111 protein-coding genes, 4 tRNA genes, 1 other RNA gene and 1 pseudogene are annotated in these 101,841 nt (G+C 39.1%); 47 read left to right on the top strand and 70 right to left on the bottom strand.

Features of this window, described 5'->3' with window-relative positions; all coding sequences use genetic code 11:
* Positions 1 to 166: 166 nt before the first annotated feature.
* Both KKF75_00780 and KKF75_00775 read right to left on the bottom strand, forming a co-directional pair.
* Positions 167 to 388 (bottom strand): helix-turn-helix transcriptional regulator, encoded by a 222-nt coding sequence (locus KKF75_00780; protein ID MBU4380741.1) that lies wholly within the window; start codon positions 386 to 388, stop codon positions 167 to 169.
* 12 nt (positions 389 to 400) lie between these two features.
* Positions 401 to 1,360, bottom strand: a complete 960-nt coding sequence (locus KKF75_00775; GenBank protein ID MBU4380740.1) for a hypothetical protein — start codon at positions 1,358 to 1,360, stop codon at positions 401 to 403.
* A gap of 298 nt (positions 1,361 to 1,658) precedes the next feature.
* On the opposite strand from KKF75_00775, the gene KKF75_00770 reads away from it, so the two are divergent.
* A complete protein-coding gene (locus KKF75_00770) occupies positions 1,659 to 3,167 on the top strand; it encodes a recombinase family protein (GenBank protein MBU4380739.1) in 1,509 nt (502 codons plus the stop codon).
* Here the strand turns inward: KKF75_00770 and KKF75_00765 are convergent.
* Positions 3,153 to 3,227: transfer RNA gene (locus KKF75_00765), tRNA-Gln, on the bottom strand. The two genes, KKF75_00770 and KKF75_00765, sit on opposite strands and share 15 nt — an antisense overlap.
* Positions 3,228 to 3,465: 238 nt before the next feature.
* Here KKF75_00765 and KKF75_00760 point away from each other — a divergent pair.
* The 10 genes from KKF75_00760 (at position 3,466) to KKF75_00715 (ending at position 11,520) form a co-directional block, all read left to right on the top strand.
* Entirely contained in the window at positions 3,466 to 3,966 is a 501-nt protein-coding gene (locus KKF75_00760) for a hypothetical protein (protein ID MBU4380738.1), read from the top strand.
* Positions 3,967 to 4,107: 141 nt separating this feature from the next.
* Positions 4,108 to 4,491, top strand: coding sequence for a hypothetical protein (locus KKF75_00755; GenBank protein ID MBU4380737.1), 384 nt, complete (start codon positions 4,108 to 4,110; stop codon positions 4,489 to 4,491).
* An 11-nt stretch (positions 4,492 to 4,502) separates the two neighbouring features.
* Positions 4,503 to 4,937 (top strand): hypothetical protein, encoded by a 435-nt coding sequence (locus KKF75_00750; protein ID MBU4380736.1) that lies wholly within the window; start codon positions 4,503 to 4,505, stop codon positions 4,935 to 4,937.
* A gap of 183 nt (positions 4,938 to 5,120) precedes the next feature.
* Positions 5,121 to 5,462 carry a hypothetical protein gene (locus KKF75_00745; protein ID MBU4380735.1) on the top strand — a complete coding sequence of 114 codons (342 nt, stop codon included), beginning with the start codon at positions 5,121 to 5,123 and terminating at the stop codon, positions 5,460 to 5,462.
* A gap of 26 nt (positions 5,463 to 5,488) precedes the next feature.
* Complete coding sequence (locus KKF75_00740) at positions 5,489 to 6,928, top strand: AAA family ATPase (GenBank protein MBU4380734.1); 1,440 nt, start codon at positions 5,489 to 5,491, stop codon at positions 6,926 to 6,928.
* Positions 6,929 to 6,933: 5 nt separating this feature from the next.
* Positions 6,934 to 7,671 (top strand): hypothetical protein, encoded by a 738-nt coding sequence (locus tag KKF75_00735; GenBank protein MBU4380733.1) that lies wholly within the window; start codon positions 6,934 to 6,936, stop codon positions 7,669 to 7,671.
* Positions 7,672 to 7,790: 119 nt separating this feature from the next.
* Positions 7,791 to 9,575 (top strand): DNA primase, encoded by a 1,785-nt coding sequence (dnaG, locus tag KKF75_00730; GenBank protein MBU4380732.1) that lies wholly within the window; start codon positions 7,791 to 7,793, stop codon positions 9,573 to 9,575.
* Positions 9,548 to 10,774 carry an RNA polymerase sigma factor RpoD gene (gene rpoD, locus KKF75_00725; protein MBU4380731.1) on the top strand — a complete coding sequence of 409 codons (1,227 nt, stop codon included), beginning with the start codon at positions 9,548 to 9,550 and terminating at the stop codon, positions 10,772 to 10,774. Before dnaG ends, rpoD begins: the two co-directional genes overlap by 28 nt.
* A gap of 61 nt (positions 10,775 to 10,835) precedes the next feature.
* On the top strand, positions 10,836 to 11,084 hold the full coding sequence (locus KKF75_00720; protein ID MBU4380730.1) for an AbrB/MazE/SpoVT family DNA-binding domain-containing protein: 249 nt from the start codon (positions 10,836 to 10,838) through the stop codon (positions 11,082 to 11,084).
* Positions 11,056 to 11,520: a type II toxin-antitoxin system VapC family toxin gene (locus KKF75_00715; protein ID MBU4380729.1), complete on the top strand. Its 465-nt coding sequence runs from the start codon at positions 11,056 to 11,058 to the stop codon at positions 11,518 to 11,520. The genes KKF75_00720 and KKF75_00715 overlap by 29 nt, the downstream gene beginning before the upstream one ends.
* Positions 11,521 to 11,532: 12 nt before the next feature.
* On the opposite strand, the gene KKF75_00710 is transcribed toward KKF75_00715, so the two are convergent.
* The 6 genes from KKF75_00710 to KKF75_00685 all read right to left on the bottom strand — a co-directional run bounded on the left by KKF75_00710 (position 11,533) and on the right by KKF75_00685 (position 16,075).
* Positions 11,533 to 12,486 (bottom strand): hypothetical protein, encoded by a 954-nt coding sequence (locus tag KKF75_00710; protein ID MBU4380728.1) that lies wholly within the window; start codon positions 12,484 to 12,486, stop codon positions 11,533 to 11,535.
* A 50-nt stretch (positions 12,487 to 12,536) separates the two neighbouring features.
* Positions 12,537 to 13,577 (bottom strand): hypothetical protein, encoded by a 1,041-nt coding sequence (locus KKF75_00705; GenBank protein ID MBU4380727.1) that lies wholly within the window; start codon positions 13,575 to 13,577, stop codon positions 12,537 to 12,539.
* A gap of 8 nt (positions 13,578 to 13,585) precedes the next feature.
* The gene (locus KKF75_00700) at positions 13,586 to 14,344 is read right to left on the bottom strand and encodes an SIMPL domain-containing protein (GenBank protein ID MBU4380726.1); all 759 of its coding nucleotides are present in this window, start codon (positions 14,342 to 14,344) and stop codon (positions 13,586 to 13,588) included.
* A 275-nt stretch (positions 14,345 to 14,619) separates the two neighbouring features.
* Complete coding sequence (locus KKF75_00695; protein ID MBU4380725.1) at positions 14,620 to 15,162, bottom strand: hypothetical protein; 543 nt, start codon at positions 15,160 to 15,162, stop codon at positions 14,620 to 14,622.
* On the bottom strand, positions 15,155 to 15,670 hold the full coding sequence (locus KKF75_00690) for a hypothetical protein (protein ID MBU4380724.1): 516 nt from the start codon (positions 15,668 to 15,670) through the stop codon (positions 15,155 to 15,157). The genes KKF75_00695 and KKF75_00690 overlap by 8 nt, the downstream gene beginning before the upstream one ends.
* Before the next feature lie 30 nt (positions 15,671 to 15,700).
* Positions 15,701 to 16,075 (bottom strand): hypothetical protein, encoded by a 375-nt coding sequence (locus KKF75_00685; GenBank protein MBU4380723.1) that lies wholly within the window; start codon positions 16,073 to 16,075, stop codon positions 15,701 to 15,703.
* A gap of 137 nt (positions 16,076 to 16,212) precedes the next feature.
* Here KKF75_00685 and nusA point away from each other — a divergent pair, with 137 nt between their 5' ends.
* Complete coding sequence (gene nusA, locus KKF75_00680; protein ID MBU4380722.1) at positions 16,213 to 17,304, top strand: transcription termination factor NusA; 1,092 nt, start codon at positions 16,213 to 16,215, stop codon at positions 17,302 to 17,304.
* A gap of 14 nt (positions 17,305 to 17,318) precedes the next feature.
* Complete coding sequence (gene infB, locus KKF75_00675; GenBank protein MBU4380721.1) at positions 17,319 to 18,779, top strand: translation initiation factor IF-2; 1,461 nt, start codon at positions 17,319 to 17,321, stop codon at positions 18,777 to 18,779.
* 101 nt (positions 18,780 to 18,880) lie between these two features.
* On the opposite strand, the gene KKF75_00670 is transcribed toward infB, so the two are convergent.
* A complete protein-coding gene (locus tag KKF75_00670; GenBank protein ID MBU4380720.1) occupies positions 18,881 to 20,080 on the bottom strand; it encodes a hypothetical protein in 1,200 nt (399 codons plus the stop codon).
* A complete protein-coding gene (locus KKF75_00665) occupies positions 20,081 to 20,938 on the bottom strand; it encodes a DsbA family protein (protein ID MBU4380719.1) in 858 nt (285 codons plus the stop codon).
* A gap of 67 nt (positions 20,939 to 21,005) precedes the next feature.
* Between KKF75_00665 and KKF75_00660 the strand changes: the two genes are divergently transcribed.
* Positions 21,006 to 22,103, top strand: coding sequence for an aminopeptidase (locus tag KKF75_00660; protein MBU4380718.1), 1,098 nt, complete (start codon positions 21,006 to 21,008; stop codon positions 22,101 to 22,103).
* Here KKF75_00660 and KKF75_00655 read toward each other — a convergent pair.
* From KKF75_00655 to KKF75_00635, 5 genes are all read right to left on the bottom strand, one after another.
* Positions 22,088 to 23,458, bottom strand: coding sequence for a hypothetical protein (locus KKF75_00655; protein ID MBU4380717.1), 1,371 nt, complete (start codon positions 23,456 to 23,458; stop codon positions 22,088 to 22,090). The genes KKF75_00660 and KKF75_00655 overlap by 16 nt on opposite strands.
* Before the next feature lie 427 nt (positions 23,459 to 23,885).
* Positions 23,886 to 24,926, bottom strand: coding sequence for a radical SAM protein (locus KKF75_00650; GenBank protein ID MBU4380716.1), 1,041 nt, complete (start codon positions 24,924 to 24,926; stop codon positions 23,886 to 23,888).
* A 90-nt stretch (positions 24,927 to 25,016) separates the two neighbouring features.
* Positions 25,017 to 27,539, bottom strand: a complete 2,523-nt coding sequence (gene mgtA, locus KKF75_00645; GenBank protein MBU4380715.1) for a magnesium-translocating P-type ATPase — start codon at positions 27,537 to 27,539, stop codon at positions 25,017 to 25,019.
* Positions 27,540 to 27,553: 14 nt separating this feature from the next.
* Positions 27,554 to 27,934, bottom strand: a complete 381-nt coding sequence (locus KKF75_00640) for a metallopeptidase (GenBank protein MBU4380714.1) — start codon at positions 27,932 to 27,934, stop codon at positions 27,554 to 27,556.
* 50 nt (positions 27,935 to 27,984) lie between these two features.
* Positions 27,985 to 29,715 carry an ABC transporter ATP-binding protein/permease gene (locus KKF75_00635; GenBank protein ID MBU4380713.1) on the bottom strand — a complete coding sequence of 577 codons (1,731 nt, stop codon included), beginning with the start codon at positions 29,713 to 29,715 and terminating at the stop codon, positions 27,985 to 27,987.
* Positions 29,716 to 29,953: 238 nt separating this feature from the next.
* On the opposite strand from KKF75_00635, the gene KKF75_00630 reads away from it, so the two are divergent.
* The 3 genes from KKF75_00630 to KKF75_00620 are packed head-to-tail and all read left to right on the top strand — an operon-like array spanning position 29,954 to position 32,716.
* Positions 29,954 to 30,373: an NUDIX domain-containing protein gene (locus tag KKF75_00630; GenBank protein ID MBU4380712.1), complete on the top strand. Its 420-nt coding sequence runs from the start codon at positions 29,954 to 29,956 to the stop codon at positions 30,371 to 30,373.
* Positions 30,373 to 31,137 carry a Fic family protein gene (locus KKF75_00625; protein ID MBU4380711.1) on the top strand — a complete coding sequence of 255 codons (765 nt, stop codon included), beginning with the start codon at positions 30,373 to 30,375 and terminating at the stop codon, positions 31,135 to 31,137. Before KKF75_00630 ends, KKF75_00625 begins: the two co-directional genes overlap by 1 nt.
* Positions 31,138 to 31,177: 40 nt before the next feature.
* Positions 31,178 to 32,716: a YifB family Mg chelatase-like AAA ATPase gene (locus KKF75_00620; protein MBU4380710.1), complete on the top strand. Its 1,539-nt coding sequence runs from the start codon at positions 31,178 to 31,180 to the stop codon at positions 32,714 to 32,716.
* On the opposite strand, the gene KKF75_00615 is transcribed toward KKF75_00620, so the two are convergent.
* Positions 32,717 to 32,998 (bottom strand): hypothetical protein, encoded by a 282-nt coding sequence (locus KKF75_00615; GenBank protein MBU4380709.1) that lies wholly within the window; start codon positions 32,996 to 32,998, stop codon positions 32,717 to 32,719. It lies immediately after the preceding gene.
* Between the two features lie 54 nt (positions 32,999 to 33,052).
* On the opposite strand from KKF75_00615, the gene KKF75_00610 reads away from it, so the two are divergent.
* From KKF75_00610 to recJ, 8 genes are all read left to right on the top strand, one after another.
* Positions 33,053 to 34,306, top strand: coding sequence for a DUF3048 domain-containing protein (locus KKF75_00610; protein ID MBU4380708.1), 1,254 nt, complete (start codon positions 33,053 to 33,055; stop codon positions 34,304 to 34,306).
* A gap of 2 nt (positions 34,307 to 34,308) precedes the next feature.
* A complete protein-coding gene (locus KKF75_00605; protein ID MBU4380707.1) occupies positions 34,309 to 34,887 on the top strand; it encodes a winged helix-turn-helix domain-containing protein in 579 nt (192 codons plus the stop codon).
* 13 nt (positions 34,888 to 34,900) lie between these two features.
* The gene (gene secD / locus KKF75_00600) at positions 34,901 to 36,238 is read left to right on the top strand and encodes a protein translocase subunit SecD (GenBank protein ID MBU4380706.1); all 1,338 of its coding nucleotides are present in this window, start codon (positions 34,901 to 34,903) and stop codon (positions 36,236 to 36,238) included.
* Positions 36,235 to 37,104: a protein translocase subunit SecF gene (secF, locus tag KKF75_00595; protein ID MBU4380705.1), complete on the top strand. Its 870-nt coding sequence runs from the start codon at positions 36,235 to 36,237 to the stop codon at positions 37,102 to 37,104. The genes secD and secF overlap by 4 nt, the downstream gene beginning before the upstream one ends.
* 115 nt (positions 37,105 to 37,219) lie before the next feature.
* On the top strand, positions 37,220 to 37,930 hold the full coding sequence (locus KKF75_00590; GenBank protein ID MBU4380704.1) for a hypothetical protein: 711 nt from the start codon (positions 37,220 to 37,222) through the stop codon (positions 37,928 to 37,930).
* A gap of 171 nt (positions 37,931 to 38,101) precedes the next feature.
* Complete coding sequence (locus KKF75_00585; protein MBU4380703.1) at positions 38,102 to 38,674, top strand: TlyA family rRNA (cytidine-2'-O)-methyltransferase; 573 nt, start codon at positions 38,102 to 38,104, stop codon at positions 38,672 to 38,674.
* 49 nt (positions 38,675 to 38,723) lie between these two features.
* Positions 38,724 to 39,353 carry a transposase gene (locus KKF75_00580; protein ID MBU4380702.1) on the top strand — a complete coding sequence of 210 codons (630 nt, stop codon included), beginning with the start codon at positions 38,724 to 38,726 and terminating at the stop codon, positions 39,351 to 39,353.
* Positions 39,354 to 39,411: 58 nt separating this feature from the next.
* Positions 39,412 to 41,073 (top strand): single-stranded-DNA-specific exonuclease RecJ, encoded by a 1,662-nt coding sequence (recJ, locus tag KKF75_00575; protein ID MBU4380701.1) that lies wholly within the window; start codon positions 39,412 to 39,414, stop codon positions 41,071 to 41,073.
* Positions 41,074 to 41,078: 5 nt separating this feature from the next.
* Here recJ and KKF75_00570 read toward each other — a convergent pair whose 3' ends face one another.
* From KKF75_00570 to KKF75_00555, 4 genes are all read right to left on the bottom strand, one after another.
* Positions 41,079 to 41,984, bottom strand: coding sequence for a M48 family metallopeptidase (locus tag KKF75_00570; GenBank protein MBU4380700.1), 906 nt, complete (start codon positions 41,982 to 41,984; stop codon positions 41,079 to 41,081).
* 3 nt (positions 41,985 to 41,987) lie between these two features.
* Positions 41,988 to 42,572: a LemA family protein gene (locus KKF75_00565; protein ID MBU4380699.1), complete on the bottom strand. Its 585-nt coding sequence runs from the start codon at positions 42,570 to 42,572 to the stop codon at positions 41,988 to 41,990.
* Between the two features lie 108 nt (positions 42,573 to 42,680).
* Positions 42,681 to 43,766, bottom strand: a complete 1,086-nt coding sequence (locus KKF75_00560) for an adenylosuccinate synthetase (GenBank protein ID MBU4380698.1) — start codon at positions 43,764 to 43,766, stop codon at positions 42,681 to 42,683.
* A 107-nt stretch (positions 43,767 to 43,873) separates the two neighbouring features.
* Positions 43,874 to 45,223: an NAD(P)-binding domain-containing protein gene (locus tag KKF75_00555; protein MBU4380697.1), complete on the bottom strand. Its 1,350-nt coding sequence runs from the start codon at positions 45,221 to 45,223 to the stop codon at positions 43,874 to 43,876.
* A gap of 113 nt (positions 45,224 to 45,336) precedes the next feature.
* Here KKF75_00555 and KKF75_00550 point away from each other — a divergent pair, with 113 nt between their 5' ends.
* Positions 45,337 to 46,590: a bis-aminopropyl spermidine synthase family protein gene (locus KKF75_00550; GenBank protein MBU4380696.1), complete on the top strand. Its 1,254-nt coding sequence runs from the start codon at positions 45,337 to 45,339 to the stop codon at positions 46,588 to 46,590.
* A 12-nt stretch (positions 46,591 to 46,602) separates the two neighbouring features.
* Here the strand turns inward: KKF75_00550 and KKF75_00545 are convergent, their stop codons facing one another.
* Positions 46,603 to 49,317: a DUF4012 domain-containing protein gene (locus KKF75_00545; GenBank protein MBU4380695.1), complete on the bottom strand. Its 2,715-nt coding sequence runs from the start codon at positions 49,315 to 49,317 to the stop codon at positions 46,603 to 46,605.
* 28 nt (positions 49,318 to 49,345) lie between these two features.
* On the opposite strand from KKF75_00545, the gene KKF75_00540 reads away from it, so the two are divergent.
* Positions 49,346 to 50,767 (top strand): glutamate--tRNA ligase, encoded by a 1,422-nt coding sequence (locus KKF75_00540; GenBank protein MBU4380694.1) that lies wholly within the window; start codon positions 49,346 to 49,348, stop codon positions 50,765 to 50,767.
* A gap of 198 nt (positions 50,768 to 50,965) precedes the next feature.
* On the opposite strand, the gene KKF75_00535 is transcribed toward KKF75_00540, so the two are convergent.
* From KKF75_00535 to KKF75_00515, 5 genes are all read right to left on the bottom strand, one after another.
* Positions 50,966 to 51,235 (bottom strand): hypothetical protein, encoded by a 270-nt coding sequence (locus KKF75_00535; protein ID MBU4380693.1) that lies wholly within the window; start codon positions 51,233 to 51,235, stop codon positions 50,966 to 50,968.
* The gene (locus tag KKF75_00530; protein ID MBU4380692.1) at positions 51,222 to 51,518 is read right to left on the bottom strand and encodes a nucleotidyltransferase domain-containing protein; all 297 of its coding nucleotides are present in this window, start codon (positions 51,516 to 51,518) and stop codon (positions 51,222 to 51,224) included. Before KKF75_00530 ends, KKF75_00535 begins: the two co-directional genes overlap by 14 nt.
* Before the next feature lie 239 nt (positions 51,519 to 51,757).
* Complete coding sequence (locus KKF75_00525; protein ID MBU4380691.1) at positions 51,758 to 52,300, bottom strand: flavodoxin family protein; 543 nt, start codon at positions 52,298 to 52,300, stop codon at positions 51,758 to 51,760.
* A gap of 16 nt (positions 52,301 to 52,316) precedes the next feature.
* Positions 52,317 to 52,988 carry a rhomboid family intramembrane serine protease gene (locus KKF75_00520; protein ID MBU4380690.1) on the bottom strand — a complete coding sequence of 224 codons (672 nt, stop codon included), beginning with the start codon at positions 52,986 to 52,988 and terminating at the stop codon, positions 52,317 to 52,319.
* Positions 52,985 to 54,046: a glycosyltransferase gene (locus KKF75_00515; protein MBU4380689.1), complete on the bottom strand. Its 1,062-nt coding sequence runs from the start codon at positions 54,044 to 54,046 to the stop codon at positions 52,985 to 52,987. The genes KKF75_00520 and KKF75_00515 overlap by 4 nt, the downstream gene beginning before the upstream one ends.
* Positions 54,047 to 54,098: 52 nt before the next feature.
* Between KKF75_00515 and KKF75_00510 the strand changes: the two genes are divergently transcribed.
* From KKF75_00510 to KKF75_00500, 3 genes are read left to right on the top strand one after another with little or no spacing between them, the layout of a single operon-like run.
* On the top strand, positions 54,099 to 54,398 hold the full coding sequence (locus tag KKF75_00510; protein MBU4380688.1) for a hypothetical protein: 300 nt from the start codon (positions 54,099 to 54,101) through the stop codon (positions 54,396 to 54,398).
* A complete protein-coding gene (locus KKF75_00505) occupies positions 54,347 to 54,961 on the top strand; it encodes a nucleotidyl transferase AbiEii/AbiGii toxin family protein (protein MBU4380687.1) in 615 nt (204 codons plus the stop codon). Before KKF75_00510 ends, KKF75_00505 begins: the two co-directional genes overlap by 52 nt.
* Positions 54,958 to 55,620, top strand: coding sequence for a phosphatase PAP2 family protein (locus tag KKF75_00500; GenBank protein ID MBU4380686.1), 663 nt, complete (start codon positions 54,958 to 54,960; stop codon positions 55,618 to 55,620). The genes KKF75_00505 and KKF75_00500 overlap by 4 nt, the downstream gene beginning before the upstream one ends.
* Here the strand turns inward: KKF75_00500 and KKF75_00495 are convergent.
* From KKF75_00495 to KKF75_00440, 12 genes are all read right to left on the bottom strand, one after another.
* Entirely contained in the window at positions 55,583 to 55,891 is a 309-nt protein-coding gene (locus KKF75_00495; protein ID MBU4380685.1) for a GIY-YIG nuclease family protein, read from the bottom strand. The two genes, KKF75_00500 and KKF75_00495, sit on opposite strands and share 38 nt — an antisense overlap.
* Positions 55,892 to 56,506 carry a hypothetical protein gene (locus KKF75_00490; protein ID MBU4380684.1) on the bottom strand — a complete coding sequence of 205 codons (615 nt, stop codon included), beginning with the start codon at positions 56,504 to 56,506 and terminating at the stop codon, positions 55,892 to 55,894.
* A gap of 17 nt (positions 56,507 to 56,523) precedes the next feature.
* Positions 56,524 to 58,959 (bottom strand): HAD-IC family P-type ATPase, encoded by a 2,436-nt coding sequence (locus KKF75_00485; protein ID MBU4380683.1) that lies wholly within the window; start codon positions 58,957 to 58,959, stop codon positions 56,524 to 56,526.
* A 7-nt stretch (positions 58,960 to 58,966) separates the two neighbouring features.
* The gene (locus tag KKF75_00480; protein MBU4380682.1) at positions 58,967 to 59,527 is read right to left on the bottom strand and encodes a hypothetical protein; all 561 of its coding nucleotides are present in this window, start codon (positions 59,525 to 59,527) and stop codon (positions 58,967 to 58,969) included.
* A gap of 52 nt (positions 59,528 to 59,579) precedes the next feature.
* Positions 59,580 to 60,206 carry a uracil phosphoribosyltransferase gene (upp, locus tag KKF75_00475; GenBank protein ID MBU4380681.1) on the bottom strand — a complete coding sequence of 209 codons (627 nt, stop codon included), beginning with the start codon at positions 60,204 to 60,206 and terminating at the stop codon, positions 59,580 to 59,582.
* Positions 60,196 to 61,629, bottom strand: coding sequence for a hypothetical protein (locus KKF75_00470; protein MBU4380680.1), 1,434 nt, complete (start codon positions 61,627 to 61,629; stop codon positions 60,196 to 60,198). The genes upp and KKF75_00470 overlap by 11 nt, the downstream gene beginning before the upstream one ends.
* Positions 61,630 to 61,752: 123 nt before the next feature.
* Entirely contained in the window at positions 61,753 to 62,283 is a 531-nt protein-coding gene (gene hpt, locus KKF75_00465) for a hypoxanthine phosphoribosyltransferase (protein MBU4380679.1), read from the bottom strand.
* A gap of 19 nt (positions 62,284 to 62,302) precedes the next feature.
* Entirely contained in the window at positions 62,303 to 63,220 is a 918-nt protein-coding gene (locus tag KKF75_00460; protein MBU4380678.1) for a hypothetical protein, read from the bottom strand.
* Between the two features lie 12 nt (positions 63,221 to 63,232).
* Positions 63,233 to 63,976: an ABC transporter permease subunit gene (locus KKF75_00455; protein ID MBU4380677.1), complete on the bottom strand. Its 744-nt coding sequence runs from the start codon at positions 63,974 to 63,976 to the stop codon at positions 63,233 to 63,235.
* The gene (locus KKF75_00450; protein ID MBU4380676.1) at positions 63,973 to 64,758 is read right to left on the bottom strand and encodes an ABC transporter ATP-binding protein; all 786 of its coding nucleotides are present in this window, start codon (positions 64,756 to 64,758) and stop codon (positions 63,973 to 63,975) included. Before KKF75_00450 ends, KKF75_00455 begins: the two co-directional genes overlap by 4 nt.
* A gap of 21 nt (positions 64,759 to 64,779) precedes the next feature.
* Complete coding sequence (locus KKF75_00445; protein ID MBU4380675.1) at positions 64,780 to 65,868, bottom strand: ABC transporter substrate-binding protein; 1,089 nt, start codon at positions 65,866 to 65,868, stop codon at positions 64,780 to 64,782.
* A 374-nt stretch (positions 65,869 to 66,242) separates the two neighbouring features.
* The gene (locus tag KKF75_00440) at positions 66,243 to 66,797 is read right to left on the bottom strand and encodes an adenine phosphoribosyltransferase (protein ID MBU4380674.1); all 555 of its coding nucleotides are present in this window, start codon (positions 66,795 to 66,797) and stop codon (positions 66,243 to 66,245) included.
* 66 nt (positions 66,798 to 66,863) lie between these two features.
* Here KKF75_00440 and KKF75_00435 point away from each other — a divergent pair.
* The 3 genes and pseudogenes from KKF75_00435 to KKF75_00425 all read left to right on the top strand — a co-directional run bounded on the left by KKF75_00435 (position 66,864) and on the right by KKF75_00425 (position 68,825).
* Positions 66,864 to 67,280 (top strand): annotated as a pseudogene (locus tag KKF75_00435) (EamA family transporter).
* A gap of 1 nt (position 67,281) precedes the next feature.
* Entirely contained in the window at positions 67,282 to 68,076 is a 795-nt protein-coding gene (locus KKF75_00430; GenBank protein ID MBU4380673.1) for an ATP-binding cassette domain-containing protein, read from the top strand.
* A 5-nt stretch (positions 68,077 to 68,081) separates the two neighbouring features.
* Positions 68,082 to 68,825, top strand: coding sequence for an ABC transporter permease (locus KKF75_00425; GenBank protein ID MBU4380672.1), 744 nt, complete (start codon positions 68,082 to 68,084; stop codon positions 68,823 to 68,825).
* Between the two features lie 130 nt (positions 68,826 to 68,955).
* Here KKF75_00425 and KKF75_00420 read toward each other — a convergent pair whose 3' ends face one another.
* A complete protein-coding gene (locus KKF75_00420; GenBank protein ID MBU4380671.1) occupies positions 68,956 to 69,195 on the bottom strand; it encodes a hypothetical protein in 240 nt (79 codons plus the stop codon).
* 35 nt (positions 69,196 to 69,230) lie between these two features.
* Between KKF75_00420 and KKF75_00415 the strand changes: the two genes are divergently transcribed.
* The 3 genes from KKF75_00415 to KKF75_00405 all read left to right on the top strand — a co-directional run bounded on the left by KKF75_00415 (position 69,231) and on the right by KKF75_00405 (position 71,281).
* Entirely contained in the window at positions 69,231 to 69,932 is a 702-nt protein-coding gene (locus KKF75_00415; GenBank protein ID MBU4380670.1) for a hypothetical protein, read from the top strand.
* A 12-nt stretch (positions 69,933 to 69,944) separates the two neighbouring features.
* Positions 69,945 to 70,019, top strand: a tRNA-Asn gene (locus tag KKF75_00410).
* Positions 70,020 to 70,099: 80 nt separating this feature from the next.
* Positions 70,100 to 71,281 (top strand): ATP-binding protein, encoded by a 1,182-nt coding sequence (locus KKF75_00405; GenBank protein ID MBU4380669.1) that lies wholly within the window; start codon positions 70,100 to 70,102, stop codon positions 71,279 to 71,281.
* Positions 71,282 to 71,707: 426 nt separating this feature from the next.
* Here the strand turns inward: KKF75_00405 and KKF75_00400 are convergent, their stop codons facing one another.
* The gene (locus KKF75_00400; GenBank protein MBU4380668.1) at positions 71,708 to 72,868 is read right to left on the bottom strand and encodes an ATP-binding protein; all 1,161 of its coding nucleotides are present in this window, start codon (positions 72,866 to 72,868) and stop codon (positions 71,708 to 71,710) included.
* Between the two features lie 310 nt (positions 72,869 to 73,178).
* Here KKF75_00400 and KKF75_00395 point away from each other — a divergent pair, with 310 nt between their 5' ends.
* Genes KKF75_00395 through KKF75_00385 form a run of 3 tightly spaced genes read left to right on the top strand, consistent with a single transcriptional unit; the run spans position 73,179 to position 74,617 of the window.
* The gene (locus KKF75_00395; GenBank protein MBU4380667.1) at positions 73,179 to 73,403 is read left to right on the top strand and encodes a DUF5320 domain-containing protein; all 225 of its coding nucleotides are present in this window, start codon (positions 73,179 to 73,181) and stop codon (positions 73,401 to 73,403) included.
* Between the two features lie 4 nt (positions 73,404 to 73,407).
* Positions 73,408 to 73,689: a DUF134 domain-containing protein gene (locus tag KKF75_00390; GenBank protein MBU4380666.1), complete on the top strand. Its 282-nt coding sequence runs from the start codon at positions 73,408 to 73,410 to the stop codon at positions 73,687 to 73,689.
* A 16-nt stretch (positions 73,690 to 73,705) separates the two neighbouring features.
* A complete protein-coding gene (locus tag KKF75_00385; protein ID MBU4380665.1) occupies positions 73,706 to 74,617 on the top strand; it encodes a class A beta-lactamase-related serine hydrolase in 912 nt (303 codons plus the stop codon).
* 39 nt (positions 74,618 to 74,656) lie between these two features.
* Here KKF75_00385 and KKF75_00380 read toward each other — a convergent pair whose 3' ends face one another.
* The 12 genes from KKF75_00380 to rsmA form a co-directional block, all read right to left on the bottom strand.
* A complete protein-coding gene (locus KKF75_00380; protein MBU4380664.1) occupies positions 74,657 to 75,070 on the bottom strand; it encodes a hypothetical protein in 414 nt (137 codons plus the stop codon).
* 74 nt (positions 75,071 to 75,144) lie between these two features.
* Positions 75,145 to 75,846, bottom strand: a complete 702-nt coding sequence (locus KKF75_00375) for a hypothetical protein (protein ID MBU4380663.1) — start codon at positions 75,844 to 75,846, stop codon at positions 75,145 to 75,147.
* Position 75,847: 1 nt separating this feature from the next.
* Positions 75,848 to 76,195: a hypothetical protein gene (locus KKF75_00370; protein ID MBU4380662.1), complete on the bottom strand. Its 348-nt coding sequence runs from the start codon at positions 76,193 to 76,195 to the stop codon at positions 75,848 to 75,850.
* Positions 76,196 to 76,197: 2 nt separating this feature from the next.
* Entirely contained in the window at positions 76,198 to 76,548 is a 351-nt protein-coding gene (locus KKF75_00365; GenBank protein MBU4380661.1) for a hypothetical protein, read from the bottom strand.
* A 6-nt stretch (positions 76,549 to 76,554) separates the two neighbouring features.
* Entirely contained in the window at positions 76,555 to 77,169 is a 615-nt protein-coding gene (locus KKF75_00360) for a hypothetical protein (protein MBU4380660.1), read from the bottom strand.
* 6 nt (positions 77,170 to 77,175) lie between these two features.
* The gene (locus KKF75_00355; GenBank protein MBU4380659.1) at positions 77,176 to 77,535 is read right to left on the bottom strand and encodes a pilin; all 360 of its coding nucleotides are present in this window, start codon (positions 77,533 to 77,535) and stop codon (positions 77,176 to 77,178) included.
* A 3-nt stretch (positions 77,536 to 77,538) separates the two neighbouring features.
* The gene (locus tag KKF75_00350; GenBank protein ID MBU4380658.1) at positions 77,539 to 77,916 is read right to left on the bottom strand and encodes a hypothetical protein; all 378 of its coding nucleotides are present in this window, start codon (positions 77,914 to 77,916) and stop codon (positions 77,539 to 77,541) included.
* Between the two features lie 3 nt (positions 77,917 to 77,919).
* A complete protein-coding gene (locus tag KKF75_00345) occupies positions 77,920 to 78,543 on the bottom strand; it encodes a pilin (GenBank protein ID MBU4380657.1) in 624 nt (207 codons plus the stop codon).
* Positions 78,544 to 78,843 carry a hypothetical protein gene (locus tag KKF75_00340; protein MBU4380656.1) on the bottom strand — a complete coding sequence of 100 codons (300 nt, stop codon included), beginning with the start codon at positions 78,841 to 78,843 and terminating at the stop codon, positions 78,544 to 78,546. It lies immediately after the preceding gene.
* A 15-nt stretch (positions 78,844 to 78,858) separates the two neighbouring features.
* On the bottom strand, positions 78,859 to 79,758 hold the full coding sequence (locus KKF75_00335; protein ID MBU4380655.1) for a peptidoglycan bridge formation glycyltransferase FemA/FemB family protein: 900 nt from the start codon (positions 79,756 to 79,758) through the stop codon (positions 78,859 to 78,861).
* Complete coding sequence (locus KKF75_00330) at positions 79,749 to 80,702, bottom strand: peptidoglycan bridge formation glycyltransferase FemA/FemB family protein (GenBank protein MBU4380654.1); 954 nt, start codon at positions 80,700 to 80,702, stop codon at positions 79,749 to 79,751. Before KKF75_00330 ends, KKF75_00335 begins: the two co-directional genes overlap by 10 nt.
* A gap of 63 nt (positions 80,703 to 80,765) precedes the next feature.
* Positions 80,766 to 81,557 (bottom strand): ribosomal RNA small subunit methyltransferase A, encoded by a 792-nt coding sequence (gene rsmA / locus KKF75_00325; GenBank protein MBU4380653.1) that lies wholly within the window; start codon positions 81,555 to 81,557, stop codon positions 80,766 to 80,768.
* Between the two features lie 75 nt (positions 81,558 to 81,632).
* Between rsmA and KKF75_00320 the strand changes: the two genes are divergently transcribed.
* From KKF75_00320 to KKF75_00300, 5 genes are all read left to right on the top strand, one after another.
* Positions 81,633 to 82,361 carry a hypothetical protein gene (locus KKF75_00320; protein MBU4380652.1) on the top strand — a complete coding sequence of 243 codons (729 nt, stop codon included), beginning with the start codon at positions 81,633 to 81,635 and terminating at the stop codon, positions 82,359 to 82,361.
* Between the two features lies 1 nt (position 82,362).
* On the top strand, positions 82,363 to 82,833 hold the full coding sequence (locus tag KKF75_00315) for a nucleotide exchange factor GrpE (protein ID MBU4380651.1): 471 nt from the start codon (positions 82,363 to 82,365) through the stop codon (positions 82,831 to 82,833).
* Positions 82,834 to 82,836: 3 nt separating this feature from the next.
* Entirely contained in the window at positions 82,837 to 84,741 is a 1,905-nt protein-coding gene (gene dnaK, locus KKF75_00310; protein MBU4380650.1) for a molecular chaperone DnaK, read from the top strand.
* On the top strand, positions 84,741 to 85,667 hold the full coding sequence (locus KKF75_00305; protein ID MBU4380649.1) for a DnaJ domain-containing protein: 927 nt from the start codon (positions 84,741 to 84,743) through the stop codon (positions 85,665 to 85,667). Before dnaK ends, KKF75_00305 begins: the two co-directional genes overlap by 1 nt.
* A gap of 4 nt (positions 85,668 to 85,671) precedes the next feature.
* Positions 85,672 to 85,747, top strand: a tRNA-Arg gene (locus KKF75_00300).
* Positions 85,748 to 85,801: 54 nt separating this feature from the next.
* On the opposite strand, the gene KKF75_00295 is transcribed toward KKF75_00300, so the two are convergent.
* Positions 85,802 to 85,891: transfer RNA gene (locus KKF75_00295), tRNA-Ser, on the bottom strand.
* Between the two features lie 107 nt (positions 85,892 to 85,998).
* Between KKF75_00295 and KKF75_00290 the strand changes: the two genes are divergently transcribed.
* The 3 genes from KKF75_00290 to KKF75_00280 all read left to right on the top strand — a co-directional run bounded on the left by KKF75_00290 (position 85,999) and on the right by KKF75_00280 (position 88,407).
* Positions 85,999 to 86,589 carry a hypothetical protein gene (locus KKF75_00290; GenBank protein ID MBU4380648.1) on the top strand — a complete coding sequence of 197 codons (591 nt, stop codon included), beginning with the start codon at positions 85,999 to 86,001 and terminating at the stop codon, positions 86,587 to 86,589.
* Positions 86,586 to 87,347, top strand: coding sequence for a nucleotidyl transferase AbiEii/AbiGii toxin family protein (locus tag KKF75_00285; GenBank protein MBU4380647.1), 762 nt, complete (start codon positions 86,586 to 86,588; stop codon positions 87,345 to 87,347). The genes KKF75_00290 and KKF75_00285 overlap by 4 nt, the downstream gene beginning before the upstream one ends.
* Positions 87,348 to 87,477: 130 nt before the next feature.
* Entirely contained in the window at positions 87,478 to 88,407 is a 930-nt protein-coding gene (locus tag KKF75_00280; GenBank protein ID MBU4380646.1) for a DUF4349 domain-containing protein, read from the top strand.
* A gap of 2 nt (positions 88,408 to 88,409) precedes the next feature.
* On the opposite strand, the gene KKF75_00275 is transcribed toward KKF75_00280, so the two are convergent.
* From KKF75_00275 to KKF75_00200, 16 genes are all read right to left on the bottom strand, one after another.
* Positions 88,410 to 89,180, bottom strand: a complete 771-nt coding sequence (locus KKF75_00275) for a ComF family protein (GenBank protein MBU4380645.1) — start codon at positions 89,178 to 89,180, stop codon at positions 88,410 to 88,412.
* On the bottom strand, positions 89,167 to 89,436 hold the full coding sequence (locus KKF75_00270; protein ID MBU4380644.1) for a GIY-YIG nuclease family protein: 270 nt from the start codon (positions 89,434 to 89,436) through the stop codon (positions 89,167 to 89,169). The genes KKF75_00275 and KKF75_00270 overlap by 14 nt, the downstream gene beginning before the upstream one ends.
* A 144-nt stretch (positions 89,437 to 89,580) precedes the next feature.
* Positions 89,581 to 89,978: a transfer-messenger RNA gene (gene ssrA, locus KKF75_00265) on the bottom strand.
* A gap of 100 nt (positions 89,979 to 90,078) precedes the next feature.
* Positions 90,079 to 90,528 (bottom strand): SsrA-binding protein SmpB, encoded by a 450-nt coding sequence (smpB, locus tag KKF75_00260; protein ID MBU4380643.1) that lies wholly within the window; start codon positions 90,526 to 90,528, stop codon positions 90,079 to 90,081.
* Between the two features lie 29 nt (positions 90,529 to 90,557).
* On the bottom strand, positions 90,558 to 92,204 hold the full coding sequence (locus tag KKF75_00255) for a hypothetical protein (protein ID MBU4380642.1): 1,647 nt from the start codon (positions 92,202 to 92,204) through the stop codon (positions 90,558 to 90,560).
* The gene (locus tag KKF75_00250; protein MBU4380641.1) at positions 92,205 to 92,411 is read right to left on the bottom strand and encodes a hypothetical protein; all 207 of its coding nucleotides are present in this window, start codon (positions 92,409 to 92,411) and stop codon (positions 92,205 to 92,207) included.
* Between the two features lie 49 nt (positions 92,412 to 92,460).
* A complete protein-coding gene (locus KKF75_00245) occupies positions 92,461 to 93,036 on the bottom strand; it encodes a PH domain-containing protein (GenBank protein MBU4380640.1) in 576 nt (191 codons plus the stop codon).
* 28 nt (positions 93,037 to 93,064) lie between these two features.
* Positions 93,065 to 93,331: a class I SAM-dependent methyltransferase gene (locus KKF75_00240; protein ID MBU4380639.1), complete on the bottom strand. Its 267-nt coding sequence runs from the start codon at positions 93,329 to 93,331 to the stop codon at positions 93,065 to 93,067.
* Positions 93,332 to 93,346: 15 nt separating this feature from the next.
* The gene (locus KKF75_00235; GenBank protein ID MBU4380638.1) at positions 93,347 to 93,682 is read right to left on the bottom strand and encodes a class I SAM-dependent methyltransferase; all 336 of its coding nucleotides are present in this window, start codon (positions 93,680 to 93,682) and stop codon (positions 93,347 to 93,349) included.
* Between the two features lie 93 nt (positions 93,683 to 93,775).
* Complete coding sequence (locus KKF75_00230) at positions 93,776 to 94,906, bottom strand: ATP-binding protein (GenBank protein MBU4380637.1); 1,131 nt, start codon at positions 94,904 to 94,906, stop codon at positions 93,776 to 93,778.
* Between the two features lie 72 nt (positions 94,907 to 94,978).
* Positions 94,979 to 95,524: a hypothetical protein gene (locus KKF75_00225; GenBank protein MBU4380636.1), complete on the bottom strand. Its 546-nt coding sequence runs from the start codon at positions 95,522 to 95,524 to the stop codon at positions 94,979 to 94,981.
* 81 nt (positions 95,525 to 95,605) lie between these two features.
* Positions 95,606 to 97,702, bottom strand: coding sequence for a hypothetical protein (locus tag KKF75_00220; protein ID MBU4380635.1), 2,097 nt, complete (start codon positions 97,700 to 97,702; stop codon positions 95,606 to 95,608).
* Complete coding sequence (locus KKF75_00215; protein ID MBU4380634.1) at positions 97,699 to 98,919, bottom strand: AAA family ATPase; 1,221 nt, start codon at positions 98,917 to 98,919, stop codon at positions 97,699 to 97,701. Before KKF75_00215 ends, KKF75_00220 begins: the two co-directional genes overlap by 4 nt.
* Positions 98,910 to 99,722 (bottom strand): bifunctional DNA-formamidopyrimidine glycosylase/DNA-(apurinic or apyrimidinic site) lyase, encoded by an 813-nt coding sequence (gene mutM / locus KKF75_00210; GenBank protein ID MBU4380633.1) that lies wholly within the window; start codon positions 99,720 to 99,722, stop codon positions 98,910 to 98,912. Before mutM ends, KKF75_00215 begins: the two co-directional genes overlap by 10 nt.
* Before the next feature lies 1 nt (position 99,723).
* On the bottom strand, positions 99,724 to 100,875 hold the full coding sequence (locus KKF75_00205) for a glycosyltransferase (GenBank protein MBU4380632.1): 1,152 nt from the start codon (positions 100,873 to 100,875) through the stop codon (positions 99,724 to 99,726).
* Between the two features lies 1 nt (position 100,876).
* On the bottom strand, positions 100,877 to 101,683 hold the full coding sequence (locus KKF75_00200) for a DUF4962 domain-containing protein (GenBank protein MBU4380631.1): 807 nt from the start codon (positions 101,681 to 101,683) through the stop codon (positions 100,877 to 100,879).
* Between the last annotated feature and the right edge of the window lie 158 nt (positions 101,684 to 101,841).

The raw sequence follows: 101,841 nt of genomic DNA, 5'->3' as shown, positions 1-101,841 counted from the left end.
TCTTCGCGGCTTTCTTCTTCTTACTGGCTGACCGTTTACAAAAAATGTCGAACTTCAATGTGCTAGCTCGCCGCTTCGTGGCTCGCTTGCTCCAGCGTGGCGCCCCCACCCGCCGCGCCTCCGCTATTTTTTGCGCGCGCGAATTTTGCTCGGCTCCGCCGAGCCTTTACTCTAATAATTTTCTTATTTCAGCACCCATTGCCCTAGCTATGCGTTCAATATTGATTAGTGTAGGATTTCTAACTCCTCTTTCCAGACCACTGATATAAGAGCGATGCACACCTAAAGCTCGTGCAATATCACCTTGAGACATTTGTTTTTCCACTCTAAGTTTTTTTAAGTTTTTCCCAAATATTTTTGAAATGTTTTTACTTTTCGTTATCAACATAATATTTAGCCATCAAAACGGCAGTTTAATTATCCATCTCAAGTCTGCATCGGGATTAATTGTAAATCCCAATGACAAACCAAATACCAAAGTAAATATTAAATAAATACTAAATGTTAAAACTAAAAAAGTAGTAAAAGGATATATCCAAAATTTGAAAAGTTTATTTTCTCTATACCTGTATATTTTATAGAGGATACCAATAATTATAGGTGTCATTAAAAAATGCTGGGCAAAGCCGTTAAAATTTCCTTCAAAACCGGATATCCCAAGCCCGAGTCCAATTATTAAAGAACAAAAAATAATAAAGAATTTGTCTATATTGTTAACTTTGTTCTTTTCCCGATTTAGCTCAATTTTAAGAAGAAAGAAATAAAGCAGAAGAAGTGGTATAGAAACGAGCCAATGCCCAGGTCCTTCGTCGAGAAAGAATACAATTTGATATAAAAGGCTTTCGTTTTGGTGTCCAAGGAAATCCTCAATTAATTGAGCAGTCGTATGAACACCAAAACCAATACCTAAAAATAGTAGAAGAAGAAAAGTCGGAACAACGATACTTTGTTTATCATTATTTTTATCGCTTCGTATTTTACGAAAATAAACAGATTTATAGATATAGTAGTTACCAATTGCAAATATAAAGACATAAAATATTGGTTCAAAGACATGCTGTAAAGTTAGTGGGTATCCATTAAATATGGGAATTTGAAAAAAGACACCATACGCATATACGAAGAACAGAATAATTAAAACCGTAAATGTAAGTATTGCTTTAGTTATAGAAGTCATATTTGTATTGGTTAAATCTACTTGTTTTATTTTATCTACTGTTGTACTATTAGTCCATAGAGACTTATAATACATCATTGAAATGATAGAAAGTTCTTTAAAATTTTTTGCGTTTTTTCTTTTGATCCCGATTTCATCGGGATTGTTCGAGCCGACAGTTTCGGAGGCGCGGCGGGTGGGCACATTCGACAAGCTCAGTATAAAGGCGCCGCGCTGGAGCAAGCGAGCCGCGAAGCGGCGAGCTAATCAAATGAAGTTCGACATTTTTTGTAAACGGCCAGCCAGTAAAGAGAAGAAAACCACCGAGGGGTAGCGCTTTCCGCGCCCGCCTCCGCAGAAAGCGCGTCAAATCCGCCTTTTTTGAAACTTGCGGACAGCCGCCGGAAAAAGAAGAAAGAAAAAACGCAAAAATTGTCCCGCAGTGGCGGGACTACTCACTATCGTTCGCTTAAAGAACTTTTAGGAGATAAGATAAAAAAATATGATCAAATATATTGCTTATTGCAGAAAATCTACAGATGAACCGGATAGACAAATTCTGTCCATTGAGGCGCAAGTTGCAGAACTAGAAGAACACGCCGCGAAAGAAGGATTAAAGATCATTTCTTTTATTACCGAGAGTAAAACCGCTAAAGAACCGGGGAGAGAAAAATTTGCGGAGGTTTTGGAAAAAATAGAAAACGGCGAAGCCGCCGGTATTCTCTCTTGGCACCCTGACCGTTTGGCCAGAAATTCTGTTGATGGCGGAAAGATTATCTATTTACTGGATACCGGAAAATTGCTTGATCTAAAATTTCCCAGCTTTTGGTTTGAAAATACCCCACAAGGCAAGTTTATGTTAGGCATGGCTTTTAATCAGTCTAAGTATTATGTTGATAATCTTTCCGAGAATGTAAAGCGAGGCAACAGACAAAAACTTCGTCGCGGTGAGTGGCCCAATCAAGCGCAGTTTGGTTATCTAAATATTAACAAGAAAATTGAGGTTGATGAAAAAAGAGCCAAGTATGTGCAAAAAGCTTTTCAGCTTTTTGCCACCGGCGGTTACGGATATGCGGACATTCGCAAATTTTTCAACCAAAACAAAATTTACAACAAAAGTGGCCATGAACTTCATCTGGATAAAATCAAAAGAATTTTGACCGATCCGTTTTATTATGGAGTGATGAAATTTTGCGGCGAACTATATGAAGGAAAACACCCGCCTTTAATCAGCAAGAAACTTTTTGATAAATGCCAGGAAGTAGTCAAGCTGAAAAGTCGCAAAGTTAAAAACAATAAACATCTATTTGATTTTCTGGGTTTAGCCAAGTGCGGCGAATGCGGCGGCGCAATTACCGCTGAAAAACATATCAAGTATTACAAGCGAACAAATAGAACGGTTGAATATATTTACTACCGTTGTTCCAAAAAAATGGGTAATTGCTCGCAAAAATATATTGATAAGGAAAAAATTGAAATGCAGTTAAAAGAAATTGTTTTGCAAGCTTCTCTGCCGCCGCACGCCGCTAAAAAGTTTCTTGAATGGGCGGAAAAAGACGCAAACAATGAAAAAGAAAAATCAACAGGGATTGTTTCAACTTATCAGCTGCAACTTAAAGAAACAGAAGAAAAAACAGACCGATTGCTCGAAGGATATTTAGACAAAGTTATTTCTCCGGAAGATTATCAAAAGAAAAAGAATGAATTGGTCGAGACAAAATCGCTTCTTAACTCTAAAATTAAGGAAATTTCGCAAAACGGCGTTGAGTGGCTCGAACCTTTTCAAGAATTCGTAAATAGTGCGCTTTCAGCGCACAAAATCGCGCGCGCAAAAAATAGTTGCCATGATTTATCAATCATGGCAAAAACTGTCGGCTCGAACTTCTTTTTAAAGGATCGGCGGCTGTCCGCAAGTTTCAAAAAAGGCGGATTTGACGCGCTTTCTGCGGAGGCGGGCGCGGAAAGTGCTACCCCTCGGTGGTTTTCTTCTCTTTACTGGCTGCCGGGCTAGGATTCGAACCTAGGATCTTTGCGTTCAGAGCGCAACATGCTACCACTACACCACCCGGCAATGCTTCTAGCCTGTATTATAACCTAAACTTATCAATGTAACACCCATCATTTGATTAGAATCACAACTTCCACCAACTTCCACTTCCGAAGTGGAAGAATTTTGGTGCTCTACTAAAGGAGGTGCATATCAAAACCCAACCTCCGAAGTTGGGTTAAACCCTAATGTGAAAGTACGAAAAGGTACGAAAAGGGGTGAGACCCAAATTTGGGTCTCACCCCATTTTTCTAATGTCTTTATGATAAAATCATTCGTAATGAGTAAGCAAACAAGCAAAGAGCAAACAATCATATTTACTAAAAAGCAATTTGTGGCTTTATTAAAAGCTGTTTATTTAGGTAATTGGGTGGCCAATGCTTATAGAGATAAAAAGCATATTAAAGACTACGAAGACATAGAAAATTATGTATTTTCCAAAGCCCCTCTTTTTGGATTGGAAAAATATATGGATCATGAAGAAACAGATGGTGATATGTACTATCCAACAAGTCTTTTTGAGGAAATCACAGATGTTCACATAAGGCACGATGAATACGACGAGGAAACTCTTTGGGACGAGCTAGCCGAAAGATTAGGCGAACTTAAATTTAGAAAAAGCTACTCTCCACAAGAATTAGCTAAATTTAGCCAAAAAGAATGGTTTTTTAAGTTATCAGATTGCGTAGATTCGTTTTACGAGGAATTTGAAAAATACGGTCTCGAGCGTCTAAAAATCGAGACAAAAAAAGAGAAAAAATGAATCTGCATTTTATATCGGGCGTTAGGATTATAATGCAAACTCAGGTGGAATTATTGGTTGGTTACATTGAGGTATAATGTTATCAACCGTGGGAAACTATTGGCAATATTTTAATGTAACCATTTAAACCAAAGAGATAATATGAGTAACCTTCCTGAAATAAAAAATCCAAAATATCATGAGATGGACTTCGGAGAAGTGGAAAAAATCAGAGAGAGTGTTGCTTCTGGTAACATTAATTTGATCATAGATGATAGTAAGTTATTGCTCTATCTTAATCAGATGGAGAGAAAATACAGTACCCAACTAAAGTGGATTCAAAACATTTCTGTAATAGGTTTCGTTGGGATGATCGTTTTTATTTTCATCAACTGGACGATTTCACCTTTTCTTTTTGTGGCTTCGATAGTTGTTAGCATGCTTAACCGAAAATTGGCGAAGAAATATATTTTAAAACAGTGTTCAGAAGACAAAGTTTTTCTTAAATTTGCCCTAGCTGTTGGTTTAGCAAATTTTCACCCTTAATTCTAGTCAAAATGTCTGATTTAACTCAAGTAGCAAAGGAATTTAACGAGTTGGTAGAAGAGGCTGACAAAAGTAGACTTGCCTTTTCGGCAACTGCATTAACAATCTATACAGCACTTAGCTCGGGTTTGTTTTTGTTATCTACAAACTTGAAATTTAACGACTGCACAGAAAAAACCTCATTTTTTGTTGTTGCAGTAACAAGTATGTTGATAGTTTTACTTTCCTTAATTGAGCGGTACGCTTATTTTCTTATCGCAGATAATAAAGGAAAACTCTATACGAATAAAATACGAGAAACCAGCATGCCTTACGAAGGTCAATTGGGTGGCACAGCATTTCAAACCAAACTAGTCTCTTTTCTAATACACGCAATATTGGTACTAATCATCATTAATTTATTTGCAAGTATCGTATTTGTATATTTTAAGCTCTACACAACTTAAGTTGTTTTAGCTAGAGGGGCAGTTTTCCTGTAATGAAGTTTCTTCTGCTTTAGAGGTGGAAAAATTTGGGATTATAAATCAACACAATCTGACCCTTGCACTTTCGGGTTTAATCTGGAACAATCGAAAGTGCTGTGAAAATTTTGCAACATCAAGTAAGAATTTAAGTTTTATGTACTTTCTATGATAATTTATTTAATCTCTTTTCTTTATTTAATACTTTGGGGATTTACCTCAATTCATGGGCGGGTCGGCAAGTTAGGTATTGGAGAAAAGCCGTTAATGTACACCTCTATTCTTATTGAAAGCATTCTAAACCTTTTCTTTATTTTGTTTCTTATTTCAACAATTGCTCTGTTTATTTATAGTTGGAAACTGGCAATTTTACTATTTGTTATTGGTGTTTTAACCTGTCGCATAGTATTCGATCCTTTAGTGGAAAGGGTATTATTTCTCCCATTATTTTCGTATTTATTGAAAAAAGGTAAAGAGATAGAAGATAGAGAAAATAAATTGAAAAGTTAGAATGGGGATTTATACCAATAACAAATATGGAGCTAATAATACTGTTAGTAATTGCTTATGTGGTTTATTGGTTACACACCAAATACCATAATAAAAAACCGAGCGAGTCTACTTTAGCTGATCTAAAAACAAAATATACTTCTATCTCAAACACAAGAATAAATGTAAAAAGAGTTGATATTAGTGACCTTACATTAAGTGAAGAGCAAAAGGCTATTTTTGATATTATAGAAAATACTAACGAAAATGCTTTTATAACAGGAAAAGCGGGAACTGGAAAATCGGCTTTATTGGAATATTTTAGACAAAAGACTACCAAAAAAGTTGTGGTATGTGCACCAACTGGAGTAGCAGCTTTAAATGTAGGTGGTCAAACTATACACTCGTTATTTAAAATCCCACCTGCTTTTGTAACAACATCTAAATTAAAACCAGACGGCAAAACCACCCTTTTACTTAAAAATATTGATGCCGTTGTAATTGACGAAATATCCATGGTTAGGGTGGATTTAATGGATGCGGTTGATCATATCCTCAAGACTGCAAGAGGAAGTAACTTGCCTTTTGGTGGGGTTCAAATAATTATGTTTGGGGATTTATATCAGCTACCGCCTGTTGTAGAAGATAGAGAGTTGCATAAATATTTTGCCGACAATTTTGGCGGATTTTACTTTTTTAATGCGAATGTTTGGGAAAATACTCCCTTAAATATATACGAATTAACAACTATTTTTAGGCAAAAAGACGAAATTTTTAAATTGCTACTGAATGAAATTAGAACCGGTTCTGTAAATGACAATACTCTAAATATGTTAAACAAAAGGGCTAATACGGCTATTCCAGAGGATGGGGTTATTACTTTAACCACAACCAATAACACATCCAGAGAAATAAATAGTTATAAATTAGCTAAACTTAAAGGGAATGCTTCTGAGTATAAGGCAAGAATAAGTGGTGATTTAGAGCGTTCCGTATATCCCACAGAGGAACTTTTGCAGTTAAAAAAAGGTGCACAAGTTATGTTTTTAAAAAACGATAAACAAAAAAGATGGGCAAACGGAACAGTAGGTTTTGTTGAATCTTTAACGGAAGATGAGATTAGGGTTAAAGTAGATAATATTCCATATTCTGTACCGCAAGAAACATGGAGCAAGATAAAGTATTTTTACAATCAAGGTACTCGTAAAGTTGAGGAAGAAGTTGTAAGTTCCTTTACACAGTTTCCACTTAAATTAGCTTGGGCAATAACAATACACAAATCTCAAGGTCAAACCTACGAAACAGTAGCTGTAGATATGGGTTCTGGTGCGTTTGCACACGGTCAAACCTATGTTGCCTTAAGTCGTTGCGAAAGTCTTGAGAGATTGTATCTAAAAAGAGAAGTTTTGATTCGAGATATTATTGTAGACCCAACAATTATAGAATTTATGAAGACTGTAAAAATAACCAAAACCGATACTGGTTAAGAAAAATGGCAACATACAAAATATTATCTATTGATGAATCTGGAAAGGCTTCCTACAACCATCCTTCAAAGGAATTTGCTTTAATGGGAGTTGTAATTAATGAAAAATTTAAACCAAAGCTTTTTAGTAAGTTGCAAAAAATAAAAGCCAGGTATTTTAAGGATTCTGAGATTGTACTTCACTATAGTGAGATATCTAGAAAACGAAATGTATTTAGTGTCTTAAGGGACAAAGGAATAGAAGTTAAATTCTGGTGTGATATTCTTGCTATTCTGAATAATTCAAATATCTCATACCTATTTACTTTGGTCGATAAGGCAAATTCACAAAAAGCTAATTGGTTAGATAAAACGATAGTTCATAAATCCTATCTATCTCTAATAAAAATGTATGTATGCAGTTTGCAGAGGAACGAAAAAGGAAAAATAATTACCGAATCTGATTGTTTTCAAGATACATATTTAGCAAAGGTACACAACACTTACCAAGCCCAGGGAATAAAAGAATGTAATCTTACAGGAAGGGGTTATTGGGAAAAAATTACCTGTTTATCTTTTGTGAACAAGAGGAACCTAGATCCAGAAATCGAACTAGCTGATTTATTGGGATCGTCTATTAGGCTTAAATACCGTCTGGAATATAAAAAGTCAAAGGAGAAAATTAACAATGTGGAAAGAAAGAAATTGCGTTTTATAAATAGAAAGGTCCACAAAGATAATTCCAATTTTTTAATACTCAGATAAAACAAAAAGCCGGTCATGGCTCTAAGCACATATACCGACTTCTTGCCAGTATTATGTTCCATTTTAGATTAAAAATCAACTGGCACACTTAAACACGGGTTTAATGGTAAAATACGGGTGTGGGGGAAAATCAAATTGAGGAAATAAAAAATAAGCTGGATATTGTTTCTGTTGTAGGCTCTTACATCAAGCTTACTAAAGCTGGTCGCCACTATAAAGCCAGTTGTCCTTTTCATAGCGAAAAAACCCCCTCTTTTATTGTAAGCCCCGAACTTAACATTTTTAAGTGTTTTGGTTGTCAAAAAGCCGGTGACATTTTTGAATTTGTTAAAGAATTCGAACATGTAGAATTTGTCGACGCTCTAGAAATCCTTGCTGAAAAGGCTAGGATAAAATTGATAAGATCGGGCCAAAACCCTCAAGAAAAAACCCGCAAAACCAAAATTTTTGAAGCCAACTTACTGGCATCAGAATTCTATAACTATATATTAACCAAGCACAAATTTGGAAAAACCGCCCGCGATTACTTAAAAGATCGGGGAATTAAAGATTCCACCATTAAAACATTTCAAATCGGTTACGCTCCAAAATCTTGGAATAGTTTAGGAAACTTTTTACTCAAGAAAGGTTATTTTTTGCCAGACTTGGTGGCAGGAGGGCTTGTTAAACCAAGACAAGGGGGCGGTGGGTTTTTTGATATGTTTCGAGGAAGAATAATGTTTCCGCTAAAAGATATAAGGGGAAGAGTGATTGGCTTTGCCGGAAGGACGATCTTTAACGAAGAGCCAAAATATATTAACACCGCCGAAACCGAAATTTTCAAGAAAGAAGCTTTCTTGTTTGGACTAAATTTGGCCAAAGACGCCATAAAAAAGACCGGCGTTGCGATTGTAGTCGAAGGCGAGTTTGATATGATTTCGCCTTTTCAAGCGGGGGTTTCTAATATTGTAGCCTCTAAAGGAACCAGCTTAACCCAAAACCAAATCTCTTTAATAAAAAATCTTAGCGATACTGTAATTCTTTTTTTTGACACAGATTTTGCGGGAAAGTCGGCAGCTGTAAGGGGAATAGAGCTTGCCCAAAACCAGGATTTAAATGTAAAAATTGGTGTGCTGCCTGCAGAATTTAAAGACCCCGACGAAGCTGTAAGAAAAGACAAAAAAGTGTTTTTTGAGGCCATAAAAAATGCCGTTTCTATCTACGATTTTTATCTTGACCAGGCCCAACAAACTTACAACTTAACCGACGCTGTTGCCAAAAAAAAAGCCGGGATATTTGTGGCAAAGCAACTATACAAAATTAAAAACCCCATCGAGAAGGAGCATTACGCCAAAAAATTGGCGACGCTTTTAGATACTTCTTTGAATTCTATCTGGGATTTGTTAAAAGATGTCGAAAATCAAGAAAAATTGGGGGGGAGTCGTGAATTTATTGAAGAAAAGCCAGCCATGTCAAAGCTTTCGCCACAGGAATTTATAATTGCGGTGCTATTGAAGTGCCCAACAGATACTGCCAACAAATATCTCTATAAGTTAGGTATTGCGGATTTTGAGCATAACGAAACATTAAAAGAGATTTTTACAGTTTTAAAAGATTATTTGGCAACAAGAAAACGCCCCCTTGATATTCGCAAATTTATCAGTACAATACAGCCAGCATCGCGAGATTTGGTTTTAAATTTATATCTTTTGGAAATTGAAAACATTTTGGAAGATAGCGACCGTTTGCAAAAAGTGTTAAACAGCGCTTTGGAAAAGACTAAGCAGGAGCGCATAAAAAGAGAACTTTCTGTAATCAGTGGTAAAATTAAAGAGGCAGAAGTTAAAGGAAACCTAGAGGAGATTAAAACACTCTCTCACGATTACTCGCAAAAAATATGCAGCTTAAAGAAAACCCAAAACTAAAGGAGCTTACAATTCTTGGAAAAAGAAGAGGATATATAACTCAAGATGAGGTATTAAAGGCATTTCCCGAGGCTGAAGAAAAAATAGAGGTGTTAGACGAGCTCTACACAATTTTTATTGAATCTGGAGTAAATGTTTTTGATACCGCCACAGAAGCCGAAGAAGAAAAACGCAAAGAAGAGTTGGAAAAGATAGAAATAACTTCCTTTTTAGACACTTCCATCACCAGCGATCCTGTAAGAATGTATTTGCGAGAAATTGGTAAAGTTAAGCTTTTAACAGCAGCGCAAGAAGTAGACTACGCACAAAAATGCGAGGTGGGAAAATACCTAAAAATTTTTGATTCTCTTAAAGATAAAGGCGAAAGAACCGATAAAAGAATTATTGCCAAAATAATGGGGTTGGATACTAAACAAATGAATGGGGTGATAAAGTTGAAAGAGAAGTTACAAAAAGAAGAAAGATTAAGTGAGATTGCCATAGCAAAACAAGAGCTAATCCGTTGCAACTTGCGGTTGGTTGTTTCTATTGCCAAAAAATACATTGGGCGGGGCTTGCCGTTTTTGGATTTAATTCAAGAGGGTAACTTGGGATTAATGCGGGCTGTGGATAAGTTTGACTGGAGACGAGGTTTTAAATTCTCTACTTACGCTACTTGGTGGATCAGACAGGCAATTACAAGAGCAATTGCCGATTTAGCCCGTACCATTAGAATTCCGGTCCACATGATTGAGACCATTAATAAATATAAAAAAACCAAAAGAGAACTGGAGCAAGAGTACGAGAGAGAGCCTTCCCCAGAGGAGGTAGGTAAAGCCATGGGAATAGAAGGCGAAAAAGCTCGCGAAATTGTAAAAATCTCCCAAGAGCCAACATCTATCGAAACTCCCGTCGGAAAAGAGGAGGACAGTAGGTTAAAGGAATTTATCCCTGACGATGCCAGCAAAGCGCCAGATGAAATTGCAAGTTATGAACTTCTTAAAGGTCATATTGGTGATGTTCTATCTACCCTATCGCCTCGCGAACAAAAAGTTTTGGAGCTTCGTTTTGGTTTAGTGGATAATAGACCTAGAACCTTAGAAGAAGTAGGAAAAGAATTTGGAGTAACCCGCGAAAGAATTAGGCAAATTGAGGCAAAGGCTCTACGCAAGCTTCGCCACCCCTCCCGCAGTCGCAAACTTAGAGACTATTTATCTTGATTGCATTCTAAAATATCTAAACCACTTTGACAAAAGTAAATGATGGTGGTTAAATTAAAGGATGATCACAGAATCTTTAAAGCTCTCCTCTCAAAATCAAGTCACTATTACAACCCCAATTAGGGAAGCTCTGGGGGTTGTGGCTGGCGATTGTGTCTTAGTTTCCTTAGAAGATAACGAAGTGCGAATGTACCCTGCTAAAAAGTCTTGGGCAAAACAAACCTCCGGTATTGCTAAAAATATCTATAAAGCTGTTGGCGGTGGCGCAAACTATCTAAAGAATGAAAGAAAAACCTGGAATAAAAGGTAAAAACCTCTACCTAGATTCGAGTATCTTTATTTACCACTTCGAAAACAATAAAGAATTTTCTCCTTACACCACAACAATTTTTAATGTTGCGGAACAGGAGAATGCTGTAATTGGGTGTTCGGCAATTTTGTTTTCCGAAATAACACCTCCAATATTTAAAACAAAGAACAAGGAGATTTTAGCGATTTATAGTTCGCTAGACTGCTCACCATTGTTTTTGCGGATTATTGATCTAACTAAAGAAGTTGCACTAAAGGCAGGTAGTATTAGGGCAGAGTATGGATTTTCTACTCCCGATTCAATTCATTTGGCATCTGCTGTTATTGGAGAGTTTGATGTTTTTATTACCAACGATAAAGATTTATTAAAATTTAAGGAAATACCAATTTTACCACTTACCAAAGTATCTCTAACTTTCAACATAATTCGTAATTAAAAATTAATAAACTTAGAGACTACTTGTCTTAAAAAGTTGCTTTGCAGTGATCCAGTAAAAGGGATTGCCGTTTAGATATTCCCTATACCACCATTCCACGCCCCAAAAATACTGGGTGGTTATTTTAGAATCTTGGGCGTACTTGACAATTTCCACAAATTTATCCGGACTCATGGTTTTATTAATTTCTTCCGGAGACATTTGCAAAGCCGGCTTGGTTCCCCAAGGCTCTCCCTGTAACTCGGTGATAATAATATCATTGGGATTAATTCTAAAAAATTTGGCTTTGGCCAAATACCAACTTGGGGAGAACGGGTAGGTCACATAAAAACCCTTATTTAGAATTGGAAGTGTGAAGACTACATGCCGATACAGAGAAATTCCTAAGATATCTCCAAGTCTTGCTGTTATTGGCCAGATTCCAATTTCTCCACTGTCTTGAATTAAAACGGAACGAGAGGGATCGAGTTTTTTTACTAGATCTATTTCTTTTTTAACGAAGATCGGATTTGCAATTAATCTTGAACATTTGCCAAAGGGAAAAAACGGCTCGTTTTCTACTTGGTAAGTTGTGATATTTGAGAAACTTTTAAAGTGGTTTACTTCCTCCGTAAGCAAATTTAGCAGTTGGTCTTTAACATCCTCGCTGGTTTTGGAACTAAGAAACGCTGGGTCGTGACACTCGGGCCAGCGGGGAACCTTTCTTCCTAAAACCAAGATTACCTCCACGCCTCTTTTTTGCGCTTCGGTAATTTGGAAATCCAGATCGGAAAAATCGTAAACTCCCTCTTCCTTTTCTATTTCGTCCCAATACGCCATTAACCTTAATTTTTTAACCTCTAAATCATCAAGAATTTTAAGATAAGTTTCCCTCCAATTTAAATTTAAATCGTTTTGGGCGTATTTAGAGCTAAAATTAACTCCGTAAGAAATGTTCCCTTCTTGAGCGCAGGATTCTTTAGTCATCTTGCAAACCAATAAAAATATAATTCCTGCGATTAGAATGGGTCTTGGCATTAGATGTTCTGAAGAAATTTTCTAATATTTTCTGGGGCTTTTACAAGTTCCTCTTTCCATTCTTTAAGATTTTCTTCGTTGACTTTTGAAGTTGTTAAAATGTGCTTTAATTCCATTATTTTCTCTTGAGCTTTTCCGTGCAGTAAAATTCCCACTCCTTTCTCGCTAATAATATTTTTATATTCATCCTCCTGACCGGGAATGTAACCCGCGATAAACACAAAAGTCTGCGATAACCCAAGCTCACAAGTAACCTGTGATCCAATGGAGAAGGTTAAACTATACAAAGATTCCTTCATAAGCTTTGCCATCTCCTGCTCCCCTGCCCATCCAATAAACTCCATATTGCTACAATCCGCGTATTTTTGCTTATATTTTTCCAAAAATTCTTGGTTCTTTCCACAAACAAAAACAAAACGGTATTTAGTCCCGCCAAAAACATCTCTTATTGTGTCTAAATATTTTTTTGATTTTTCTATCCACTCTCCTCCAGCAATAACTAAGATCTGGTGAGGGTCTTTAGCTACTTTAATATTTTTGTAAAAACTTTCGCGGGCTAACGATCCCAAAAAAACCACTTTATCTTTGGACATTCCAAAATTTATTGCTCTATCATAAGCTTGTTTCCAATAGGCAACATAATAATCTAAAAACGGTTTTACTAGATATGAAGTATGAACAACAGGATCAAGTAGCAATAAAATTTTTTTGCCACGACATTTTGGATGAATTAGTGGGTGGGTAGAGATCACAATATCAAAATCGTCTAAATGTACCTCTTGACGGCGAAGCTTTCTTTTTACCTCCAACATCATTCCCTCTACCATGATTCTCGAAAGTACCGGCTGTTTTAAAATTTTAAACAAGGATTCGTAGCTTTTAGGAGACTTGCTTGTTATTTTATAGACTTCATTTACACGAGGGAGAACATCAACAATGGTACATTTAAACCCCCAATCTTTTGCCCACGAACTCCACGCTCGGGCGGCTGACAAGTGACCTTGACCTGCTTCTCCAGTTAAGATTGCTATCCTTTTCATGCGAAGCCTTATTTAAGCTCAAAGGTTACATAAACTGTTTTTTGGATGGTAGACGATCCGGGTTCTACTGGCGCTCCCCCACCACCACCTATACCACTATCCATTCTATAAAGCGGAGAGGGAGAGTAAGAACCGCTTTCGGAGACTGTGACAATTCCACCCAGCGTTTTACCTGCAGATTTAGCAATTATTTCCGCTTTACTCCTTGCATCCGCAATTGCTTCACTAAGCAGTGTCTTTTCGGTATCTCTAGTTTTCTTGTCATCCAACGAAAAATTGGGACCATAAACATTGGTTGCCCCAGTTGAGGCTAAAAGTGTTGCCAAATCGGAGGCTTTGGAAATATCTTTCAAATTAATTTCGATGGTGTTACTTACATTCCATTGCCCTGGTTTTTGCTTTTGGCGATCGCCTTCATAAACATAATCGGAATTTTGATAAATGCTTAAACTTTGGGTTTTAATATCTTCTTCCAAAACTCCAAAAGATTTTACAGCGCCTATAATGCTGGCAATTTTGTCGTTAACCCCTTTAATAGCAATTTCTTTATTGTCATTGTAGGCAGTAACTCCCGCAGAAAAAGAAGCGGTTTGATTGGAAACTTTTAATTCGGAGGTTCCTGTTACCGCAATGCTTTGTTGAGCATTAAAGGTTACACGACCCCAATTAATATTCTTCCAAGGAAAAAAATAGAAAGTCAGAAGGATTAAGCCAATAATAAAAAGACGAGACATTACGGTTCTCATGGGAAACATAATTTTAAACATAGAAAAAAATTTAACTCCTATTAATTGGAGTTAAGTCTAAATCATATCCACAAAAAAAGAAAGCGGCGACATTTTAAACATGCACCGCTTTCCTTAGGGGGCATTTTTGGAAAGTGGTTACTTTTTGCCCTTCTTTGCTTTCTTTGTTTTCTTTTTCTTTGCAGCCACAATTACTCACCTCCTCAAACAATATTTGAGACTCAAAATTAATCCATTCTCAATGATTAAATTTAAGAACCAAAAATACCAAGAGTCAATAGATATTTTTTGAGGAATTACTCTTTACAGCAATCTACCGCGCTTTTAACGATAGCGCCTAATTTATCAAAAATACTTACTTTTTTAACATAATTTTCATTTATATTTTCAGAAAGAAAATTGAGCTTTTTTTCATCATCCGCTTTAAGGTTTTTTGTGTCTACTAAATTTAAATTTAGACCCCAAAAAAGAGAGTATAGATCGTAAGCTTTTTTAAACATTTCTTCGGCTTCTTTTTCACCTCCTTTGGACAACATTTTTGTCCCCACCTCGATGAGTCGCATACTTGCCGCCAACAAATGCTTACTCATGCACCAAACTTCGCCTTCATAATCCTTGATAATTCTTTTTAAAAGATCCTTTCGCATGCTTCTGACATCATTTAAAATTTCAAGATATTTTTTGGCTTTTGTTTTTCCCCATGAAAAAAACAAATGTTCCTCTAAACTAATTAAATTCATTATCCCAATAGACAAATCTTCGCCCGAGGATAGGTCTAGTTTTTCGCTTTTTTCTAATTTTTTAATTTTATCTAAAAAGGATTGAATTTCTTTATCCATGTGTGACCAAGTATATGACAACACTTGCAATAAGTAAAAGAGTTACTGGGACAATTACTTTTTGATAATAAAAGAAAATTTTGTTTTGATTAATTTTGCGCAAAATCTTATCTAGCAACACTCCGCCCAAAAATAAAATCGCTCCAAGAAATATCCCAAGCAACAATTTGTCAACACCAAACAATTTGTTGTCTGGGTGACCGACAATCCCAGTGTACTGTAAAGGAAAAACGGTAAACGCAAATGTTATCAAAAAAACAACCATTGGAAGGAATTTGTATCGGATTTTTCTTTTGGCAAGCGCCTCTACAACCCACAGAGACATAGAGACAATTAATGCTCCAACCCAAACTCCCGAGATTAAATCATCAACTCCAAAATAGCGGGACAGCCCGACCCCTGCTCCAACCGCTACCGTGCAAACAGGACAAACAGCAAGAGCGGAGGATTTGATTGTTGCTAGTAAAGTGATTACTGTGAGAAGAGTCGATAACGGTTTAAACGTCATAACAAAAATTTCTAATTTTAAACTAATAGGTTAATTTACTAATCCCGCCTTACTATTTAGCAGTTGTTTTATTTCCTCCACCCCAACCAGACATTTCCCCTCTGCGTACATAAACGGCACAAAGATTTGGTCACTTGCAATGTTACAAGATAACGCGACTAAAGCCAATTCGGCAGAGTTGATTTTATCTTGGTAAACCTCTTTTTCCTCTATATCTACCTTTTCTTTTATTTTATTCTCGGTAATATATTCTTCCACATCCCTACAATGGGGACAAGTGTTTCCAAAATACAAGATTACCTTATCGGATGATGGAAGTTTAGGACGATTTGCTTGAAGCAGCAGGAATATCCCAACAAAAAGGGCAATTGCCACAATTGGAGTTACAATTGAGCTAAATTTCATCTGCCTAATTTATCAAAATACTGCACCTCTGGCAAGATGATATATGGACGGGTATCTATACTTTTGTGGTTCTTGCGCGTGGGGATATATTTTGTTAGACTACCGCTGTATTTAAGTAAATTTTAAGGATTTAATCTATGCCAATAACCGAATTTTCATCGGCCTTAAACCAAGTTTGCTCCGAGAGGGGAATCTCTCCCGATTCTGTTTTGGATGCCATAAAAATAGCGGTAATTGCGGCCTATAAAAAAGATTTTCCCGAGACAGCCAGTATTGATTTAACTACCGAAGTAGATAGAGAAAGTGGCGAAACCAGAATTTATAAAATGTTAGAGGACAACACACTCCAAGATATAACTCCCCCAGGATTTGGGAGAATTGCAGCGCAAACCGCAAAACAGGTAATATTGCAAAAAATTAGAGAGGAAGAAAAAGATGCTGTTATGGAAGAGTATCGTAAAAAAATTGGATCCATTGTAGCAGGTCATATTTTTAGGATGGAAAGAGGCACTTCTATTATTGACTTAGGTAAGGCTCAAGGTGTATTGCCACAAATGGAGCAAATTCCGCAGGAGCGCTACTATATTAATCAAAGGCTAAAAGTTTTAGTCAAAGAAATATCCGAGGGACCAAAAGGCGAGGAGATTATTCTCTCCCGATCCGATCCCAAATTTATCTCGGAGCTTTTTGCGCTAGAGGTGCCAGAGATTCCATCCAATACCGTAAAGATAGAGGCAATAGCCCGGGAAGCTGGGTCAAGAACAAAAATGGCAGTATCATCAAATTCCGAAAAAATCGACCCTGTTGGTTCTTGCGTAGGACAAAAAGGTGTTCGAGTTACCAATGTAATTGCCGAAATAGGAGACGAAAAGATAGATGTTATTCCCTTTTCTTCTAATAAAGAAAGGTTTGTAGCCGCAAGTTTAGCCCCCGCCAAAGTTAAAGATGTCCTTCTTGATATAGAAACTAAAACTGCCACAATTGAAGTTGGAGAGGACCAGCTCTCGCTTGCTATTGGTCGCGATGGTCAAAATGTTAGATTGGCAGCAAAACTTACAGGGTGGAAAATAGATATAAAAGGAGCCCATAAAAAAGAGGAGGTTGCGCCTAAAGAAAAAACTAAAGAAAAAAAAGTTGCAAAAAAGAAAATCGCAAAAAAAGCAAAACCTGCTAAGAAAAAACCCCTAAAAAAGAAGTCTATTAAAACTAAACCGAAAGCTAAGGAGTAATTCCCTTAAGAAAAATGCAAAAAAGACCGCCTGTGATCACAATTATGGGGCATGTTGACCATGGTAAAACAACCCTGCTGGACGCTATCCGCAAAACAAATGTGGCAAAAAAGGAGTTTGGAGGAATCACACAACATGTTAGCGCCTACCAAGTAACCTACAAAGATAATCTTTTAACCTTTATTGATACCCCAGGACACGAGGCGTTTACCCAAATGCGAGCTCGCGGTGGCAAGGTTGCTGACATTATAATTTTAGTTGTGGCAACAAACGAGGGAGTAAAGCCCCAAACAATTGAGGCAATTTTACACGCTAAAGCTTCGCAAGTTCCTATAATTGTCGCTCTTACAAAAACGGACTTGCCCGGTGTCTCTCTGGAAAAAATTAAGAAAGATTTGGCCGAAAAAGAGCTGTTGCTAGAAGGATATGGGGGGGATACTGTAGCGGTGCCTCTTTCGGCAAAAGAGAACAAAGGTATTACGGATCTTCTTGAAACAATCGTATTAACCTGGGAAATGGAAAAGGTCGAGGATCTTAGCCAAAATGATTTTGAGGGGGTTGTAATTGAATCTCTTTTGGATAAAAGACGGGGACCGCTAGCTTCGGTAATTGTTAAAAAGGGGACTCTTTCTGTTGGGGATACCATTTTTTCCTTTGATACCGAATGCAAAGTTAAGGCTCTAATCGGTTTTAACGGAAAGCCAGTAAAAGAGGCAGGTCCTGCAACCCCAGTGGAAATCTTGGGATTTAAATCTGTACCCCAAGTAGGCTCCATCTTATCCCACCAAAAAACCAACTCCGAGTCTGTTGAAATTTCTCAAAAAAAAGAGCTGGATAAAAATATTAAGATACTAAATTTGGTGTTAAAAGCAGATACCCAAGGAACCCTGGAAGCGCTACAGTATTCAATCGCTAAATTAACAAACACCGAGTCGCAGGTAAATTTACTTTATGCTGGGGTGGGAAGCATTACCCAGGGAGATATTCTGCTTGCAAGCTCCGCAGGTGGCATTGTTATGGGATTCAATGTTGACTATCTTTCGGATGTGGAATTTTTTGCCAAATCCCGCAAAACAATTGTTAGAACCTACCATATAATTTACGAATTAATCGAGGAGTTAACAGGCGCTCTCCAAGGCATGTTGGAGCTAGAAGAGGAAAAGATTAAAGGTCGAGCCGAAATTGTAGCTATTTTTAATTTACCATCGGGAGATATTATCTACGGAGCTTTTGTTTTCGCCGGGAGATTTAAAGTCGGAGACAAAATTGCCATTTGGGATTCCGAAGACCATCTTAAAGAGTTTCTACGAGATCCTAAAAAATCAGAGCTTCGCCCGCTTTTTGAAACTAAGGTTAAAAAGTTAAAGTTGGAAAAGAATTTTGTAGATAACGCTCCAGCTGGCAAAAACTATGGATTTTTGTTCGATCCTCAATTTAAAGAAGCCTCGGTAAACCAAATCATCCACAAGCATTAGGCGAAATTCCAATTTTCAAAATCCAATTTTTAGTATCTTCCCTGTTGAGTTTCTTCCACCTCCGAAGTGGAAGAAAAGGTGGCTGATAAATCAACATTTCTTTAGTCGCAGGCTTCCCCTCTTTCTATCACAAAAGGCGGGAGACCTGCTGTTTTTGGCAGGGATTGAATAACTTTATACTGCAAATAAGGCTTTTCATCAGCATCAAGCCACGAAAAGTGATCGTCGGGGGGAGGATATTTAATAGTAAACGGTGTTACGGCAACAATTCGATCGTCCGGTAGCCATACATTTTCAAAAGCCGTCTTATAATAATTTGCCACAGTTTCTTGATCAAGATAGCGTTTATCTACATCTTCGCCTTCTTGATGGGGCCAACCGGCCTCGGTAATAAAAATAGGCAGGTTTTTGACCCCAAAATTTTTCTCCAAAATCCCAAGCTCCCACTCATAAGCCCGCACACTATCTCTCCCCCACCCTTGGGGACTTCCTGTAAAGTTTGGCTGGGGGTAGGGATGAGACGCCCAACCATCAAGCATTTTAAAAATATCCTGAACTGTCTTGTCCATTTCAATTAAAAACGCTTCTTCGTCCATGTATCCATCCCCACCACGCGCCGAAGCATTAAATGCCCCATTAAGCATAAAAAAATTGGGGTTTACCGATTTAAACACTCTTATGGTGTCTCGTAAAATTTCTGCGTAAGTAACGGGATCTGCTCTATCCCGCCAAAATTTATCGTCATTAGGTTCGTTATAAACACTTACGAATCGCTGTCTTATTGGCCATTTAAGGGAATTTAAAAAGTAGGCTGATTGGTAAATTTGCTCTTTCTCTTCTTTTTTAGTTAAATCCCATAATTGCATAATTGGAATAAGGTGATATTTTTCCAAAAGCGCAAAAATTTTATTCCATTTTTGAGATTCGTAATCTTTAACATTAATCGGAATTAAAACATACCCCCAATCCCCACCATTGGAATTTACCAAGTCAGAAGCATAGATTACATAATCTTCTTCGGCATAGATATAAAGACCAAATTTGTTATTTTGATAACCAATGTTTTTTTGTATCTCTCCCAAATTATTATTGTATTTAAAGGGTTTTTCTACGCAGGGAGTTTTGTAATCACCAGAAGGTAAGTTTAAAACATTTAAACTTTTTACATAAATAGGTCTGCCAAAAATTGTAATTGAGGGAATTTTAGAGTACAAAAAACCGCGGTTTGCATAGGCAAACCAACTTCCAAGAGCAATAAAAATGGAAAATACAATAAAGGGTGCCTTAATATCTAGCTTCACCTAAAGATATTTTTCTATGACCTTATCAAACTCACTAATTGGCTGGGCTCCAGAAATCCACTCTCCTTTAATTGTTCCAGTATCAGATGATTTTCCTACAAAAAATGTTGGCGTTCCAATTCCTACCTGATCCGCCCAAGAAGAGTCTACTTCACCTTTGGCTATCAGATCGGCAACTTGAGTACGCAGATTTTGGTCAATAGTGTTTATTTTGGCAAGATCCTCTGCAACGGATTCCTTTTTAGTACCTGCAGTTACACACGATTTGACAGCGGTAGAATTAACCCCAACTTGGGTTGCCAAATCGTAAAGTTTTACATCCTCTATTCCCGCACCATTTCCAGCAGAGGTCTCAAACAATTTGGTATAGAATTTAAAAAATGCTGCATCCCCACCCTGCGCTCTTACGCATTCGGCTGTTTCGGCTTCTTTGGTTGCCGCTGGATCATGAAAAGACAAGGGATAATTAATAAAAGCCAACTTTATTTGACCAGTATCAATATATTTGGATTTAATTTCTGGTCCGGCTCCTGTAAGAGCGTGTCTTTTGCAATAAGGACATTCGTAATCGGAGACTTCGACCATGGTTACTGGCGCATCTTTATTCCCCTCAATTGCGCTTGTACCTAAATCTACATCCGCAAATAATGCCGGAAGTGGCTTTGGAGCGGAAGGCGCGGGATTTTGAGCAACCGCTGTCTCTGTAGTTTGGGGTTCAGGTGATTTTAGACCCAAAATTTGCGAGTTGTCTTTTACTACTACCGCAACCGCAATTAAAATTCCCGCCATTAAAATTGCCATAGGGGTTAAATAATTAGAACCAGAACGGGGGGCTTTGGGTGTTTGTTCTTCTGACATAGGGTGAATAATACACAAAGATAGTCTTTTAGTCTACAGTTTTTTGCCAATCTGATAAAATACCCCCATGAAACACCAAAGTCGCGAGGAAGCGCTGGCAAAAATAATTGTTAATCATTCGCTTAGGATTAAACCCAAAGAAAAGGTGTTGATTACTGTTTCCAACCCCCATGCTTTTTTGCTAGCTAAAGCCGTGTTTATAGAAGCATTAAAGGTGGGTGCTTACCCCTTAATGGACGAGTCTTCCATTTCTGGACTTAACTACAACTTTTACCGTTTGGCAAACAACTGGCAACTTAGTTACATTCCAAAAGAGGTTATTAAAGCAAAAATAAATTGGGCGGACGCCTATGTCCGAATTTTTTCCGAGGATAACTCCAAAGAATTAAGCCAAATTGACCCTAAAATTATTACAACAAGAACCAAACTCTTAAGACCCCTATCCGATGAAATTGTGGATTCAGATCGCTGGGTTTTAACCGAGTTTCCCTCCTATTCCATGGCACAACAAGCTGGGGTTTCGCTGGATTTTTTAACCGACTTTTACTTTGACTCTTGCATTGTAGATTATAAAAAAATGGAAAAACAGCTTTTAGGTCTAAAAAAGATTTTGGATGATGCCAACAAAATTCGCGTTGTTGGGAAAAATACAGATTTGACCCTTTCGGCAAAAGAAAGGTTGTCATGCGCCTGCTTTGGGCAAAGAAACATTCCCGATGGCGAAGTGTTTTTAGCGCCAATAAAAAATTCCCTTAACGGGAAAGTTTATTTTGAATTTCCAACGGAATACCTGAATCACGAGATGGGGGGAGTGTATCTCGAATTTAAGAAGGGAAAAGTTGTAGAGGCAAAAGCAGAAAAAGGTGAGGCGCATTTACACAAAATTTTACAAACTGACGAAGGGGCGCTTAGAGTTGGAGAATTTGCCATAGGAGCAAATTACAACATAAAACGGGGGATGAAAAATACGCTTTTTGACGAAAAAATTGGCGGTACAGTCCATTTGGCTCTTGGAAGGTCTTATAAAGAAAAGCTGGGCGGGGCACCCACAAACGGAAACGAATCAGCCATTCATTGGGATTTAATTAAAGACACCAGAATTAAAGGATCTTTTGTGGAAGTAGATGGCAAGAAAATTTTAATAGACGGTCAAATAGCCCCGTAGATAACGGATCCGCCCTCACGAAATTGCTCCTTATAGCCAAACTTACTGGGATTATCTTTTAACTCTAGATCCAAGAATGTTCCTTCGGAGATAAAAATATATTTTGTATCTAATGCTTTAAGTTTTTTATCCCAACCTTCCTGCGCCTGCAAAATGTTAAGCCACGAGGTATAAGGACTCTCATTATTTTCCCCCTTCCACGCTGGCATTCTTCCATCCACAAATACTTTTAAATTGGGTAATTTCCAAATTAAAAATCCGCCCCATTCGTAAGTATTAAAAATATTTCCTGTAGCGTTTCTTAAGAATTCCACCCCTTTACAGGGATAATGAACATAGCCAACATCGCAGTAGTTTTGAGAGAAATTGGTAATTTTTGTAATTGCTTTTGGTGCAAGCAGGACAGTAAACAAACAGATATACAACCCAAGACCTAAGACTGGAAAAGGATGTCTTGTCCATTCTCTCCATTCTATCTCTGATATCAAAACTGGAATGGTCAGAAAATACAGTGGCAAGTTCCTTCTTGCCATTACAGCAAAAACAGCCAGGAAAGATATCAAAATCACATTAAATGTGTTCTTCCTAAAGAAGGTATTTAAAAGAACTAGAATCAGCCAGGATACTGCAACAAGTACTCTTTGATAATCTAGTGGCGGAACCCATTCTGCAATAAGTCCCGAAAGATTAGTCGTAAAGTGATTTAGAACCTCAAGATAAATCTTGTAAGAAAAGGGGTTAATAAATGTTGCTATAAGACAAAACAACGAAACCAAAAACCAATATCTCCAGTGATTTTTTTGAGATGAAAGGAGTTTAATCGCCACTAATATTATCCCTAAAAAGAATCCCGCGTGGGTATTTGCCCAAAAAAGTGATAGGAAAGGCAAAATATACAAAGCTTTCTTTTGATGTTTGGTCAAAACAAAGATAAACAATGAGTAAAGCAGAAGTGTTACTATTTGCGATCTAAACCCAAGAGAAAAAATACTCCAAGATAAATAAATTCCCACATATAAAAGGCAGATTTTGATGAAAGCAGGAGCTTTAGATGAAAAATATAAAAGTAAAATCGTAGAAGTAAAAACTAAGTTACCAATTACACTTAATCCTAAAAATCCAAAGCTATTAAATGTCGCAAAGATTAATACATCATAAATAAAACTTGGGTAAGACCAAATATAGTTAGGTAGAAAGTAAGAATATCTATTTTGGGAACAAGTTTTACCAAGTTCAATTAGATCTTTGCCACATCTATAGTGCCAACCAAAATCATTGTCGGGGTGGGGAAGAAGAAACAAAAATAAAAGAGAAACTGCAAAACAAAAAAAGAGGGTTGCCTCGTACTTTGACATGGGATGATTTTAACACGGTAAATTTGGCGGGAAGCGAATAAGCCAGATTCTGTTGGTCCGCGACTTTAGGTCGGGATTGACCCTAATCTATCTACGCTCCATCTTTGTACCCATGTTGCCAAAGCTGGCTTTTGAGGGTATCTTCGTGGATTGCTGCAGGTGGGATTGCCCGTTTCATACCTCCAACATACTCAAAGGTAGGTTTTTGAGGACCTGCCCTGAGCTTAGTCGAAGGGTCGTCTCTGTTGCTCTCAAATTCTGTTAATTCAGAATTTGTCCCCCACACCTTTCGGCATGGGAACACCAGGTGTTACCACTCGGAGCTTACACTCCGTCCCTTGCTTTTATGCAGTCTGGACTTTCCTCTCCACGAATTTAGTTCGGGAGTAAGGGTCCTGCTTCCCGCCAAGCTTGATTTTATCACAAATTACGCCTTTGCAGCTAATCCTAACTGCCCACAGGCAGCGCCGATGTCTTCTCCAAAAGATTTGCGCAAAGAACAGGCAATTCCGTTGACAGTCAAAACATTCATAAACGAAGCAACGCTTTGCGGGCTTGGCGCCTCAAAAGAGCCGCCTGTTTGGTGGCAACGAATTAAATTTACATGATAAAGGTAAGCGTATTTGCCACGATTTTTTATAAGCTGCACCAAAGTTTTGGCGTGTTGATCGCTATTGTTAACTCCATTTAACAAAATATAAGAAATAAAAACCTTTTTGTGGGTTTTCCAAATGTGTTCATCAAGAGCCACAAAAACATCTTCTATGGCATGAATTTTGGAGACTGGCATTAAACTTCGGCGTTGTGGATTTAAAGGTGAGTGCAAAGAAAAAGCCAAATTGACCCTAGGGTGAGTTTTTGTAAGGGCTTTTATTCCAGGAATTATTCCAACCGTACTAACATTAATACGCTTAGGGCTTAAACCCACAAGATCGGGATCCGTCAAAATATCAATTGATTTAAGAACATTTTCCAAATTTAAAAACGGCTCGCCCATACCCATAAAAGAAATTGTGTCTACTTCTTTTCCAAGGTTTTTAAAATACAGCATTTGATCTACAATTTCGTCCACTGTTAAATTTTTAATAAACCCCATTTTTCCCGTGGCACAAAATTGGCATCCCATGGCACAGCCTGATTGCACCGAAACACAAAGAGAGTATCGTGATTCTCTTTTTTTAAGGTATCTCATCAAAACACTTTCTACTGGGTTGCCATCTACCGTCTTAAAGAAAACCTTTTCGGTTTGCTGACCTTTTAAACGAGAAACTGTTGTTAAGGAAAAAGGGACGATGTTTTCTTTTAGAAGACTTCTTATTTCTTTGGGGATGGTGGTAATTTTCTCAAAATCCAAAATGCCCCTTTTAAACACTGCATCAAGAACATATTTAATTTGAAAATCTTTAACTTTGTTTTCTTTAAGAAGGGTTTTAATTTGTATAGGTCTGTTTGTCGTTGTTTTTTCCATACCCACACTATACAGCAGGAGAAAGCGGAAGAAAAGGTAGTCTTATTCAATAAACAAGTTTGTTTCTTACGAAATAAACAAGTTTGTTTCTTACGAAATAAAACTTCTTTTAAAGGCGTATCTTTTTACAATCTCAACCGTAGCAAGATAACAAACTACCACCACAATCAAAATTGACAGAACCCCGACAGGCAAAGGGCTAAAGCTAAAAATCCTGCCAATTGGCGTAAATGGTATTACCCATCCAACTAAAACTCCAGCTAAACTCGTAAGAATAAGATACTTGCTTGCTCTACTTTGAATAAAAGGTATTTTTCGGGTTCTAATGATATGAATAACCAGAGTTTGTGTAGCTAAAGACTCCATAAACCACCCGGTTTGAAAACCCGTGGGAGAATTTTTAAAAAATAGATACAAAGCAAAAAACGAAATAAAATCAAACAGCGAGCTTATGGGTCCAAATGTCAGCATAAATTTTTTTATATTCCCTACATCCCATCTTTTTGGTTTGTTCAGATATTCCTCGTCTACATTGTCTGTCGGTATGGTAACTTGCGAGGTTTCGTAGATTAAATTATTTAATAGAATTTGGATAGGAAGCATAGGCAAAAAAGGCAGAAAAATTACGGCTCCCAAAACGCTAAACATATTACCAAAATTGGAACTTATTCCCATCATGACATACTTCATGGTATTTCCAAAAGTCCTGCGCCCCTCCAAAACTCCATCTTTTAGCTGATTTAACCCTCTTGCAGTCATAACCATATCTGCCATTTCTCTTGCTATATCTACGGCGTTTGATACCGATATTCCAACATCGGCAGTTTTTAAGGAAGGGGCATCGTTTATTCCATCTCCCAAATAACCCACAACAAAACCACCTTTTTTAAGAGCTAGAATTATTTTTGTTTTATCTTCGGGCAAAAATTCGGCAAAAATTGTGGTGTTTTTAACTTTTTGCAACAACGCGTCTTCGGACATCTCATCTATTTCGGAACCTAATAAAATACCCTTAACTTTAAGATCGACCTCTTGGCAAATTCTGCTAGCCACAAGCTCGTTGTCACCAGTAATAATCTTTATTTCTATCCCAAGATTTTCCAAATCACGAAGGACTCTTGTAACATCTTTTTTGGGCGGATCTAAAAATGCCAGATATCCAATGAGCTCCATATCGCACTCGTCGCTTGTGCTATACCTCTCTTTAATAACTTGTTGCTTTTTAATTGCTACAGCAAGTACTCTAAAACCCTCGTTACTTAGTTGTTTATACCTATCCGCAAGATTGGCTGTATTTACAATATTACTGGCTAGTTTAAATATTTCCTCGGGAGCTCCTTTTGTAATAAGAAAGTGATTTTTATTTTTATCTTCAACTACAACTGTCATTCTCTTTCTTTTAAAATCGAAGGGAATCTCGTCTATTTTTTTATACCCCGCAATATCAACTTCTTTAAAACTTAAGACCGCCTCGTCCATAATATTGTTAATTCCCGTCTGAAAGAAGCTATTTAAATAAGAGTGAAACAACACCTTTTCGGAATGGTTACCAGCCAGATCGATATACTTAATGAGTTTAATTTTATTTTCAGTCAGCGTTCCAGTTTTGTCGGTACACAAGACATCCATACTTCCGAGAGTTGGAATGGACGACAATCTTTTTACGATGACGCCCTTTTTTGCCATGTTAAGTGACCCCTTGCTCATACAGACCGACATGATCATAGGCAAAAATTCCGGTGTAAGACCAACCGCAATTGCCACAGAAAACATCAGAGAGTTAATAAAGTCAAACTTAACTAGAGCGGTAAACGAAAAGATAAAAAGGACAAAAACAAGAATAATTTTAGAAATAAAAAGGCTAAAAGAGAGAATTCCCTTGGTAAACTCGTTTTCGGTAACATTTTGGGAAAGATTTAGAGCGACTTTTCCAAATTCCGTGCGACTACCAGTTCTAATGACAAGAACAACCGCTGTACCCGAAATAATACTGCTACCGTGCAAAAGAATGTTTGTCAGCTCAAAAGAATTTTTTCCCTTGGGGTTTTGTTCCTCGGCATGTTTTTCCGCGGGAAATGACTCTCCAGTTATTGTAGATTGGTTGGCAAAAACATCTGTACTTTTTAAAATGCGACAATCGGCTGGAATCATATCTCCAGCATTAAGCTCCACAATATCTCCCAAACAGACATTTTTTGTGGCAATTTCTTTTTTTACACCATTTCTTATAATTGCCGTTGTGTAAGCCAACTTGCTTTTTAATTTTTCCGAAGCCAAATTTGCTTTGTACTCTTGAACAAAGTTTAACGCCACACTCATGACAACTATAACAAGCACGATGCTGGCTTGAAATCTATCCCCCAAAATAATTGAGATCACGGAAACAACCATTAGGATCAAAATTAAGGGATTTTTAAAATTAGACAAAAATTGCAGTATCAGGTGGTGTTTTTTTTCTTGCTTAATTAAGTTTTTTCCGTACAACACCAAGCGCTTTCTAGCCTCGGAATCCAAAAGTCCTTCGGGAGACGATTTAAGTTTGGCAAGTAATTCCGCAGAATCCAATCTAGAAAAATATTCTAAGCTTTGATTTATTATCTCGGGGGCAATCATAAAAACATTATACATTAACCCTGTTGCATCTTTTCCCAAAGGGCATTGACAGTTTTAGCGCAAACTACCTTTTTTCCAAAACACTTATGGGGAACCAAGGCTCCGCTAAATGTTTTTGGAATATGCATCAGTTCATGAATTAAAACCTTATCTTGCCCCTCCACCGAATATTTAAAAAACTTTTCCGAAATTATTTCTATTACATAGCGAGGTGCCAGATTAAAAGCTACTTGATGAATGCGAGGAAATGAGTAAATACGGGCAACGGCTCGAGTTTTTGTGCCACCACTTACAATTACCTGAACCATCTCGGGCTTGATATTAGTAAAGTTAGCTTTGGTGATAATTTTATCAAGACGATCTTTGATTGTAGGATCAAACTTGTATCCAACCATATTTCATACGGGACAGTCCCATTTGGGACTGTCCCGAATTAATCAACTAATCAATACGCCTTAGACTGTAACTTCCAATATCTACTATATAAACTCTTTGGATTTGCAACCAAAACCTTATGTGGCCCCTCTTCTTTTACCTCCCCTTCCCCTATCACCACAATTTTATCGGCTCGCATTACCGTTGAGAGCCTGTGAGCAATAATTAGAGTGGTTTTATTTTTGGCCACTTTCCAAAAAGCCTCCTGAATTTTAGCCTCGGTTTCGGAGTCCAGCTGACTTGTGGCCTCATCCAAGATCACGATTTCGGGATTAGCAAGCATCATTCGCGCAATTGCCAAGCGTTGCTTTTGACCACCAGATAATTTTACCCCTCGTTCCCCCACTTCCGTTTGGTAACCTTTAGGTAAACTTTTTATAAAATCGTACAAATTTGCCATTTTGGATGCACCCTCTATCTGGTCTTGAGTTGGGTTATCTAACCCATAACCAATATTAAAAGCCACAGTATTGTTAAACAAAATTGGATCTTGTGGCACAACTCCAATATTTGATCGCAAATACGACTTTTCCATATCACGGATATCTACGCCATCTACTGTAATTGTACCTTCATCAGTATCGTAAAAACGCATCAGCAGTTTGGCAACCGTGGTTTTTCCAGCGCCCGATTCCCCAACCAAGGCCACAGATTGTCCTACCCTAACTTTTAAATTAAAGTTTTTTAACGCGTCTCTTTTTCCTTCAGGGTACGAAAAAGCAACATTTCTAAACTCTATTTCTCCTTTAATATCTTTAATTGTAACGGGAATATCTGGATCAATCACAAGTGTCTTATTTTCAAAAATTCCGAAATACTTTTCGATGTCGACTTGATTTTTAAAAATTGAGCGAAGCCTCCAGACAAAGTCAAAAAATCTAGAATAGAACGCGACCATAAAACCAACCACTAAGACAAAATCCCCTGGGGAATAAGCGCCAGACAAAGTTCTTTTTGCTGTTAGATACAAAACAACAATAAATCCTAGATTTCCCAAAATTCCAAGAGTAAGTTCCAACATTCTAAAAGAATTGGCATATCCCCAAAACTTTTTGAGCCAAACTACAAAATGGTCTTTTAGGCGCTGTTCCTCCCTTTTTTCTTTAGCAAAAAGCTTCACCGTTTCATAGTTTAAAAGGTTATCCACAATTAAAGCTGAGAGCTTGTCTTCCTCCTCATTAAATTCTTTACGAGCCTTTAAATTAACAGCAATCAAACCTTTGGCGATAAATAAATTGGCGATAAAAACGGTAAGTGTAATTACAACAAAAAAGGGGCTGATGCTGTTAAAAGCCCATAAAGTCACAATAAGATTTATGGCAACCCGCACAATTCCAAAGTGTAAATTATCAAAGGTATCAAAAAATGCACTGTCTCCGCGTTTGATAACGCTAATTAACGACCCAGTACTTTTAGAAAGATGGAAAGCCATGTCCAGATCTTGGATTTTTTTAATTACCGCACTTCGCGCATCGCGAGATGCTGGAAGAACAACCCAATCACCTAATTGATGAGTTACAACATTGGCAAATGCTTGAGCAAGTCTTACTGAAAAAAACCACACCAAAACTACAAACACTTTGCCTAATCCGGGTTTAGCGATTTCATCGATAAAGAGTTTATAAAAATAGGGCTGAATACTTTCCGCAATACCTAAAATAGTAAGTGCCACTAAAAACCCCGCAAAGCGAAGCTTGTATTTAAAGATAAATTTGTAGAATGTCTTGTACGCCTCTAACATAATTTTTTAGAAACCCCTTATATCATTATTAACTAAATTTCTACTCCGGACATTATGTAACGCCCCCGCCATAGGCGGGGAAATTAATCGGAAAATTCTTCTTAAATCTTGTTATAGAATGTTTTATACGCTTTAAGCATAGAAAGACATTCTAACAGCGTACTCACACCATTAAAAGGACTTGAATCTTTTGGCGTAAACATTAGGTAATTTATTTAAATTTTGCTACAATACAAATATGGGCAAACTTCCAGGAATATTTAATGTGGCAGTAGAAGCTGTAATAGTAAAAAATGGAAAGGTACTAATCACTCAAAGATCATTCGAGCGGTCGCATGCCCCCGGTGAATGGGAAATTATTACAGGAAGGGTTGATCAAGGGGAAACTTTTGAAGAAGCTCTAAAACGAGAAGTTAAAGAGGAGGTAAATTTAGTTGTTGAGCCATTGCAACCATTTAATACCTTTCACTTTTTTAGAGGTCCTGAAAAGGCGGAGCATTTGGGTGTAAGCTTTCTTTGTGAATATGTTTCGGGGGAGATTGCATTAAACGATAAGGAACAAATTGCCTATAAATGGACAACTCCAAAGGCGGCTTTATCTCTAATCAAAGACATTAGTATTATTAACTCAATTCACAAGTTAGAAGAAATCATTTAATGACAAATTTAGACGAAACACTAACGCAACTTACAAAAAAGAAGCAATTACTAGATTCCTACAAACCGTTCCCGCCAGAATTGGTTAAAAATTTGGAAGAGTGGTATAAAATTGAGCTTACTTATACATCCAATGCCCTTGAGGGTAACACGCTATCTAGGGCAGAAACCGCATTAGTAGTAGAAAAAGGTATTACTATAAAAGGTAAGACGCTACAAGAACACCAGGAATCTATTAACCATGCTAATGCCCTTGATTTTATTAAATCAATCGAAAGCAAAAAGAGGCAGGAGATAATCGAGGCGGATATTTTAGATATTCACAGACTTATTTTAACAAAAATTGACGACAATAATGCCGGTAGATATCGGAATGTACCTGTTAGAATTGCAGGATCAACCGTTGCATTGCCCAACCCTTTTAAAGTTCCAGATTTGATGGAGGAATTTATATTGTGGCTAAAAGCAGAAAATAGTTCTCACCCAGCCACAATTTCTGCTCTTGCTCATTTTAAGTTAGTAAGCATTCACCCATTTGTAGATGGTAACGGCAGAACAGCTCGAATTTTAATGAATCTACTTTTAGTTCAGATGGGATACCCACCAGCTGTTATTAGAAAAGAAGATCGCATGCAATATATAAACGCTATCGAAAAGGCACAACTTGGAGGCAATCTTAACGATTTTTTAGACCTTATTGACAATGCTGTTGACCGTTCGTTAGATATGTACCTCGAATCTGCACAAGGGATTCTTAAAATTTAAACCTTTACCCCTATCTCAACTTTGGGTATATTCATAACCAATGCCAATTGCCAAGGTTAATTCTGCTACAGTTGTGGGTCTTGACCCATTTCCCGTGACCGTGGAAGTAAATTTAGAGGAGCGCGGTTTTCCTTCTTTTACAATTGTTGGTTTACCATCACGAGAGGTAGACGAGTCAAAAGAGCGCGTTAAAAGCGCTATCAAAAACTCTGGCATGGTTTTTCCCGACCACAGAATAACTGTTAACTTAGCCCCAGCCGACTTACCAAAAAAAGGAAGCGCGTTTGATTTGGCAATTGCCATTGGAATTTTAGCTGCAAGCAAAGAGCATCCCATGACTGCAGACCTTAAATCCAAAATGTTTGTGGGGGAATTATCGCTTGACGGGTCTTTAAGACAAATTTCTGGAGTATTGCCAATCAGTATTTTTTCCCAAAACAAAAATTTTACCCATATCTATGTACCGACCGACAACGCCAAGGAATCATCTGTGGTTGTTGGGATTAACACCATTTCTGTCACAAATTTAACTTCCATTTTTGAACATCTTGAAGGTACCAAGATAATTTATCCCGAGAAAAACATCAACTTTGAGGAAATCCTAAATAACGAGGACGAAATAGAAACCGATTTTGCGGATATTATAGGGCAAGAGCAAGCTAAACGAGCAGTGCAAATTGCGGCTGCTGGCGGTCACAATGTCAGCATGTCAGGACCTCCGGGAAGTGGTAAGACCATGCTTGCCCGTGCCCTTCCATCTATAATGCCTAACTTAACACTGGATGAAGCGCTGGAAATTACAAAAATCTATTCCGTTTGTGGAATTCTTGGTCCCAAAACTCCAATTGTTTCCAAAAGACCCTTTAGAAGTCCCCACCACACAACATCTCGTGTCGGTCTTATTGGCGGTGGTTCTACAATTAACCCCGGAGAAATAAGTTTGGCTCATAGGGGTGTTTTATTTTTGGATGAATTTCCTGAACTTCCCCGCCATGTTTTGGAGTCTTTAAGACAACCTTTGGAGGATGGTGTCGTAACCATTAGCCGTGCCTCGGGAACGCTTTCTTTTCCAGCCCGTTTTACCCTAGTTGCTGCCTCCAACCCCTGCCCCTGCGGAAATTTAGGCCGACAAAAAGTCGCCTGCATTTGCTCCCCCAACCAAATTAGAAATTATAAAAAGCGAGTCAGTGGTCCAATTTGGGACCGTATTGATATTCATGCCCAAGTCCCCTCGGTTGAACCAGACAAACTTAATTCTCCCAATAACTCCAAATCTCAATCCTCCAAAGAAATTAAAAAACAGGTCCAAAAAGCTCGCGATATTCAAAAAATAAGATTTAAGGGCACAAAAATTGTTTGCAATGCCGATATGACTACTAAAGATATCAAAAATTACTGTGTTTTGTCCACCGAAGCAAAAGCCGTTTTAAATTTGGCGGTTTCTAAATATGGGCTTTCGGCAAGAAGTTACTTTAAAATAATTAAAGTTGCTCAAACTGTAAGCGACCTAAAGGGACAAGATAGAATTGAAGTGGATTCGCTAAACGAAGCGTTGGGGTTTAGATTACGAGCAGAGTAATTAGAAATTTGTGAACGGATTATCTCCAAAAAGGCATAGGTATATTATTATTCCAAATAGCAAAATTGAGATTACAACCGATTTTCTAAAATCCGCCACAATAAATGTAGTCATATCGTAAGTTACGACCTCTGATATTTTAGGCAAAGAATCTATTTTGTTATCGGATGTAATAAGATTGGGCTCTACCTGCTTAAGCACCTCCGGTGATACTTGCGACTTTAACATTTCTATTTTTGCCCGCAGTTTTTTAATTTCGTTTTTGTGCCTTTTCTTAGACATATTTTTTATGATACCATAAACTTAATTATTAGTTTTGGATATTTTAAAAAACATATGCCCCAAATAAATACTCTCTTGGATACCGGAATGCAAAAGGAGGTGCCTATTGACCAGAACCCCCAAGAAGGGGGAAAGGAACCCAAGGACAAGCTGTTAATAATTGCCATTGTGGTTTTTGGGTTTTTAGCTATCTTTTCCGCCCTTATCTACGCGTTAACTTCTTTTGGATACTGGAAAGGAAAACAGCCTCTATCACCTGTTGCCAAAACAGGAAGTGAGCAAAATACTCAAGTTCAAAACGACAACTTGTTGGCGGGTGGCAATTTTGGCAATATCCCCTCACCAATAAACGGCACTTACACCACAAAAGAGCAGGAGGATATTTGGACAAAAAGACGCCCTCTGGGGGTAATGATCAACAACCATACAGAAGCCAGACCTCAATCGTGCTTAAATAATGCCGATATTGTTTATGAGGCTGTTGCTGAAGGAGGAATAACCCGCTTTTTGGCAATTTACCAAACTAAAGATTGCGAAAAATTGGGACCGGTAAGAAGCGCTCGAGTTTATTACGAGGATTGGAATGCCGAATATCAGGGACTTTATGCCCACTGGGGAGCGGCGTATCAGAACCCCAACGACCCCAGTGTTACCTACCCCGAAGCCGACGCTTATCTTAAAGTCAACGAGCTTAACATGCCAGATTTGGACCAAATGTGGATTGGTGACATGGCTTATTTTAGGGTTGATCGACCTGGAAAAGCTACAGAACATACTGGATATGCGTCTACCACAAAACTCTGGGAGGCTTATGTTACCAAATATCCTGAAAGCGACTGGAGACAAGTTCCGTCGTTCGATTCTTGGAAATTTAAAGATGATTTAAAGGTAGAACAACGACCAGCAAAAGGTGTCTTGGAATTTGATTTTTGGTCAAATATGTCAGGATACAATGTAAAGTGGGAATACGACCCCAAAACCAATTCTTATAGAAGGTATCAAGGAGGAGAACTTGTAAAGGATGCCGAAACCCAAGCCGAAATAATGGCTAAAACCGTTATTGTGCAATTTGAGAAGGAGACTTCCGTTGGCGACAAAAAGAACCACCTGATGTACCAAACGCTAGGTACTGGACAAGCCGAAATATATCGAGATGGTCAAAGAATTGTGGCTACTTGGTCAAAGCAATCGTCAAGATCACGAACAAAGTATTTCGATTCTGCTGGAGTTCCTGTAGAATTAAACCGCGGGCAAATTTGGATCGAAATAGTTCCATCTGGTAATACTGTCTCTTACCAGACAACTTAAAAATGCTACAAGATTTGATTACTTCTAAAGTAAGGGTTAAAATCCTCTCGTTGTTTTTGTCTCAAGATAATACTGGTCTTCATGTAAGAGAAATAACAAGGCGAGTTGGAACAGAAATTAATGCCATCAGGCGTGAATTAGACAATTTGTTTAAAGCGGGTCTGATAAGAAGAGAAACTCAAGGAAATCGAGTTTACTACAGAATAAAAAAAGAATATCCCTACTACTGGGATCTTTTGTCCTGTTGGGAAAAAGAACAAGGTTTAGCATCTAAAATTTTAAACGAGCAAAAATCGCTAGGAAAAGTTAAATTTGCGCTCGTATCCAAAGAATTTATTACTGGTCGTAAAAGCGGGGCCGAAGATGTTGATTTGCTTTTAGTTGGCACTATAGATGTAAAAGTATTAAAAGCAATTATTGAAAAACAGCAAGAAAAGCTGGGGCGCGAAATAAACTACTGCGTTATGGGAGAAGATGAATTTGACTTTAGAAAAAAACGCCTCGACCCCTTTATTGTAAAAGTTCTAACCCAAGCTAGAATTATTTTTATTGGCGAAGAGGATAAGTACTGCAAGATTTAATCCCTCAAATAAGATGCCTATTACTCCGAAAATTACATTGCTGGCGGTTATTTTGTTATCTGGTGTTTCTCTGTTAATCGATCTTCCCAAAATACCTCTTAAATTTTCCTACGAAAACTTTAAAATTGACACCGAAATTGGCGGCTATAGCCTAAACCTTTTTGGCGGACGATTTGTCAGAGATTTACAAATTAAGCAAGGATTAGATATAAAAGGCGGTGTCAGGGTTACGCTAAACGCCGATATGTCTCAAGTAGAAACGGCGAATCAAACTGCTAGTTTGGAATCGGCAAGAGCCATAATTGAGCGCAGAATTAATTCCTTGGGAGTCTCGGAACCCTCGATATTAACTTTAAAAAGTAAAGACTACTCCAGAATTGTCGTGGAACTTCCAGGAGTAACAGATCCGCAACAGGCAATTAACGAACTTTCACAGGTGGCATTTTTGGAATTTAGACAATTAAAAGAAGGTATTGATACACCCACAACTATAGATGATTTTGAACCCGCAGGACTTTCGGGAAAAGATTTAAAAAGGGCCAGTGTTGCTTTTGATCCTAATAATAATAAACCTTACATCTCGTTGGAATTTACCACCGAGGGAGGGAAAAAGTTCGAGGAGGTTACCGCTAAAAATGTAGATAGAATGCTACCGATTATGCTTGACGAAAGGGTTCTGCAATCACCAATGGTCAAAGAAACGATAAGTGGTGGTCAGGCACAAATTACTGGCGAGTTCACTCTTGCAGAGATTAATCAAGTAGTACGACTACTTAATGCCGGATCACTTCCAGTACCTCTTACTATATTAAGCCAAGAGAATGTCCCTCCAACTCTTGGTTTAGAATCGGTTAAAAAAAGCGCGGTTGCGGGAATTGTGGGACTTTTAATTGTTATGATCTTTATGGTTGCGCTTTACGGCAGATTAGGAATCCTTGCTGATATAGCTCTTATTATCTATGGTCTAATTACTTTAGCAATTTATAAACTGATACCGGTTACCCTGACCCTATCGGGAATTGCAGGATTTATTTTGTCTATTGGGATGGCGGTGGATGCTAATATTTTAATTTTTGAGCGAATTAAAGAAGAAATAAGAATGGGAAAGCCTCTTTCTATTGCTATGGAACTGGGGTTTGGCAGGGCCTGGGATTCGATAAGAGATTCCAATATTGCCACCATTATTACCGCTTTCATTTTGTTTAATCCTTTTAACTGGTCATTTCTACATACTTCCGGACCAATAAGAGGCTTTGCGCTGACACTGTTTTTGGGAATTGTGATTTCTCTTTTTACCGGAATTGTGGTCTCGCGCAATTTAATTAGAGTTTTCTATCGTATACGAAAATGATCAATTTTATGCGTTTTAAATATTACTATTTTGCCTTTTCGCTGTCGTTTGTTCTTCCTTCTATTTTTGGGCTTGCCATGTGGGGCTTAAAACCCTCGGTTGAGTTTACCGGCGGGACGGCTTTAAAATTCCAATTATCAAATTCCAATTTTCAAGACGAGCAAGTTAAAGCATTCGCCAAAGAATCTGGTATAGAAATATCAAATTTTACCAATCAACAAGGTATTTACCTAATTAAATCCAAAGAGGTTACGCAAAGCCAATATTCTACATTTCAAAGCAAAATTAAGGAGGCTGGCGGTGAGTTCCAGGAAATATCGTTTGAAAGCGTGGGACCTTCAGTTGGCAAAGAATTGGTGTTTAAGACTGTGGCTGCGGTTATTCTTGCCTCGTTTTTTATTTTGCTACATGTGGCAAGGCAATTTAAAGATAAGATGTTTGGAATTTCGGCAATTATTGCTATGTTTCACGACACTATAATTTTGCTTGGCGTTTTTAGCTTTTTGGGACATTTTAAGGGGGTAGAGATTGATGTTTTGATAGTTACCGCAGTTTTGACGATTCTTTCTTTTAGTGTTCATGACACGATTGTAGTTTATGATAGAATTAGAGAGTCGTTAAAGCACCAGCCAAACGCCAAATTTGAAAATTTAGTCAATAAAGCGTTAACAGAAACAATCACTAGGTCGTTTAATAACTCCATGACCATAATTTTTATGTTGTTGGCTCTATTTTTGCTGGGAGGAGAGACTATTAAATGGTTTGTTTTGGCGCTTTTGGTGGGAACAATTTCCGGAACCTACTCCTCCACTTTCACCGCCGCTCCACTTCTGGTTGTCTGGAAACAGTTAGCCAAAAAGAAATGATTCTATCGGGTGAGACCCCAAAGGGTATTTGCTTTTTGTATCGGGGTCTCACCCGAAAAAGTCATCCAAATTGCAATTATTGCATTGACTAAAAAGCGGTGGTAGTATTTAAAATATGGAAAACCAAACCGACCCAACCCCAATAGAACAAGCCCCAGTTGAACAACCTATCCAAATCCCACAACAAGAAGAACCAAAAGCAAAATCTAGTCTTCCAAAAGTACTAATTGCCGTTTTGCTAATTATCGTCTTAACCATTGCTGGAATTGTAGTTTACAAAAAAGCATTAACTCCAACCACAAAACCAACTGACACAACAGCTGTATCTGTTGCCCCATCACCCGACCCCACCGCCGGCTGGAAAACATATACTAGTATCAAAGGAAAATATTCTATTAAGTACCCAGAGGGGTGGTTACTTAGGAGCGAGGAAGATGACGAGAATTATAGACCAAGTATTGATATGGGAATGAACTCCGTTGCAAAAGTGGAGTATTCTAAAACACCTTTTAATGATAGGATTTCTATATCAACAATAGCTACATCAATAAACAGTAACCTACAAATGGCTAAAAATGTTTTGGATTCTTGGGAAAAGAACTATCAAGGAAAGGGAGAAGAGACTACAACAGATGGAGCAAATGGTTATAAGCTTACATGGATTTATTCTGATTCTTCGAGTAAAGCATCTCGAGTAGATCTTCGTTTTGAGAAAAACGGGCTATTATACGACATTGAGTTGTCAATTGACTACAGAAACCCTAATAAGGAAGAGTTATTTGAGATTGGCAATAAAATTCTCTCCACCTTTAAATTTACCAACTAGAAAAAACCCTGTTTTTAGACTCACACGACCATCACAACTTCCAATTATTCTAATTTATCCAATTATACAAATTGTATTTATTGATTTTTAGGGAGAGTCCCTTAAATACCTCTGATCCCGTTTTTAGGGACTCTCCCTAATAATTTAATCGTATTGTGCTAAAATTTTCCAATGCAATCATCTACAGATAAAATGTTTGTATCCCGAGCGGGGGAAAAGTTAGAACACGCCCTTAATACATTTAAAATTGACTTGAAGGATAAAATCTGCGCGGATTTTGGATGCTCAACTGGAGGCTTTACTGACTGCATGCTACAACACGGGGCTACAAAAGTTTATGCCGTTGACACAGGGTATGGGGTATTAGATTGGAAGTTGAGGAATGACGCTAGGGTAAAAGTGCTAGAAAAAACCAACGCTATTTTTATAAACCTCCCCGAACCTGTAGATTTTATTACCGTTGATGTCGGCTGGACTCCTCAAAGTAAAATTATTCCCAATGCGCTGGCTAATTTAAAACCCCAAGGAAAAATAGTCTCTTTGATAAAACCTCACTACGAGGCAGAAAGGGGAATGCTTACCCGAGGCAGATTAGAAGACAAGTTTACTCAAGTAGTATTAAATAAAGTTAAAAGAGATATTGAGCAAGAAGGTGGAAAAATTTTAGAAATTGTAAGATCACCAATTGTCGGATCAAAAGGTGGAAATACAGAATTTCTTGCACTTTTAATTAAACCATCGTAAACTTTTTCTAAATCGGGTTCGTCCCAAATGGGACGAACCCGAATGAAAAATGCCATATAAAAATCGCTGTAAAACCCACAAGCCAGATATTACTTTCCACATTTACGGTCGTGGAATTAACAGGTGTGAGATGTTTTTGGATCACGAAGATTACATATTCTTTATCTACCTTCTTAAGAAATACCTAACTAAAGATTTTAAAGAAAGCAGAATAATTGCTAAGAAAGAAGTAGAAATTCCAGCCAACAGCGTTTTTGGACAACTTGAGCTCTATGCATATTGCCTAATGCCCAACCACTTTCACATTTTATGTAAGAATTTAGTAGACTATGGAATAAAAGAATTTTCCAAAAGAATTCTCTCCGTGTATGCGGGGTTCTTTAATGAGAAATATTCAAGGGAGGGACCTTTAATCCAAGGGTGTTACAGAGCAGTTCCAATAATTACAGAAGCTCAACTTATCCATGTAGGAAGATATATTCACTTAAACCCATACAAGTCGGGGATTGTTGGTGGGTCGTCTGAATATAAGTACTCTTCGTTACAAAATTACATAAATAACCGAGATTTACCCTGGTTAAACCTACATCCAACTTTAGTTCAATCTACTAACTGGAGTAAGATAGATTCTTACGCTAAAGAAATAGAATATAATCCAAAACAAGGAATATTTATTTAGTTCCTAATTCGGGTTCGTCCCAAATGGGACGAACCCGAATGGGACGAACCCGAATAAAATGGAGATACGAAATAAAAATAGTAAGGCGATCACGACAAATTTAAAACAGGTGGAAGAAATTCTATTGGAAAACCGAGCAGGGGAAGATGTTGAGGCCTTTCTTAATCCCCCACACCCTTATACATATCTGGGTAAACCCAAAGAAATTTTTGGAAAATACGCTCCAAGCCTTTCCAAATTAGAAAAGCTGATTAGAAAAGCCATTAACGATAACTCATTCGTAATCGTCCACGGAGATTATGATGTGGATGGAATCACGGCAACAGCCATTTTGTGGGAACTGATTTACAAAAGTCTAGGACACAGGAATTGCTTGCCTTTTATTCCCAATAGGTTTGAGCATGGCTATGGACTAACCAAAAAATCCATTGACGCCATTGCTCAAAAAATTGGCGTTGGTGCTAAACCATTATTGATTGCTATTGATTGTGGAATTACAGCAGTTGACGAAGTTGCATACGCCAAATCATTAGGATTTACCGTTGCCATAATTGATCATCACGAACTTCCAAAAAAGTTACCTGATGCCAAAGTCATTCTACACACTCTAAAACTTTGCTCTGGAGGAATTGCCTACATGCTCTCATCGTATATTCATAACAAAAGTGATGAAGATTCCTTAGATTTAGCAACACTGGCAACTATTGCTGATCTACAACCATTACTGGATATCAATCGCAGTATTGTAAAATACGGACTACCACATCTATCAAAATCCAACAGAGTTGGTATAAAAGAACTTATTAAAGTAGCAGGAATAGAAAATAAAATTATCACCCCCTACGAAGTCGGGTGGATTATTGGACCAAGATTAAACGCCGCTGGAAGAATTTCTCATGGGATTGACGCTTTAAGGCTTTTATGTACAAATAATGCCAAGCAGGGTGAGGAAATTGCCAAAAGTCTCAACGAGATAAATTTAGAAAGGCAAGCCACAACCGACGAGATATTTTTAAATGCCGATGAGGAGGTCAAAAAGATAATAGGCAAGAAACTTATTGTTTGTTATGGTGAAGGGTTTCATGAAGGAGTCATTGGGTTAGTGGCACAAAAATTAACTCAAAAGTATTTTTTACCCGCAATTGTTATTAGCGTAAACGGAGAAAACTGCAAAGCGTCGGCAAGATCCGTTCCTGGATTTGATCTTACTAGTTTCCTCCGTAAAATTAAGGGTGTTTTTGGGAGCGTTGGCGGTCATAAAGCCGCTGCCGGATTCTCTTTAAAATCGGATAAGCTGCAAAAATTTATCAAGCAGGCGCAAGATCTAGCGGAAAAAGAGATTGATCCCAAATTGCTTTTGCCTTTTGTAGAGGTAGATACCGAAATTCCATTAGGTTTAGTAAAGGCTAATCTGTTGGCACTAATTAAACAAATGGAGCCGTTTGGTCTTGGCAACCCCACTCCAGTTTTTTACTCCACGCAGGTTAAGGTTTGCGGATTCTCCAGATTTGGCAAAGCATCTAATCATCTAAAAATTGTTTTGTGTGACGGAGAAAACTCAAACTTTAAAATTGTGGGCAAGGTTTTTAATGGGGCGGAAAATCACTACGATAAGCTATCACTGGGACAAAATGTATCAGTTGCTTACTCTATCTCCGAAAACACTTTTAATGGAAAAACTGCAATCGAAACAACCATTAAAGATTTAAAAATTGAGTGAGATTGCTACATTGCTTTTAATCTTTTTATCCTTTCGGAAACAGGTGGGTGGGTGGAAAAGAGGTTTTTAAAGCGACCGACCCCATCGCCTTCCACATTATCCAAAGGATTTTCAAAATATAAATGGGCGGTGGCCTTGTTGGCAACTTCCAAGGGTTCTTTGGAGGAAGCAACTTTGGTGAGGGCAGATATTAAACCATTAGGATTGCGGGTATAGCGCACAGCTGTGGCATCAGCCATAAATTCTCGTTGTCTTGATATAGCAAATTTAATAAGTTGAGCAATAATTGGAGTCAAAATTGCAAATAACAACGCCAGTATCATAAAAATAGCCCCCGCTTGCTTGTTGTCATTATCATTGATTCTCACTCTTACCCTCCAAAACCAGTCCATTACCATAACCACAGTTCCTACCAATACCGCAACTACGGTCATTAGCAACATATCGTTATTGCCAACATGAGAAAGCTCGTGTGCCATAACCCCCTCTAATTCTGGTCGAGAAAGCTGGTCCAAAAGCCCGGTTGTAGCAACAATTGTAGCGTGATTTTTGTCTCTTCCTGTAGCAAAGGCGTTGGGGCTGGTATCATTAATCACATACAATCGGGGCATTGGCAACCCTGTTCCCAAACAAATATTTTCCACCACGCTGTAGTAGTCAAAATACTGCTTTTTATTGGCAACTGTTGCTTTGGAGAGTGACAAAATAACCGAATCGCTAAAATAGTAACTAAAAAAAGAGGTGGTAAGCGAAAATAAAAAGGCTAAAGGCACTAAATATTGGGAATCATTATAAATGTAACCAATAAAATAACCAAAAAGGCACAGCACCACCACAAACCCCACAAACAAAAGCAGGGTTTTTAGGGTGTTTTCCTCTTGCCTTTCGTAAAAATTTACAACCGTAGACATAGCCTAAAGTTTAACCTTTGGAGTAATTACATCGGTCGACGAAACTTCTACATGGCTTCCCGTTTCTGGTGTCGTAAGACCTGCCTCGGCTTTAAACCCAAACAAATTGGCAACAACGCTCGAGGGAAAAGTCACCAATTTGGCATTATAATCCGCTGTCAAATCAATTAAAAGCCTTCTTGAGTAGGAAACTTTGTCCGCAGTATCAGTCAGATTTGACATTAGGTTTTTGACCAACTCCGAAGCTTTTATTTCGGGATTACTCTCGAAGGTCGCTTGAATAGAAGGCAAAATTTTTGCCAGAGAGTCGCTAGCCTTTACCATCTCTCCTAAATTATTGGAGTCTATGGCAGACGCTACGCTCTTTCTAGCTGATGTTAAAAGGGCAAATATTTCCTTCTCGTGCTTAAGATAGCCTTTAACAGACTCCTCTAAATTTGGAATTAACTCCGCTTGGCGTTTTAACTGGTTGCCAATTTCTTGGATAGAAGCTTTGATTCTAACTTTTGCCGTAGCTAAAAAGTTGTAGACGCCAATGGCATATAAAGCCATGGCGATTAAGGGAACAAAGAGCAGTAAAAATATCATAAATCCTCACCTCCGCATCTATTTTACCACAAAAACAACAGGGGACAAGCAACGGAACGCTACCTTAGCGCTGTATCCGTTGTGTCCCCCAAGGCCACTACTACCTATCTACCTCCCTACATACGACGCCAAACGGGCAAGCGTTTTCTCGTCCAGCTCGGGAATAGGCATCGTCGGGGGGATACTGACAACATGGTTGAACTGCTTTCCCGTGTCGACCATCCCCACCGGCACCCCCGTTTCCCTCTCAACTCTTGCGATGAGTTCCCTCGTCTTTGGCGTAAGCTTATCGGCACTCGTAACCCCAGAAACTTCGGGGTCGTGGTGCTCTGCGAAGGTCAACGCAATGTGAGTCGGTGCATTGACCATAACTGCGTATTTCAGCAGGTCGAAGTCGATCCCATCAACTTTCCTTCTGGGAACACCCCCAATCGAACTGGCTTCCACTAACCCCCTCCGTCTCATCTCTTTTAGTGTAAGCTCTCTGCATTTTCCCATACCACCCTTCCCCTCTCTCGTGGGTTTTGATTTCACCATAAGCCAAACTTCCCCGATTAACCTCCAACCCAGACCTATGGCATCGATCATGGCCCCAGTTGTACAGTTCTTGGAGGTCACATTAGGATATTCTCCATAGCGCGAGGACAGCCAAAATCCCTGGCCATCCTCAACGACCACAACCCCATCCCTTGCCAGTTTGTTGGAGAGTACCACAACATCTTGGATAAGTGGTGCAAGTTGCGGTACATCTTTTGCTTGCCGTACCTCTTCTCCTCGTCGTAGAAATTCGACCAGTGTGGCTCCCGTCCCACTCTTTGTCGAACCAATGGCTTCCATATCCGCATCTGCTACCTCTTGTGCTATGTGCCTGCTTTCCACTATAGGGCAACGGGGATCTATGTGGACTCTATCAGAACCAAGACCAAATCTTTCCATCTCGGAAAGCAACTTGACTGGATCCACTGCAGTCCCAGACCCAATCGCAATCGGACATCCTGCTAAAATCCAACTAAGCGGAAGCTGGTTGGTTCGAACATAGTGCTCTCCCACAAAGATCCCATGTTCGGCGTTGGGACCCCCGCCCCCACGAAGAACTATCTGTGCGCTATACATCAGCGCAAGCCAGGCGGCACCTTTACCCTTGCCACTGTCGCCCCAAAAAGCGTCCCCTACCAATACGGCACCTGTGTTCATTTCCTCCTCCTTGTGTGAGTGATGCAACCTAGTGTTGTTTTGAACTGCCAAATTTTATACGATCTACACAAGATAAACAACAATGGCTATAAGTTACATAAAGCAAACTATTTTTTGAGAAAAACAGAGTTAATTCCCCTTGCGGCGATAACACCGGTTGCGGCGGCGCCGACAATGTTACCCGAAACCCCCGCCCCATCTCCCGCCACAAACAACCCTTTAATTTGTGTCTCCAAAAATTTATTGGTTATAATTCTGGAGCCTCGCAGTTTTATTTCTGGCGCGTATAAAAAATTGGAACCAGCGTTAATTCCCGGTAAAACTTTATCCAAAATCTCCAGCGTCTCCAAAAGGTTTCTCACGATTCTGTATGGTAGCGCCATGGAGATATCTCCGGGGGTAGCGTCTTTTAAACTTGGGGTAATATTGCTTTTGGCAATTCTGGATTGCGTGCTTCTTCTACCACTCTGCAAATCAGCCAACCGCTGAATTAAAGGTCTTCCCCCGCCAAGAGTTGTTGCCAACTTTGCGATAGAAATTGCATAATCAGTGGTGTTTTCCACAGGCTCGGTTAAAACCACCTCTTGCACCAGAGCAAAATTACTATTGGGGGATTCGTTTTTGGAACTGGAATGCCCGTTGACACAAATATAAGACCCGTAATCCTCAACTGCTACAAGACCATTAGGACAAGGGCAAAGTGTCCGAACGGTATCATCAAAAGTTGGGGTTTGTACACTATAAATTGCCTCGTACATTACCTTTGATTGTTCCTCGGTAACCGAAGCAGGGAATTCATGACGGATGCCAATCTCAACTTTTTGGTATTCATAGCCAATTTTTAAATCTTTGGCAATATTTTGAAGCCACTTGGTTCCCCCTCGTCCAGGAGCAACAAGTAGTACTTTTGCACGGTAGTCTCCCTGGTTGGTTTTAATATTAAAGATATTTTTCTCCTTTTTAAACTCCGTGACTTCGCAGTTGGGTTTTATTTGTATCCTCGATTTCGCAAGACTATCTGTAATATTGCCAATAATACTAGGCAAAACATCGCTTCCTACATGACGACACTTACGGGTATAAAGTTTTATGTTATTTCTTTGGCAGTTTTTAACAAAGCAAGTAGCATCCTCCAGATTGGTTGGGGTAACAGGAGCCGTAACCCCAAAATCCAAAAGCGTGCTTTCTACATAATCCAAAAGCTCTTGAGCCTCATCTCTTTCTACAAAATCCAAAAGCCTTTCTTGGCTTAAATTTAAACTAAAATGCAATTTGCCGTCACTAAAAGTTCCCGAACCACCCACTCCCCACATGGTTTCCTGCTTTGTTCTGGTTTTAATGCTATTTCCTTTTTCCAAAATTAAAACATCTGTTACACCCTGTTTTGCAAGCTCTAATCCGGCAAAAAGACCAGCGGGACCAGCGCCAACAATTATGACCTCATAAATTTTTTTCATACCAAGATTTAACAAATCTTCCTACTAATTTAAAGAAGGGGGAGTTACCAACTATTATGAGTATATTTCTAACAAAAACGCAAGAGTCTGTCCTTTCTGATAAAATCAGAGGCATGGAAAAAATAATCGGACAACTAGCACAACAAACAGGGCTTAAAGAAGCCGAGGTGGAAGGTGTTCTAAATTTAATTAAAAGTGCTGGAAAATTAGAGTTCTCCGATTTGATTCTACAAACTGGCGTTCCCGAAGCGACTCTCCAAAACTTATTGACCAAGATTAACGGGCTTCCTAAAGAATTCATCAACAATAACGATTTTTCTCCCTACATTTGGAGTCTAGTAAACTTTGATGATGTAGCGATTGAAGAGTCGATTAAAATCGTAAGAGAAAAACACAAACTTACTGCCAAAAGAGAATACGACCAGTTTTTTGCCACCCCCAAAACTTCGGTTGCCAAATCCCTGATCATGAAAACCAAGGGGGCGTTAGACAAAAAAAGGCTACTGATACTGGGCGACGACGATTTGGTCTCGCTTACAGCAAATTTAGTTGGAAAGCCCAGTCTTACCACAGTTTACGAAATTGATCCCGATATCATTAAAATTATCAATGATGAGAAGGAATCTCGTGGTTGGGAGATAAAAATAGTCGAAGCAGACTTAAGAAAACCTTTAAGATCAGCAGGAAATTTTGACACTGTAATTACCGACCCACCCTATACCCCCATGGGAATTACCCTCTTTTTAAGGCGGGCTATTGAGGGTTTACAAAAAGGTGAGGGAAAATACATTTTTTTATGTTTTGGAGCAAGCTTTAAGACGAACGAGAGGTTTCTAAAAATTCAAGAGATTATCAATTCTTTTAATTTAGTCATCGAAGATAAAATTGACAAATTTAACCACTATTTTGGAGCAAAGAGCATTGGAAGCGCAAGCTCAATTTATGTTTTAAGAACAACTAACACCACGACGGCAGATTCTATTTATTACAATGAGAAAGATATTTATACCTACCAAAATACCAGCGTTGCAAAATTTCCTTATATTGAGCACCACACCCTAAGACTCTTTGAGATTCCAATTAAGGTTTTGGAAAATAAAAAGGAATTGATTGCAAGGCTAGAGAAAGTTTTAAAGGACCTTAAATTAAACGCTGTTACCAGCTCCTACAAAAAATTTCCTGGGGGCGGAATTACAATTAATTTTGTGCTTAGTCAAAGCAATATGACCATTCACACCTGGCCAGAACTTATGCTTTTGCATGTGGATATTTTGACCTGTTCCCCTATTCAATCTCGCAACAGCATCCCACAAATTTTCTCCACCTACTTTGAAACAAAATCGCTAGAATATAAGAGGTTGGAATAGTATTTTTAGATTCTAAGGTTTAATGTCAAAATATCTGTCCTCGCTTAAAAGCGTTTGAGACTTAAACGATTCGGCACCTGCATTAAAAACAAAATTAAAAGGGTCGGCTACCGTTCCCGATTGTTTTTGAACTACCAACGAATAACCTTTTTCGATACGGGATGAATCAAAAACTGTAAGTGGTAAATCGTAGACTAATTGCACTTTAATTTTTTCTTGAGCTTTAATTTCAAAGCTTGTCTCAAAACTGGTCAGAAACCCTTTTTTGTTTGTAGCAATCCCGTTTAAAATATTTGTACTTTTTTGGCTGGTAGCATCAATTATTTTAGCGCCTACCACTTTTGATCCATAAGGAACAAGAACCCTTAAGTAATTTACATACGATCCGCCGGGCCAAGCATTGGATTTTCCCGTATGCCCATAGCCTATTGTAAGGGTCGACGAAAGACCGTCACCAACATCGGATTTGTTAACAATATAAGAGATATCCCTTTTAATAAAATCGTTAGTTCTTGCCCCCGACAGGTTAGCATCTACAACAAAAAGATAGTCGGCGCGGGACGCCGCTTGAGTGTTTCCATCCCAATTCATTTTGGAAAAAAATGAGGTCTGCGGAATGTAAGCCAAAATTTGCTTTTGGCTTAAATTTTTGTACAAAATACTAAGGAGGTGTTTTTGGGAGTAACCTCCTTCTAGAAGCTTTTGGAAAATATTGTAAACTAAATTGGAAACAAAAGACTTATTCCCAAAACTAACACCGTTGCCTTCTTGCTCCAAATACGATTTAAGCACCCCTTGAACATTGTTCGCGTTTACCAATCGATCGTTGGCGGAAACATAAATTTCACCAGTTACATTTAGCAACTCGCTAAATATTTGAGAATTTAAAGATACCACCCCCGAATATTCCTTTCTATCCATATTGTTAAATGTATCTAAAATAAAACCTGCGTTGCTTGGAAAAAAGGGTTCCCATAACATGTCAGAAAAGACAAAATTTGGTTCTTTCTGTAAGACCTCTAGAGGCTCGGGGGATTTTGTTTGAAGGTCCTTTTCTTGTAGCGTACCATCCACAGCTTTCCCATCATCTACATCTACACTTATAACCTTTCCTTTATCCAAAGATACTTTGGCATAAGAAACAATTGTACCTCCCGTAGGTCGCAGTTTTGCGGTATCGGTAAATAACAAGATGTACGACTTTGGTTTATCGTATCCCATAATTTGATACAAAGACTTAACAAGATCTGGAAGGTTAGAGGTCAAAACTGATAAGCTATTAAGATTTAAAAGCTGGTTCATTTTTGACTTTAAGAAATTTTGGGAAACCTTTTTACTTTCTGTTTGCGCCAGACTTAAATTGGTGTCAGCAAGTGTTGTATAAGCAACGGACTCCTCGTAATTTGCAGGAAAAGCATCATAAGCTTTTAAATAATTAATCTCTGCTGTTACCGCATAAAGATGGACCTTTAGAAAGCTAGATAACTGCAAGTAATTTAAATAGGCAGGAGGTTTGGATGTTTGCTTGAGCAAGCTATAAGCTCTTGCAGCATTGTACTGCGCTTTTTCGACATCTAATTCATTTAAAAAATTAAGAGACTTGTAAAAATAGGAAATCCCGAAATAAGCTTTAGCTGTATAAACTAATGGGTGTGCAAGCAGAGCAAAAAGAACAATTGAAATTAAAGCAAACCTAACCTTCCCTACCTTATCCTTCTGCTCTTTCTTATCCCCCTCTACCCCTTCCAAGGAACTTTTTGAACTTGAGCTAGCCTGTGGTAAGACTTGTTCCACAATGGGAAGAGAATTAAAAAAACCGTAGTACTCTAGCACCCCCATAAGCCCTTCTTTTAAAGAAATTTTGGGAGAAAAACCTACTGTTTTTAGATCCACAAAATCTAAGGCGGGTGGTTCGGTAAACACAATTTCGTCTGTTGCAGGAGTAAATTTAATTTCGATTTTCTTTTTGGATAGTGCTTTTAACAGATAGGCAATTTCTATTTCGGCAACAAGATTTTTGTCAATTGCAACTAAAATTTTTCCCGAAAAGTCGCTAAGACTAGAAACTTTAATTAACGCTTCTGTTGCATCATCAACATGCATAAAGTAGTGCTTCGAAAGCCCATTACCCTTTACCACAATTGGGCGGTTTTCTAACACATCTTTAACCATAGAACCCATTGGATACTGGGTAAATTCCATTTGGGAACCGTAAACAGTAGATAGCCGAACTAAAGCTAAGTCTAATTGTTTGTTCTTAAAGACTTTCCATGCCACCGCCTCCAAATATCTTTTATGCTCTACTTGAGAAAATCTTTTTTCGTCGTTTTCGCTGGTACCAAAATATTCATCTAAGCTGGCAGATGAAACAACACCCTGATAGACAGACAAATCAGACACTAAAATAACCCGAGCTTTGATTGTTACTGCAAAATTTAGGATATTGTCAAAATCTTGGGTTTCTTTAGGATCGAGCTGTGCCTCATTAATAAAATAGTAGATAACTTTGGTATCGTTGCATTCCTTTTTAATCTTTTCGATATTGCCTAAAGCTAAAAGTTTAAAATTGGGATTATCTAAAAAAGGCTTTAGCTTTATTTCTTCTAAAGGTGATGGGGTAGCAGTTAGACTAACTTTAAAGCCACTACTAAGCAGCCTTTCGGTAAGCTTGCGACCAACTAAATTATTTCCTCTTGCAATGAGTACGCTAGAACTTTGCGGGGGCATACTTCTATTCTATGATACAATTTGAAATATGATAATAACCAGATTTGCCCCATCCCCCACGGGAATTTTGCATGTGGGTAATATCTCACAACCAATTTTTGATTTTGTGTACTCACGAAAGGAATCTGGCGGAAAGTTTATTTTAAGGATTGAGGATACTGACAAAACTAGATATGTTGCCGAAGGAGAAAAAGCAATCTTTGATGCCCTGGACTGGCTGGGTCTCAAGTATGATGAAGGTCCTTATAAACAATCAGAAAGGCTACCAATCTATCAAGAGCACGCCAAACAGTTGATTGATAAGGGTCGGGCTTATTATTGCTTTTGCTCTAAGGAACGGCTGGAACAAATACGAAAGGAAAAACAAGAAAGCAGACTTCCTCCAATGTATGATAGAACCTGTCGCAAAATAAATCCTGTAGAAGCCAAAAAGAGAGTGGAAAATGGGGAACCTTTTGTAATTAGAATGATTATTCCTGATAACGAAGATCTTGTGATTAAAGATTTGCTAAGAGGCGATGTGCACTTTAATTCCGACTCTGTTGACGATCAGGTTTTAATTAAATCCGATGGATTTCCAACCTACCATCTGGCTGCTACAGTGGATGATCATTTGATGGGAATAACGTATGTGATAAGAGGCGAGGAGTGGTTGTCATCAGCTCCCAAACATGTTCTTTTATATCGCTATTTTGGATGGCAGGAGCCTATTTGGGTTCATCTGCCATTATTTAGAAATTTGGATAAAAGTAAACTTTCTAAACGCAAAGGTCACACTTCGGTTTTTTGGTACAAGGAACAGGGTTACCTTCCAGAGGCTTTAATTAACTTTTTGGCACTAACTATTTGGGGCAGAGATAAAGAAAAAGAAATTTTTGATTTGGATACCATGATTAAAGAATTTAAATTTGAGGATGTTCGGATGGCTGCCCCTGTTTTTGATATTGTAAAACTTGATTGGATAAACGGCGTTTATATTAGAAACCTTTCTGTTGAGGAATTAAAAAACAAATTAATTCAATTCGATACTACAATTAAAAATCTTGATGGGATGATATTGGATAAAGTGTTACCTCTTATTAAAGACCGCCTAAAACGACTTAATGAATTTTGGGATTTGGCGGGGTATTTTTTTAATGAGACAAAAACGCCTAAGGAGGAGCTGATAAAATTAATGCTTTCAGAATCAAAATTGTCGGCTCCCTTAACCGCAACTAACTTAACTTACTTAAGCAACTTAAAGCCCGCTCATTGGATTGCCAAAGAGATTGACGAAGAGCTTCACAAGTTCCAAAAAGAATCGGGGACACCTCCCCGCCAGTTTTTTATGCCTATTCGAATTGCTCTTTGTGGCGGTTCTTTCTCTCCTCCGCTTGGAGAAGTAATAGAAGTGCTCGGAAAATCTGAAACCCTAAAAAGAATCGAAATTGCTAAAGAGATGTTGATTTAGTTGCTTTGCTTTATCTCCCATTGCCTAATAATCTTTAAGGCTTCCTTTTCCAACCCCCTAATATGTACGAACTTTATTTTTCTGTTGAATCTCTCGAACAAGTGACGATTGCTCTCTGACATTTCGTAATAATTACCAGACACTTCAGATTTGGAAACGGCATAAACAATCCTTTCAATCCCTGCCCAGTAGGCTATGCTAGTACCACATTAAACAAGATTCTAAACCAACGTATAGTGTTGACCCTTCTAAATAACCGTTTTTACTAAAAGCTTCCGTAATTGCTTTTGAGTCGGCGTGAAATAGACCAGGGTAAGGAGAACTAACAGTGGAAGATAGGATCTTTTCGTTTTTTACCACCAATGCCCCGGCGGGAAAATTACCTGCATCCGTTGATTTTTTAGAGTTTTCTATAGCAAGCTTAAGGTATTCTTTATCATCCAAATATACAGCGTCATCTTTTTCCATATATGGTTATAAGGTCTTTGTAAACATAGGGTTTTAACCTCTCGTTTAAAGATTTTTCGGTTACCAAATCAACATTTCTTTTTAAAGCATTTTCTAACTGATCTTCTATTCTTACATGGTCGGAAATACTTGGATGGCTGGTATTTTGATACCTTATAAGTAAGTCTACATCGCTGGTTTTGGTTTGTTCCTGCCTTGCCATGGAACCAAAAAGACCCAAAAATTCAATTGGTTGTGACTGACAAATTTCTCTAATTTTTTCTATCTTTTGTCTTGATATCATGGTTGAATTTTACCACGAATTAAGTCGTCGACAAATTGTCGACGACTGCATAGATAACTGAATGTGCAAAAGGAGATTTTTCATTGTCGGAATGCGGGTACTACCCGAATCGGGTAGTACCCGATAATATCTTGCCATTAAAGCATTATTTGAAGTGCGGTTTTAATGTTGTAGTTGTAGCAAAAAAAATAGGCTCAATTTGGCTCCGAGCCTAAATAGTATCTTTACCTAGAAAGGTTTTATTGCTTTATTAATTCCAAAACAAAGCTCTTTACTTTACCTTCTTTCAGTTCAATATCGCCAACTTTTCCTCCGGATTTTGCAGTTAAACTACTACCAAATTTGCATTGTTCCCAAACACAAATGCTTTTAACCCAGTTTATAACATTGTCCCAGGATTTATCATTTGCCATTCCGTGAGTTATCACCGCTAGTTTTTTATTCTTTAAATACATTTTATCTTCGCTACACCAAGAAACAATTCTGTCCCAAAATATTTTCGTTAGGGGTGTGACATTATCACTCCAAGTTGGAGTTGCAATAATATAAATATCGTAATCTCTTATTGCAGGTTCAATATTTTCCGAAAATTCGTCTTTTACATTTGGACAAACCCCTCCATTCGCACACTGCTCACAACCATCGGGAAGTTTTATTTCTATATCTCTTAGAACAAGTTCCATTGTTTCTATTTGGTTGATTACGAGCTCTTCTTTTACTTTGTTAGTAATAATATCCGTATTTCCTTTTCTATGTGAACCATTGATTATAAGCACTTTCATATTTTATATTTTCACATCAAAATCTTGATTGCCAATAGTTGCTACTGGGGGGGATAATTTCGGGCTTGGGTGGCAGTTTTTTCGCTATAAGCCAACCTATTCCAAAACCTACAATATGCGCTGTATAAGCAATTCCACCCCCGCCAATACCAATTGATCCAATTCCATACAAAAATTGCGCTCCAACCCAATATAAAAGCATAAACTTTGCCGAAACCGTGGCAGTTTGCGAAAACAAACCAAAGGGAATAAACACATCAACCTCCGAATAGGGAAACAGCACCAAATAAGCCCCCATAAGACCAGCAATTGCTCCACTTGCCCCAAGAATTGGAACTAGCGACCCTGGAGAAACCGCAACTTGACCAAGACCGGCCACAACCCCACAAAAAAGGTAAAAAAGTAAAAACTTAACATGCCCGAAATAGTCTTCTAAACTATGGCCAAAGATATGTAAAAACAACATGTTGCCAATAATATGCCCAAAGCTGGCGTGCAAAAATTGCGAGGTTATAAGGGTAATTAAATCTAAACGAGCGGGGATAATTGAGTACGAGTAAGCAATATAATCCCCCAAACCGTGGGGAGCAAGCAGTGTGAACAAAAAAACCACCACATTAAGACCAATTATAATGTTGGTGATTATGGGAGTGGTGATGTGGTAGTTGTGATCACGCAAAGGTATCATAAATTAGATGACAAAATCTCAAACATTTTCTCCCCAGCATCTGTTGGTACAGTCTTGTAATGTTTATCTTGATGTGTAATTTCTTTTAACTTTGTAGCGGAATCGATGAAATTTTCCCAATTTAAATCTTTCTCCTCCAAAATTACACTAGGAAAATAGTTTTTTGCCGTTTGGGCATTTAACATTTGCTCGTTTTGCGAAACCCAAGGAATAGGAACTAAAATTGCTGGAATTTTAAGATGAGCCATTTCGTAAGTAATGTGAGCCCCCGATCGCGAGAGCAAAAAATCGGATTCTTGTAGCACTTTGCTGTAGTCTTCCCCGTAACAATAATCAAACGCCAAATATTTATTTTTACCGTATTTTTCCATCAAGATTTGCGCTAGGCTATAGTCGTTGTTTTGGGAATTCTTAGCTGTTTGATGGATAATTCTAAATTGAGATACCAAGTTATCAATATTGGCAAATACAAACTCATTAAAAATATGGCTTGCCTGTTTTCCACCAGTAATAAATAATGTCCTAAACTCACCGTATTTTTTGCGGGGTAGGATAGAAAGTATTTCTTCCCGTAACGGTAAACCAACGAAGTGATATTTCTCACCAAGGGAAATGGTCGTGGACCATGAGAGAAAAACTTTATCTGCAACTTTAGCAATTAGTTTATTCGCCATTCCAATAGTTACTGTTTGCTCGTGAGTAGCAATCTTAACTTGCAATACTTTTGCAACTAAACATACTGGAACCGCCAAATACCCCCCGTAACTTAAAACCAGTTTAGGATGATATTTAATTAAAATCGCAAGAGCATTGACCAGAGAAAATATCAATAGAAAATATTTTAGGGGATTTTTGTTTCTATAGAATTTGGGTGCAATAAGATTTACAAACGAAAAACCGTATCCAGTAACTTCTTTATACTCACTACTCAATTCGCGATTATTTTTTTGCGTGGTTTTGTGCCCCACGAAAATTACCTGGTAACCATTTTCTTTAAATTTTTTGGCTAGTGGTAAGGCAGAATTGTGGTGTCCCCCACAGATAACAATGTTTTGCATGTAAAAAGTATATCATGTGTAACTAATATCGTGGTAAAATATAGTTACCATTATGGAAATACCAAATTACATCCAAAAGTACTTTTGGGAAGCAAAATTAGATAACCCCGCACAAAAAGAATTTTATCCCCATCTTATCTCAAGAGTTCTGGACTTAGGAGATACAAAAGCTGTTGAATGGCTTTTTGCCAATTTTGACAAAAACTTAATCGTTGAAACGCTAATAAACTCAAGGGAAATATCAAAAAAAAGCGCCAATTACTGGACATATTATTTTGGTATCCCAAAGGACCAAACAAAATGTTTCCAAAAGCCCTTAACGAAACAACTAGAAAAAATCTGGCCTTATTAGGCAAATCGGGTCTTGCCAAAGATTTTTACCTTGCGGGAGGTAGCTCTCTGGCGTTAAACCTAGGTCATCGAATTTCGGAGGATTTGGACTTTTTCTCCAACAAAAATTTTGATCTGTTCCAAATTGTTAATTCCCTTTCTTCCCTTGGAACTTTAACTGTAGATGTGCAAACCACAAAAACATTCTTGGGCAATTTTAATGGGACAAAATTAAGCTTTTTTTATTACGAGTTGCCTCTTCTAAAACCCACAGATGATTTTTTAGGTATTAGCATTGCAAACCCAGTAGATGTTGGGTGTATGAAATTGGATGCTATTTCGGGTCGAGGACTTAAAAAAGATTTTGTGGACCTTTATTTTATAACCCAAGAAGTTATTCCACTTGATGGGTTATTAGAAATGTTTAGAGAAAAGGTTGCCAAAAAAAATTATAACTTTATCCATTTGGCTAAAAGTTTAACTTATTTTGATGACGCTCAAGATAAGGTTACAATGTTAAAAGACTACGATTGGGAGAAAATAAAACGATTCTTTCTTAAAAAGTCTCAAACCGTTTTCTCATGACTTACTCAAAAAAGATTCTTCTAAATCTAACTCTCCTCTCATTATTCGTTCTGCTAACGCTTGCTGTTTTAACAGGAAAAACACACAGCTTTGATCAATCGTTCTCATTTTTTGTTTATTCTTTACGAACATCACTTTTGACGACTGTGATGTCTGTGATTTCTTTCCTCGGTGACATATACGCTGGGATAGTGATATCACTTTTGGTAGTTTTATTTTTAGTTATTAAAAAACACCAAAGAGATGCAGTGATTTTTTCCCTGTCGCTAATAATTGTGGAAATAGCAAACCACGCACTAAAATTAATTTTTATGATACCGCGCCCAAATGTTTCCGCTTTGACGGTACTACACGATTTTTCCTACCCCTCGGGTCATGCTATGAACAATATTTTTCTTTATGGAATGATTGTTTATTACATTTCCCGTTACGGTAAAAGCAGATCGATTAAATTATATTCCGTAATGGGTGTCTGTATTTGGGTTACACTAATCGGATTTAGCCGAGTTTATTTAGGCGTCCATTACCCAACTGATGTCTTAGCCGGATACTTGGTCGGTCTCTGGTCTCTAACTACAGTTTTGATAGTTCCCACGATACTTACTAAAAAGAACTGGTTGTCTAAATCGGGTCTGTCCCATTTGGGACAATTCCAATAAAATAATTGCGTTTTTCATGGGAGTATCCCGAATTAACCAAGACCTCCTTTTTTGCTTTTGGAAGGCGTTTAATTTTTAATTCCCGTTTTAAGGCTTCAGAGAATGTGGCAAATTCTTCAGAATAGACGAGAATTACTGGTCTTCTGCCTTTGGTGTACTTGGCAGATTTTTTACCATCAAAATTATGCTCATTGACACGACGAGACAAATCCGTGGTTTGCCCACAGTACAAGGAATTATCCACACAACGCACCAGATAGATATAGTGCATCTACTTAGCCAGAATCTTAAATAACCACCCCAGCAAACTGCTAGATTGCTCCTCCAAAGCCACCTTATCTATAAGTGCTGTGTTTTGCTCGGTTAGTGTCTGAATTGTCTCTTGCACAAGAGCCGCATCGCCCAAATTCACAAGTTGGATCTCAAGTTTCTCAAGTTGCATAATCCGCAACCTGTTTTGCTCCATCTGCTCCTGCATATTCTTTAGAGCCAAATAGTTGGGACCAATTAAAGATTTAAGCAGACCGCCCCTGCTGTCGATTTTTTCCAGCCCGGCACTGATCCTATCTTGAGCTTGTTTTTGCTCTTGAGCCACCAGTCTTACTTGTTCACCAATACCTCCTTGTGTAACTTTGGTGGTGAGTAACTCCTCAACCTTTAAAGAAACCGCGCCCATGTTTTCTTTGGCAGTTTCACTTCGTGGCGATGCCCCCTTTGGCATTCCTGTATTTTCTTGCTCTTGATTGCTAGTTTTAATGTTGGAATCCTCACCCGCATTTTGAGTCTTAATTTGATTTTGGTTTCCAGCATCCTCATTTTTAGCGTTAACTAAAGAAACAAAACCAAAGACCAAAAATACATAAAGTACAAAAATTAGCTTTTTCATAAAAATATCACCTCCTTTTAGTAGTACAACCGTCTTCTATGTTGATAAACAAACTTAAATACTTCTATTACAAAAAACATCAAAACCGAAAGAGTTATTGCCACTACCCAATATATTAAATTAAGACTATGCAATCCAAAAAACTGTCTTAAACTAGGGGACGAGAACGGCAACACTTGTAATCCGAATCCAGCAACAACCGCGACAATTAACCAACGGTTTTCAAAAAGATGATTCTTCCAAAAAGGTGTCATAAGCGCTCTGACCGAAAAGACATAAGCAAGGGAATTTAAACCTAACACTATAAAAGCCATGGAACGAGCTGTATTAATATCTTGAGACACGCTATATACGATTATAAAAGCGCCTAAGGTGATTACCCCAGCCACTAAACTTACAAATCCAATAAGAGTAGCCATCCATTTGTTTACCAAATGCTCCCCAGAAAAACGGGGTTTTTCCTTCATAATGGTTGCCCTTTTTGGATCAATTGTTAGCGCAAGATCGGGAAACCCGTCCGAAATAAGATTGACCCATAAAATTTGTACGGCAGTTATTGGCAAAGGTAGGCCCAAGACAATACCTCCCAAGACAACTACGATTTCCGAAAAAGCGTCGCACATTAGATAGAGAATAATTTTTCTAATATTTTCGAACATCGCTCTCCCCTCCTCTATTGCCCCGACTATTGTAGAAAAGTTAGAATCCAGAAGTACTAAATCCGCAGATTCTTTAGCAACATCGGTAGCTTCGCCTACGGCTATTCCAATATCGGCAACATGTAACGCTGGGGCATCATTTACTCCATCTCCCATCATTGCCACTATCTCACCGTTTTTCTTTAACGCCTCTACAATTGCCAATTTTTGATCTGGCGTGGTTCTGGCAAACAAGCGCACCGTTTTAACTTTATTAGCAAGCTCACCAGCAGAAAGAGTTTTTAGTTCATCTCCGGTAATAATTTCATAGCTTTTAAGAGGAATTCCCAAGTCCAGCATAACAAACTCCGAAGTCTTAGAGTAATCTCCTGTAACAACTATCGTACGAACACCAGCCATTGTTGCCTGTTCCAAGGCATCTTTGACTCCAGCACGAACAGGATCAGAAAAAGCCAGCATCCCAACCCACACAAGATCCTCCTTGATGTTATAGTTTTCTAAATCGCGTTTGTTGCCAGAAACATCTTTTTGGGCAAACCCGATAACCCGCTTACCCTGTTTTGTAAGGTTATCTATGACAGAGTAAACCTCATTCCTTTCTTTTTCCGATAGGGTTGTCCACTTAAGCAGGAGATCGGGTGCTCCGTTTACATAAAGTTTGTTTTTATTATTCGACCATTTGTTTAAACTAGCAAAGAATTTCTCTTTAGAAGAAAAGGGTAAGCTATCAAGTCGCGGATGTTCAGAAACAAAATCGCTAATTATTGTTCGCCCCCACTCGAACGCCGAAATAACAATTGGATCGTCTAAATCGTTTGCCAATAATACTTGCTCCGCTAGATCTCTTTTATTTCCAATTACATCCACGACTTTCATTTTTCCGTGGGTTAGGGTTCCTGTTTTATCAACACAGATAACCGTCACTCCTCCCAAAGTTTCGGCCGTGGCAAGTTTTTTTACCAGACCTCGCCGCTTGAGAATTTTTTGCATTCCAATAGTCAACACCACTGTTAACGAAACGGCTAGACCTTCTGGAATACTCGACACTGCCAAAGCTACCGAGGTAATAAACATATCCATAACGCTGAACCGATAAAGAATGCCAATCGCAAACACAAGAGTAATCAACACACCTACCACCAAAACTAATTGTTGACTAAACCTTTTAAGCTGTCTTTGAAGGGGAGTGTCTCCCTCCGTTTCTTGAATTTGCAAGGCAATTGCCCCCATCTTAGTACTCGCCCCAATACCTTTAACCAGCATTGTGGCCTGCCCAGAAGAAACTGTTGTTCCCATAAAAACAGGCTCGTTTGGGGATTTTTTTACAGACACGCTTTCTCCGGTAAGTACGGATTCATCTAAATAAAAACGGTTGGCGGAAACAATCCTGCCATCAGCCGGTACCTTTACCCCTTGGCTGAGGATTACAATATCCCCTGGAACAACTTCCCCAGTTTTTATCGATTTGCGCTTTCCATCTCGAATCACAATTACCCAACTAGTAACATAGTTTTTTAGGGCTCGCAGGGCATTAGAAGCCTTTTTTTCTTGAATAAATCCTAAAACAGTATTAACAGCTACGGCAAGTAAAATAATTGTAGCGTCAGGAAAATGCCCAATAATTAAAGTCACTGCTCCCGCCAAGAGTAGAACATAAATTAATGGGTTTTTAAGTTGTCGCAGGAGAAGAAAAAAATTTCCCAAGGGTGGTTTTTCGGGTAAAACATTTAAACCATATTTGTGCTGTCTTTTTGCAACCTCTTTGCTAGACAATCCTTGGTCACTTAGTAGCATAATTTTTCTAGGGTTTAATAAACACCGATGCCGAAACAACTAAAAATATTCCCAGGGAATTCAAAAAGTAAGAAAGAAGAATAAATCGAGAAGTGCTTATTTTGGAAAGACCCATAAGGTTCACGCCTAATTCATCGGGTAGTGGTGAAGCAATAATTATTGCCCCCATCACGGGTAGCATCCAATTAAAGTATTTGGAATGCAAAAGTTTTTTAAGGTGGGGACCACCGTCAATTTTGTTATAAACCAACTCGATTTCTTCTGCCAAACCGTCTTTTATAAATCTAAAAATAAGTAAATCCCCAACAACAGCCCCAAGTCCAGCAATTAACCCTAGTTCTATGGGAGATAAAGTTTCGGCAAGTATTAAAAGGATTAAAGATCCCGTGGCTACGGTAAAAGTAGAAACAAAAAGAATACCGGCAATAAAGGCGCCAATATACCCCAACCCCCCCAGGCTTAATAGCAAAGAATGAAAGGCGTCTACGCGAGAAAGAACAAACGCAAAAACCAAGCTTATTACAACAATAACAATATTTTTATATTTTCTTTTTCGATGATTTTTCACTCTACTATCTAGTATAGCAAAATTGTGGAAGGTGGTATTTGGAAACAAAATGTTAGACGCTTGTTCCAAAATAGCGATCGCCGTAATCGCCAATGCCAGGAACTATATATTTATTATTGTTAAGATGGTCATCCACGGCAGAAGTAAAAATAGCCACCTTGGGAAACTCTTTTTGAATTAACGCTATTCCCTCGGGAGCCGAAACCACGCTTACAATTCTTATGTCTTTGGGTTTAAAGCCCCGTAACTTTCTTAGCACCTGCAAAATTGACCCCCCAGTTGCCAACATCGGATCGGTAATAATAACCACAGAATTTTCTCTTATTTTAGGTAGTTTGCAGTAATATTCCTTTGCTACAGCGGTTTTTTCATCCCTTTCTAACCCCATAAAACCAATTTTTGATTTGGGCAATAAATCAAGCGCTCCAAAAAGCATGGCGAGACCGGATCGCAAAACGGGAATTATAATCACCTCATCTTTAAGTTTTTTTGATTTGATAGTTATTTCCAACGGTGTGGTAATATCAACCTCATTAAAATCTAAACCTCTTATTGCTTCGGCAAACAATAACTGACAGAGCTTGTTAGAATACCTTCTAAATTTTGCCAGTTCCGTTTGCTGGTCTCTTAAATGCGTTAAGGAATCTGTAATAAAAGGGTGGTCGACTTTAAAAACCATAATGTTCCTTTCGTAACTTTAAATAAGCCGGAATCAATTTAGAGGAAAGCCCTAATTCCGTGGAAATGCCATCAAACATCAGGCGGGGCATAATACACCCCGGGCAGGGTTTTGGCGCGGTTTTTGGGAGCGTAATTTTAGAATTAATTAAATAACGAACCACTTGTTTTTTGTCCATAGTCCAGAGTTGTTTCGATGCTTCTGTTACAGTCTGGCGATTCCAAAAACATCCCGGATGACCACCCACTCTGAAAACTTCTTTTTTTATGATGTTTGAAGATCCCGCTTGAAGGTATCTCCCCGCCCCGCTATTTTTATAACAACTCCAGATTCCCCATCCACTAAGAAGTTTTGTTCTGTCTTTGTTGCTCATTTTGGTAAGAAACACGCTTTTTAAAACAAGCCAATAATGAAGCCTGGAAACAAAATTTTTCTCCCTGGAATTTGTCTGGTTTTGGATCATGTAATCGACTACCTTTTCTAAAGGTAAGAGGTGCCTTGTTTTCCAAACAGGACTTTCGTAACAAAAGCTGGATTGCGCCGGATAGGGGTTTATGATGATATTGGGAAAGCGTTGCCTTAAGGCGCTGATAAATTTGAAAATGTGGGGCAGGTTTCCGGGATGGATTACGATATTAAAAAGTATTTTAGGAAAGCTCTTGAGCGATTTAGAAATTTTAGCTACATATAAAGATTCGAAAGCCTTTTTTCTTTGACCGTAAAGCGGATTAGCCTTCTGCCAATATTTTTTAAGATCCTCGGCATTCATCTTAAGAAGTTCGTTCAGCTCGTTAATGTCTTCGTAATCGTCCGCCGACATAGCTAAAAGATCGGGTGGGTTCCGCAAAAACCCTCGAACAAAGTTGTCATTGTAGATGAACTTTTTACCTGTCGTTGTGGCCGTAACGACCCAACCCATTTCTTTGGCGTTTTTTACGATTTCCAAAAAGTTTGGGTGGAGTTCGGGGTTTCCTCCAAAAAGGTTAAGCTCGTAACCACCGTTTTTTAGCGTTTCCCTGATTTCGTCTTGAACCTGTCCTGGTATTTTAAAGTCGGCACAGTACTTGCTAAATTCTTTTTCCAAAAACAGTTTGTTAGCCAGCTTTAGCCCTTCTAATGCAACCTTAAGAGATTTTTGGACTTCCTCTAAACTCATTAAACTTTTTGGATCTGCCCCTTTGTTTTCTGTAAACGCGGCGGGGCATTGGTAGTTACCGCAGTCTAAACTGCAATTGTGATCGCATAAGTGTTGTTCAACAAAGCCTTTGGGAGTCTTTTTAATAACCGTGTTTAAATCAATTTGCAAACCCGCGGAGACTTTATAAACAAAACCGTATTTTAATATCTTTGGGACAAAAAAAAGGAGCCTTTTTGGCTCCAGAAACTTTTGCGATTTTAATTTTCGTTTTTTGTAATTAGGCACTCTGGGATTTAACTATACATTCACAAAAAATTTCTTGTCAAGGGTAATTTGCAACTTGATAAAAAAATAACGACCAGTTGTCTGTGAAAGCATCCACAAGCAACTGGTCGTTGGTCTCTCTCCTCAACTTGCGACAATCCCCACAAAAGGGAGATGCCGAAACTTTCCGTTACGGTCAAGACCGTAGCCGACCACGAACTTGTTAGGCAGGTCAATTCCCGTTATGATCCGTTCTGACGGGAGGGTTTCAACCCGCCGGGTGACCTTGTTGAACAGGGCAACTACAATCAAACTGGCTGGTTCCCTGACTTCGAGGAGCTTCAACAGGAACGCCAGCGTTGCCCCGGTATCGATGATATCCTCCACAATCACCACATGCCGACCGCTGATGGGAACGGTCAGGTCACGATCGAAACGGATCTGCCCAGACTCCGTACCACTATACGAAGATATGTCGATGAACTCGATTTCGACATCTGTCATCCCCATACGGTAGAGCTCCCTCGCCAGATCCGCCATGAAAACGAAAGCGCCGGTGAGAACTCCAACCAGAAGAATCGACTCCTCCTGGTACCGCCGAGAGACTTCTCGAGCAATCCTTCTCACGGCTTGCCTGATTTGCCTCTCGGTAGCTAGGACTTGAATGTTGGACACAGGTTCCTCCTAATCCTAATTACGATGTCAGCCCAGCTAAATCAGGGCTGTGAGCAATGGTTTGGCAGTCGCAGGTGCGGGTCTGGCTGACGATTCGCTCAAGAGTGTAGTAAACCATGAGGGCCATGGGCATAGAGATGGCTTCGTACATGGAATCCATGCCTTTGTCCCCAGACCAGCCTGCGTTGTTGAGCCCTTCGGCAAAGTTAACAACCGGGTTGGCCACAGCCAAACACATTCCAAGAATACGAGCGGCTAGGGCTTCCTGCCCCGATGATTGGCCAACGATGGTAGCCCCAAGAGTCTTGAAGGTGGCTATCTCGAAAGCCGTTTCAAACGGACCAAGAGGCGTGGTCCAGTAGACCCCGCCGTCGACGAGATCGCCAAGTTCATGACCTTCCGTCTTAACCTGACGAACTGAGGTAACCAACTTGCTTCTTAAGCGGGGACAGAAGGGTTGATACATCCGAACCCAGGGGTCTCTTCCCAATTCAAAGGCCAACTTTGCCATAGCGATCTTGGCAGGCTCGTGGTTGTAGACATCATCGGGGATGACGACATCCATGGGTTTGGCTCCGATCCCACCAACGCTAGCGTCAACGAGCACTTGATGAACGCCAAGCTGATCCAGTAGCCAAAAGGTTGCTTGAGTGTGTTCGAGCGTCGCCACTGGCAATCGCCAACCGTGCATCGGAATCCGCACGACCGGTTGGCCGTTGACTGCGAAGAGTTTGACCATCGGAACATCCCCAAATGGCGTTGACACCTCTTCGAATCGAAGAATCCGATCGTTGCAAACACAAGTGAGGGCCTCGGGAAAACCGATGCCTCCACGCTTGTCCAGTGCAAGGGTACCGGAACCTCCGACAGATGCGGTTCGCGCCGCATCAGCCTCAAACTGACTTCTACAAACATCCAGGATTGATTGGTAGTCCACGGTGTACTCTCCTTAATTCCAAGGTGAAAAGGCAATTCGCATTGCCTGGCGTAGCAACCATGTAGTCACAATTGACAGTGCTGTCGTAACCACTACGGTTGCCATCAGCAAAGGAAACCGGTACTGGGACACGGCCATAATAATGACCAATCCTAAGCCCTTGGTCGTTCCCATCAATTCGCCAACGATCGCGGCAATGATGATGTTACTAACCGCGATTTCCAACCCTGCCACAAAATACGGGATAGCCGAAGGCAGTTGAAGCTTGACAAACATCTGCCAACGGGTCGCTCGCCATACAAAGAATCTTTCCTTTTGAGCGACTTCTGCGCTTGCAAATCCAGCCGTAAGATTGGTCATGATTGGAAAGAAACTAACGATCATAACGATGATGATCTTGGGCCAGGGACCATATCCCATCGTCATGAAGAGAATCGGCGCCAAAGCAACAAACGGCACATTGCGAATGGCGATGGCGAAAGGCACGACGAGGTTCTCGGCTTGCGGGACAAACAGACAAACCGTCGACAGTGTTATCCCAAGCACAATACTAAGGGCGAAACCGACAACTGCTTCCATGGCTGTGACTTGCAAGTTGGCAACGATCCAACCCCAGTTTTCAACCAACGCTTTGACGATCAGCGTTGGCTTGGGGAAAATGAAGGTTGATACTCGCGCCAGCGTCAGTGACACTTCGCAGGCCACAAGCAGGAAGGTGAGGGTCACCAGCGGTACCAGCCATTGTGACCTTTTCATACTTCACCTCCGTGGCGGATGAAACGACGGACTTGGTTGGCTACCGCCCCAAAGCCTTCGACCAACAACCCCTCTGGAGTGATCCGAGGACGAGGAAGTCTTACAACCACTTCACCGATGATTTGACCGGGTCGCTCACTCATTACCAGTACCCGATCAGCCAAAGCAACAGCCTCTTCAATGGAGTGGGTTACCAACAATGCGGCTTGGATTTTATCATCCAAATGTAGATGCTCTACGAGTTGCCACATCTGTTCTCTGGTTAAGGAGTCGAGGTTGGCAAAAGGCTCATCCATGAGTAAGAGTTTTGGGTGAGTCACAAGTGATGTGGCCAAGCTGGCGCGTTGGCGCATACCACCTGATAGCGCGCGGGGTTTACAATTGGCAAAGTCTGTCAGCCCAATGGCTTCCAGGATGGTCGGTAAAGTGCCGTTATTTGCATTCCTGCCAAGAATTTCCAAACCCAACCTGATATTGGCTTGGGTTGTTCTCCAGGGCAGGAGACAAGACTCTTGGAAAACCATATCGACCTCGCCGTTGTGGCGTTCGATCGGCGATTTTCCAAAGAGGTCAATCCCGCCTTCTAAGTGAGCAGTCGGCACCATGCCAGGCACAATGCCGACTGTTGCACGCAAGAGGGTGGACTTTCCGCATCCAGATGGACCGATAAGGGCGACGATCTCATGCTCTTGCACTGTCAACGATACTTGCGAAAGAGCAATTAGATTACCGAACCGTACGGTCAGATCTTGAATCCCGAGTGCGTTCATTTCACCCTCCATATTTCATAGTAGAACATAGAACTACTTCAGATACGAGCTGTCGACGACGGTGCTGGCATCGAACTCGGTCTTGATCTGGTCCTTCTCGGCGAGAAGGTTGATCATATCCTGAACCTTGCCCACATCGATGTACCCAACACCGAATTTGGCGGTGTCTTCGTTGGTAACGAGTCTGTTCTGAATCGGGATACGCCAGGTGGCGTGAGCCAGATCCATCCCCGGTACCGCACCAGAAATCTGTACCGCTTCGTCAGGATGATCGAGGGTATATTGCAACCCTTTCATCGAGGCTTGAACGAAGCCACGAACGATCTCCGGGTTTTTCCTGGCCCAGGCGCCGTTCACCACGATGACATCAGCATAGTGAAACGGCAGATACTTGCTCGCCAGAAAGAACTGGAAGTCCACTCCGAGCTTCAACCCCTGTTGCTCGAGACCGAACACCTGGTTGGTCGCCCAACCACAATAAAAATCGCAACGGTTGGCGCCGGTGGCCAGAAGGCAATCAGGTGTCCAACCAGCCGGCACGACGGTAAAGTCCTCGCCAGCAACTAGGGCACCGGTGACGCATTGCTTTCCGAGTGCATCTACATACCATGTCGCCTCCGTTTGCATGGAGACGACCTTGCCCTTAAAGTCACAGAGCCCGGTGGCCTGGGGGGCGTACTTGGTAAGAGCAATGAAACCGCCCGGCTCTTCTTGAGTCAGGGCAGCCACTGCTACCACATCAATACCCTCCGACTTGGCCTTGACGACCAAGCTCATTGCCGCCGGCACACCGATCCGAATACTGTCATCGAAACCCATGATGGCAACCAGAGGATCGAACCCGGTGGAGCCACCGCCAGAGATCAAGTTGACATCGAGGCCTGCCTCGGCATAGAACCCCTTGGCTTGAGCCACCTGTAGCGCCACGAACTCGTCATTGTTTACCCACCCTAGCGGGACATTGAGATGCACGAGCTTGATTACAGGAACTGGTTGTGCAGTGACCACGACCACCTTCTCAACGATCTTTTCCACCACTTGTGGGGTGGCAGGACTCGCGCACGAACTCATGAGCACGAGAAGGGATAAGCCGAACAACACAGCGATCTTTGAGCGAGACATGGAAAACCTCCTAAAACTGAACTGAAAGTGGAATTGTCTTTCCACAAAGTAATTGTGGAGCCACGCTTAAGCGATAGCAAAATAGCCAACTCAAAAGAGATGAGCATTTTGCTACCGCTTAATTAATGAGATATTCAGTTTTTAAAGTGCTAGAGACTAAAAAACCACCCTCGGTAAAAACCCAAAAACAGGTGGTCATTAATTTTGCCAATTTATAGTTAAGCATCTGCTTTTTCCCTCGGCGAGGGATATTGTAATGTAATCCTAACAACCTTACATTAAATTATTAAACTAGCCAAGTCAACTAGTTTCTATAACAAGATTAGAGAAAAAATACTAAAATGTTTCGCGAAGCGAAAGCGTTACAAACTTATTTAAGATTTTAAAAGGGGAAGTTTTGCTAAATAAATAAAGTTTGGAATATCTAACATCTCATCATCGCCTTGTTTAAATATTGAGACTACACAAACAACTTTGGTATTGAGGGTTTTTAAAAGGGCAATTATGGCATGGGTGGTTTTACCACTTGAGACCACATCATCTACAATAATAACCTTTTTACCTTTTAACAATTCGGCATCTCGCCCATCCAGAACCAATTTATCCTTACCAAAGGACATAACTGGTTTTACCATATAGCCCATAATATTCTTTCTAAAGATAATGTAGTTTTTAGATTTTGTAATTGTAGCCAACTGATGAATCAGCGGGACAACCTTAACTTCGGGGCCAACCAACATGTCATAATCTAAGTTTTTAATTTTTTTGGCAATTTCTTTTGCCGAAACATTTACCAACTCCACATCTCCAAGAAGGTTTACGGAGGCGATTTTTAATTTTGGAGAAATAGCAACAAGAGGAAGTTCTCTTTTTATTCCGAGCAGGTCTAGCGGGTAATAAACGAGTTTGTTTCTGTCAAAATAATCCATTGGGAAAAGTTTAGGGTAAATATCTAAAAACTACAATAGATTCCCGATGTAGAGTACAATTATTTAATGACTTGGTTAATTTATGCTTTGCTTTCTGCTGTTTTTGCCGCATTTACCACAATATTTGCCAAAATTGGGGTTAAAGGAGTTGATTCCAACCTTGCCACCGCCATAAGAACGGTGGTAATTTTGTTTTTTGCTTGGGGTATTGTGTTCTGACAAGGCACTTATAAACAGATGTCGTCTTTATCCCGCTTCTCTTTGGCGTTTTTAGTTCTTTCGGCAATTGCCACAGGATTATCTTGGATTTTTTACTTTAGAGCCTTACAACTAGGAAAAGCCTCTCAAGTTGCGCCAATAGATAAACTAAGCCTTATATTTACTATTTTACTTGCAACCTTTATTTTAAAAGAAAAAGTCACCCTAACAATTGCTTTAGGTGGCGCATTAATGGCAATAGGAGCGGTGCTTGTTGTTTTATAATATGAAAAACATTATCGAGGTCAAAAATTTAGTCAAAAAATACGGAAATTTTACCGCCGTTGACGATATCTCTTTTACAGTAGAAAAGGGAGAGATATTTGCCTTTTTAGGACCTAATGGAGCGGGAAAGTCCACCACAATAAAAATGCTTACTACACTACTTTCACCGACTTCGGGAAAGATGCTTCTAAATGGGTTTGATCCAACCCAAAACCCCGACGAGACAAGAAAATCTTTTGGAATAGTCTTTCAGGACCCCAGTTTAGATGATGAGCTAACCGCCTACGAGAACATGGACTTTCATGGCGCTTTATACAAAGTACCCAAGGATTTAAGACAACAAAGAATTAAAGAGCTTCTTACTATTGTGGAGCTTTGGGTACGAAAAGACAACCTTGTTAAAACCTTTTCCGGTGGCATGAAAAGAAGGCTAGAAATAGCCAGGGGATTGCTTCATCGCCCTAAAATATTTATTTTAGATGAACCAACGCTGGGACTTGATCCGCAAACCCGAAACCAAATTTGGAATTATATAAAAAACTTAAATGTGTCCGAGGGAATCACCGTATTTTTTACCACTCACTATATGGAAGAAGCCGAAAAAATGGCCAAGGAAATAGCTATAATTGACCACGGAAAAATTGTGGGACACGGATCTTTGGAGAAATTAAAAAAAGAAACTCAAGCAACAAGTTTGGAAGAGGCGTTTCTTAAGCTAACAGGAAATGTTATTCGAGAGGAAGAGGCTAATCATCTAGATCATTTAAGAAACCGCAGAAGGCTGTTTCATCGTTAAATACTATGGTAATTTATACATTATGGTTGCGCCAAATAAAAAGATACGCCCGTTCTCGATCAAGAATTATCGGGGCTTTGGGACAGCCGGCACTTTTTATGGTAGCTTTGGGGTTTGGATTTGGTCCAGTTTTTGCCAAAGCTGGAGCGGGAAATTATCTGCAATTTTTGGTCCCGGGAGTTATTTCCCAATCGGTGCTTTTTACTTCGCTTTTTAGCGGAATTGAGGTTATTTGGGACAAGCAGTTTGGCTTTTTAAAAGAAACGCTGGTTGCTCCAGTTTCCCGTTTAGAAATTATTATTGGCAGAACCTTGGGAGGGGCAACCGTCGCCACATTTCAGGGTCTTTTGGTATTTATAATAGCCTTATTGATTGGTTTTAAGGTATCAAATTGGCTTATGTTACCGTTGGCTCTGGTTTTTATTTTTCTCATAGCTCTAACTTTTACAGCACTTGGGACCGCTATTGCTTCTAAATTAGAGGATATGCAGGGATTCCAACTTATTATGAATTTTCTTGTTATGCCAATGTTTTTCCTGTCGGGAGCTTTGTTTCCTTTAAACAATCTTCCAAAAGCGGTAGATGTGATAACTCGAATAAACCCGCTAACTTACGGGGTAGATGGGTTACGCGCGGCCCTTACTGGAACCTCTCATTTTGGGATTTTGCCAGATTTTGCAGTTCTTTCTTTGCTTTGCGCGCTTTTTCTAACGGTTGGAAGCTGGTTGTTTTCTAAAACGCAAATCTAACCCTAAAGAACAATCAAAGAGCCACAGCGCTGTATGCATTACAGTTTCTAGACTATATGATGGAGGGTTTTAAAGTTGATAACGAATTTATAAAAAATTCTCTTACGCAAATTTCCTTATCGATCAAGTCCTAAGATATAACACCAGAAAAAAGAATTGCAAAAGTTACAACCGTAAGCCCCGCAAAGACGGCGACTGTTTGTAAAAACATATTGACGGCCTGTTTCTTTTTACCGTCAAAATAGAGTGTTGCGGGCAAGTAACCAAACAAATAACCCATAACAGCGGTTGACAATGTAAAAAGAGAAATAAAAGCAATTGGAGCAACAAAGGAATTGGGTCGAGACATGCTTTTTGACCCAAAATTCATAATACAGGCGATTAATACAATATACAAAAACGCCAATGCTCCATTTAGAAATGGGTGGTTACAAAGATCTCGAAAGAAAATTACTGGCACAAAAAATGAGGGCTTCGGGATATTCCTACAGAGAAATTAGAGAGAAGATTGTAGTTTCTAAAGGTACTCTTAGCGTGTGGTGTAGGGATATAGCTTTAACCGAAGAGCAAGCTTTACGATTGTCAAAAAAGAAATTATTAGGAGCAGAAAGAGGTAGAATAATCGGTGCAAAAAGGCAACAGGCAAGAAGAATAAAGCAAATCGAGGATTTGCGCCAAATTGGAAAGAATCAAGTAGGAAAACTTACAAAAAGAGATCGGTTTGTAATTGGGGTAGCACTTTATTGTGCAGAAGGTACCAAAGGTGATAAGTCCATAGGATTTGCAAACACTGATCCCAAAGTAATTAGCTTTATGGCAGGGTGGTTTAGAGAGTTTTGTGATATGGATGATAAAAAACTAAAGGGGGCTATATGGATTCACGATAATTTAGACGAAAATAAAGCTAAGGAATTTTGGTCGAAAATATCTGGGATACCAGTAGAAAGATTTCACAAAACCTACAAGGTAAAACCTAAAAACAATAGTAATAAGATAAGAAAAAATATACACAGTTACGGAGTCTTTTCTATTAGAGTTGGCAACGCTAAAGTAAAAAGGTTATTAAATGGGTGGATGGCTGGGATTTTTGATAGTTTTGTGGTATAAGATATAATGTATTCCGCGGTGGCGCAACGGTAGCGCGGCTCGCTGTTAACGAGATGGTTCCTGGTTCAAATCCAGGCCGCGGAGCCAGTTGGTACTTAATATAACCAAAGCACATAAAAAACAACTCTTTACAAATTAACGCAGATTTGTAACAATATATTTACACCATGAAAAAGAGACTTCTGTATTACGAATTAATAAAACATCTCAATCATAAAAACGCACTTCTTATTACTGGTATGCGACAAGTCGGAAAGACAACTCTAATGCGCCAGATATACGAAGAAGTAAAAGAGCCAAAATTGTGGTTTGATTTTGGTAACCCACTCGATCAGAAAATATTTGAAGACGAAGATTACAGAGTAATCTATAAAAGACTTACTGACATGGGAAAAAAGGCTAGTAATTTATCTGTGTTTATTGACGAAATTCAAAATTTCCCTGAGATAACTAAAGTTATTAAGTATCTAATCGACCATTATAGTGTTAAATTCTATCTAACAGGTTCTTCCAACTATTACTTAAAAACCCTATTTCCCGAGTCTTTATCTGGTCGTAAATTCTTGTACGAACTTCCTCCATTAAGCTTCCAAGAATATCTCTACTTTAGAGATGTTGTTTCTCTAAAGGAAATTCTAAATCTTACTTTACAAGATGCGCCAAGTAAAAATAGTATTTTTACTCATAAAGCGCGTGTTGCAGAATATGATGATTTTCTCACATACGGTGGCTTTCCTGAAGTGGTAACAACAGAGGATAAAAATATGAAGGTGATGGTTCTCAAAAATATCTTCGCATCGTTTTTTGAAAAAAATATTAAAATATTATCAGACTACACAGATATTCGAGAACTTCGAGATATGATTTTACTTCTGGTTCCCCGAGTTGGGTCAATGCTTGATGTAACCCGTTTATCCAGTGAGCTCTCTATTGATAGAGTAAAGATATATCGTTTTCTTGAATTTTTGCAGGGGACATTTTTTATTCGGCTTTTGCCAAGATTTAGCAATAGTATTGATAGAGCCGTAGCAGGAGGTAAAAAGGTCTTCTTTACGGACACTGGACTTTTGAATGTGATTGGAAAAGTGAGCGAAGCACAGGTATTTGAGAATGCTGTTATAAACCAACTTTCGGGCTACAATAAAATCAGTTTCTATAATAAACGCAATACCGCCGAGATTGACGCTATTTTAGATAAACATATTGCTTTCGAGATAAAACTTACTGGAACAGTGCGGGATTTTTCCAAACTCTCCACTTTATCTTTAGAACTTGGAATATCTCAAAATTATGTCGTCTCAAAAAGATTTCTGGAAAAACCAGGGTTTTTATCACCAGTTGTTCTTTAGTAAGGCAGTTTCTTGTTATTAGGTCTTTAGAAAGGGGTTCCAACATCGTTCGTCCTCCTTATAATGAATATTCTTTATCAGAAGCTTACCGAAATCTTTGTTCCCAAAAAACCTTGGTTTAACACTAAACCTTCGGCAATTGCATACGTGTACTTAAACCCAAGGGGTACTTGATGTATTTTGGGTTCAGTAAAAACCATCCGGGATACAAAGCAAACATCGCTAAAGATCCAAACTATAATAACCTAGGTTGCCGCAGCATTGAAGATGTTAAAAAACAATATGGAAAATATTTTGACATAGTAAAGGTGGAAACTAATCGGTGGAAAGGCGGAAAGTACGGGCATCATGAAGGTTTGATTATTGCGATGAGAAAGAAATAAACTGTATGTGGAGCTAGATTGCAGAAAATTTGTCTTTTATAATCTAACCTGGATAGCTTCCTTGGAATATCTCCGTTAAGTTCAAAAGAGCCTCTTTTATTGGTATAGCTATAACACCATTTATATTTAATATCTTATCTCCTCCGTAAAAGACAAACGACTTTACCATAGGATAATCGGTTTTAAATGTTAACAACCCAGTAATATCACTTTTTAAAATATTATCTTTTCTTTTAACCTCTATTGCAATTAATTTGTCTTCCCCGTAAAGCACAAAATCTACCTCGACACCACTTTTTGTTCTCCAGTAACTAATTTCGTATTTTGAGCCTAGATAAGAGTTGGTAGCCACAATTTCCTGGAGAACAAGGCTTTCGTAAAGTATGCCTTCTCCATTTTCTCTCCTATCCAAAAACCCCTTTGGCTTTATTGTGGAATAAACTCCGACATCAAAGTAATAAAACTTGCTTTGAGATACCAGTTTTCTTTTTACTCTTTTTTTAAAAACTGGAAGTTCGTAAGCAATTAGTAAATCATACAAAATTCTAAAGTAGGATTCAGCAACCTTTCTGTTTATAGATGATTCTCTTGCTACTTCTGACACATTTAGTTGTTGCCCTTGAGAAAAACTTGCAATTTCTAGGAAACGCGAAAAATTGGCTAAGTTTCTAGTTAAACCCTCCTGTAAAACTTCTTCCTCTAGGTAAATCTGTACATAGCTCTCCAGATACTTAGCTGGATCGATATTTTTATTAGGGTCGTAAATAGTTGGCAATAGACCGTCTTTTAAAATCCTATCTAAAGATACATCTTTCCCTATCTCCGAAAGAGTTAGTGGAAATAGATTGTATTTTAATGCCCTACCTGCAAGTAAATTGGCTTGCGTTTCTTTAAGTTTTCTAGCACTCGATCCAGTAAGTACAAAGTTTATCTTTTCGTTTTCGATTAGGCGGTGAACTTCGTTTAATAGATTTGGAACTCTTTGTATTTCGTCAATAACTACAGGAAGATTCTTGTTTAATGTTGCGTATTCCCTTAATCTCTCTGGTTTTGCTAGTAGCTGTCGGTATGTATCGGATTCTAGTAAGTCTATGTACACAGATTTAGGATAACGCTCCTTTATAAGATAAGATTTTCCAGTACCGCGTGGTCCGAAAAGAAAAAAGCTTGTATTTTGAGGCAAGATTATTTGTCTTTTTATCATGTTAGGTACAGTGTAACCCACCGAACCACAATGTCAAGCGTTTATGGAGTTGGAAACTCCATATTGACGGAATATATGGAGACTGCACCCATTCTTCTCCACGACCCTGGGTCGGAACAAGCCACAAGGCGCATAGTATTTTTAGCCCTTTAATACGAACTATTTCTTCATTTACTAATAATATATAATTATCAACTAGGATCCCCCACCTCTGAAGTGGAAGAAATATTTTTTTGGTTTGACAAAGAACAACTCCCTTGATAATATGAATACATATTCATTACAAATTTGAAAGGGGTGATATAAAAATATGCCAGCATTAGATAAAACAGGTCCGCAAGGACAAGGTCCAATGACCGGAATGAGATTTGGCAGATGCCGTGGATACGGCAGAGGGTTAGGTAGATACTTTGGATGGAATGTTCCTCAAACAAAAGAGGAGAAGGTTGAGGATATTAAAGCATACCGTAAAGCCCTGCAAGAAGAAATAGAAGAAACCGAAAAAGAACTTGCTAATTTGCAAAAGCAGGATTAACAATATGTCCAGACCAAAAAAACCCCGCTGTTTGCGGTTTAAACCAACCGTTTACTACTTTAAACCTCAAGGGATTCCTTTACGGGTTCTTGAGGAAGTAGTTTTGTTGCCTGATGAGTTAGAGGCCTTAAAACTACATGAGATTGACGGATTAGAGCAGATGAAAGCTTCGGAAAAAATGAAAATCTCCCAGCCAACCTTTGCTAGACTATTAGGCAGTGCCAGTAAAAAGATTGCCCAGGCAATTATTCAAGGAAAAGCCATAAAAATAGAGGGTACGCTTTAAATGATACAATTTGGTCATGAAAAACAAGAAAAAACGAGTTGTTAAACTTTTACCATTGTTACTTGTAGGAGTGCTTGGTGTTTTTTTGCTCTTAAGTCCTGCCGTTAAAATTAGTGGCAATAGGTTCGTCCTAACGAAAGAAGAGACGAATCTTAATCAAACGACCCCTTTAAAAGATATTGTTAATACCGCCTTGGAAGGAGCAACTGGAACATATGGGATAGTTATCCAGAATCTTAAAACCGGCGAAACTTACTATTCTAACGAACAGATTGTTTTTGACGCTGGAAGCTTGTATAAACTCTGGGTTATGGCAACAGCTTACCAGCAAATTAAAAATGGACAGTTACAAGAAAACCAGGTTTTAAGTCAGGATGCGACTGTACTAAATCAAGAATTTAATATTGATGCAAATTCTGCCGAACAAACCGAAGGGGAAGTTACCTTTACAGTCGCTGATGCCTTAACCCAAATGATTACCGTTTCGGACAATTACACGGCGCTACTTTTAACCGAAAAAGTGGGTTTATCCGCTGTTGCCACATTTTTAAAAGAAAATGGTCTTACCAAATCAAATTTGGGATCATACAACACTCCCCCTACAACCACACCCTACGATACGGCTCTCTTTTTTAAAAAACTCTATCAAAGCGAACTTGCCAATCAGCAAAACACTCAAGAAATGCTTAATCTTTTGGCAAACCAGCAATTAAATAATGGGTTGCCAAAATATTTACCCCCCACAGTAAAAGTTGCCCATAAAACAGGAGAGATTGACTCTTTTAAGCATGATGCTGGAATAGTTTTTACGGATAACGGAAATTATATTCTAGTGGTAATGTCGCAAAGCGACTCCCCGCCAGATGCCATGGAAAGAATCGCTTTAATTTCTAAGGGAGTTTTTGACTACAACCAAAAACCGCGGTAAAAACCGCGGCTTTTGCGTCTCAAATCGCGCGATTTGAGTTTATGGTGAAACAACAGGATTGGTCATTGGAATACTGATTGTAGCATTAAAGATATCAATTCCAAACAAGCTATTCAGCAAAGTTGCTATAGCGTAAGATGCGGCAATAATAATGATTCCAATTAAAGCGTTGGTAATCATGTCTCTGGCGCCTTGCGCCTGCAATTTGTCGCCTCCGCTGGTAATGTAGCGAATCCCACCCATAATCAAAAAGACCAGCATCAGGATTCCGCCCAAGGCAAACAGTATTCTGATGGCAAAGCTAAAAAAGCTTCCAAACGACCTTTGCGAACCAGTTGGAAAAGTTCCTGTTTGTATGGACAAATCCACACCAGCCGCAAACACACCTTTGACCAAAGACAAGGCGGTTGCTGTGGCAAGCGACACCGATCCGAGTATTTTTTTGAAGTTCATAGTAATTTACTCACCTCCCAAGTTAAACTTTAATCATTGTAACTAACAACTAATCTCTTTGCAAGCATTCGGAACTACAAGCATTGTCCACAATCACAAGATTTAGAACTCACGCCTTGATCATGAGGAACACAGACATCACCCCAATCACCAACCGGAAAATCGACAAGAGTTTTTGCTGGATCTGTTTCTCCCGGAACTTGACAAGCATTTAAGATCCATTTGTTGTGACTTCCCGAATCCCATCCACCAGAAGCATTGCTTAATCTAAAGCACTTAGATTTTTGTTTGGGATCAGAAACTAAATCGCAACCAAAAGTCCAGCCTCCAAAACAACGGTTATTGCCAGTTCTACCATCAAATGGACAATTATCTGGTGCGCAACCACTTGGGATTGCGCCAACTCCAGGGGGACTGGTGTACCCACCCCCACTCCCTGTCCAACTAACAACTCCACCAAAAGTCGGCGCGCCCAGGGTCCTATTTAAAAACCACGCCACAGTGTAAACCGAAGCTAAAATCAAAACCCCCACAATTGCCGCGGTAATATTTTTCTTTGCCCCATCCACCGCTTTAACATCTCCCCCGCTAGTGATATATCGTATTGCGCCAACTAAAAACAAAATCACAAAGGCTACGCCCCCAACCACAAAAAGCGTCCGAATGGCGATTTCTATCAGCCCTTTAAAGTTTTCCGGTTGCCAGGAGCTGGTATCTACTGTCCCGCCAGAAACGGCGGCGTAAACTGGGGCGATCAATTGAGTTAAATCAAGCATCTTAAGTTCCTCCAACTCCAATAAAATCAGAAAAAGCCGGAAAACTAATATTAAAGATATTTAAGCCAAAAATACTTTCTAAAATTTTAGCGATGGGAATGGTAGAAGCCAAAATTATAATGCCAATAATAGCGTCGGTCATAATTTTTTTAGCTTTAGAAAGCGCTTTATCGTCGCCGACGCTGGTAATGTACATGAGTCCCCCATAAACTAAAATTACGGTCATGGCAACACCACCGATAATGTACATGGTGCGCAGAGCAATCGAAACATAGTTAGCAAAACCCGAGGCGGTTTGCACCGACGATCCGGAGGGAAGAGCGGGGTTTGTAATAACAGCTAATTTCATAATTAGGAATACCAGGGCAGGGCTTTAATATCTAATCCAAAAATCTTTAATAAAATTGTCGCAATGGTCATGCTGGCAACAACTATAATCAGTCCAATCACCGCATCCGTGATCATGCCTTTAGCTTTGGTCGCCGCCTTTTCGTCCCCCCCTGCTGTCATATAGGTAAACGCCCCCATCGCCAAGTAGAGCAACAAGGCAACACCAGCAATAATTGTTATCGTTCCAATAATAACACTGATGATAGACTCTATGTTCCCAGTATATGTATTACTACCAGTTTGCGGAACTGCGTTAGGTATAGCGTTGTTTTTTACATCCCCTAGGCTAAATGTTAGAAATTTTTTCTCCATAATTGATTACAAATTATCAAATTCTGTAAAGTAGCATCCATTCGCATCATACGCGCCCAACATTCCTATTTTCGGAGGCTGGGCTCCAGCACCTGGAATAATAGGTACCACAAGTGCTGTCACTGCTACAACTGGAAATGCAGATTTAGAAAAACTTAAAGATATGACATCCTCACCAACCGTCTTTGTCCAGTGTGATTTGTAAAAGTCTACACCAGCAGAGTGCAGATATATATCATAAGAGGCAACTGTGGTAGACGGGTTCGCTGGAGTCATAGTAATATTTACACATACAAGGGAGGTATTGCTTGCGGTATTAATGGCAGGTTTTAGAATATCTTGCATTCCAAGTCTTAAAGCCACATAACCAGAAATAAAATATGAAGATACCACAAGAAGAAACCCCAATAGCGCGTTGCTAAGTGTTTTTCTAGCCTTGGCAAGCTCCTTTTCGTCCCCCGCACTTGTGGCGTAGCTTAAACCCCCCATGGCAAGGTTAACTAAAAAGTACAGCCCAGCAACAACAGTTATTACCGTAATAATCACCGAAACAAATTGCCCAGTTTTTATGGCGCTACCAAAGTACCCAACTGGATTTAAATTCCCATAATTAGTAGTCATAATATTTTAAAGTCCTTCAAATGTAAAAGTAGTAAGCGCTATCCCAAAGATATTCTCTAATAGGTTAACGATCAAAAATGTTACTGCCATAATTACAAAGCCTATCACGCCATTAGTCATAGTCTTTTTGGCCTTATCCAACTGCTTCTCATCCCCAGCGCTGGATAGGTAAGTAAACGCCCCCATAATAAAAGTCACCAGAAAGGCAAGTCCCGAGATGACAAATGCAGCAGAAATTATATACTGCACCGTTTGACCAAAAATTGACTCGGCGGGCTGGGTAGCGCCGGAACTCTGGCTAGGAAGCACCCCACCAATATATTTATCCGGTTTAAATTCTGTTATCGCCAATAAGTTTTTTGTCATATTTTATGGACCTATAAATGTTGGTTTTAAAATATTCGGTAATCCAAAAATTGTACCAATAATTCTAACAATCCAATAAGACATAGCTATAATAACAAACCCAATAACGGCGTTAGTCATCTGTTGTTTGGCTCTAGTTAAAACCTTTTCGTCTCCCGCACTCGTCATGTAAGTTATTGCTCCCATTATCAACATTCCCAATAGTATCAGCCCCGCAACAACTCCCGCAGCAATAACCACATAACTTATTGTCTCAACAAACAAATTCGCACTACCTCCAAGGGCGGCATCTTTTTGAGAGCCTGGGATCACTCCGAAAATACCATCAGCGGGTTTAGTTTTATCAAAAAGATCAAATGTTCTTGCAAGTAAAATATTCATATATCAAGGACCTGTAAATGACGGTTGTAAAATATTAATTCCAAAAATTACACTAATTATTTTTACCACCCACCACGCCATAAAAACAATCACCAGCCCAATGAGTCCTGCGGTTATTTGTTGCTTAGCTTTAGTTAGCTGTTTTTCGTCTCCACTACTCATCATGTACGCAATTCCACCCAAAATCAGCATCACAAAAAATATTAGCCCCACAACAACACCCACCGCCAAGGTAACATTGTTAATCAGATCCCGCAAACCAGTTCCCGTTAAACTGTATCCGCCAACAATTTTGTTTCGAGCAATGTTTATATACCCCAACGAAGACACACAGACTCCCTTTTCGGAGGCAGGAAGAGCATTGTTAAAACCTGGAGCCATCCTGGCACCGACAGGAGCAGCAACATTTAGCTGACAAATAATTCCTACCATACAGATTCTCTCCCCGACTCCGCCAATAACAACTGTATCCTGTTGACATTGACTATCTGTATTGCACAAAACATCATATCTTTGACCAGTACTATCCTCGCAATAGGCCAGAACGCTTCGGGACACAAAAATTAAACCCAAAAAGACTCCAAGGAGAACCGCAATCAACCTAGCAGAATAATTATTTGTAGACATTTATCCTATGGAAAACAATTTAATCCCCAAAACAATTTCTAAAATTTTAATCACAAACAAACTTCCAAATACTATAGCAAAACCAATCACCGCGGCGGTGAGGGTGTTTTTGGCTTTGTTAATAGCCTTGTCATCGCCCCCTGCCATCATATAATTAATCCCTCCCATTACCAATAGGAAAAAGAAAATCAGTCCCGCAACCATATAGATGTTGGGAATAAGGGTCGTGACAATAGATCCAATATCGCCGTACTGCGTGGGGTTAGAAATTGTATAAGCTAGGGCGTTATTAAAGAACATACATAAAGTCTACAATTAATAGCTAAAACTAGCAAGAAGTTTAAGCAAGCCACGGTACTTTGTATATGACGGCGGAAATTCCATGATGCGCCCACCGAATTGGCTTTTAAAATGGGTAAACCCCTGCCAACCTTTGGTAAATTTAGGATATCTGGGATCATAAATTCCTTCCAAGTCCAAATACTTAACTTTATCTTTTTTTAGTTTTTGACAAATCTCCAAGATTAACTTGTAAGGGGCGCCTGTGTCCTTACCCTCTTGAGTGGTACCTGCGTGCAGATAGTGTGCCGTATCACCAACCACACAAACAAACGCCCCTGAATAGGGATTATCCCAAATTTGGGATAATCCCTTATTCTTGTTGTCACACGAGGCTAACGCTATAAATGAGCTCTTATCCAGCGCCTGGCATTTGGGAATAAAATCCTTTTCAAATGAGGACACAAAAAACTTTCCCTTGGCGGATTCTTTATAGAGTTTATAAAATTCTTTTTGAGCTTGGGGGTTTGTGGTTTTAAAAAACTTGGTGAGAATGCCCGCTTTTTCGGCTTTTCTAATAGAATATCGGGCGTCTTTTGTGTAAGTGTTGGGAATGTTGTCACTCAAGTCTAAAATGATAGTGTGGGCAGGAACTGTGGGCCAGGTATCTTTTTTATAACCATACTTTGCAAGCAATCTTTCGTCATTAAACCCCAAATTAGGCTCTAGTTTAACAATAATTGCCCTTTCTTTTTGGGCAATTGTGGCAATTTGTTGGAGAATTTTTTCGTTTAGCTCCCGCGGTCTTTGGATTTTTATAATACTCCCCAATACTCCTAGCTTTTTTATCCTCAAATTATTGCCTTTTGTTTCTAAAGAGTCCCAGCCTAAAGCTTTTAAATACTCTCCCCAGTGTTTTGTTTGCCTTAGATCCATAGCTTTTTTAAATTGAGAAAAAACCAAAATAATCTATACACCCCATTAAATAGTCTATATATCGGTTTATTAATAACGAGATCGAAGGAGTCCATGTATTTAACCAACTCTCCCCCATATCCCAACTTAAATCTCGTAAACCCCCACCAGGGGTCTTTTTCATCGTTAGTTGCCCCCCACATATCAAACAGTTTACAACCTTTTTCTTTTCCAAATTTTATTGCCTCCCACATCATTAGGTTGGACGCCATAACCTCTTTGTGTTTTTCGGAAGAAGCTCCGTAAGGATAATACAAAACCCCTTGATAGCAGATTAGAATCCAAGCAACAAGTGGCTCGTTATTTAAATAAGCAATAAATAGATAGGCCAAACCTTCCTTTTGCAAGATCTCGAACATAGTTTTGTAATAAGAATCTGCGTGGACAAAAAAACCCTGCCTTTTTGCGGTTTTGCGATTGAGCTCTAAAAATGTATTTATGTCGTTCGATTTCTTGACTACAACGCCATTTTTTTGGGCAAGTCTGATGTTGTAACGGGTTTTGGATTTAAGATTTTTAAAAAGCGTTTCTTCGTTTGGAGTTAAATCTAAAAGAATATTGTACTTAGCAAAAGTATCTTTTGGCGCAGGTACAACATTATATCGGGTACTACCCGAATCGGGTAGTACCCGACTTTTTGCTGTATCATCAGCCAAAACAACATTAGGTGCATCAAAACGCACGGCTACCGCATTTTTTGATTCGGCAACTTTACCCACTTCCTCATAGTTAATATTCTTGAGATTGATCTTGGGAGCATATGCCAAGTAGTAAGGCAAAAGAGGTAATTTGTGGAGGGTAAATTGCACACCGCCCGCGGTGTACGCTGGCGTTCCCATTTGGGTCTTAAATTTTCCCCAAATTGGGGACTGCACCAAATGTTCTGGTAAATTTTCTAAATTCATAGTTTTTTGATTCCTAGATTCATTGTACCAAATACGAAACGCGCATGATCCCCTCATATTTCCTTATCTCATATGGGAGTATCCCAAATGGGATACTCCCAAATTAAAAAGGTTTAGCCAGTTCAGCAAAGAAAGATTTTCGGGGCGGAGGCTTGGATCTATCCCAACCTTTAACAGTTCTTCTAGCGTGAAAACCTGCTTGATTTTTTTCCGAGGATGTTTAAACCCCTTATGGAGAAACTGAGAGAATTCTTTTGTCCTGATATCAGGATATTTATTATGCGTGACGATTCGTAGAATCGCGGAGTCAACTCGTGGTGCTGGGCAAAACGCTCCCGGTGGGATTTTTCTTATAATTTTTGCTTCTCCAAATGTTGCCACAAGATTGGACAAATAACTGGCGTTGGGCGGTTTAGCGCAAATCTTTTTTGCCACTTCCCACTGCACAATTAAACAGATTAAGGTTGGCTTTTGTTTAAGTTCATAAATTTTGCCAATCAATGGCGAAGTAATACTATATGGAATCGACCCCACTATCTTTAAATTGCCTGCCCTGTGTAGCTCACCAACGGCGAGCGAAGTAGGGAAAATTTGTAAAATATCATCGTTAACGATCTCCACATTAGAATAATCTTTTAATGATTCCTTAAGTGCTTCCACAAGATCTCGATCAAACTCAACAGCAATTACCTTGCCTGCAACCTCGGCAAGCTCTCTAGTCACTGCCCCAGTTCCTGCTCCAACTTCCAGTACCACATCGTTTTTCGATAAATCACACGCCTGAATAAAGTCATTTAAGACTTTTGGCGACTTTAAAAAATTTTGCCCCAGGGACTTTTTTGGCTCTAAGAACATATCGCAATTGTACCCTAAAATTCCTGTTGACAATAATTATCACTCGTACTATATTAGTGCCAGTTGACATCTATTATGGAAAATCTAACACCGAGACAAATTGTTATTCTAAAAGCAATTATTGATGATCATATTGATTCGGCGAAGCCTGTTGGTTCTGAAGATTTAGTTTCCAAACACAATCTAAAAATTAGCCCTGCCACGGTTCGCAACGAAATGGCAGAATTGATGCGCAAGGGTTATCTAGAGGTTCCCCACACTTCGGCAGGAAGAACACCAACGCCTTTGGGCATAAGATATTACATTCAAAATCTGGTGGACGAAAAAGAAGTTCCGGTTTTGCAAGAAGTTGCCATAAAACAACGGGTTTGGCAGGAACGCTATGAGCAAGACAAATTTTTACGCCAAGTGGCTTTATCTCTTGCCGAAGCTTCGGGACTGCTTTCTATTGTTGATACCGATGATGGCAGAATGTACAGCGCTGGGACAGTAAATATCTTGGAGCATCCAGAATTTTTAGATATTGACGCGGCAAAATCTATTTTTGGAATTTTAGATGACTTCGAAGCATACCAAAGCGTATTTTCCAAAATGCGCCACGGGCAAGACATTACCGTAATTATTGGACCCGAAATGGAAATTCCCCATTTGGATCTGGCTGGAATGGTAACTGCTCGCTATAGTTGCGGAAGAACGCAGGGAAGGTTAAGCGTTGTAGGTCCTTACAGAATGCCTTACGCCAAAATTATTCCCGAGGTAAGATATTTAAAAAATTTAATCTGCGAGTTGGGAGGCAATTGGTAAGATGAAAACACACGAAGAAATGGAAAAGAGTGAGGTCTCCGAAATGGAGACAAATTGGAGAAGGGCTTTGGCGGATTACAAAAATTTAGAAAAGCGGGTGACAGAAGAAAAAACAGAATTTGCCAAATACGCCCTTTCTAATTTTTTAAGAGAGCTTTTACCTATACTAGATAATTTAGAAAAAGCGCAGGAGCATTTAAAAGACGAGGGATTGCAACTGGTAATTACCAATTTTAAAGAATTATTAAAGCAAGAAGGGGTAGAAACAATTGAGGCGGAGGGAGACAATTTTGACCCCAGACACCACGAGGCGGTAGAGCTGGCAAAAGGTGAGGAAAATAAAATTTTAAAAGTATTAGAAACTGGTTATAAACTCCGAAGCCGGATCCTACGACCGGCAAAAGTTATAGTTGGAAAAAAGTTTGCTTCTTCTGATTCTGTAAACAATCCGCAAGAAACAAACTCTAATTAATTTATGTCTAAAATACTAGGTATCGATCTTGGTACCACCAATTCTTGCATGGCAATTATGGAAAGTGGCACCCCTAAAGTAATTCCCAATAGTGAGGGTGGCAGAACCACCCCATCAATAGTGGATCCTATTCGCAATTTGGTCGGCGTTTCGGCAAAAAGACAGCAGGTGGTAAATCCCAAAAATACTGTCTACTCCGTAAAGCGTTTAATGGGTCGCAGATTTAATGATCCGGCTGTGCAAAAAGCCATTAAAAGCCTTCCCTACACAGTAAAAGCTGATAAAAACGGTCTGGCGGTCTTAGAAATTGAAGGCAAGGAGTTTACTCCCCAGCAAATTTCCGCATCAATTCTTGCCAAACTAAAGGCTGATGCCGAGGCATACATTGGACAACCTATCACCGAAGCGGTTATTACTGTTCCCGCCTACTTTGACGATAGTCAAAGACAAGCCACCAAAGAGGCAGGCCTTATTGCTGGCTTTGATGTAAAAAGGATTATTAACGAACCCACCGCCGCTTCCCTTGCTTATGGGCTAGATAAAAAGAAAAACGAGCAAATAGCGATTTACGATTTAGGCGGGGGCACTTTTGACATCTCCATTCTAGAGATAGGTGATGGCGTTTTTGAGGTTAAAAGCACCAATGGGGACACTTACCTCGGCGGAGACGATTTTGACAATAAAATTATTGAGTGGTTGCTTGCGGAGTTTAAAAAAGAAAACGGGGTGGACATCTCCAATGACCGTCAAGCCATGCAACGCTTAAAGGACGCGGCAGAAAAAGCCAAAATAGAGCTTTCCAGCACGCAAGAAACCCAGGTTAGCGTTCCCTATATTACAGCTGACCAATCAGGACCAAAGCACTTAACAGTAATGCTGTCTCGTGCCAAGCTGGAACAGTTGACAGACGATCTCATTAAAAAGAGTGTCCCTCCTTGCGAGTCGGCGCTAAAAGACGCCAAATTCAAAATTGGCGATATTGATGAAGTTGTCCTTGTTGGCGGTATGACTAGAATGCCTAAGGTCGTCGAAACCGTAAAAACCCTTTTTGGCAAAGAGCCCCACAAAGGAGTCAATCCCGACGAGGTGGTGGCGGTAGGGGCGGCAATTCAAGGGGGCGTCTTAACCGGAGATGTCAAAGATGTCTTGTTGCTCGATGTAACTCCTTTAACATTGGGAATAGAGACACTGGGTGGGGTGGCAACGCCTTTAATTAAAAGGAACACCACCATACCCACCTCGGCTTCTCAAGTCTTTAGCACCGCCGCCGACAGCCAAACTTCGGTGGAGATAAATGTCTTGCAAGGAGAAAGAGAGATGGCGGGGGACAACAAATCTTTGGGTCGATTTATTTTAGATGGCATTCCGCCAGCGCCTCGGGGCGTTCCCCAAGTAGAGGTCAAATTTGACATTGACGCCAATGGCATTGTGGCCGTTTCGGCAAAAGACAAGGCATCGGGCAAAGAGCAAAAAATCACCGTCCAATCGGGAACGGGTTTATCCAAAGAAGATATCGAAAAAATGGTTGTTGATGCCGAAAAGAATAAAGAAGAGGATCAAAAAAAGAAAGAGGTAGCCGAAGCCCGAAATATTGCAGACAATATGGTTTACACCGCCGAAAAGTCTTTAAGAGATGCGGGAGATAAAGTACCAGAAGATGTTAAAAAATCGGTTGAAGAAAAAGCCAAGATTCTCAAAGACATTGTGGCGACTGGAACTCTTGATGAAATCAAAAACAAAACCCAGGAATTGTCGCTTGAATTGCAAAAAATCGGACAATCTATCTATGGGCAAGGTGAGCAAAAAACCCCCGAAGGTGGTCCGCAAGAAGATAATCCCACAGACAACAAACCGGAAGACGGTGAATCAAAACCAGACGAGCCGAAGGAGGGAGAGGTTGTTGAGTAATGAGCAAACGGGACTATTATGAAATACTTGGGATCTCTAAAAACGCCAGCGATGACGAAATCAAACGAGCTTATAAAAAACTTGCCAAAGAATATCACCCCGATGTAGCCAAAGATAAAAAACTCGCCGAGGAAAAGTTTAAAGAGATTAACGAAGCTTACCAGATATTATCTAATCCCGAAAAACACCGATCGTACGACCAATTTGGTCATGCTTCGACGGCTCAACAGGCGGGCTCAGCACGGGGAGGGGGCGCTTACGGCGGATCCTGGGGACCGTTTACTTATACTTATTCCTCTCAAGGATCAAACAACGGCTTTGATTTTGGTGGCGATTTTGACCCTTTTGATGTTTTTGAGCAAGTTTTTGGATCCCGAGGCTTTGGCACCAGAAGAGAAAAAAAGGGCAAAAGCCTGCAATATGAACTGGCAATCTCATTTGCCGAAGCAATTCATGGTTGTCAAAAACAAATTGTCATTCGCGGAAAACCCCTAAAGATAAAAATTCCCGCGGGGGTGGCAAGCGGTTCGCAAATTAAATACTCTGGAGAAGGAGAACCCGCCCCTCAAGGAGGAATCCCTGGTGATTTGTTTATCGTCATTAAAGTACAGACTCACACAAGCATTCAGCGAGATGAGTCATCTAACGCTTATTCTCTTGCCCAAATTTCCTACCCCCAAGCTGTTTTGGGAGACAATATCGAGATTGAATCAATTGACCCAAATTCCCCATCTGGCACCAAAAAAATTAAACTTAAAATTCCCGCGGGAACGCAACACGGAACCACCTTTAGAATTAGAGGACAAGGTTTTCCCAATGTAAGGGGTAGTCATCGTGGCGACCATTTTGTCCAGGTAGCGCTTGTTGTCCCCAGCCGGATCTCCTATAATCAAAAAAAGATTCTCGAGGAATTAAATAAATCTTAAACTTGCCCCCATAGCTTAATGGATAGAGCATTGCGTTGCGGACGCAAAGGTTAGAGGTTCGAGTCCTCTTGGGGGCACCATGTACAAATTTTTGTGATAACACAAAAATTTAACGTGGCACAGCCATTAGAAGCTGGCGGAGGGGGAGAGATTTGAACTCTCGTGAGACTTTCGCCCCGCATGGTTTTCGAAACCAGCCGGTTAAACCGCTCCCGCACCCCTCCTCTACATTTGGTGTTATGTGATGGTCTGGTAGATTTTACCATGTTTGTATCTTCGAAGAATCTCGCAGCTTGACACGCTTCCATAAACCACCTAATATTGGTGGTATATGGAAGCGTACTTGCAGATCGATAAACTCTTGGAAACAAAAAAAACCTTTTTTAATACTAGAGATATTGCTGTTATTCTTAAAATTGAGAATGCGAGATCTCTGGAGAATACTATCAGTAGTCTTATCGGCTCTGGTCTGTTTGTCCAATTAGAAAGAGGAAAATATTATTTAAAACAAAACGCCCCCTCGGATTTTGCTACTAGTAGCTACTTGTATAATCCATCCTATATTTCCTTGGAATCGGCTTTAAATTACTACGGAATCTTAAGCCAATTCCCTTTTGAAATTACTGCTATCACAACAAAGAAAACTTGTGTTAAAAACATTAACGATAAAATATTTAGTTATTCACAAATAAAAAAGGAGCTTTTAACTGGTTACGAATCAAAAAACAACTTCTTAATTGCCTACCCCGAAAAAGCTTTATTTGACTATTTTTACTTCGTTACCAAGTCTTTTAGGACAGAAAATTACCTTAGTGAGATGGACTTATCGCAATTATCAAAAGAAAAGATCAGATTGTATTTACCTTTAGTCTCTGCTAATAGCAAAAGTGGAATCGCGGTGTTAATTGATAAATATTTATGATTTCTCTAGATCAAATAAAAGAGTTGGCAAGTAAAAACAAAATTGACGAAAGTGTTATTGCTCGGGAGTTTATTCAAATACTTTTCTTAAACGAACTTTACTCATATAAATTTTCTAGAGATATCTATTTTAAAGGTGGTACTGCAATTAGGTTGTTATATGGAGGAAGTCGTTTCTCGGAAGATTTAGATTTTACTGCAAATTTAGATCTCCCCGTTTTTGAAAGCGAGATTTTAAAAGTTTTTTCTGATGTAGAGAGTAAATACCCCATTAAATGCAAAGCCAAAAAAGCTTTGGTTGGTAAGTCATATCTTTTGACCACAACTATCTTGGGATTTAAAACACCAGTATATGTAAAACTGGATTTTTCCTTTAGAGAAAGCGTAATCGAGCCACAAAATAGAATTATGGAAACTGTCTATCCCATAATCGTTAAAAATTACATTAACTCGTTAAGCATTAATGAAATTATTGCTGAGAAGGTTAGGGCAATCTTAACTCGCAAAAAAATGCGGGATCTTTATGATTTATGGGTTTTAATAGAACTAGGTGGAAAAATTGATTTTAACCTAATTGACAAAAAGCTTGCCTACTATAGAGAGAAATTCAATAAAAAGGAGTTTATTGAGAGACTTACAGCCTTTAACGAAAAGGAATTTATTCAGGACTTAAAACCCTTTATTAGAATAAATGAGAGAGAAAATCTTGCTAAATTATTTATCTATATTACCGACTACATAAAAAAGAAATTCTCTTAATAGACATGGATAATACTAAACAGATGCTCGAACAACTTGGTGCAAAACCTTCTATAAGCAAAGAAGGCAAAATTTGACTTTAAAACCCTAAGATAATATATTTAACATATTACTAGAAGTTAAAAAACATATGAATAAAAAAACTCTCGTTATTGTTCTAATACTTGCTGTTATTACCGCCATTCCGGCTTTTATTTTTGTTACTGTAAAGAACACTGCTGTGGTGGCCATTAAAGGAGCGCCTTCATTAATCCAAGCTGTAAATAGTGGTTCAACGGGATATTCGCAAGAGAGTGGGGCTAAAATGATGATCGAAAGACCCACCACCTCCATTATGCCCCCATACATAACTCCTGATGCCGCGTTAGATGTAGTTAACCGAGTCTACGAAAAATATTCTAGCTTTAGCGTTGTGGTTGATAGTGTGGAAAAGTACACCTCCAACCTAACCAGCTATTTTTTGAGCATTGGCGGAAGGATATTATCTTCCAATCTTAATACTTCCGATAAAACAATTGTGGCTTCGCTAACCGTAAAAGTTCCTGTGGAAAAATTTGACGAGGCCAACATGCGGGTTAAGACGGACATCAAAAAAACCTATTATGAAAACATAAACTCCCTTGACGAAACAGGAGCCCTAAAACAGGCTAGCGATGAGTTAACCAGACTTAACGAGGAAAAGACCAAAAAGGAGTTAGAGCTCTTGGCAGCCAGAACCGATATCGAAAAGAAACAAATTGAATACGAAATACAAAGACTGGAATCTCAAATTGCTTCCGCCACATCTCAAGTAAACACAGTAGAAACCAAAACAAGTTATGCCACACTAAGCCTGGTAGTGGCAAATTCCGAAAAGTACTTTAATCCGAGTCAAACACCACAAAGACCGGATCTTTTGGAAACGCTCAAAGAAGCTGGAAATAAAATCCTAGATGTGCTGTACTTTGTGGCAGTTGCCTTTATCTGGGTTGCCGCATTTGCTTTAATGTGGCTTCCTATTGTCCTTATTGTTAAAGTACTCTTTTTTAGGGGAACAAAGAAGGTTGCTAAAAAGGATTAGAGCTAATCTTTAGCCAGGCAAAGGCAATAAATATACCTGCAACCGGCTCGTTTTAGAGCTTTTGAGGCGGAAAGCATGGTTGCTCCCGAGGTTCCCACATCATCCACCAAAACAATATCAGAATCTTTGAGAATCGAGGAAGTTTTGGGGTTGATACCAAAGGCATTTTTAACATTCTCCCGTCTTGCTTCTTTATCCAAACCAACTTGCGATTTAGTATTAACAATTCTTTGTAAAATATTGGTATGGCAGGAAACATTAAAGGCGTCAGCAATTCTGCTCGCAATATATGTTGCCTGATTAAAACCCCTCTTGGTATAACGGGATCTATGCAACGGAATGGGGATGACTATTGCTTTATCCCCAATTTCAAGCGCTGATTCCAAAACTGCCTCAACAAAGATATTTAAAAGCGGATCCAAAACCGCAAAAGCCCCGGAGTACTTAGTTTCCAAAATAGCATTTCTGATAACTCCCTTATAAACAAAAGGGCTGTAAAGGCGTTCAGGGGTGTAAATTGTGGCGCAATTTGGATGAGTAAAACCTTTAACGGAGGGCTTTTGACAAACAAGACAAACTTGGGTTGTTAGATACTCGATTTTTCCTTCGCAAGCGGAACATAAAAACGAACCGTCGATTTTGCAACCGACGCATTTTTTAGGAAAAACAAAGTCCAAAATCCAGTTGTATATGACTGTTAACCACTTATTAACAATGCCAAATATCCGCTTTATATAAGGGTGTTTGTGATGTGGTATCTTATAGTTGTTCATGGGGGGAGCTTATAGTTATTAGATGCTTGTTCATAAAAGCTTTTCCAGATCCTTGTTTTAGATACTTCTCTAATTGTAACGCTTGATATTTATCTGTAAGGGCTATGTAGGAAAGAAGCTTCCACGGTTTAAAATTTTCTGTAGATTTGTTCGCTCCAATATTATGTTCAAAGATTCTCTTTTTGAGATCCTCTGTATATCCAACATAAGTTTTATTTGGGTTGGATACACTCTGAATTATATATACATAGTACATGGACATAACAATAGCCCTACTACGCTCCTCGCTTAGTTCGGAGCTACGAAGGGCACTCATGCTTCAGCCTAAATTTTCTCATGGCTTCGCCGATTTGGAAAATTCCTTATATGTGGCTGCGCCATGCGAAACTTTAGTGAAGCATGGTGGAGATGGGGGGAGTTGAACCCCCGTGTTGACAAACAATATCGCAAAAATTTTTACAAGCTTGTTTATTCTTTTAATGAAGTCGCGATTTTGGGGGTAAAAGAACAAGAAAAACCCCCTCACCGGGTTATAAGTTCGATTGGAAACCCAATCAGATTAAAATATAGATAACCTGCATAACTATTCTAACCTCTTTTAGCTCTGGTTGTGCCTGGCGCGTCCGCTAAAAGAAAACGGCGCCAAACACCTGTTTAGGCGTACGCCAAAGCGTACTCTTCTACAGGAACGAAACTTGCTTCTTCAGCATTTGTGTTTTGTTGGGATCTTAACGAAAATACCCAACATTTTCGGCTTGATTTTTACGCCTTGTTTACCAATCGATTCCCATCATCCCCATTGTAAAGTCTTAGAGAGCAACAGCGAACTTAGAATTTACAATGCCCTCCGAAGTTCCGACCACATGTCGGAACGAAGGATGGGCTAATTATAATCTCGCTATTCTTTAGCTTCTCTCATCATCTCTCTTTGAATCTGTCTTTTCTTTAACTCTTCCCTCTTATCATACAACTTTTTGCCCCGCCCAATCCCAATCTTAATTTTTATCAAATCACCTTCCGTATAAAGTTTTAAAGGTACAATCGCATATCCCTTGCGACTTTGTGCGCCAATTATGGCATTTATTTCTCCTTTATGCAAAAGGAGCTTGCGAGATCTTTTTGGGTCGTACAATCCTACTACTGACCCACCAGCCTTTTTATACACTGGAATTAGAACATTTATTACAAACGCTTCATTTTTTACCACCCGAACGAACGATCCCACAAGGGACGCTCCTTGCAATCTGCAAGCTTTAACCTCGTGCCCTAACAGCTTTAAACCCGCTTCAAATTCCTTTTCGATAAAATATTCAAAGTAGGCCTTTTTGTTTTCAGCAATTACAGGCATCGGCAAAGGTTATTATACCAAAAAAATCGCTAGTCCTCAAGCTTAAATACCTGATTAGAGTTTAAAAGATAAATTTGTGGAGATTCGGCATTGCTTTCGTCAACAAAAAAGCTTTTTATTTCCGCTTTTTCTAAAGACTTGCCCGATTTAAATGTTTTTACAAAAACGCCCTCTTTACTAAACTGTGCCACCTCCCCATTACTGTAAAGCAGATAAAGATAGGTTGTTTCGGAAGGAGCAAATAAGCTGATAGCATCGACGGTAGTTGCTGGAGCATTGGTTAAACTCCAATTAGTTTTCTCACCCTTTAAAAGTTGTAGCACCGTTCCGTCTCGCAAAAGCACGAAAGCATAGTAATCAACCGCAATACTTTTGGCAGAAGCAATTGCCACCTCTCCCGTAATCCAAGAGCTAACAGCATACCCATCCGCTGTTGCCGCAAGCTTATAAATTTGGTTTTCGGCGGGGGATAAAATGTAAATATTGCCGTTGTAAACTGCAAAGCCTGTAATATCTTTTGGAAGGTCTCCATTAACTTTCTGCAAAACCATGGTTGACAAATCCCCTCCTGCGTAAACGCCACCCTCGGTTAAGATATAGTACTTGCCCTCTAAATAAGAAAGCCCGTACACTTTGCTTTGCGAGATTTCTAGTTCTTTTATCCCATCTGTTTCATCTGACTCTAAATCCACTATGTATCCCTCCCCACTGTCCTGCACAACTGCCGATACGGTTTTACCTAAAACTACAAAGCTCAAAAGATTTATGTCTTTAGCAAGTCTCCTTTTAAAGTCAACGAGAGGTGTAGGTATTACATCTTGACTTGTTTCTACTTGAGAAATCGACACCGTACTTTCTGTTTGTTGTGCTATGTTATTCTCGTCCTTTTTAATTGAAATTGGTCTCGAAAAGATAACTCCAATTAAAGACATTGCTGTAGCAACTGCTACTACCGCAGAAACAGCTTTTTTGGAAATCTTTTTTGGCTTACTTCTTTTGGGGGTAATAATATTTACCAAACTGCTTTTGGCAAGAATATTCTTAGTCGCAACCGAAACAATAAGGCAACCAAGCCTTTGTGAGTCTTCAAACGAGCCTACCTCCTGCTCTATACGAGAACTGTTTTTAACAATAAAGTCATAAGGAAATCTTTTAACAAAATTATCGGTAGCGCAGATTAAAACATCCCCCTCCTCCAAAATTCCCGAAGAAACATTCACATCGCCCCCAGCTTTTTCGGCAATAACTTTCTGTTCTCCTTTGCGCAAAAGCGTGATGCTGTTATCCCCAAGTTGGGAAATATAAACCACCTTGCCCCAAACCACCACGACTGAAAGTCCAATATAAAGCGATGATGCGGGGTTTGCCGAACTTTGTTGCAACGCCGCAAGCTTTTGTTTGACATCTAAAACAGCCTTTTCTAAAGCTGTAATTGGCGTTCCATCCAAAACACTAAAGTAAGATTCTTGCAAAGCGTCGGCAATCAGCGACATGGTAAGGGTAAGATCACAAGAAGCCGAAGCATCATAAAGTTCCAAAAGTACAAACATGCGACCTCGAGATTCGAAGACTTCGGAGGAGTCCGGAGTTATATCTAAAATACGACACAATCCTCCGCGCAGAGGGTTAGGCGATCCAATAATTTGTTGTGTCCGAACCGAAAATGTTGATTCCATTTACAATAAATAAAACAGTACAAATACAAAAACCATTATTGACGCCACAAAGTGTAACCAAGCAAAAGTTTTTAGGTAAGATGATACCCCACCGGTAGACAACGCCTCGTCCATAATATACACCTGTTTTACCACCAATGCCGCAAAGCTAATGTAAATTATAAATGCCAAAATTAGAAGGAGCTCAATTACATACCACACACTCACAGAGATATTGATATTAGGAAAAGGTATTTGGATTGAAAGATCCAAGGGGTTATTTGCTTCCACTTTTTGTCCTCCCTCTTGTTTTATGAATATCTGTTATTAAATCGTTTATTCTATCGTGAACTTGGGCAGGGTTTGGAACCTGTTCAAATTCAAACTCGGGGGATTCGGCTGCAGTCTGAATTTTAATATTTCCAAAATCAAAAAGTGTTGGGAATATACCACTTACAAAGTAGGTAGAATCTTCTATGTTGCGAAGTGGTGTTTCGGAAACTTTTTTGTGGATTATGCCGTAAAAGTCCATGTCGATGACCCGTTTATCCGTCAAAATGTAAACATTAAAATACCAAATTAAATAGTTTTCTAAAATAAATAAAAAGGTAAACAAATACCAAATTAGTCCAGCAACTAGAGCGTACTTGGAAGGTAGCAAAGAAAAAAAGCTGTCATTAGATAAAATTACCCGATACAAAAGTGGAAAGGAGAGTAACACAAAAGAAAAGAGTATCCAAGGAACATTAGTAATCCAATGCCTTCTTAGCAAAAAGATAATCAATTCCCCCTTTTCTTGAGATTCAAAACTAACATTTTTTGGAGATTCCAAAAATGCAGAAAATGCAACCATGACATTATTCTATCACACTCAAATTAAGCTAAACATTGGCTTTTGTCTTAACCCAATAACACAGCCACCAATCTCTTTCCCCCTTGCGTGTCTTTTGCTTTATCACCTCAAATCCGTTTTTTTCGAGTAGTTTTTTAAACTCCTTTAGTGAGTAATAAGAAAACCACCTTCCTGTTTCCGAATCCTCCCTTTCATCTGCTCCAGCCTTCAATGATATAAAACCTATCCCATTAGGCTTAATTTGGGTTCTGATAATCTGCAACGCCTTATCGATAGTGTTTTTAGGTATATGCAAAAGGGTTGCTACAGTCTAAAACCCATCAAATTCGTGTTTCGGAAAGTCCAATTCGCATACCCCTACCAATTTAAAGTTTACTTGCGGGTTTCTTTTTTTCGCAATTTCCAGAAGACCAAACGAAGCGTCTGTTCCTGTGTAGTCGTAACCTAAATCTACTAGATTTGAAGCGTCTCTCCCTGTTCCAGCCCCAATTTCCAGGATTTTACCAGTAGGCAGAAGGTTATGAAATATCTGCATTTCTTCTATCCACCAAGAAATCTTTTCGTAGCCAGAATGAGCGTTTGCCCACTCTTCGGCTTTTCTATCATAAAAATCTATCGTCTGTTTTTCTTTATCTGCTGGATTCATAGTGACTAAATCTCCTTTAGAATAAACTGGGTATATTACTTGTTTTAGGGTTGAACCCTAAATGGGGTTCAACCCTATTAAACGGTGGTAGATTTAAACAAGAAAAGACAAAAAGTTGTCTTTATTTATTACCTTAAACGAAGCGTTTTTATAGGTGTTTAAAAACTCCACGGGGATTTTAGCTCCCTCTTCTTTCCATTTAAATTCGTAGGCATGTATCTTGCCATTTATTTCTTCTATATAATCAACTTCTTTTTGATCGTGGGTTCGCCAGAAGTAATTATTAAACGGTATTTCTTTACCATCCAAGTATTTAATTCTTTCGGCGATAAGAAAATTCTCCCACAACCCACCAATATCTTCCCTTAAAGACAATGCGTTATACCTATTTAAAATGGCATTTCTTATTCCAACATCATAAAAGTACACTTTATGTTTTTTGGTTATTTCTTTTCTTAAGTTGCGACTAAAAGACCTTAGTCTAAAGATTACAAAGGACTTTTCCAGCAAATCCAGGTATCGCTCTACAGTATCGTAGTTAATTTGCAAGGTTGTGGCTAATTCGGTGATCGACACTTCACTTCCCAATTGCATAGCCAGTAACTCTAACAAACGAATAATTGTTTGTGGCTTTTTTATTTGCTCAATTTCTAAAACATCTTTATACAAGTACTGACTGGATATAGTCTCTATAAGCTTTTGGGCTAAGTTCCTACCAGACAAATATACCTCGGGATATAAACCATAAGTTAGTATTTTGTCCAATGATTCCAAAACTATTTTTTTATCGGAGTATTTAACGAGTTCCTGAATAGATAAAGGGTATAACTTAAATTCAAAAGCACGACCAGTTAAAGGCTCGTTAATCTTGTTTGACAGATCAAAACTTGACGACCCAGTAGCTACTATCTGAATATCTGGAAAGGTATCAATTAATTGCTTTAACGCCAAACCAATATTTTCTACTTTCTGAGCTTCATCAAGAATTATTATTTTGCTATCACCCAAAAACTCCTTTGTTTTGTAAGGCTCTAAAGACTCCAATTGCCTTTTTACACTTAGCAATTCACAATTAAAATAGCCATTGGAGCTATCGCTGGAATTAAGGATGTTTCTTACAAGGGTTGTTTTGCCTACTTGGCGAGCCCCATAAACAATAATTATCTTCCCCTTAAAGAGGTATTTCTCTACTATCTTTGATATATCTCGTGCTATTATCGCCATATAGATTATCCTAAGTTCCAATGTTTAAACATTCAGATTATACCAAATTCATGTGTTTTGTCAAACACAGCTTTATAACTTTGTTGCGTCGGAAAGCTTGATTCTAACCGCTGTAGACATGATTTCTGTACTCACATAACCTAAAACATCAACATCTGGATCGTACAACTCGATCATATCGAGATCTTGACGATCAAATACCCTTGCCCCTTTAATCATCCTTCCACCAATCATAGATTGTTTTAGTTCTTTGTATTTTTCTGGTTCTAAATAAAAATCCAGATCTCCTACATGGTGGCGATATGGATCAGGTTTTCTAATATACAAGTATTTATAAGTTGTTTCTGGTACATCATTTTTTGCTGGAATGACAACAGGTTCATAAAGTGTAAAGTATTTTTGGTTTGGACTGTTTGAAGGTTCTGTTAAATCCTTTCTAATATTAATTAAGAATTCATACTCATTATCATAATGGCAAAATATACCCATATTACCGGCATTGGGAAGATACTTTCCAAATGATTGTTTACAAAGTTTATTACATTCAAAATGTATGTGGTTAATAGCCTCAAACAATTCTTCTTTGCTCTTTATCGGACTAAATCTGTATGCTTTCATAATATTATTTTATCACAAGAAAAATACTGGAATGGGGGGGTTAAATTCCCAATTATTTTAGGGTCTGACCCTTCGACAAGCTCAGGGTTGAAACCCTATAAAACGATAAACTGTGGCGGAAGGGTTATCCACAATCACAGCTCCAGCCGATTCAAACAACTTCTTGGCTTTCTGTTGTGTTGCTGTGACGCAGGGGATTTTTAATGAATCGGGGTATTTAAAATAGACCCCCCAACCAAAATCCTCAATTTTGAGTTTACCAGTGTCTAATCCATCAAAATAGACAACTCTTTCTGCCGAATTATCCACAAAGTAATTTAAGCGCACAAAGGCTATTCCACTAGAAAACAAAATCTTTCTGCGATCCAAATTAGTGGCCTTTTCTATTTGATAAATATCGTCATACGAGCGTTGCCGAGCTTCCTTCAAAATTGCTCCGCCATATAGAGTTTGGGCGTTTACATTAGTTGGAATATAAGTTGCAAAGGGATCAACAAAAATATAGGTTAAAAGATGTAATACAGAAATAAACCCAACAAATTTTACAATGACATTAAATTGCTTCTCTGTTGCTACTCTTTCTACACCTTTATATAAAAATAAAATTAATAAGATAAACCCCGCAAGGTTATACCAAATGGCATCAGATCTAACACTTGCCCAAAGAATAAAAGAGATAAAAGTGCTTAAAAATATTGCAGTGACAGGGTTATCCCATTTAATCACAGGTGGGACTTTAGGACGGTTCTTAACATAGAGGTAGATTAAAGGTAATAAAAGCAAAAAATACAACACCCCCGGATCGTTTAGAGAGGTTATCGCGCCCCTACCGCTGACCACAAAAAGTTTGGCAAAGGGGAGAGTTACTATCCCCAAAAACCCCTTTTTTGCCTCGTAGAATTTTGTGGTCTCGTACGCCTCAATCTCCCTGTGACAGGTATCAGTTAGGCTTGTATCATAAGAATAGTTACTGCCGTACAAACCAAATTGTCCAACAAAGGGGTAAGAAGCGCGATAAAACACCAACCAAAACAACAGCGGGATTGTGGAAAAAGCCAAACTGGTGATTAATTTTTTGCGCGGATGAGTTTTAAATATTGTGGCAAGATAAAATAGCCCCAAAGGCAAAGCAAAAAAAATCGCCGAGAACTTAGCCACAACCGCAAAAACCAGCAAAAACAATGTCCCTGGCGACTTGCGGAAAAACGAAAGAAGCGCTCCAAGCATTACAACTAGAACAAAGATGTCGGTCTTAAATTCCACCGATAAGAAATAGTACAAAATGGGATGGCAAGCTAAAGCAAAGATAATTGGAAAAGCGTTTTTCCTAATACCAAGCAGTTTTACGCAGGCAATAAGCTCTAGTAACAAAACTAGATAAAAAGAATTAGCAAAGAATTTGGCTACAGGAATTCCACCCAATTTAAAGGGTAACGCAGATAGAAGTTCGAAGGGAAAAGGAATTCCCACAAACGCCCCAGGACTGGGAACTCGGAAATTTTGGGCGATAAATTTAGTTAAATTTAAATATGCCCGCAAACCATCTGGTCCTTCCACAAAACCTTTTAATGATTGGGTAAGAAGTATTCCTCCAAACAAAACTAAAATTATAAAATAGATTGCATTGTTTCCAGAAAAAACCCATTGGTGAGAGAGTGTACTTTTGATATTTATTACTAATTGATGAAGTAGTTTCCTTTGTAAAATTATTGGAATAATAAAAATAAGGGTGATTAAAGGAATATAAAAGATTTTAAAGGAAGCAAGAACTAAAAACAGTAAAGACAAAAAGCAAAATCCCACGACTGTTTTCTCAATTAAACCAACACCTTTAACCATTGTTCCCAGCAGAAACGCCACTAAATACATCCCCCCTGTAATCAAAACTCCGATGATCAAAGCAACCAAAAGAGATTCGTTAAAACCAACTGGATTAAAGGGTATCTTGTTACCAATAGAGAATATGAACGCCCAGAAGTTAGAAAGAATTAAAAATACCATAAGTGTTGCCACTGTTGCCTTTTTGAGGGTAACGACAATTCTGAATTTAAAAGTTTTTGAGGCGCGAAAAACCAAAAATACAATCGGCAAAAGCCCCAAAAAGCTTATCGCCAAAAGAGTTTTTGTTAAAAGGTAGGCAACTATTGTCCCAATTAAAATAAGATATAAAACTATCATTGGGTATTTAGTCTAAAAAGTTTTGCCCTATCCAAAAGTTTTTTAGGAATTAGGTTTTCTTCTGCGGTTGTAATAAAAGACTGTCTATCCTCTATGGTATCCAGCACTTTTTCTCGATAAAACTTATCCAGCTCCGAAAAAATATCATCCAAGAGTAAAGTTACTCTCCCCTCAATCTTGCTTTCTAAAAAAGCCAGCTCGCAAAGTTTTAGAGCAAATACCGCTGTTCGCTGTTCTCCTCGGCTACCATAAAGCCCCAAATCCCAACCATCTTTAAGAAACAAAAAATCGTCCCTGTGCGGACCGATTAAAGAGCGTTTTTTTGTTATCTCCCGCTCCAAACTTTCGTCTAGTGCTTCTTTGGAAACTTGTCGCGTTACATAATTTAAGACTAGTCGCTTTGATGAGACTTCCATTTTTGGGTACAACGAGCTAAGCGTTTTGTTAGCAAAAGCAAAAAATTCTTGGCGTTTTTCTTGAATATAACTTCCTTTTTTTGCCAAAATTTCGTTCCAGACCGCAACTTGAGATTTAACTTGCGCTAAATTACCACCATTTTGTGAATCTTCCCAATCGCGTCCGGCGCGATTGGGCATCTTCCTCGTAAGGAATAAATTCTTTACATTGCCACCTCGGTGACTTCCGAGTAAAAGCTCGTTTTTTTGCCTTAACGCCTTCTCATACACATTGCAAGCGCGGGAGTAATCTTTTTCGATTTGGCAAAGAATGCTATCTAGCACACTTCTTCTGCGACTCGGTGAACCAACAACTAGTTTAATATCCGCTGGAGAAAAAAACACTGCATAATAATTTCCTAAAAAGTCGGAGCGTTTTTTTACCACCCCATTGACTTTATAAACACATTTGGCTCGACTGGAATTCTCGGTTTCTAGTATTATTATCGCCTCAAGACAAGTTCCATCAGCCAGTGTTAATTCTAGAGAAGCGCTGGTATCTCCAATTTTGATGAGTTCTCTTAAAGCTTCGGCTCGGTAGGAATGAGCTGTTGCCAAAAAATGCAGAGCCTCGAGCAAATTTGATTTTCCGCTTCCATTAGGGCCTATAAACAAATTTACCACGGGATCAAAGACAAATTCCGCTTTGGGATAACTTCTAAAATTTTTTAACGACAGCGATTTTATGAAGTTAGTATCTTCTAACGCTTTCGCCTTTGGCGAAAAATTATTGTATTCGTTCTTATATCTTGTTATGGGCATTGGCATTTGGGGCAAAAATAACTGCTTCTTTGGAAAATTCTCGTAACGAGAATTGGTGTTTTACAACGGGGACAAGGTAACCCGACCTGCCCATAAACTTTCAAAAAGTTCTGTGCCGTGCCAGCTTTACCATAAAGATCTACAAAGGATTTGTCTCCCAAGGTTGATCCCCTATTTGCGATCCCTTTTTTGACTACGGAAATAAGGCTTGTTAACAACTTCCCCAAATCTTTTGATGAGAGTTCCCGAGTTTTTTCTTGGGGATGGATTTTAACCAACCATAAACCTTCGCTAGCGTAAATGTTTCCGATTCCAGCAACTACAGTTTGATCAAGTAGGGCTCGTTTAATGATGGTATTTTTGGCAGAGACTCTTTTTACAAAATCTTCCTTAGTCATATCTATTATGTTTGGTGCTAAATTGGCAAATTTAGCACTAAATTCCTCTAAAGGAATAACCTCACAATAACCAAACTTTCGCACCTCATTAAAAAGTAATTTCTTATCTTTGATGTTAAAAACAATTTTGGTATGAGGACTAGTTTTACTATTGTCGTCTCCTAGAAGTAACCTCCCCGTCATCCGCAAATGAAATGTCATAACCATCTCGTTTGCAAACTTAAAAACTATCGTCTTACCTTTTTGTGTGATGTTAATGATAGGTGTATTGATGATCTTTTTAAGATACGCAACATTGGGACGAACAAGCTTGGCATCAATTACTTTGACGGCATTTATTTTGCAACCGATAAACTCACGAGATAAATCAGTTACAATTGTATAAACTTCGGGGAATTCTGGCACGTTACTTTTTCCAACTTTTCCACTTTTCCTCCACAAATTCTCGGAACTTCTGTTGGAAGATTTCTTTGGTAAAATTCTTGGCGGTTTCTTGGCAATTTTTATCCCAGTTGACATTTTTAATGCTTTCAAATTTTAGAATAGCTTGCTTTAAAGATTCAACGCTGGTGTCCATCGAAAAAACCCCATTATAGCTATCTTTTACCGTATCTTTAAAACCACCCTGATTAGGAACAATGCAGGGTTTTCCAAAGTACATCGCCTCCAGAGGGGCAATCCCAAAATCTTCGTACTCGACATTGTAAATTAATGCCTGACAACTTTTTAAAAGCTCGGCCTTTTTTTCTTCGGGAACAAACCCCAGCATCTGAACTTTGCATTTACCCCGTGCATTTACCTCATCCGCCAAAGCTTTTACGGTATCAAACTCCTTACCGCTTCCGGCTACAATGAGATTTTTTTCCAAAGCTTCGCAAGCCAAAATTACATTATCCACATGTTTATAACGAGAAATGCGAGTGACCACCAAGTAGTATTCCTCTTCATCTTTAGTTTTGTTTTGAGATTTACCCTCTTTTACAGTTAAAAATGGGTGAATAATTTTGGCATCTCGTCCATAAAACTTTTTAATTCGTCCTCGCACCTCGGTAGAGTTGCAGAGCAAAAAGTCGGGTCTTTGGGAAGCATTGTAGTCCCAAATACGCAAAAAAGAATCCAGTGGGTTTAAAATAATTCTCCAGTACCATTTGTCGCGCTTAGCAGTTTCGGTAGGGTAGCCCCACAAAAATCTGGGCGGGGTGTGAATGTAGGAAATATGTAGTTGGTCAGAGCGAGTTACCACCCCCTTGGCAAAATTGGCGCTGGAGGAGATCACGATATCAAATTCACTAAGATCGGTGGTTTCAAAAAGAATGGGGTACAAAAAAGTAAAATACTTATAGAATTTATTGACAAAGCTTGTGGTTGCCCATTTGGGAACGCGAATATCCGCGCCTTTAAACGCCCCTGTTCCCTCAAAGGCTGTTGGGTCCCACAATGCCGTATAAATAGGGGCATTAGGATACATTTCCCAAATAGCGTTAGTGACATCTTCCTGCCCGCCGTAGGCGTTTAGGTAGTCATGAATTATGGCAATTTTTGGTTGGGCATTTGACATATTAAAGCTTACTAACTGTTGAGTCTACTAAATAAAAATTCTCGGTCTTGCTCCACTCCCCCTCTTGTCCCCAATTATCTACGGGTTTGACTTTCCAAAAAAATGGAGTGCTGGCAACACCTTGGGGCATGGCATTAAGCAGGATTGCTGTATCCTCCAATGGCAATTTATTGGTCGCAACTTCCCTATTATACAGAACCGTCTTAAAATAAGCATCTTGTCCAATTTCCACAAGATACTTTTGGGGAAAGACAAAACAGTAGGGGCTGTAATACGAAGGCTCCCACTTAAAGTTAATGGCTATTTTCTGCCCCGGAACAAATTTAATCCGCTCGTAAACTGGACTTGTAAGTTCGGGGGAGGGAAATTTTTGCTCCATAGGACCTAGCACAAAACAACTTTTAAAGCTCCAGAGACTTTTATCTCCGTTGCTGTTAATCGCTCTTACCCGCCAAAAATAGACTCCGGAGTCCAGACTTTTTGGAACTTTAAAATCGGCGGCTCTGGGATCTCCTTCCACCAAATCCTTTAAAAATGTTGGAACGGAAGAAAGCTGAAAGAGGTATTTTTGCGCCAAAAAGTTTGGGGCGGGATTCCACTCAAAATGTGGTTTGGTTTCCTCAATAATGGTGTCGCTTAAAGGCATGAGCGTTTCTGGTCGTGATACTTCTCCAGTTATCAAAGCTATCTCCACCTCTTGAGGAATTTTCCTTGTGGGCTGGCGAGGCGAGAATACAAAGATAAAAGCTATAACAACAAAAAACGCCAATAAAAACAGGTGGTAATCAGACAGTTTTTTTAGAAACATTGTGGTTTTATTCTAACACCAAAAGAGGCTTTTGAATGCTAAAATGAGTCCATGAAATTGGTACTTTTTGATTTTATGAATTTAATGCACCGAGCTTATCATGCCTATCCCCGCACCTTGGCAACCAAAGACGGCACGCAAACCAACGCGGTTTATGG

The organism is Patescibacteria group bacterium, assembly GCA_018896215.1.
In the GTDB taxonomy this organism is placed as follows: Bacteria; Patescibacteriota; WWE3; order 0-14-0-20-40-13; family 0-14-0-20-40-13; genus JAHINB01.
This window is presented reverse-complemented; position numbering and strand designations above follow the sequence as displayed.

Coding starts and splice junctions, on each gene's coding strand:
- KKF75_00490 (MBU4380684.1), bottom strand. CDS start 56,506: ATGAAAAAGCTAATTTTTGTACTTTATGTATTTTTGGTCTTTGGTTTT.
- mgtA (MBU4380715.1), bottom strand. CDS start 27,539: ATGATTGCCCCCGAGATAATAAATCAAAGCTTAGAATATTTTTCTAGA.
- KKF75_00335 (MBU4380655.1), bottom strand. CDS start 79,758: ATGGATCTAAGGCAAACAAAACACTGGGGAGAGTATTTAAAAGCTTTA.
- upp (MBU4380681.1), bottom strand. CDS start 60,206: ATGGTTTTTAAAGTCGACCACCCTTTTATTACAGATTCCTTAACGCAT.
- KKF75_00455 (MBU4380677.1), bottom strand. CDS start 63,976: ATGAAAAGGTCACAATGGCTGGTACCGCTGGTGACCCTCACCTTCCTG.
- KKF75_00415 (MBU4380670.1), top strand. CDS start 69,231: ATGCTCCATTTAGAAATGGGTGGTTACAAAGATCTCGAAAGAAAATTA.
- KKF75_00625 (MBU4380711.1), top strand. CDS start 30,373: ATGACAAATTTAGACGAAACACTAACGCAACTTACAAAAAAGAAGCAA.
- KKF75_00710 (MBU4380728.1), bottom strand. CDS start 12,486: ATGACTAAAGAATCCTGCGCTCAAGAAGGGAACATTTCTTACGGAGTT.
- KKF75_00225 (MBU4380636.1), bottom strand. CDS start 95,524: ATGAAAGCATACAGATTTAGTCCGATAAAGAGCAAAGAAGAATTGTTT.
- KKF75_00235 (MBU4380638.1), bottom strand. CDS start 93,682: ATGAATCCAGCAGATAAAGAAAAACAGACGATAGATTTTTATGATAGA.
- KKF75_00340 (MBU4380656.1), bottom strand. CDS start 78,843: ATGTTCTTTAATAACGCCCTAGCTTATACAATTTCTAACCCCACGCAG.
- dnaK (MBU4380650.1), top strand. CDS start 82,837: ATGTCTAAAATACTAGGTATCGATCTTGGTACCACCAATTCTTGCATG.
- KKF75_00570 (MBU4380700.1), bottom strand. CDS start 41,984: ATGTCTACGGTTGTAAATTTTTACGAAAGGCAAGAGGAAAACACCCTA.
- KKF75_00425 (MBU4380672.1), top strand. CDS start 68,082: ATGGTAATTTATACATTATGGTTGCGCCAAATAAAAAGATACGCCCGT.
- KKF75_00650 (MBU4380716.1), bottom strand. CDS start 24,926: ATGGAAAAAACAACGACAAACAGACCTATACAAATTAAAACCCTTCTT.
- KKF75_00320 (MBU4380652.1), top strand. CDS start 81,633: ATGGAAAATCTAACACCGAGACAAATTGTTATTCTAAAAGCAATTATT.
- KKF75_00420 (MBU4380671.1), bottom strand. CDS start 69,195: ATGAATTTTGGGTCAAAAAGCATGTCTCGACCCAATTCCTTTGTTGCT.
- KKF75_00550 (MBU4380696.1), top strand. CDS start 45,337: ATGGAAAAAATAATCGGACAACTAGCACAACAAACAGGGCTTAAAGAA.
- KKF75_00770 (MBU4380739.1), top strand. CDS start 1,659: ATGATCAAATATATTGCTTATTGCAGAAAATCTACAGATGAACCGGAT.
- KKF75_00750 (MBU4380736.1), top strand. CDS start 4,503: ATGTCTGATTTAACTCAAGTAGCAAAGGAATTTAACGAGTTGGTAGAA.
- KKF75_00610 (MBU4380708.1), top strand. CDS start 33,053: ATGCCCCAAATAAATACTCTCTTGGATACCGGAATGCAAAAGGAGGTG.
- KKF75_00690 (MBU4380724.1), bottom strand. CDS start 15,670: ATGACGTTTAAACCGTTATCGACTCTTCTCACAGTAATCACTTTACTA.
- KKF75_00745 (MBU4380735.1), top strand. CDS start 5,121: ATGATAATTTATTTAATCTCTTTTCTTTATTTAATACTTTGGGGATTT.
- KKF75_00780 (MBU4380741.1), bottom strand. CDS start 388: ATGTTGATAACGAAAAGTAAAAACATTTCAAAAATATTTGGGAAAAAC.
- KKF75_00585 (MBU4380703.1), top strand. CDS start 38,102: ATGCAATCATCTACAGATAAAATGTTTGTATCCCGAGCGGGGGAAAAG.
- KKF75_00375 (MBU4380663.1), bottom strand. CDS start 75,846: ATGCTTGATTTAACTCAATTGATCGCCCCAGTTTACGCCGCCGTTTCT.
- secD (MBU4380706.1), top strand. CDS start 34,901: ATGCCTATTACTCCGAAAATTACATTGCTGGCGGTTATTTTGTTATCT.
- KKF75_00270 (MBU4380644.1), bottom strand. CDS start 89,436: ATGTACTATGTATATATAATTCAGAGTGTATCCAACCCAAATAAAACT.
- KKF75_00280 (MBU4380646.1), top strand. CDS start 87,478: ATGAATAAAAAAACTCTCGTTATTGTTCTAATACTTGCTGTTATTACC.
- KKF75_00370 (MBU4380662.1), bottom strand. CDS start 76,195: ATGAAATTAGCTGTTATTACAAACCCCGCTCTTCCCTCCGGATCGTCG.
- KKF75_00540 (MBU4380694.1), top strand. CDS start 49,346: ATGATAATAACCAGATTTGCCCCATCCCCCACGGGAATTTTGCATGTG.
- KKF75_00530 (MBU4380692.1), bottom strand. CDS start 51,518: ATGATATCAAGACAAAAGATAGAAAAAATTAGAGAAATTTGTCAGTCA.
- KKF75_00525 (MBU4380691.1), bottom strand. CDS start 52,300: ATGAAAGTGCTTATAATCAATGGTTCACATAGAAAAGGAAATACGGAT.
- KKF75_00495 (MBU4380685.1), bottom strand. CDS start 55,891: ATGCACTATATCTATCTGGTGCGTTGTGTGGATAATTCCTTGTACTGT.
- KKF75_00740 (MBU4380734.1), top strand. CDS start 5,489: ATGGAGCTAATAATACTGTTAGTAATTGCTTATGTGGTTTATTGGTTA.
- KKF75_00360 (MBU4380660.1), bottom strand. CDS start 77,169: ATGACTACTAATTATGGGAATTTAAATCCAGTTGGGTACTTTGGTAGC.
- KKF75_00505 (MBU4380687.1), top strand. CDS start 54,347: ATGTTTCCAAAAGCCCTTAACGAAACAACTAGAAAAAATCTGGCCTTA.
- KKF75_00200 (MBU4380631.1), bottom strand. CDS start 101,683: ATGTTTCTAAAAAAACTGTCTGATTACCACCTGTTTTTATTGGCGTTT.
- KKF75_00555 (MBU4380697.1), bottom strand. CDS start 45,223: ATGAAAAAAATTTATGAGGTCATAATTGTTGGCGCTGGTCCCGCTGGT.
- KKF75_00205 (MBU4380632.1), bottom strand. CDS start 100,875: ATGTCAAATGCCCAACCAAAAATTGCCATAATTCATGACTACCTAAAC.
- KKF75_00230 (MBU4380637.1), bottom strand. CDS start 94,906: ATGGCGATAATAGCACGAGATATATCAAAGATAGTAGAGAAATACCTC.
- KKF75_00715 (MBU4380729.1), top strand. CDS start 11,056: ATGAAAGAAAAACCTGGAATAAAAGGTAAAAACCTCTACCTAGATTCG.
- KKF75_00655 (MBU4380717.1), bottom strand. CDS start 23,458: ATGTCAAAGTACGAGGCAACCCTCTTTTTTTGTTTTGCAGTTTCTCTT.
- KKF75_00440 (MBU4380674.1), bottom strand. CDS start 66,797: ATGGATTATTTTGACAGAAACAAACTCGTTTATTACCCGCTAGACCTG.
- KKF75_00620 (MBU4380710.1), top strand. CDS start 31,178: ATGCCAATTGCCAAGGTTAATTCTGCTACAGTTGTGGGTCTTGACCCA.
- KKF75_00500 (MBU4380686.1), top strand. CDS start 54,958: ATGACTTACTCAAAAAAGATTCTTCTAAATCTAACTCTCCTCTCATTA.
- KKF75_00275 (MBU4380645.1), bottom strand. CDS start 89,180: ATGAACAACTATAAGATACCACATCACAAACACCCTTATATAAAGCGG.
- KKF75_00605 (MBU4380707.1), top strand. CDS start 34,309: ATGCTACAAGATTTGATTACTTCTAAAGTAAGGGTTAAAATCCTCTCG.
- KKF75_00345 (MBU4380657.1), bottom strand. CDS start 78,543: ATGTCTACAAATAATTATTCTGCTAGGTTGATTGCGGTTCTCCTTGGA.
- KKF75_00515 (MBU4380689.1), bottom strand. CDS start 54,046: ATGCAAAACATTGTTATCTGTGGGGGACACCACAATTCTGCCTTACCA.
- KKF75_00400 (MBU4380668.1), bottom strand. CDS start 72,868: ATGATAAAAAGACAAATAATCTTGCCTCAAAATACAAGCTTTTTTCTT.
- KKF75_00590 (MBU4380704.1), top strand. CDS start 37,220: ATGGAAAACCAAACCGACCCAACCCCAATAGAACAAGCCCCAGTTGAA.
- infB (MBU4380721.1), top strand. CDS start 17,319: ATGCAAAAAAGACCGCCTGTGATCACAATTATGGGGCATGTTGACCAT.
- KKF75_00510 (MBU4380688.1), top strand. CDS start 54,099: ATGGAAATACCAAATTACATCCAAAAGTACTTTTGGGAAGCAAAATTA.
- KKF75_00220 (MBU4380635.1), bottom strand. CDS start 97,702: ATGATAGTTTTATATCTTATTTTAATTGGGACAATAGTTGCCTACCTT.
- KKF75_00485 (MBU4380683.1), bottom strand. CDS start 58,959: ATGCTACTAAGTGACCAAGGATTGTCTAGCAAAGAGGTTGCAAAAAGA.
- smpB (MBU4380643.1), bottom strand. CDS start 90,528: ATGCCTGTAATTGCTGAAAACAAAAAGGCCTACTTTGAATATTTTATC.
- secF (MBU4380705.1), top strand. CDS start 36,235: ATGATCAATTTTATGCGTTTTAAATATTACTATTTTGCCTTTTCGCTG.
- KKF75_00700 (MBU4380726.1), bottom strand. CDS start 14,344: ATGTTTAAAATTATGTTTCCCATGAGAACCGTAATGTCTCGTCTTTTT.
- KKF75_00315 (MBU4380651.1), top strand. CDS start 82,363: ATGAAAACACACGAAGAAATGGAAAAGAGTGAGGTCTCCGAAATGGAG.
- KKF75_00290 (MBU4380648.1), top strand. CDS start 85,999: ATGGAAGCGTACTTGCAGATCGATAAACTCTTGGAAACAAAAAAAACC.
- KKF75_00665 (MBU4380719.1), bottom strand. CDS start 20,938: ATGTCAGAAGAACAAACACCCAAAGCCCCCCGTTCTGGTTCTAATTAT.
- KKF75_00565 (MBU4380699.1), bottom strand. CDS start 42,572: ATGATATTTTTACTGCTCTTTGTTCCCTTAATCGCCATGGCTTTATAT.
- KKF75_00405 (MBU4380669.1), top strand. CDS start 70,100: ATGAAAAAGAGACTTCTGTATTACGAATTAATAAAACATCTCAATCAT.
- KKF75_00760 (MBU4380738.1), top strand. CDS start 3,466: ATGATAAAATCATTCGTAATGAGTAAGCAAACAAGCAAAGAGCAAACA.
- KKF75_00635 (MBU4380713.1), bottom strand. CDS start 29,715: ATGTTAGAGGCGTACAAGACATTCTACAAATTTATCTTTAAATACAAG.
- KKF75_00545 (MBU4380695.1), bottom strand. CDS start 49,317: ATGCCCCCGCAAAGTTCTAGCGTACTCATTGCAAGAGGAAATAATTTA.
- KKF75_00245 (MBU4380640.1), bottom strand. CDS start 93,036: ATGGTTGCATTTTCTGCATTTTTGGAATCTCCAAAAAATGTTAGTTTT.
- KKF75_00390 (MBU4380666.1), top strand. CDS start 73,408: ATGTCCAGACCAAAAAAACCCCGCTGTTTGCGGTTTAAACCAACCGTT.
- KKF75_00705 (MBU4380727.1), bottom strand. CDS start 13,577: ATGAAAAGGATAGCAATCTTAACTGGAGAAGCAGGTCAAGGTCACTTG.
- KKF75_00285 (MBU4380647.1), top strand. CDS start 86,586: ATGATTTCTCTAGATCAAATAAAAGAGTTGGCAAGTAAAAACAAAATT.
- KKF75_00560 (MBU4380698.1), bottom strand. CDS start 43,766: ATGAACACAGGTGCCGTATTGGTAGGGGACGCTTTTTGGGGCGACAGT.
- KKF75_00215 (MBU4380634.1), bottom strand. CDS start 98,919: ATGCCCATAACAAGATATAAGAACGAATACAATAATTTTTCGCCAAAG.
- KKF75_00615 (MBU4380709.1), bottom strand. CDS start 32,998: ATGTCTAAGAAAAGGCACAAAAACGAAATTAAAAAACTGCGGGCAAAA.
- KKF75_00520 (MBU4380690.1), bottom strand. CDS start 52,988: ATGATACCTTTGCGTGATCACAACTACCACATCACCACTCCCATAATC.
- KKF75_00720 (MBU4380730.1), top strand. CDS start 10,836: ATGATCACAGAATCTTTAAAGCTCTCCTCTCAAAATCAAGTCACTATT.
- KKF75_00450 (MBU4380676.1), bottom strand. CDS start 64,758: ATGGAGGGTGAAATGAACGCACTCGGGATTCAAGATCTGACCGTACGG.
- KKF75_00445 (MBU4380675.1), bottom strand. CDS start 65,868: ATGTCTCGCTCAAAGATCGCTGTGTTGTTCGGCTTATCCCTTCTCGTG.
- KKF75_00535 (MBU4380693.1), bottom strand. CDS start 51,235: ATGGAAAAAGATGACGCTGTATATTTGGATGATAAAGAATACCTTAAG.
- nusA (MBU4380722.1), top strand. CDS start 16,213: ATGCCAATAACCGAATTTTCATCGGCCTTAAACCAAGTTTGCTCCGAG.
- KKF75_00735 (MBU4380733.1), top strand. CDS start 6,934: ATGGCAACATACAAAATATTATCTATTGATGAATCTGGAAAGGCTTCC.
- KKF75_00695 (MBU4380725.1), bottom strand. CDS start 15,162: ATGGATAAAGAAATTCAATCCTTTTTAGATAAAATTAAAAAATTAGAA.
- KKF75_00305 (MBU4380649.1), top strand. CDS start 84,741: ATGAGCAAACGGGACTATTATGAAATACTTGGGATCTCTAAAAACGCC.
- rsmA (MBU4380653.1), bottom strand. CDS start 81,557: ATGTTCTTAGAGCCAAAAAAGTCCCTGGGGCAAAATTTTTTAAAGTCG.
- KKF75_00640 (MBU4380714.1), bottom strand. CDS start 27,934: ATGGTTGGATACAAGTTTGATCCTACAATCAAAGATCGTCTTGATAAA.
- KKF75_00430 (MBU4380673.1), top strand. CDS start 67,282: ATGAAAAACATTATCGAGGTCAAAAATTTAGTCAAAAAATACGGAAAT.
- KKF75_00350 (MBU4380658.1), bottom strand. CDS start 77,916: ATGAATATTTTACTTGCAAGAACATTTGATCTTTTTGATAAAACTAAA.
- KKF75_00380 (MBU4380664.1), bottom strand. CDS start 75,070: ATGAACTTCAAAAAAATACTCGGATCGGTGTCGCTTGCCACAGCAACC.
- KKF75_00385 (MBU4380665.1), top strand. CDS start 73,706: ATGAAAAACAAGAAAAAACGAGTTGTTAAACTTTTACCATTGTTACTT.
- KKF75_00255 (MBU4380642.1), bottom strand. CDS start 92,204: ATGGAATCAACATTTTCGGTTCGGACACAACAAATTATTGGATCGCCT.
- KKF75_00395 (MBU4380667.1), top strand. CDS start 73,179: ATGCCAGCATTAGATAAAACAGGTCCGCAAGGACAAGGTCCAATGACC.
- KKF75_00685 (MBU4380723.1), bottom strand. CDS start 16,075: ATGAAATTTAGCTCAATTGTAACTCCAATTGTGGCAATTGCCCTTTTT.
- KKF75_00580 (MBU4380702.1), top strand. CDS start 38,724: ATGCCATATAAAAATCGCTGTAAAACCCACAAGCCAGATATTACTTTC.
- KKF75_00755 (MBU4380737.1), top strand. CDS start 4,108: ATGAGTAACCTTCCTGAAATAAAAAATCCAAAATATCATGAGATGGAC.
- KKF75_00630 (MBU4380712.1), top strand. CDS start 29,954: ATGGGCAAACTTCCAGGAATATTTAATGTGGCAGTAGAAGCTGTAATA.
- rpoD (MBU4380731.1), top strand. CDS start 9,548: ATGCAGCTTAAAGAAAACCCAAAACTAAAGGAGCTTACAATTCTTGGA.
- KKF75_00355 (MBU4380659.1), bottom strand. CDS start 77,535: ATGACAAAAAACTTATTGGCGATAACAGAATTTAAACCGGATAAATAT.
- KKF75_00365 (MBU4380661.1), bottom strand. CDS start 76,548: ATGGAGAAAAAATTTCTAACATTTAGCCTAGGGGATGTAAAAAACAAC.
- KKF75_00660 (MBU4380718.1), top strand. CDS start 21,006: ATGAAACACCAAAGTCGCGAGGAAGCGCTGGCAAAAATAATTGTTAAT.
- recJ (MBU4380701.1), top strand. CDS start 39,412: ATGGAGATACGAAATAAAAATAGTAAGGCGATCACGACAAATTTAAAA.
- KKF75_00330 (MBU4380654.1), bottom strand. CDS start 80,702: ATGAATTTAGAAAATTTACCAGAACATTTGGTGCAGTCCCCAATTTGG.